This is a genomic window from Sphingomonas yabuuchiae, assembly GCF_014199595.1.
Taxonomy (GTDB): domain Bacteria; phylum Pseudomonadota; class Alphaproteobacteria; order Sphingomonadales; family Sphingomonadaceae; genus Sphingomonas; species Sphingomonas yabuuchiae.
Window position 1 is genome coordinate 111199 of sequence record NZ_JACHNX010000003.1, and the last position, 115343, is coordinate 226541.

Sequence of the window (115343 nt, forward strand, 5' to 3'; positions counted from 1 at the left end):
TCGATGCCCAATGTCGGAAGCTGGTAAGAGGCTTTCGATGGAAATCGTTCGAGTCCCCGTCCTCTCCGACAATTATGCCTGGCTGATCCATGACGCCGGGCAGACCGTCGCGCTCGACCCCGGCGAGGCCGCGCCCGTCGCGGCGGCGGCGGCCGCGCGCGGCTGGACGATCGATCAGGTCTGGCTGACCCATTGGCATCCCGATCATGTCGGCGGCGCTGCCGCGTTGAAGGCGCAAGGGGCCCGCGTCGCGGGTCCGGCGGCGGAGGCGGCGAAGATCGACGGGCTCGACACGCTGCTGGACGAAGGCGACACCATCGCGGTCGGTGATGCGGTGGCGACCATCTGGTCGGTGCCGGGCCATACGGCGGGCCATATCGCCTTTCATATCGCCGACCGGGCGACGATCTTCACCGGCGACACGCTGTTCGCCATGGGATGCGGGCGGCTGTTCGAGGGAACGGCGGCGCAGATGCACGCCAATATGCGCCGGTTCGCAGGGCTGCCGGGCGACACGCGGGTCTATTGCGGCCACGAATACACCCTGTCCAATGCCCGCTTCGCCGCCGCCGTGGAGCCCGACAATGAGGCCATCGCCGAGCGGCTGGCCGATGTCGTCGCGATGCGCGAACAGGGCGAGCCGACCATTCCGACGACCATCGCGCTGGAGCGGGCGACCAACCCCTTCCTTCGCTCGGTCGACGCGGACGAACTGGCGCAGCGCCGTGCAGCCAAGGACGCGTTCAAGGGTTAAGCCTTTGCTACAGGGGCGTTTAGACGGAGACGGAATGATGCGTATCGTGACGTTGTTACCTGTTCTGATCCCCATGGCGGGCTTGAGCGCCTGTACGCTCACCCCGGCGCAAAAGGCACAGGTTGAGCAGCGCGTCCAGACCGAGCGTGCCGATCTCGACAAGGCGCTACGCGGCCTGACGCCGGGCGCGCCGACCCAGTGCATCAGCCAGTACCGGACGCAGCAGGTCCGGTCGTATGGCCCGACCATCGTCTATACCGTGTCGCCGCGCCTGAAATATGTCAGCCGGACGGCGGGCGGGTGCAGCGATGTCGGCGGGTCGGGCAACAACATCTTCGTGACCCGGACGACCACGGGCCAGCTCTGTTCGGGCGACATTGCGCAGACGGTCGACCGCACCTCCGGCTTCTTTACCGGCAGTTGCAGCTTCGACGAATTCGTCCCCTATCGGAAGCAGGGCTGATGCGCGGCAAGGCCACCATCGCCGCCGCGCTGGGCCTGACCCTGACCCTGTCGGCGGCCAAGTCCGACCCCTTTGCGGGACGTGTCGCGGGGCCGCCGGCGCAATGCGTCGACACCAGCACGACCATGTCGGGGCCGGTCATCGCCGACAAGGACGTGATCTTCATCAATGCAGGGCGTCGCGTCTGGCGGGCCAAGGTCCGCGGCCAGTGCTTTGGTATTCAGCCGTTCAACACGCTGCTGATCGATCGCTGGGGATCGCAGGTCTGTCGGAACGACCGATTCCGGGTGTTGCAGCAGGGGCTTTCCATCCCGTCGGCATGGTGTTTCTTCGACGGGTTCGTGCCGTATGATAGGGTGAAGAAATAAGCGTTTTTGCTTGCGGCCTGCCCTCCCCCATCCCCTCCCGCTTGCGGGAGGGGAGCGGCAAGACCAAATGTTGCGACTCAACGCATACGCCACGGCCTGGGCACGCCCCTCCCGCAGGCGGGAGGGGATGGGGGAGGGTTTCAGTGTCTCACCGAGCCCCCACCCGGATCACAGAACGAACCGGCTCAGATCCGTATTCCGCGCCACCGCCGACAGCTGCTTGTCGACATAGGCCGCATCCACGGTCAGCGTCGAACCCTGACGATCCTCCGCCTCGAAGCTGATCTCCTCCAACAGCTTCTCCATAACCGTCTGAAGCCGCCGCGCGCCGATATTCTCGACCTGGCCGTTCACTTCCGCCGCTATCCGCGCGATCGCGGCGATGCCGTCCTCGGTGAAGGAAATCTCGACGCCCTCGGTGCCGATCAGCGCCTTGTACTGGGCGGGCAGCGACGCCTTGGTATCCGACAGGATCGCGACGAAGTCGCTCTCCGTCAGCGCCTTCAGCTCGACCCGGATCGGCAAACGGCCCTGCAATTCGGGCAGCAGGTCGGATGGCTTGGCGACGTGGAAGGCGCCGGACGCGATGAAGAGGATATGGTCCGTCTTCATCGGGCCATATTTGGTCGCGACCGTCGTGCCCTCGATCAGCGGCAGCAGGTCGCGCTGCACGCCCTCACGGCTGACCGAACCGCCGCGCACGTCCGAAACCGCGATCTTGTCGATCTCGTCGAGGAAGACGATCCCGTTCGCCTCGGCATCGGCCAGCGCGGCGCGGCTGACCTCGTCCTGGTCGAGGCGCTTGTCGGCCTCTTCCTCGACCAGCTTGGTCCAGGCGGCCGAGACGGTCAGCTTGCGGCGCTTGAGCGGCTGGCCGCCGAACGCCTTGCCCATCATTTCCGACAGGTTGATCATCTGCGGCGCGGCACCGGGGATTTCGAACGGCGCGGCCTGCGCCTGCTCCAGTTCGATCTCGATTTCGGTCTGGTCGAGATGGCCGTCGCGGAAACGCTGACGAAAGGCCTCGCGCGTCGCCTGGCTGGAGTCCTTGCCGACCAGCGCATCGAGCAGGCGGTTCATCGCCGCCTCTTCCGCCTTGTCCTTCACCGCGACGCGGCGGCGTTCCTTTTCGAGCCGGATCGCTTCCTCGACCAGGTCGCGTGCGATCTGCTCGACATCCCGGCCGACATAGCCGACCTCGGTGAACTTGGTCGCCTCGACCTTCACGAAGGGCGCGTCGGCCAGCTTGGCGAGACGGCGGCTGATCTCGGTCTTGCCGCAGCCCGTCGGGCCGATCATCAGGATGTTCTTGGGCGTCACCTCGTCGCGCAGGTCGGCGCCGAGGCGCTGGCGACGCCAGCGGTTGCGCATGGCGACGGCGACGGCGCGCTTGGCGTCGGCCTGGCCGATGATATGCGCATCGAGCGCGGCGACGATCGCCTTAGGGGTCAGCTGGTCGTTCATGGGAGCTTTCGGATTAGTTCGCGCCGTCGATGGCTTCGAGCGTGACGCGGTCATTGGTGTAGACGCAGACATCGGCGGCGATCGCCATCGCCTTGCGCGCGATCGTCTCGGCATCCTGTTCATAGTCGACGAGCGCACGGGCCGCCGCGAGCGCGTAATTGCCGCCCGATCCGATCGCGCAGATGCCGTTCTCCGGCTCCAGCACGTCGCCATTGCCGGTCAGGATCAGCGTCACGTCCTTGTCGGCGACGATCATCATCGCCTCCAGGTTGCGGAGGAACTTGTCGGTCCGCCAGTCCTTGGCCAGCTCGACCGCCGCGCGCAGCAACTGGCCGTTATGCCGCTCCAGCTTGGCCTCCAGCCGCTCGAACAGGGTGAAGGCATCCGCCGTCGCGCCCGCAAAGCCGCCGATGACCGAGCCATCGCCCAGCCGCCGGACCTTGCGCGCATTGGGCTTCATGACCGTCTGGCCCATCGAAACCTGACCGTCCCCGGCCACCACCACCCGGCCGCCACGGCGCACCGAGCAAATCGTCGTGCCATGCCAGGTGGGCATGGCGTGTTCATTCCCGCTCATGCGCGGCGATATGGAGTCGGGTGGGCGCGGGTTCAATATTGCCCGGCGTGTCATGCTAAGCTAACCCGTGAACCGCGTCGCGCGTGACACGGTGAATCTGCCAACCGTAGGACGGGGAAACCCGGATCGCGTTGTGGGGGCCAGCAGTTCCCACCGCCCGACGCACTCATCCCCGTTTCGCCTGAATTAGGTCGAAGGCCATGCCCTTCTTCCCTCGCCCCTCACGGAGGGGAGAGGGTTGCGCAGACTTGGTCTTTGCGGGAGCAAAGGCCTAGTTGGAGCTGGGTGAGGGGTGAAGCGCTCGAAGAGCGCGCGAGCCTTTAGGCTCGCTCAACCCCTCACCCAAGCTGCGCTAGCCAGCACGCTGGCAAGCTCCGCTAACCCTCTCCCCCTGTCCAGGGGAGAGGGAAGAAGGGAGCCTGAACGGAGGCTCGGGGCTATTCCCCCAGCTTCTCGATCTTGTCCTTCAGCGCGGCGAGCTCCGCCTTTAGAGCGGCCATTTCGGCGTCCTTGCTGGCGGCGGGCGCTGCCGGGGTCGGCGCGGGCGCCGCCGCGCCCGGCTTGAACCCTTGCGTCGCGGCTTCGAACATCGCCAGGTTGCGCTTGGCCATGTCGGCGAAGGGCGTGTTCGCGAACGCACCCTCGACCGCCGACTTGAACTGTTCCTGGTTGCGGCGGAAGCTGTCCATCGACGCCTCCAGATAGCCGGGCACCATCGCCTGCATCGAATCGCCGTACATCGAGATCAGCTGGCGCAGGAAATTCACCGGCAGCATGGTTTCGCCCCGGCTTTCCTCTTCCATGATGATCTGGGTCAGGACATTATGGGTGATGTCCTCGTCGGTCTTGGCGTCGACGACCTTAAAATCGCGGCCCGCGCGGATCATGCCCGCCAGATGGTCGAGCGTGATGTAGGAGGAGGTTTCGGTGTTGTAGAGCCGCCGGTTCGCATATTTCTTGACGATCACGACGCCGTCCGATGCCTGCTTCTTCATGGACCCCCGCCTTTCATGGTTTTGTCGCAGCCTAACGCCTTGGATTTCGCATCGCAACATGGTCCGCGACCCTTGCCGCTGTTCCTGGCGATGTTGCGCAGCGAGGCTGCGGAAAATCCCGAGCTGGTACAGGCCGCGCTGACGGGACTACGCCGGTTTCAGGAGGCGAAGCGCGAGCGGCCGATGCGCGCCCTGCCCGTCCGGCGACGGCGCGGCCGGGTGAAATTGCGCGATGCGGGAGGCGAAGGACGGCCGGTGCTGTTCATCCCCTCGCTGATCAACCCGCCTTCCATCCTTGACATGTCCCGCGACCGCTCGCTGATCCGCTGGCTACGCGGGCGGGGTTTCCATCCCTGGCTGGTCGACTGGGGAACGCCGGGCTCGAAGGACCGCGACATCGACGTTGCGGGCCATGTCGAACGCTTCCTGCTCCCCCTGATTGCTTGCCTGCCACAGCCGCCGGTCCTGATCGGCTATTGCCTGGGCGGTACGCTCGCCATGGCCGCGGCGGCGCGCAGCAAGGTCGCCGGGCTGGCCGCGATCGCCGCACCATGGCATTTCACCGGCTATGGCGACGAGGCCCGTGCCGCGATGGCCGCGCAATGGGCCGCGATCAAGCCCACCTCCGAAGCGCTCGGCCTCGTCCCCATGGAGGCGTTGCAAGCGGGCTTCTGGCGGCTCGATCCGGCGCGCACCATCGCCAAATATGCGGCCTTCGCCGAACTCGATCCACGCACCGATGCCGCCCGCCGCTTCGTCCGGTTGGAGGACTGGGCCAACCAGGGTGCCCCCCTGCCCCATGCTTTCGGCCGAGAGTTGTTCGAGGAACTGATCGCCGAGGATCGTCCCGGCCAGGGGCAATGGCGCGTCGCCGGGGCGACCGTCACGCCATCGCAATGCGACGCCCCTAGCGTCGAATTCATCGCCACCGCCGACCGGATCGTTCCCGCCGCCACCGCCATCGGCCTGCCCGACCGGCGAGCGGGGGGCACGGGCCATGTCGGCATGGTCGTCGGCGGCCGTGCGGAGCAACAGCTCTGGCAGCCGCTCGCCGACTGGATCACCGCCCTCCCAACACCTAGATAGATCCGAACCTAAAGGAGCCTTCATGACCGAGATCGTCATTACCGCCGCCAAGCGTACCCCCGTGGGCAGCTTCCTGGGCGCCTTTGCCGCCACGCCCGCGCACGAACTCGGCCGGGTGGCGATCACCGCCGCGCTGGAACAGGCGGGTATCAAGGGCGAAGACGTGTCCGAGGTGATCCTAGGCCAGGTGCTGACCGCCGCGCAGGGCCAGAACCCGGCGCGTCAGGCGTCGATGGCTGCGGGTATTCCCAAGGAGGTCCCCGCCTACGGCGTCAACCAGGTCTGCGGCTCGGGCCTGCGCGCCGTGGCGCTGGGGATGCAGGCGATCGCCAATGGCGATGCGACGATCGTCGTCGCAGGCGGCCAGGAATCGATGTCGCTCTCGCCCCATGCCCAGACGATGCGTGGCGGCACCAAGATGGGTCCACTGACCATGGTCGACACCATGGTGCATGACGGCCTGACCGACGCCTTTGCCGGTTATCACATGGGCATTACCGCCGAGAACCTCGCCGAGCAGTATCAGGTAACCCGCGACCAGCAGGATCAGTTCGCGGTCCGCTCGCAGAACCTGGCCGAGAAGGCACGCGGCGAGGGCCGCTTCAAGGACGAGATCGCGCCCGTCACCATCAAGGGCCGCAAGGGCGATACGGTCGTCGCCGACGACGAATATATCCGCGCCGGTGCGACCATCGAGAGCGTGTCGGGCGTCCGCCCTGCCTTCAAGAAGGACGGCACGGTCACGGCCGCCAATGCCTCGGGCCTGAACGACGGCGCCGCCGCCATCGTCCTGATGAGCCGCGAGGAAGCCGAGAAGCGGGGTACGCCGATCCTCGCCACGATCAAGAGCTGGGCCTCGGCGGGCGTCGATCCGTCGGTCATGGGCATCGGCCCCGTCCCCGCCACCAAGCGCGCGCTGGAAAAGGCGGGCTGGACCATCGGCGACCTCGACCTGATCGAAGCCAATGAGGCCTTTGCCGCACAGGCTTTGTCGGTCGGCAAGGAACTGGGCCTCGATCCCGAGAAGGTCAACGTCAATGGCGGCGCGATCGCGCTGGGCCACCCGATCGGTGCCAGCGGCGCACGTGTGTTGACGACCCTGATCTACGAAATGCAGAAGCGTGACGCCAAGAAGGGTCTGGCCACGCTGTGCATCGGCGGCGGCATGGGCATCGCCATGTGCCTCGAACGCTAAACGTGTGTTGAGCGATAAACACGCCACTTTTCGAAAATTTCGCGTTTAACCGTTAGATTGCAGGGATGTGTCGAAGCTGTCACATCCCTGCAACTATGGTGACGCAATTTTCGGAAAGCGTCGCGTCAGCGCTTGTTTTCCCGTCGGAAATTTCTTTCCCTGCGATGAACGGACATGAACGATCCGTCATATTGGGGGTAAAGAATGAATATGCGTACCCTGCTGGGCGCCTCCGCGCTGGCCAGCACCCTGGTCCTGATGCCGGTCGCCGCGTTCGCGCAGACCGATTCTCAGACCGCCACTTCGACCACAGCGCCGGGTGCTCAGGAAGACGATACCGCAGCGCAGGATGCGACGCCGGACAACCGCGCGAATAACGGTGACGTCGTGGTTACCGGGTCGCGGATCCGCCTGACCAACAAGTTCGACGCCGCGATCCCGGTCGAGTCGGTCAACGCGGCAGAGCTGCTCGGCACGCGTGGCGATATTTCTCTGGGCGATGCGATCAGCCAACTGCCGCAGTTGCGTAGCACGTTCAGCCAGGCGAACTCGACCGGCTCGATCGGAACGGCCGGGCTCAACCTGCTCGACCTGCGCGGCATCGGCACGGCGCGGACCCTGACGCTGGTCAATGGCCGTCGCGTCGTTACTGCAGTCCCGGGTTCGTATACGCCCGACACCAATACTATCCCCTTCGACCTCGTCGAAGCGGTCGACATCGTCACGGGTGGCCAGTCGGCCGTCTACGGCTCGGACGCGATCTCTGGCGTCGTGAACTTCAAGCTGAAGCGGGATTTCGTCGGCACGCGCCTGCGCGCGCAGGGTGGCGTTACCAGCTATGGTGATCGCGGTACCTATCTGGTCAGCGGGATCACCGGTGCGAACTTTGCCGATGGGCGCTTCAACCTGACCGTCTCGGCTGAGTACTCCAAGAGCAATCCCGTCTTTTTTGCCCAGCGTCCCTATCTTGGGGCCTATGGCGGCACGCCGGCCTTCATCAACTCGCAGATCACGAACGCGCCGAACCGCAACTTCGACGGCATTCCCAATACGACCTTCGTGCCCCGCGGCAGCGTGTTCGGCAATCGCTCGATCGGCGGCACCGTCGTAACCCAGTGCCCCACCACCGCCACGGCGGCCAATGCGGCACAGCGGGCAGCGATCTGCACCGGTCAGACCTCACCGACCGGCAGCCCGATCGCCTATAACTATCTGTTCCAACCCGATGGCTCGCTGCTCCGCGATTCGCCGTCCACGACGGGTCTCACCGACAATCGCGCAATCGGCGGCGGCGTCCTGTTCGGCGGCACCGCATCGGGCCTCGAAGGCGCGATGCTGTTGCCGGGCCTGGACCGCTTCCTGGCCAACATCCTCCTCAACGGCGAGATTTCTCCCGCCTTCAAGCCCTTCGTCGAGTTCAGCTTCGCCAACATCAAGGCGACGCAGCAATCGACCCAGCCGAGCTTCACCGGCGGCACCTTGACGAGCTCGTTCAGCGTCAACAACCCGTTCCTGACGCCTGCGGCTCGTGCCACGCTGGGGACGATTCTGGCACCGGGCGCGACGTCGTTCACACTCAACCGTTTCAACAACGATCTGGGTACTCGTGCCGAATTCCACACCCGCCGCACCTATCGCGGCGTCATCGGCGTGCGCGGCGATCTGACGCCGTCGGGCGACCTGTATTACGAGGTTGCAGGCAATTACGGCCGCACGGAAAACTTCTATCGCACCGGCGGCAACGTTCTGCTCGCCAATTACCGTAACGCGGTCAACGCGGTGGTAGCACCCGCCAATTATACGGGTTCCAACTTCGTCCTGAACTCGCAGGGGCAGCGGATCATCTGCTCAGCCAATGCCGCCGGAACCAACGCCGCGCCGGGTTGCGTGCCGCTGAACCTGTTCGGCCAGAATGCGGCCGACCCGCGTGCGATCAACTATATCCTGCACACCTCCACCCGCAATCAGTGGGCGGAACAGATCAACGCCACCGCGTTCATCTCGGGCAATACCGGATCGTTCTTCAATCTGCCCGGCGGTCCGGTGTATTTCTCGTTCGGCGGTGAATATCGTCGCGAGGACGCCTTCTCGGGCCAGGACGCGATCACCGCATCGGGCGCGACCTTCCTGAATCCGGCGGCGACGTTTGATCCGCCGGCCGTCAACATCAAGGAGGCTTATGGCGAACTTCGCCTCCCGCTACTCGCCAATATCCCGTTCATCAAGGAGCTGACGGTCGAGGGTGCCGGGCGTGTCTCCGACTATGGCGGCAACACCGGTTCGGTCTGGGCGTGGAACGCCGGGTTGATCTGGGCCCCCGTTCGCGACCTGCGCCTGCGGGGCACCTTCTCTCGCTCGGTGCGCGCACCAAACCTGAGCAACCTCTACGCTTCGCAGTCGACGACCTTCGTCTCGGTCGCCGATCCGTGCGATCAGCCGGGTGGTACGAACGCCAGCAACAACATCACCTCGAATCCCAACCGCGTCCGCAACTGCGCGGCGGCCGGTATTCCGACGACGATCACCTTCACCGATCCGACGACGGGTGCACAGCTGATCCGTCCCTGGACCAACCAGTCTCCGTCCACCATTCCCGGCGTCAACCAAGGCAATATCGGCCTGACACCGGAAGTCGGCAACAGCTTCACGCTGGGCCTGGTCTATCAGCCGCAACAGGTCCCCGGGCTGACCTTCAAGGTCGACTATTACAACATCCGGGTGAAGAACGTCATTTCGGGTCTGACCGGCCAGCAGATCATCAACCGCTGCTATGACGATACCAACGGGATCAACAATCAGTTCTGCGCGGCGGTCTTCCGTCGCCAGTCTTCTGATCCGGTCCAGAATGGCACCTTCCTGGGGCAGACGGGGCGGACCATCGACCAGTCGCAGTTCACCTTCGCCCAGGCGGGCAACGGGATCAGCTTCATCAATCAGCCGTATAATTTTGCAGCTCTGAAGACCAACGGCATCGACTTCGACGTGCAATATGCCAAGCGTTTCTCAGAGAACGCTTCGCTGAATGCCAACTTCACGGTTGCCTATATTTTTAACCGGCTGAACTACACGTACATCGCCGAGCCCGGACGCTATGATCGTCAGGACAGCATGCTGGGCGATCCGAAGTGGCAGGCTCGTTTCAACCTGAACGGCAAGGTCGGCGTGATCGATTTCGGCTATACCGCCCGCTATGTCGGTCGGCAGATCGTGTCGGGCCTGGTGTACGAGACGTTCTTCGCCTCGCAAGGTCGACCGGCCCTTAACCCGGATGCGCGTCCGTTCGTCTATTACAGCCCGATCGTCTATCATGACGCGCGGATTGGGGTGAACGCGACGGAGAAGTTTCGCCTGTATCTGGGCGTGGACAACATTACCAACCAGCTGCCGCCTTATGAGCTGACGGGTATCGGCAATACGGCGACGGGCAACGACGCGATCTATCCGAACATCGGTCGCTTCCTGTACGCGGGCGTAGAGGCGCGCTTCTAAACGCCACCATATCGATGACCTGGGGCCGCCTCGTGAGAGGCGGCCCCTTTTTCTAACGAGAAAAACGCTGGCCCAGGCCGGTCAGCAGCTCATATTGCGACACGCCCGACGCGGCGGAAGCAGCGGCCAGGTCATAGTCCATGGCCAGCCAATCGCCTTCGCCCAGGTCGGGACGCGCGGTCACGTCGACCGCCAGCAGGTCCATCGAGACCCGACCCAGCACGGGCAGTCTCTCGCCGTCGACCACCGCCGCCCCAAGGTCGGACAGCGCGCGGCGATAGCCGTCGGCATAGCCCAGATTGAGGATCGCCACCTCGGTATCGGCGGGCGCGGTCCAGGTGGCGTTGTAGCCGACCGTCTCGCCCGCAGGCACATGGCGGCGCTGAAGGATCTGCGCTTCGGGCCAGGCGACCTGGCGGAGGTGCCCCGCCATGTCAGGACGCGGCAGGCCGCCGTACAGCGCCAGGCCCGGCCGGGTCAGATCGAAATGATAATCCGCGCCCAGCCCGATCCCGGCCGAATTGGCGAGGCTCATGCGTCGCGCGCCGGTGCGGCCCCTCAGGCCGGCAAAGGCCTCGCGCTGTTGCCCGTTCATCGCGACATCCTCATCGGCGCAGGCGAGATGGCTGATAAGCGTCTCGATCGTCAGTCCGTCGAGCAGGCCGTCCCGCACCGCCTGCACCGACACACCGAGCCGGTTCATGCCGGTATCGACCATCACGTCGCACACGCCACCGCCGCTGTCGCGCCAACGGGCGATCTGGTCCGGCGTGCTCAACACCGGGCGGGCGAACCCGGCTTTCGCGGCGGGCAGGTCTTCGGCGCGCAAGCCGTGCAGGACCGACAGCGTGACGCCCAGCGCAGCCAAGCCTTGCGCCTCGGCCCAGTTGGCGACGAAGAAATCGCGGCATCCGGCCTTGGCCAGCGTCTCGGCGACCAGCCCCGCGCCCAGGCCATAACCATTGGCCTTCACCGCCGCGCCGCACGCCGCCGCCCCGCTCAACCGGTCGAGCGCCTGCCAGTTGGAAACGAGCGCATCGCGGTCGACACGCAGGCGGAGGGGAGCGGGTATTTCCATCACCCTCCGGGCTTTAGGCCGCATTGGTCAGGGGGAAAAGGCGCGATGGGCTTTTCCTTGGCCCCAGCCCATCCAGCCTGAGCGAAGACGGGTTTAGCGGAGGGTGCGGATGATCCCCGAAAAGTCCACCGGCGGCTGCCCCTCGCCCACGAACGCTGCGTAAAGTTCTGCCGCCCGCTCGCCCATCGGCGTGGTCGCGCCCGCATCCTGGGCCGCCTGCATCGCCAATCTCAGGTCCTTCAGCATCAGCGCCGCCGCGAAGCCGCCCTGATAGTCATGATCGGCCGGCGTCTCCGGGCCGACGCCGGGAACGGGGCAATATCTGGTCATCGACCAACTCTGCCCCGACGAAACCGAGGCGATATCGTAAAAGGTCTGCGCCTCCAGCCCCAGCTTCTCGGCCAGCACGAACGCCTCGCAGGTCGCGATCATCGTCGCGCCGAGGAGCATGTTGTTGCAGATCTTGGCCGCCTGGCCCGCGCCATTGCCGCCCGCATGGATCACCGCCTGGCCCATGGCGGACAGGAACGGCTCGGCGCGGGCAAAGGCTTGTTCCGAACCACCGACCATGAAGGTCAGCGTCCCCGCCTTGGCGGCCGCAATTCCGCCGGAGACGGGCGCGTCGACCGCCATCATGCCCTTGCCTTGCGCCGCCTCCGCGACGCGGCGCGCGGTGGCGACGTCGATGGTCGAGCAATCGATCAGGATCGCGGACGGAGGTGCCGCCGCGAAGACGGCGTCGGCATAGACGCGCTCGACATGGGTCCCGGCGGGCAGCATGGTCACGACCGCCTCGACGCCCTCCATCGCCGCCACGGCGCTGTCGACCGGCAGGCACCCGGCCGCCTTGGCCGCCGCCAGCGCCTCCGCCGACAGGTCGAAGGCGCGGACGTCATGCCCCGCCTTTGCGAGGTTGGCGGCCATCCCGCCGCCCATATTGCCCAGGCCGATAAAGGCGATCCGCGCCATGTCTGCTCTCCTGACTTGTTCTTATGTTTCTTCTGCCCCCCTCCCGCAGGCGGGAGGGGCTGGGGGAGGGAAAGGGGTCTCACCGAGACTGTCGCTTGCGGCTTTGCCCTCCCCCATCCCCTCCCGTTTACGGGAGGGGCGTGAGACTCATCAGCGATTGGTCCAGTTGGGGCTGCGCTTCTCGACAAAGGCGGCCATGCCTTCCTTCTGGTCGGCCGAGCCGAACAGGCCGTGGAACAGGCGCCGTTCGAACTGCACACCCTGCGCCAGCCCCATATCGAAGGCGGCGTTGACCATCTCCTTGTTGGCCTTGACCGCGATCGGGGCCATGCCCGCGATCGTCGCGGCGGTCCTCAGCGCCTCCTCCACCAGGTCGGCGGCGGGGACGATGCGCGCGACGAGGCCCGAACGCTCGGCTTCCTCGGCGTCCATCATCCGCCCGGTCAGGCACATCTCCATCGCCTTGGCCTTGCCGACCGCATGGGCCAGCCGCTGAGAGCCGCCCATGCCCGGCGTCACGCCCAGCTTGATCTCGGGCTGGCCGAACCTGGCGGTGTCGGCGGCGAGGATGAAGTCGCACATCATCGCCAACTCGCAGCCGCCACCCAGCGCATAGCCCGCGACCGCTGCGATGATGGGTTTGCGCGTGCGGGTGAAGTCGTCCCAGCCGGTGAAATGATTGCCGCAATACATGGCGGCGAAGTCCATCTCCTGCATCTCCTTGATGTCGGCTCCGGCCGCAAAGGCCTTGGGCGACCCGGTGATGACCGCGCAGCGCTGTTCGAGATCGGCGTCATAGCCGCGCATCACGTCGAGCAGTTCGGACAGCAGCTCGGCATTGAGCGCGTTCAGCGCCTGCGGCCGGTTGAGCGTCACCAGGGTCACCGCCTCGCGGCGCTCGACGATCAGGGTGTTGTAGTCGGTCATGCGGGCGTCCTTCTCAGCGGTCGTCGGGAGTCCAGGCCTGCCCTTCGGGCATGGGTGCGAAGATATGGTCGATCATCGTGTCGGTCACGCCCTCGGGCGTGGCGGAATTCCAACGCGGCGCATTGTCCTTGTCGACGATCAGCGCGCGGACGCCCTCGACGAAATCGGGGCGCTGCACCACGCGGGAGGCGATGCCGTATTCCCGGCGCATCTCGTCGGCGAAGTCGGTGGTCAACCTTCCCTCGCGCAGCAAACGGAGCGACACCTTGCAGGATTGGGGCGATTTGGTGCGCAGCACGGCGAGCTGCTGCGCCGCCCATTCGCCGCCGTCTGCTTCCAGCGTGGCGATGATCTCTTCCAGCGTATCGGCGGCGAAAAGCCGGTCGATGTCGGCGGCATGCGCCATGATTTTTGCGTCGGGCGCGGGCGTAGAGAGCCGGTCGAGCGTCGCGGCGATGTCCTGCGGCGCGGCGATGATCGCAGCCTTGGCCTGGTCCAGCGTGGAGGACGATAGATAATGGGTGGCCAGCCCCAAGGCGTACGCCTCCGCCCCGTCGAGCCGGTGGCCGGTCAGTGCAAGGAACTCGCCCATCCGGCCCGGCAGGCGCGAGAGATACCAGCCGCCGCCGACATCGGGGAACAGGCCGATGCCCGTCTCGGGCATGGCGAACCGGGTGTTCTCGGTCGCGACGCGGAAGCGGGCCGGCGCGGAAATTCCGACGCCGCCGCCCATGGTGATGCCGTCCATGAAGGCGACGATCGGCTTGGCATAGGTGAACAGCCGGTGGTTCATCCGGTATTCGCTGTGGAAGAAGCCCCGCGCCGCCTCGCCGTCGCCCGCACCGCTTTCCGCCAGCAGGCGAATATCGCCGCCAGCGCAAAAGCCGCGCCCCTCGGCATGGTCGATGATCACCGCCTCCACCGACAGATCGCCGCGCCAGTCCTCCAGCGCGGCCAGCACGCCGTCGCACATGTCACGGGTTAGCGCGTGGATCGCCTTGGGCCGGTTGAGCCGCAGCCGCCCCACCGGGCCTTCGCGAGTGACGATCAGGTCTTGGGTCATGTCTTTCCTTAACCCCTTCCCGTTCCCCGGCGAAGGCCGGGGCCCAGTTGTGGCAACCTATGAAGCGCGCCATCGGCTGCTTAGAAACTGGACCCCGGCCTTCGCCGGGGAACAGCTTAGTCTTTGAGCAAATCCCGCCCGACGATCATCCGCATCACCTGGTTGGTGCCCTCCAGGATCGAATGCACGCGCAGGTCGCGCCAGAAGCGCTCGATCGGATAGTCCATCAGATAGCCATAGCCGCCATGCAGCTGAAGCGCCCGGTCGACCACCGACGATCCGGTATCGGTCGCCAGCCGCTTGGCCATCGCCGCAAAGCGCGTCTTGTCCGGCGCATTGTCCGTCACCTTGGCGGCGGCCAGATAGAGCAGCGCGCGCGCCGCCTCCAACTCGGTCGCCATGTCGGCGAGGGTGAACTGGGTGTTCTGGAACTCGGAGATCGCCTTGCCGAACTGGCGGCGGTCCTTCACGTAAGCGACCGCCTCGTCCAGGCAGCGCTGCGCGCCCCCCAGCGAGCAGGCGCCGATGTTCAGCCGCCCGCCGTCCAGCCCCATCATCGCGATGCGGAACCCCTCGCCCTCCGCGCCCAGCCGGTTGGCGACCGGCACGCGGACATTGTCGAACATCACCTGCCGCGTCGGCTGCGAATGCCAGCCCAGCTTGCGCTCGTTCGCGCCGAAGGAGACGCCGGGTGTATCCTTGTCGATCACCAGGCAGGAAATGCCCTTCGGCCCGTCCTCGCCGGTGCGGACCATGGTGACATAGACCTCGTTCTCGCCGCCGCCCGAGATGAACTGCTTCGAGCCGGCGACGACATAATGGTCGCCGTCGCGCACCGCCCGCGTCTTCAGCGCGGCGGCGTCCGAGCCCGAACCCGGCTCGGTCAGGCAATAGCTCGCCATGCGCTCCATGGTGACGAGGTCGGGCAGGTAGCGGCCCTTCACATCCGCATCGCCGAACCGGTCGATCATCCATGACGCCATATTGTGGATCGAGATGAAGGCGCTGGTCGAGGGACAGCCATAGGCCATCGCCTCCATGATCAGCGCCGCCTCCAGCCGCCCGAGCGCGATGCCGCCCGATTCCTCGGACACGTAGATCGCGGCGAAGCCGAGTTCGGCGGCTTGCTTGATCGTGTCGCGGGGGAAGATGTGCTTCTCGTCCCACTCGCCTGCATACGGCGTGATGCGATCGGCGGTGAAGCGGCGCGCCAGTTCCTGGATCTCGCGCTGCTCGTCGGTGAGGTCGAATTGGGTCATTATGCTTCCACTTCTGAAGCCCCTCCCGCAAGCGGGAGGGGTTTGGGGAGGGCAAGGAGTCTCACCGAGACCGCCGCCTGTGGCTTTCCCTCCCCCATCCCCTCCCGTAAACGGGAGGGGCGTGCTATTACGCCATCGTCGGGATTACGAAGGCATTGCCGCCATCGGGCGAACCGTCCGGCCAGCGCTGCGTCACCGTCTTCACCTTCGTCCAGAAGCGGACCCCCTCCATGCCGTGCTGGTTCACGTCGCCGAACGCCGAGCGCTTCCAACCGCCGAAGCTGTGATAGGCCACCGGCACCGGGATCGGCACGTTGATGCCGACCATGCCCACCTCGACGCGGGCCGCGAACTCGCGCGCGGCGTGGCCGTTTCGGGTGAAGATGGCGACGCCGTTGCCGTATTGATGCTCGCTGGGCAGGCGGACCGCCGTCTCGAAATCAGGCGCGCGGACGATCTGGAGCACGGGGCCGAAGATTTCCTCCTTGTAGCTCTGCATGGCAGGCGTCACCCGGTCGAACAGCGACGGGCCGATGAAGAAGCCTTCCTCATAACCCTGCAACTGGAAGCCGCGGCCATCGACGACCAGCTCCGCGCCCTCGTCGACGCCGGTCTGAATCCAGTCCTCGACACGGCGCTTATGCGCGGCGTTGACGACGGGACCGTAATGCGCCTGCTCATCGGTCGAAACGCCGACCCGCAAAGCGTCGATCGCCGGGATCAGCTTCTCGCGCAGCGCATCCGCCGTCTTGTCACCGACCGGCACCACGACCGGCAGCGCCATGCATCGCTCGCCCGCCGAACCGAAGGCCGCGCCCGACAGGTCGGCGACCACCTGGTCCAGATCGGCGTCGGGCATGACGATGCCGTGGTTCTTGGCGCCGCCCATCGCCTGAACGCGCTTGCCCGCCTCGACGCCGCGCCGGTACACGTAATGCGCGATGTCGGACGAGCCCACGAAGCTGACCGCAGAAATCGCCGGATGGTCGAGGATCGCATCGACCATCGCCTTGTCGCCATGCACGACCTGAAGGATGCCCTCGGGCGCGCCCGCTTCGCGCATCAGTTCGGCCAGGCGGACGGGGACCGAGGGATCGCGCTCGGACGGCTTCAGGATGAAGGCGTTGCCGCAGGCGATGGCGACGCCGAACATCCACATCGGGATCATCGCGGGGAAGTTGAACGGCGTGATCCCCGCCCCGATGCCCAGCGGCATCCGCATCGAATAGACGTCGATGCCCGGCCCTGCGCCTTGCGTATATTCGCCCTTCAGCGCGTGGGGGATACCGCAGGCGAACTCGATCACCTCCAGCCCGCGCTGGATGTCGCCCTTGGCGTCGGCGATCACCTTGCCATGTTCGGAGGAGAGCAGATGCGCCAGCGCATCCATATTCTGCTCGACCAGTTCCTTGAAGCGGAACATCACCCGCGCCCGGCGCTGCGGATTGGTTGCGGCCCAACCCGGCTGCGCGGCTTGTGCGGCGGCCACGGCGCGTTCGAGCAGCGCAGCGTCGCCCAGCATCACGCGGGCCTGAACCTGGCCGCTATTGGGGTCGAAGACATCACCCAAACGACCCTCGGGAGGGGTTCCGGCGGCGTCGGTTGCGGCTTGGCCACCGGCAACCAGATGGTCGATCACGCGCATAAGCTCTCCTGTTTCGGGTCTGATGCCCGACTCTTACGCTTGTAATTATATTGCTCTCGCGTGAAATCCAAGTCGGGTCGACCAAAAAGGCGGCGAGCCCGTTTGCGCGTGCGTCAGGCCGCCGGACAGAGCCGCCAGGCCGCTCCCGCCGCGATCAGCGCGCCCGCCACCGCTGCCGCCAGCGAGGCCAATCCCCAAAGCGGATAGGCCAGCGCCCCCAGCCCCGCCCCGACCAGAAACCCGCTCCAGAGCAGCAGATAGGGCAGCCAGCCCCAAAGCTCCCGCCCCGCGACGGTGTGCGCCAGATGCTGGCCGATCTTGACCAGCGTGCCGGTCATATAGGTGACGCCGATGCTGACCTCTCCGTCACGCTCGAAGGTAGCGTTGGCCGCGCCCATCGCCAGCACCATGGCGGGCGCGGTCCATCCGCCCAGTACCCCGACGCCCCCCAGCAGCAAGGCGACCAGCAGCAGCACCGCAACCTGCCCGATGCGCGGCAGCGCCAGCCGGATCAGCGTGCCGACCAGCACGCCCGCGACGAACAGCGCCAGCAGCATCGCCAATATCGCGACCGCTCCCGCCAAGGGTCCGTGCGGTGCGGCCAGTCGGACCGCGAGCATCGTGCCGTTGCCGCTCATGAAGGAAACGAAATAGCCGCCAAGCTGCTGAAATCCGATCGCATCGACATAACCGGACAGCAGGGCCAGCCAGATGGCCAGCGGCCAGGATCGGCGATCGGATCGGATCATGACGGGCAGCTATATCGCAGCGGTCGGGGCGGGACCAAAGGATATTGCGGCGCGTGAAGGGATCGGATCGGAAGCAGACGCGTTGGCGCGGTTCGGAGCATGGGGAGACGGCATGGCGGGTGCGCTGGTGGAAATCTGGTTGACCGTGTCGGCGCTGTCTTCGCTGGTCATCATCATGATGGCGCTGGGTCACAGTGACATGCGTCGTGAAAAGCGTCTGCGCCCGCGGGCCATTCCCCGTCGTCGCGCCCGTCATACCTTCCCCTGACGCACGCGACGCAAGTCGATCAGAACATGTGAAGCAGCCGGTCGAGCAGGCCGGGCTTGCGGGTACGCATCGCCATGTACCGGGCGCGATCCTCGGCCGCACGACGATAGAGCGCGTCGAGACGCTGCTCGCGCGGCATGTCGGAAATCCGTGGCGGCGGCATGTGACTGGCCATCTTATACCCTCCCTTATGTCGAGCCGTTCGTTTTCAACGACGAACCGTGACTTTTGTTCCTGACGGGTGACAGGGCGGTCATATCGACAAGCCTCCGGCCAACATCTTGGAATCAGGCGTTTCGGGCAATTTCCGTGGATTTTCGGACGATCCGGCCGCGCCCGATCATGAACGTCTCGTAAGGAACCCGTAAGGGCCGGGTCAGGGGGCGGCCCCTATCGGCCGGGCTAATATCCGCCTTCTTGCGCCGAAAGAGCCCGATGCACGTCAACCCCGCCGACGCAACGCTACCCGAAACCCGCCGCCTGTCCTCCGCGCAGCAATGGCGCTGGGTCGGCATCGCCGCCGCCGTCCTGATCGGGGCGCTGGTCCTGTTCACGGTCATCGGCAAGCTGACGCACAAGGAAGAGACGCCCCCCGCCCCGCCGCCGCCGGGCACGCTGCGCCTGTCGAAGGACCAGCTGGCGGCGATGCCGACGATGCGCGTCGGGCTGGGAGCGTCGGGCGACCAGACGATGGCGACCGGCGCGATCACCGTCGATGCGACCCGCTCGACCCCGGTGCTGATGCCCTATGCCGGTCAAGTGGTGCGCATGCTGGCCGATGCGGGCCAGACGGTGCGCCAAGGCCAGCCGCTGTTGCTGATCAAGACCAGCGATTTCGTCGATGCCGGCTCGGGCCTGTTCTCGGCGCGCGCGGCCTACCAGAATGCGCAGGCGCAGCTGGTCGCGGCGCAGCGCAACGCCGACCGCCAGCAGCAAATCTATGAGACCGCCGGTGGCGCGCTGAAGGATTATCAGCAGGCCAAGGCCGATCTCGCCGCCGCGCAGGCGACTGCGCGCACCGCCGCCGCCTCGCTGGGTGCCGCGCGTGACAAGCTGGCGATTCTCGGCAAGTCGCAGGGCGAGATCAACCGGCTGGAGAATGCGGGCCAGGGCTCGGGCATTCACGACATCACCACGCTGGTCGCCCCGATCAGCGGCGTCGTCGCCTCGCGCGATGTCGCGCCGGGCCAATATGTCTCGCAGGGCGGCGACAAGCCGGTGATGACCATCACCGACCCCTCGCGCGTCTGGCTGGTCGCGCAGGTGGCCGAGAGCGATGCCGAGAATGTCCGCGTCGGCGATCCGGTCGAAGTGACGACGCCTGCCGTGCCCGGCCGCGTCTTCCACGCCACCATCGATCTGGTCGGTGCTGCGCTTGACCCGCAGACCCACCGCCTGCCCGTCCGCGCCTCCATCCCCAACCCGGACAAGGCGCTGAAGCCGCAGATGTTCGCCAGCTTCGCGATCAAGCATCTGAACGCGGGCGAGGCGATCCGCGTGCCCGCCGCCGCCGTCATTCATGAAGGCGACAATGCCCGTGTCTGGATCATGCGTCCCGACGGCCTGCTGGTCGCGCGCGACGTGACGACCGGCGACTCGGCGAACGGCCTGGTCACCATCACCTCCGGCCTGAAGCCGGGCGAGAAGATCGTCACCTCGGGCGCGCTGTTCGTCAACGAAGCGGGGATCGGCGAATAATGAACCGCATCGTCGACTTTGCGCTGCGTCAGCGACTGCTGATCGTCGGCCTGTTCTTCGCGATGATCGTCGCTGGCGTCATCGGCTTCATCAACCTCAACATCGAGGCCTATCCCGACCCGGTTCCACCGATGGTCGAGGTCATCACCCAGACCCAAGGCCTGTCCGCCGAGGAGATGGAGCGTAACGTCACCATCCCGATCGAGGTCCAGATGGCGGGCATCCCGCACCTGACCGCGATCCGCGCGATCAGCCTGTTCGGCCTGTCGGACATCAAGATCCAGTTCACCTACGACTATACCAACGAACAGGCGCGCCAGCAGGTCATCAACCGCCTGTCGCAGCTGCCGCCGCTGGCCGGTGGTGCGCAGCCGACGCTGTCGCCGACCTCGCCGGTGGGCGAAATCTATCGCTACCGCATCGCCGCGCCCAAGGGCTATTCGGTGATGGACCTGAAGACGCTGCAGGACTGGGTGCTCCAGCGCCGGTTCAAGCGGATTCCGGGCGTGATCGACGTGACGGGCTGGGGCGGCAAGCTGCGCGCCTATGACGTGGTGATCGACCAGAACCGGCTGAACGCCCATGGCGTCACCGTGGCGCAGGTGCTGGCGGCGCTGTCCAAGAGCGACGGCAATGTCGGCGGCCAGACGATCAACTTCGGCGAACAGGCTGCGATCGTGCGCGGCATCGGCCTGATCCAGTCGCCCGACGCGATCCAGAACGTGCTGGTCGGTCAGGCGGGTGGCGCGCCCGTGCTGATCAAGGACGTGGCGACCGTCAAGGTCGGCAACGCGCCGCGTATGGGCATCGCCGGGTACAATAACGACGACGACATCGTGCAGGGCATCGTCCTGATGCAGCGCGGCGCCCAATCGATGCCGACGATCAAGGCCGTCCAGGCCGAGGTCGCCAACATCAACGACAGCGGCGTCCTGCCCCCCGGCGTCCATCTGGAGCGGATCTACGACCGTTCCGACCTGATCAACCTGACCATCCATACCGTCATGGAAAACATGGTGGTCGGCATCCTCCTGATCTTCGCGCTCCAGTGGCTGTTCCTCGGCAATCTGCGCTCGGCGATCATCGTGGCGGCGACTATCCCCTTCGCGCTCGCCTTCGCGATCCTGATCCTGGTGTTGCAGGGGGAGAGTGCGAACCTGCTGTCGGTCGGTGCGCTGGACTTCGGCCTTGTCGTCGATGCCTGCGTCATCATGGTGGAAAATATCTTCCGCCACATGGTCGAACGCTCTGCCGCCGTGGAGAACGGCCAGGGCCGCTACACCCTGGCCAGCCGCTTCGGCGCGGTGCTAGGCGCCTCGTCCGAGGTCAGCCGCGGCATCTTCTTTGCCGCCGCGATCATCATCGCCAGCTTCCTGCCGCTGTTCACCCTGACCGGCGTCGAGGGGCACATCTTCGGCCCGATGGCCAAGACCTATGCCTATGCGATCAGCGGCGGCCTGCTGGCGACCTTCACCGTCGCGCCGGTGCTTTCGACGCTGCTGCTGCCGGACAAGCTGGCCGAGACCGAGACGTTCATCGTCGGCAAGCTGCGTGCGGTCTATGAACCCGCCGCCTCCTTCGCGCTGCGCAACAAGGTGGTGACGCTCGGTGGTGCCGCGCTGATGATGGTCCTGGCGGTCGTCGGCGTGCGCTCGCTGGGCATCGAGTTCCTGCCGCACCTCGAAGAAGGCAATATGTATATCCGCGCCACCCTCCCCTCCTCGATCAGCCTGGAGGCGGGCGAGAAGGTGACGAACGAGGTGCGCAAGATCATCGCCAGCTATCCGGAGACCACGGCGGTCCTGTCCGCCCATGGCCGCCCGGACGACGGCACCGACGCGACCGGCTTCTTCAACGTCGAGTTCTTCGTGCCGCTGAAGCCGTTCGACACCTGGCCGAGCGGCATGACCAAGGAGAAGCTGATCGACGAACTGTCGAGCCGGCTCGCCAAGAAATATCCCGGCGTCGACTTCTCTTTCTCGCAGATCATCGAGGATAATGTCGAGGAAGCTGCCTCGGGCGTGAAGGGCGCCAATTCGATCAAGCTGTTCGGTCCCGATCTGGTCACGCTGGGAAAGCTGGCCAACCAGATCAAGGCGCAGATGGCCAAGGTGAAGGGCATCGAGGATCTCGGCGTGTTCGAGATCCTGGGCCAGCCGACCGTGCGGATCGACGTCGACCGTGCCAAGGCCGCCCGTTATGGCCTGACGCCCGACGACATCAACCAGACGGTGGCCGCCGCCATCGGTGGCCAGTCGTCCGCCGACCTGTACGAACCCGGCACCGACCGCCACTTCCCGATCATCGTGCGGTTGCAGCCGACTCAGCGCGACTCGCTGGAATCGGTGCGCAACATCACCATCGGCGCGCCGTCGCCCGACGGCAACGGGACCGTCCAAGTGCCTCTGTCGGAGGTGGCCAACGTCAAGCTGACCAGCGGCGCCTCGTTCATCTATCGCGAGCATCAGGAGCGCTACGTCCCGATCAAATTCTCGGTGCGTGGTCGCGATCTGGGCGGCGCGGTCGAGGAGGCGCGCGCGCGGATCAACCAGAATGTCCAGCTGCCGCCGGGCTATCATCTGGAATGGGCGGGCGAGCTCGACAATCTGAAGAACGCGATCGCCCGGTTGGAGATCGTGGTGCCGATCAGCCTCGTGCTCATCCTGCTGCTGCTCTATGCCAATTTCGGTTCGATGCGCGACAGCCTGCTCGCCTTCTCCGCGATCCCGATGGCGGTCGTGGGCGGTGTGCTGGCGCTGGCCCTGACCGGCACGGCGTTCAGCATCTCGGCGGCGATCGGCTTCGTGGCCTTGTTCGGCATCGCGGTAATGGACGGCATCCTGGTCGTCACCACCTTCAACAACGCCATCGACGAGGGTGCGCCGCGTGAGAATGCGCTGGCCACCACCGTCAAGAACAGCCTGCGCCCGGTCGTCATGACCTGTCTGGTCGCCGCCATCGGCCTGTTGCCCGCCGCCCTGTCGCACGGGATCGGCAGCCAGGTGCAGAAGCCCCTCGCGCTGGTCGTGGTGGGCGGCATGACGCTGGCCCCGGTGCTGATCCTGCTGGTCCTGCCGGTGCTGATCAGCCGCTATTCCACCCGCTTGCCCTTGTCGCAGCGCAAGAAGAAGCATGATCCGATGGTCGACGACCAGGACGATACCACCACTCCTGAATCCGGGGTTCCGGCATGAAGCGTTTCCTGACCCTGCCGCTGCTCGCCTGCGTCTCGGCCTGTGCAGTCGGCCCACATGATCTGGACGCCCATGCCAGCCTGCCGCCCATGGCTCCCGCGCCGGTGATTGCCCCGGCGACCGGCCCGGCGCAGACCGTGTCGGCGAGCGTCGCGTCCGAATGGTGGCATGCGTTCGGCAATGCCCAGCTCGACGCGCTGGTCGCCGAGGCGCTGGCGCATAACAATGATGTGGGGGTCGCCGAAGCGTCTTTGCGGCAGGCACGGGAACAGGCGCGGGCAACGCGTGGCTCGCTGCTGTTTCCGCAGGGTAGTCTGAGCTATCAGGCGCAGCGCAATCGCGTGTCGGACTCGCTGTCTTCGGCGGTCGCCGATGAGAACCAACTTCTCTACACGCTGCATACCGCGCAGGTCAGCGTCTCCTATGACGTCGATGCGTTCGGCGGGAACCGGGCGCAGGTCCGCTCGGCCGTGGCGCGGGCCGAGGTCGAGCGGCATCAGCTGGACGCTGCCCGGATGACGGTGGCCGCCAACTTGGTTACCGCCCTGATCGAGCGGGCGAGCCTGGCCGAACAGGTCGCCGCCGCGCAGACTGCGGTCAAGGTCAACCGCGACATCCTGACCGCGCTGCAACAGCGTCAGCGGCTGGGCGCGGTCGGTGCCTCAGACGTGGCGACGCAGCAGGCCGCGCTCGCCACCGCCGAGGGGGCCCTGCCCCCGCTGGTCCGCGCCGAAGCCGCGCAGCGCACCGTCATCGCGACGCTGATCGGCCGCCCGGCGGGTTCGGCGCTGCCGCCGCTGCCCGAGCTGTCGCAGCTGACCCTGCCGACCGAACTGCCCGCCATCGTACCGTCCGAGCTGGTCCATCGTCGCCCCGACGTGCTCGCCGCCGAAGCGCAGTTGCAGGGTGCGGGTGCCGATGTCGGCGCCGCCATCGCCGCCCGCCTGCCCAGCATTCAGCTGTCGGCCAATGCCGGTGGCTCGGCGCAGAATTTCGGCGACATGTTCAAGAGCGGCAATCCCTTCTGGGCGCTGCTCGGCGGCATCACCCAGCCGCTGTTCCACGCCAACGCGCTGCGCCACCAGCAAAAGGCGGCGGAGGCGGCGCTGGACGGGGCCAAGGCGCAATATCGCCAGGCGGTGCTCCAGGCGTTCGGCAATGTCGCGGACTCGCTGACCGGCCTGTCCACCGACGCGCAGGCGCTGGACGCGGCCCAGCGAGCGAGCAATGCGGCGGGCCAGGCGCTGACCTTCGCGCGGCGGCAGCTGGCGCTGGGCGATGTGGGGACGCTGCAACTGCTGAATGCGACCGCGACGGACGCCCAGGCCCGGTCGCAGCTGATCCAGGCCAAGGCGGCGCGAATGACCGACACGGTCGCCCTGTTCCAGGCCGCCGGAGGACCGGTTACGGGGTCGTGAGGATTTGAGGGGGTGGGCTGATCAAGGCTGGCCCCCTAGTTCTGTTCAGCCGGAGCGAAGGCCAAGGGATTTCGGTTCGCGCAGAGGCGCTGAGGACGCAGAGGTTGCGCTCCCCGCACCCCACTTAAATACTCATCTGTTCCCCGGCGAAGGCCGGGGCCCAGTTGCCATGCTGTTGAAAGTGTACGGCGCGGTTGCGTGGGAGGCCATGGCGGCCCGCTCTCGACGGCGCACCACAACTGGCCCCCGGCCTTCGCCGGAGTAGTCGTTCTGGCTTTGGAGCTGGGCCTTACCGCCCCCTTCGACTTCGCTCAGGCCGAACGGCGCTAGGGATAAGAAAAAAGGGGAGGACCTTCGCCCTCCCCTTGATCAGAACAACCGGGTCAGCAGGTAGAAGCCCGCCCCCATCACGGCGGAGGCCGGAATGGTGATGATCCAGGCGATCACCACATTTCCCGCCACGCCCCAGCGCACCGCCGAGGCGCGCCGGGCGACGCCCGCGCCGATGATCGAGCCGGTGATGGTGTGCGTCGTCGACACCGGAATACCCAGTGCCGAGGCGCAGAAGATCACGATCGAGCCCGCCGTCGAGGCGCTGAACCCCTGATGCTGCGACAGCTTGGTGATACGGCTGCCCATGGTCTCGATGATCTTCCAGCCGCCGGTCATCGTGCCCAGCGCCATGGCGACGTAGCAGGAGATGGCGACCCAGTGCGGCACCTCGAACGGGCCGGTCAGGCGGCCGGTCGAATAGAGGAGGACGGTGATGATCCCCATCGTCTTCTGCGCATCGTTCAGGCCGTGGCTGAGCGAATAGGCGGCCGACGAGACGAGGTGCAGGGCGCGGAAGCTGCGCTCCGCCCCGCCCGCCGTCGAGCGGCGTAAGCCCCAGCTGCTCAGCAGCATGACCAGCATCGCCAGCATCATGCCGAGCAGCGGCGACAGCACGATGGCGAGCAGCGTCTTGTTGAGACCCGCCCACTGGACCGCACCCATGCCCGCATGGGCGACGCCCGCACCGACCAGCCCACCGACCAGCGCATGGCTGCTCGACGACGGAATGCCGCGCAGCCAGGTGATGACGTTCCACGCCATCGCCCCGCCCAGCGCGCCGAAGATGACGGCGGGCGTCACCACGTCCTGGGCGATCAGGCCCTTGCCGACCGTCTCCGCCACCTTGTGCAGGCTCGGGAAGGCGACGGTCAGGAAATAGGCGGCGAAGTTGAAGAACGCCGCGAACACCACCGCCGCGACCGGCGACAACAGCCGCGTCGCCACCACGGTCGCGATCGAATTGGCCGCGTCATGCAGGCCGTTGAGATAATCGAACGCCAGCGCGACCAGGATCAGGCCGGCCAGCAGCGGAAAGGCGAGTTCGTGCATGATCCGCGCCTCAGGCGTGATCGATGACGATGCCGTCGATCTCGTCGGCGACATCCTCGAACGCGTCGAGGATGCGCTCCAGATGCTTGTACACTTCCTTTTCGATGACGAAGCGCAGCGTGTCGCGCTCGCCGCATTCGTCCAGCGTACGCTTCAGGCCTGCCGCATGGATCTCGTCGGCGCGACCTTCCAGCCGGACGAGTTCCTCGGTCAGCGCATGGAGGCGGTCGCCGTTGCGCGCGACGTCGCGCATCAGCGGCATCGCCTCGACGGTCAGCCGGGCCGCCTCGACCGCGACCGCCGCCATCTCGCGCATCTCGGGCGCGAAGTTGGTCAGCCGGTACAGGCCGATCGCGGTGGCCGCCGCGTTCATCTCGTCGATCGTATCGTCCAGCGAGCCGATCAGCGAGGTGATCGAGGCACGGTCGAACGGCGTCAGGAAGGTCGAGCGGACCGAGGTCAGCACCTGTCGCGTGATCTCGTCGGCGTCATGCTCGCGCGCGGCGACGACGGCGATCTCGTCGGCGGTGTGGCCCTGACTGTCGAACAGCCGAACGGTGGCTTCGGCCCCCGCAAGGATAGTGGCGGCTTGCGCCTCGAACAGCTCGAAGAAATTTCCCGTCTTCGGCAGGAGGCGTTGGAACCAGGCGAACATCAGTCGGTAAACCCCGATAGTGATCCGATAACGTGCACGTCTTCAGGCCATGACCGATCGGGCCACGACGCAACGCCGGACCGTGAAAGGGTCAAGAACCGAGGATGGCACGAACGCCGCCCCCCTGACCAGACGCACGCCCTCCGTCAAGCAAAACCGGGTTACAACTCTGTGACAACAGGGTCCAGAGCAGCCGCGCCATGGCGGTCGGGCCATGGCCGTGGCCGATCGTAAATTCATGAGCCATTGTGGTTTTTCCGCACCACCTCTGTCACGCGAGCGCCATAATGCGCCTCTAACCGCCCGCCCTACCGGGAGAATTTAATCAGTCGGGCGGCATGAACCGCCCGCCGGAGCGTGGGGACTATATGAAATCGGTTATCAAGACCGCGGCGCTGCTGGGCGCTGCGTGGGGAACGCTGGCGGCCGTGCCGGCCATGGCGCAAGCTGCCGCCGATCAGGGTACGGCCACGACCGCCGCAACGGACGAGCAGCAGGGCCTGGGCGACGTCGTCGTCACCGCCGAGCGTCGTTCGGAAAGCCTGAACCGCGTGCCGGTGTCGGTCTGCGTGGTCAGCGGGTCGAACCTGCGCACCTTCCAACAGGGCGGTGAGGACATCCTTGCGCTGTCGGGCCGCGTGCCCGGCCTGTATGCCGAGACGACCACCGGCCGTATCTTCCCGCGCTTCTACATTCGCGGTCTCGGCAATATCGACTTCTATCTGGGCGCGTCGCAGCCCGTGTCGATCATCCAGGACGATGTGGTCCTGGAGCATGTCGTGCTGAAGTCGAACCCGATCTTCGACGTCGATCAGGTCGAGGTGCTGCGCGGGCCGCAGGGTTCGCTGTTCGGTCGCAACACGACTGCGGGCATCATCAAGTTCGACACGATCAAGCCGACGCAGAGCTTCCAGAGCCGCGCGACCGCCTCGATCGGCAGCTACAACACGATCAGCATGGATGCCGGTGTCGGCGGCCCGCTGATCCGCGACGTGCTGGCCTTCCGCCTGTCCGCGCTCGTGCAGCACCGCGACAACTGGGTCGACAATAGCTATGCGGGCACCAGCCTGGACGGCACGCTGACCCCGAAGAACAACGCCATGGGCGGCTTCACCGAGCGCGACGTGCGCCTTCAGCTGCTCCTGACGCCGACCGACACGCTGTCGTTCAACCTGTCGGGCCATGCCCGCTGGTATGACGGTACCTCGACGCTGTTCCATCGCGGTGCGTTGAAGAAGGGTTCGCGCGACGTGTCGGCCGAACCGCGCGACCGCGTCGCCTATGACGAGGGTCAGGGCAATCCGCAGTCCTATGATACGCAAGGCGCCTCGCTGCGCGCCGCCTGGGATCTGGGGCCGGCCGAGCTGACCTCGATCACCGCCTATGAAACCACGGCCGGTTTCAGCAAGGGCGACACCGATGGCGGCGCGGCCGCGAACTTCCCGTTCAATGGCCAGCCCAACGGCTATGGCCTGAGCCTGGGTCAGGTCCGGGGTCTCGACCAATGGACGCAGGAAGTCCGCCTGGCCTCGACCGGGACCGGCGCGTTCAAGTGGCAGGTCGGCGGCATCTATTTCGACAGCCGCGACGTCACCGATTTCTACCAGCGCCGCTTCTTCCTGCTGCCCGCCTATAATCCGGCGGCACCGGGCAACCCGAACACCAACAACCCGGACAACTGGGTCCGCCTGCACAACGTCAACACCTCCTGGGGCGTGTTCGGGCAGGTCAGCTATCAGGCGACCGACCGCCTGACCCTGACCGCCGGTGGCCGGATCAGCGAGGATACCAAGCGCACCCAGCTGCTCAAGGCGCCGGGTCGGCCCGATGGCGGCGTGGTCTATCGCGGCCGCCGCGACGTGCGCCTGTCGGACACCCAGCCCAGCTGGGACCTGTCGGCCATGTATGAGGTCAATCCGAACCTGAACGTCTATGTCCGTGCGGCACAGGGCTTCCGTGGCCCGACCATCCAGGGTCGCTCGGCGGTGTTCAATTCGGACTTCACCACCGCGAACTCGGAAACCAACCTGTCGTTCGAGACCGGCTTTAAATCGAAGCTGTTCGACAACACGCTGCGCCTGAACGCCGCCGCCTTTGCCTACCGCGTGAAGGGCATCCAGCTGAACGGCAATGATTCGGACGGCAATGGCGTCCTGTTCAACGCCGACAAGGCCGTTGCCTACGGCATGGAAGCCGATGCGCAGTGGTTGCCGGTGCGCAACCTGGCGCTGTCGGCGGGTGTCAGCCTGCTGCACTCGGAAATCCGCGACAAGCGCGTGTTCGCCCAGACCTGCGGTCTGAACGGCGTGCAGGTCTGCACCGTGCTCGACCCATATGTCACCCGCACGGTGTTCGGCGCCCCCGCCTTCTTCGCGCAGATCGACGGCAACCCGCTGCCCAACGCGCCGGAGTACAACGTCAATCTGGCGGCCAAGTATGACATGCCGCTGGCGGATGGCGGCAAGGCGTTCATCGCGACCGACTGGAACCTGCAAGGGTACACGAACTTCGTCCTGTACCGGACCAAGGAGTTCACCTCGAACGGCAATTTCGAGGGCGGCCTGAGCATCGGCTATTCCGCGCCGAACGACGACTGGAGCCTGTCGGTCTTCGCCCGCAACATCACGAACGAGAAGAACCTCAAGGGCGTGATCGAGAACTATATGGCGGCCGTATTCAACGAACCGCGCATCATCGGCGTGTCGTTCACCGGCAAGTATCGCTGATCGCCTCGATCATGTGATGGGAAAGGCCCGCCCCTCAGGCTGAGGGGCGGGCTTTTTCATGTGTGGCATGAGCTCAGCCGCCGGGTCCGGGCATGCGCTTCGACTTCGCTCAGCGTGAACGGATGCTGGGCCTTGATCCCCCCTCCGTTCAACCTGAGCGAAGTCGAAGGCCACGCCCGTCACCCGCCACGTGCATTCCTACCCCTTGCCCGCGCATGGCGTTCGGCATGGGCGAGCAGCATGTCCAAATCCTCGCGCGCGATGTCGAAGCTCTCGTGCATATCCTCCAGCGCAGCGTCGATATCCTCCGCCCCGATGCGCGAGGCGTCGCCGACCGGCGGGACGAGCGCGGGTTCGTGCGGATAGCTGCGCCCCGTCGCGCGGTGGAAGAACATGCCGAGCGCCACCAGCGCGATCGAGTTGATCGCGACCGGCGCGAAGGCGAAGGAAAAGCCCGCCGCATGAATGCCCTGGCTCCCGATCACGGCGGTCAGCGCCGCCGCGCCGCCCGGCGGATGCAGGCAGCGCGCCAGCGACATGACCAGGATCGCACCCCCGACCGCACACCCGGCTGCCAAGGGCAGCGACGGGATCGCCTGAAACATCGCCACCCCGACCAGCGTCGACAGGACATTGCCCCCGACCACCGACCAAGGCTGGGCCAGCGGACTGGCGGGCACGGCGAAGACGAGCACCGCCGAGGCCCCCAGGGGCGCGACGATGATCGGCAGGTCGGGACCGAGCGGCGGCAGGCCGCCACAGACGATGATGGTCAGCGCGATCCCGATGACCGCTCCGACACAGGCGAGCAGACGGCCGGACAGGGTTGCTCCGGCGAGCAAGGGTTGGAAAAAGCGCATGAAATCTTCGGCTGTTTCGGATGGAAAGGTTCGGGATTAGCCGCGGACCGCACGCTTGGCCACCGTCAACAACATGACGCGATACCCGCGAAACCTGGCGCAAAGCCCCTCCTCCCGGCAGGGGCGTTTCAGGTCGGTCATGCCCCCGGCATGACCTAAACGATGCGGGGCATCGTTTACCTGAAACTGGATTTGGGGTGGGGGCTGAGCCGCAAGCGATGGTCTCGGTGAGACACATTACCCTCCCCCACCCCCTCCCGTTTACGGGAGGGGGAGCGGACGGTCGTGAGGTCCGGGCGTGTCAGACCTCGGCCAGGAACACCACGCCCGGAATGGCGATGCTCCGGCCGGTCGCGGTCAGGTGGCCGTCCCGACCGATGCGGAAGGCGTCGACCGTGCCCGAACGCTCGTTCGCCACCAGCATCTCCCCCCGCCCCTCGCGCAGCAGGAAGAAGCGTGGCCAGTTTCCGCCGGTCGGGACATGCTGCACCAGCCGGGGCTCACCCTTCGCATCCAGCGCGAAGACGGTGATAGTGTTCGCGCCGCGATTGGACACATAGAGCGTCCGCCCCGCCCGATCGATCGCGATATGCGCGGCATAGGACGGCCCCTTCATGCCCTCGGGGAGCAGCGCGTGCTCGCCTGCGTCACGAAAACGCCCATCGGGCAGCGCATCGAGGACGAACAGCTTCGGCGTCAGCTCACAGGCAAGATAGGCGCGCGGCAGGGTCGGATGGCGGACCATGTGGCGCGGGCCTGCCCCGGCGGGCGCGGACCACGCAACCACCGGCTCGGCCAGCGTGCGTGCGGCGGGGTCGAAGCGATAGGCGAAGATCGCATCCGCCCCCAGATCGACCGCATGCAGCCAACGCCGGTCAGGGCTGAACCCCACCCAATGCGCGTGCGGCCCGGCCTGACGCTCGGTGTTGGGGCCGTGACCATGATGCTGGAAGACCTGGGCCGGGCCGGTCGCGCCGGTTCGACGGTCGAGCCGATAGAAGGAGACCGAGCCGCTGGAATAATTGGCGACGGCCAGGCAAGCCGAAGCCCGGTCGATCGCGACATGACACGGGTCCGCCCCGCCGGTCGGCGCGCCACCATGCACGGCCCAGTTCGGTCCATAGCCGGTGCAGCCGCCTTCCCGCCGCTCCCGCAACAGATAGAAGGTCTGATCGGGCCCACCGCCGACACCATAGGAGGCGTCGACAATGGTCGTGTCCACCGGACCGAGCACCCGCCCGTCGCTGATATGGTACAACCCCCTGCCGCCCTCATTGGCATAGGTGCCCGCGATCAGCCGGTCGCCGCCCGGCAGCCGCGCCATCGCCGGGGCGACCGCCGTGCCCAGCCCGATTGCCGCCGCGCCCGCCATTACCTCGCGCCGTGTCGTCGTCATGCACCCCACCTTTCGCGTCCGCCTTGAACGCGAAAGGGGCGGGAAGGCAATCGCCTTCCCGCCCCCTCCGGCTCACGATGCGACCAAGTCGCGTCGGCAATCGATCAGATCGCGACCACGCCGCCGTCATTCTTGGTGATGACGATGGTGGCCGAGCGCGGGCGGATGGTCGCCGAGGCCGAACCACCCTGGCTGTCCGGCCAGTTGCTGGTCGGCGCGGACGGGGTGCTGGCGTCCTCGCCCGGGTGCTGGATGTTGACGAATACCGAGGTACCGTCCGGCGTCGAGTGGATGCCGGTGATCTCGCACTGCTTCGGGCCGACCAGGAAGCGCTTCAGCGTCACGCCGGGCGCCTTGCCGATCCGCGTGGTGACGGTCGCGCTCGATCCGCCCGCGCTGCTCGTCACGGAGCGGGTGCCGCCATCGCCGACCCGGCCGGGGATCGCGGCCAGCATCATGCAGTTGGTGACGTCGGTGAAGGCGCCGTCATCGGTCTGGATCCACATCACCGGCGTCTGCTGGCCTGCGACATTGCTCGGCAGGCTGAACCACAGGCCGTCGGGCGACGAGAAGTCGTTGGTCGCATCCAGCCCCGACAGGTTGATGTTGGTCGGATCCAGGTCCGCCCCCGCACCGAAGGCATAGACGTCCCAGGTGAAGCTCGTCGCCTCGGTCGTGTCGTTGGCCTCGCGGATACGGATGATATGGCCGTTGCGGTTGCCGACCGAGGTCGAAGGCGCATCGACATAGGATCGCGGGTTGGCCGCATCGACGCCGGTCTGATTGCCCGAGGCCACCGGCTTGCGCGAGGCGTTGTTGGTCAGCGTGCAATACATCTCGCCGGTCGCCGGATTGACGGCGGTCCATTCCGGCCGGTCCATCTTGGTGGCGCCCAGCACGTCGGCGGCCAGACGGGTGTTGATCAGGACATCGGCCTGATCCGCGAAGGGATAGACGCTGTTCGAGGCGTTCAGCCCGTTCTGACCGAAGACCAGCGGCATCCACTGGCCGGTGCCGTCCGCGTTGAATTTCGCGACATAGAGCGTGCCGTTGTCCAGATACTTGTCACCCACCGCCAGGCGATCGCTGGCGCTGGCATCCGAGGCATTCCACGGCGTCGTCGAGACGAACTTGTAGATATATTCGTTCTGCGCGTCGTCGCCCATGTAGAAGGCCGGACGGACGCCCGCGATCATCCGGCCGCTCTGGCAGCCTTCGTGATTCATGCGGCCCAGCGCGGTGCGCTTGCGCGGGGTCGAATTCGGGTTGAACGGATCGATCTCGACCACCCAGCCGAACTGGAACGGCTCGTGCCGGAAGTCGGCGGTGCCATCGGCGGCCAGCGCGGCATTGGCGGTCGCGTTCCAACGGCGGAAGACGGTGCTCGACGCATCCGACGGCGTGACCGTGGTCCAGCCATAATTGCCCGAGCGCCCCTCGCTGATGCCATAGCGGGCCAGCGAGACATTCTGCCTGGCCGTGGTCGCGGTGCGGACCGCTGCGTCACCGGCGGTGCGGCGGAAATAACCCGCCCAATTCTCTTCGTTGGTCAGGTACGTGTTCCACGCCATCGTGCCGTTGGCGCAGTTGTTGATCGTGCCGCGACCCATGGTGCCGTCGGCCGAATAGGCGGTCTTCAGCCAGGCATTGCCCTTGACCGGGCCACTGAACGCCATCGGCGTGTTGGGCGTGATGCGGCGGTTCAGCGACGAACTCTGGACATAGGTCCAGGCGCCGTTGGCGCGGGTGACCTCGATCACCGAGACGCCGTGGCACTCGATCTCCTTGATCGCCTCGGATTCGGGACGCGGGCTGGGGGTCGGGCCGTTGGCGTGGAGATAGAGCTGGGTGATGTTCTCGTGATTCAGGACCAGCAGGCCGCGCGTGCTGCTGTTCGGGTCCGGATTGGCGCCCGACGAGGACAGGCCGAAATAGCTCATGCCGTCATGATGGTCGCCCGCGCGCTGTGCGAAATTGGTGTCGTTGCCGTTATTGGCATAGGCCGGGACGGCGCTGCTGATCGGATCGCCCAGGCGATAGAGCACGGTCACGCTATAGCCCGAGGGGACGGTCACGATATCGGCCAGGCTGTGCGGCACGGCGGTGAAGTCGAGCGTGATCGGCGTGACCGTCAGCGTCACCGTGTTGTTGGTGACCAGGCCGTCACGGCTGGTGATCTCCAGCTTGAACGCCAGCTGCGTCGCGGTTGCCACGGCGGGTGCGCGGAACGAGGCGACCAGCTGGTTGGCGTTGGTCAGCGTGACCGACGGTCCTGCCGTCTGGCTCCAGTTCACATTGGCGACCTGGCCGCTGCCGACGGTGCCGGTCAGCGTGACGGGACGGCCCGCGGCGACGCTGGCGGTGCTGCCCGCCGCCGTGGCGGTGACCGCCTGCGGATTCTCGTCGTCGCAACCGGCCAGCAGCGCGCCGCCGAACAGCGCGGTGGTCATCGCCGACACACCATGGCGCAGCGTCTGGCGGCGCGACAGGCGGGTGGCGATCAGGTCGCTCATATGCGCGTTGGCGGAGCGGTTGGTATCGATGTCGCCATCGTCATAGGCGACCATGTTGTTGATATCCGACATGGAATTTCCCCCGGTACCGCGCGGGAAGCGCTGCGGTAAGCAGGGGCGCTTTGCCGCCGAACCAAGTCATGCACGCTTCATTTCGGCGTCATGTCGGTGACCAATACATGACTATGACATGACACGGACGTCATGCGATGGGATTGCTTGACTCGCGTCTTCGATCCTCGTATGGGCAGCCCCGCATCCGGATGGGCTTGCCCGTTCGGATTCCGTCCAAGACAGCAGGTGCCGGGGAATATGCCCTGGCTTAATCTCCTGCCGAGACGGGGAAAAGGATTTTGCCGGTCGTGCCACTTGCTGGTCCCGTCCGGTCTGCCCCGCGTTTCTCACGCGTCGGTTGCCCATTCCCCATCGCTGGACACCCCGAGGGGTGGTTTCACCCCCCGGTCAAGCAACCGGGATGACCGTTCGCGGTCGTTCCAACCATGGAGAATGGCATGGATCGCGATCAAAAGAGCCAGGCCGTCGCCGAACTGAACCGCAACTTCAACGAGGTTGGCGTGGTGGTCATCACCCGCAACCACGGCATGACCGTCGCCCAGTCGACGGCCCTGCGCACGAAGATGCGGGAAGCCGGCGCGACCTACAAGGTCTCGAAGAACCGGCTTGCCAAGATCGCAGCCCAGGGCACCGACTATGCCGGTGTCGCTGACATGCTGACGGGTCCCGTCGGCATTGCCAGCTCGATCGATCCCGTGGCCGCCGCCAAGGTGGCCGTGGACTTCGCCAAGACGACCGACAAGTTCGAGATCGTCGGCGGATCGATGGGTGCGAACGTCCTTGATGTCGCAGGCGTGCAGGCGCTGGCGACTCTGCCCTCGCTGGACGAGCTCCGGGCGAAGCTGGTTGGTCTTATCGTCGCTCCGGCGACCAAGCTGGCCACCATCACCCAGGCTCCCGCGGCGCAGATCGCCCGCGTCCTCGCGGCTTATGCCGACAAGGACAAGGAAGCCGCCTGATCTTCGGGCGAACACGATTGAACTGACACACTCGGGCCACTTCATCCGGCCCGTATTGGAGATAAGAACATGGCAGACCTGAACGCGCTGGTTGACCAGCTGAGCGAGCTGACCGTCCTCGAGGCCGCTGAGCTCTCGAAGATGCTCGAAGAGAAGTGGGGCGTCTCGGCCGCCGCTGCTGTTGCCGCGGCTCCTGCTGCTGGCGGCGCTGCTGCTCCGGCCGCTGAAGAGAAGACCGAATTCGACGTGATCCTCACCGGCGACGGCGGCAAGAAGATCAACGTCATCAAGGAAGTCCGCGCGATCACCGGCCTGGGCCTGACCGAAGCCAAGGCGCTGGTCGAAGGCGCTCCGAAGCCCGTCAAGGAAGGCATTGCCAAGGACGAGGCCGAGAAGATCAAGAAGCAGCTCGAAGAAGCCGGCGCGACCGTCGAGCTCAAGTAATCGGACTGCGAAAGGGCAACCTTTCGCACCCGTTCGCTTGGCGAGCTAAAGTTAAGGGCGGCCCCTTCGGGGGTCGCCCTTTTCTTTTGGTGCCGAACCGCAGCGCCCTTTCAACAGGATGGCGGATCGATCGTCAGCACGAGGCGACGTCCGGCATTGGCCGAAATCGGCGGCGCGCGGCGAACGATGAGCGGTGGGTCCAGCAGATCGCGGCCCTTCCATATGGCGACCGCGCCTGTCGGCACCTCCCAAATGGCATCCCGTCCATCCGCGCAGCACCATTGCTCTCCGGCACCGACATAGGTGCATGACAGACGCAGAGTGCCGCAATCCGCACCGAAGCACGTGTCCGAACCGGCACTGACCACCCCCAGTCCGACCTGCAATCGATCCTCCCCGGTCAGCGCCGCATGACGCCGGACGAGCAAATCGATATCCTCCGCCAGTGGGGCCAGCACCGTTTGCGGATATCCCGCCCCGCGCAAGGCCGCCTCCAGCGAGTGACCGGCTTCGACCGTGACGGAAAGATCCTCGACGGTGGTCAGGTCGAGCTTGGCGAGAAGCGATCGAAGCGGTTCGGGAACGCCGCGCCACCAGATCGCCAGCGCAGTCTGCGAGCGGGCGATCCGATCGAGCCAGAGACGGTCACCGCTGATCGTCAGAACATGGTCGATTCGCGTGGGTGCCATTCTTGCAAAGAACCTCGGCGACGGTCTGACGCGGGGATGCGACGCGCCGTATCGCACCCCCATGGGTCGCCTTCAGGATCAGGGCTGATAGGGAAGCGACGACTGATGCAGGATGATCCGCACCTTGCCGTCCGAGCATTGCTTGAACACGAAGCTCTTGTTCACGAAGATATGACTATCATCGCCGCCGATGAAATGGACATTGCATTGCACGATCGCCAGATCACCATGAAGGATATAGTCCAGCTTGTTATACCACACCTTCACCCATGGCTTGAGCTTGAAGCCCTTGTCGTCGGGAAACTCGTTATTCCCGCCGACGAAATAGGATAAAGCACCTTCCTTGGTGGGTCGGAAGGTCTGCGCGCCATAGGTCAGCGTCGGTTTGAAGAGGACTTGCCCCCTGTCGTAATCGTAATTGTCGGTCAGGACCTGGGTCGCAAAGGCCTGGACATCGCCGCCCTCGGCATGGACCTGGCCGACCGCCACCACATTGTCGCACCAGGTCTGAAGCGCCTTGTGCACCATGTCGTCCGTAAACATTCTGCCTTCCTTTCCTGTCCGCCAAAGACGCCTCGGGCTTTGCGGCGCGAGCGCACGGCCCGCGACACGCAGGACAGGATATAATAGACATGTTATTACATCACATATATGCTCTGTAATGAATCTTTGCTGCGTACGTCACGCGCCGGATGTACCCCCAAGCCGTGCCCAGGGCCGAGCCCGTCGCACATCCAGCCCACAGACGTCGCGTAGCCCGTGCCGTCGCGCATAGGCCGCCACCCGTGCATCATAATCCGCCGCCAGTGGATCACCGAAGCGCCAGTCGGGCGGATTGAAGGTCGAGAAGCCGTTGACCGTCGGCACCCGCCACAGCTCGGCCAGGAACATGCCGTCGACATTGTGCGGATAGAGCTTGTGCAGTTCCTCGCTGATGTAAAGCGGCTCGGTCACCCGCGACGCGGTGACGTAGAATACGCGGCAGTCGCGCGGCGGCCGCGGGATTGCGGACAGGGCGGCGCGATGCACGGCACGGCTGAGTTGGGCGGGCGTCTCGGCGCTGAGATTCTCGGCGACCAGCAAAGCGACGATCGCCGCCGTCCAGGCCGGGCGCTCCGCCCGCAACCGCGCCGCCTGCGCCCGCCAGCCCGCCACGATGACGAGCAGGAACGGCAGGGTCAGCCACAGCTGATAGCGGGAGACGGTGCGCAACCCCTTGGCCCCCGGCACCAACTCGAACACGAGCAGCCAGGGCGAGGCGTACCAGAATTGCAGGGTCAGGACCCAGGCGACCATCATGGCCAGGGTGAAGGCGCGCAACGTCACCGGCGCCTCGGTCTGGCCCACCCGTTTCCGCACGACGATCCGCCAGGCCGCGACCAGCAACAGCGCGACCATCAGCAGCGGAAACCCCGCCTCATGCTCGCCGCCTAGCACCCGGCGCGGCAGGTCGGGATCGTCGGGCAGCAGATGATGGACCAGCGCATGGAGCGGCGCGAACAGCCAGCCCCATATATAATTGCCCGGGCCCACATTCACCATGTCGATGACCGGCGTGACGAGATAGCCGAGCATGTCCTCCAGCCCCTCGCCCCCCGTCTCGCGCATCTTGGGCAGATAGACGATCAGGAAGGGCAGGATCAGGACGGCAAAGGCCGCGAAGCCGACCGCGATCGTCCCGACATGACGGCGAACCAGCGCAAAGGCAGCGGCGGGGCGTGCCTGCCCGGTCATCACGCCCCAGCACAGTAGGAACAGGCAGGCCGAAAAGATGGTGAACCAGGCCATATAGTAAGAGGTCATCAGCCACGCCGCCATCAGCGCGGCCAGGCCCACCGCCCGCACCCGCGCCGCACCATGCCGCCCCGCGCCTTCCGCCCGGACGCAAGCCATCGCCAGCATCATCGCAAGGGGTAGCAGCGCGACACTCTGCAACTGGGCATGGACTGCCTGCAGATGGATGTTGCTGGCGATCGTCCAGAGCAGCGCGACCAGGACCGCCGCCCCCCGCCCCCAGCGCAGGGTGCGCCCCACAAGGGCATAGGCGGCGAAAAAGCCGATCGTCTTGAAGGTCAGGATGTTCAGCGTGTCGGCGTGAAAGGGGTCAGCGACCAGCCGCCACAGGCTGTAGACGATGCCATAGAGGAAATAGCCGTCATTATAGCCTAGCGTGCCGCCATAAGGGTGAAAGTAGAAGCCGCTGTTCCATGACGACACCCCCGACCAGACATTGCGCCAATGTTCGAGGATGGTCATCTCGATCAACGCATCGCCGCGCTCGCCGAACCCCAGGTCGAAGCCGCTGGCGATCGGCACACGGAAAAAGATCAGCATCGCCAGCAGATAGGCCAGTGCAATGACGAAAACGTCATGCCGGGCAATCTTGCGACGACGGCGAATGGGGGCTGGACTCATGACGTCCGCCTATGTCGCCGATACGCTTCTGTCGAGCAGGGATAAGTTCACCGTGCTGGTGTATAATCTCATTTCGCCAGACAAACGAATATGTTGAAGCGGCCAAACATTTAACGAACCGCCGCCCTATCCCAATATTGGACAGTGATCCATCGCTGCTTCAATTCGAGACTCATGGGACTGTTCGGCACCGTCACCCTTCGGCAACTATGATTGCAAGCGTCGTGAACACACCATAGCCCTCGCCCCGTCATACGGCCCACAGGGGGGTCAGGGGAGAAACGATCATGACGGACTTTACGGTTTCCAGAAACTGGTATGCCCCGCTTTTCGTCTATGGTGGCGAAACGGACACCGTCAGCGCGCGGGGCAGGCTCACGCCGGTGACCTCCACGGCCGTGTATTTCAAGCTGATCGGTTCGTCGAACGACGCGATGCTGAACAACAGGGGCGAGATTGTGGCGCGCGACGTGGCGATCGATACCTTCTGGTCCCCTGCCCATAGCTTCCTGACCAGCGCCGACCAGAATATCGTGGTCTGCAATTCGGGTACGATCACGGCCGGGGATGACATCTTCCGGGTCCGCACCACGCTGAAGGGCGGCTCGGCGACGGTCGACAATTGCGGTACCATGAGCACCACCGGTGGTCGCGGTGTGAACATCCAGGAATATTGCGACCTGTCCCAATTCACGCTGACCAATGCGCAGGGCGGCATCATCAAGAGCCAGGGCGACACCATCCGCCTGACCTCCGCGAACAGTGGCACCGTCTTCACCGGCGTGATCGCGATCACCAACAATGGTCGGCTTGAAACAACCGGCACCGGCGGCCGGAACGGTCAGGCGATCGATCTGGGCGATGTGCGCGTCACCGAAGCGGGCCATGTCCAGATCACCAACGGCAAGACCGGCGTGATCCAGTCCGCCGACGCCGATGCCATCCGCACCAGCGCCTTTACGCAGATCGCCAATTCCGGTGTGATCGAAGCACGCAACGGCACCAGCGGCTCCTCGGGCAATGACGGCATCGATGCCCAGTCCAACATCGGCGTGACGGTGGAAAATTATGCGGGCGGCACGATCATCGGCGCGCGCCATGGCATCACCGGCACGCAGTCGATCGGCATCACCAATGACGGCACGATCCTGGGCAAGCAGGGCTCGGGCATCAATCTGGACACCGCGTCCTCGACCGTCACCAAGATCGTCAACACCGCCCATGGCGTGATTACGGGCACGGCAACCGCCACCAAGGACGGCGACGGGATCGATGTCGACGGCCTGATCGACCTGACCAATGCGGGCACGATCCAGGCGGTCGGCAAATATCTGGGCGGCGACGGCTTCAACGAAGCGCTGGCGATCGGCGGCGGCACCGTCGTCAACAGCGGCCAGATCGTCAGCGAGCAACGCGCGATCACCGTCGACAATGGCCATGGCGGCGCGGCCTTCGCGGCGCTGGCCCTGACCAACGAAGCCGGTGGATCGATCGTTGCGGGCAATGGCGCAGCGGCGATCACCATTATCGGCGACAAGGCCGACACGATCACCAACAAGAGCAGCATCGTCGGCAACGTCTCGACCGACGCGGGCAATGACGTGCTGAACAACGCCGGATCGATCAAGGGCGATGTCAGCCTGGGGGCCGGTGACGACATTGCGAACTGGACCGGCGACCTGACCAACGTCCAGCGCGTCGATGGCGGCGCGGGCACGGATGCGCTGAACTTCGATGTGGTGATGAGCGGCACGGTGAAGGCCAGCTTCGTCAATTTCGAAACCGCGTCGGGCCAGATCCTGGGCCAGGGAGGCAATGACGTCATCGACCTGTCGAGCCTGAAGGCCACCGGGTCGCTGAAGCTGGCGGGTGGCGACGGCAACGACATCATCCTGGGCGGCACCACCGACGACCTGCTGATCGGCGGGCGCGGCAACGACGTGCTCAACGGCGGCGCGGGCAAGAACGTGCTGATCGGTGGCGAAGGTGCCGACACCTTCATCCTATCGACCATCAAGCCGGACGGCGGGCACGATCAGATCAAGGATTTCGAAACCGGCATCGATACGCTGCAGATCGACACCAAGGTCTTCACCGCGCTGGCCCAATATGGCCTGGGCCGCCTGGACTTCAGCGAGCTGACCTTCGGGGCCGCCGCGACGACGGCGGACCAGCATCTGATCTACAACGCCAAGAAGGGCCATCTGCTGTACGATCCCGATGGCGTCGGCGGCCAGGAAGCCTTCGTGATCCTCGCGGCGCTGTCCAACCATGTCGATCTGGCGGCAAGCGACATCGTCCTGATCTGATCGGGACGGCCATCGTCCAAGGACGGAAAGGCGGGTCGGAAACGGCCCGCCTTTTTCCGTTTGGGGTGCCGGGTCGCATGGCTGCCCGGTGCGAAGAGTTCCTCGTCATTCCTCCCCTGCAAGGGGAGGTGGCAGCGCGAAGCGCTGACGGAGGGGTGTCCCGCTGTCGATAGGGTTACACCCCTCCACCAGCTTCGCTGGTCCCCCTCCCCTTGCAGGGGAGGAATGAGACGAGCTGCGTGTGCGCGTAAAAACACAGGTCACGCCATCCCAGCGAAGGCCGGGATCCAGTCCGGGAACTGTGGGTGAATTCTTCCAACTGCTTTGCAACTGGACCCCGGCCTTCGCCGGGGAGGAGTAAATGGGGTGGCAGAAAAGGCGGTCGCGAAAGTTCGTGATGGCCAGGGCACTACGGCAATCGAGCCAATTTCCACGTCGACCGGCACCCCGCAGCGCACAGCAAAACCGCCCCGACCGGTAACGGTCGAGGCGGCTCCAACGCATTCAAATCTCTGGCTTGATCGGCGACGAGCTTACTCCGCCGCCTCGACCGCTGCGTTGGCATCCGGCTGGCTGTACACCCGGTCGAGATAGTGGTTGGCGATAATGTAATGCGCTCGAACCGCAGCGGGGTGGGTCGCCTTCTGGGCCAGTTCGAGTTCGGTTTCGGCACGCTGATAGAAATAGTCTTCGTCAATCTCAGGCGACGTCATTTCAGGTCTCCAGGGTCCCGGCGATGCACCAATAACCCGCGCATCTCCGGGATCTTCTCCAATATTCGTATATGGTTGGGAGGGCCTTTCGGTTCCTGTATCCGGCCTCACGCGCCCTCCATTCGGCGCAAAACCGTCGTTTTTCCTGTTACAAATTATGGCCGGGAACCGGAGGCCTGCTTCAAATTACATATCCATGTCACTGGCGGTAAAAAGCCGCCGCCCGGTTGCCCGGACGGCGGCCCTTTGTTTCCAATCCGTTAGTCGGATCAGTCGTTCAGATACTCACCGGCATCGGCATCCGTGCCGTGGCCCGAGGGGGCAACCTCGGCCAGCGGATCGTTGCCCGTGCCGACGTCTTCCCGCGGCGAGCGGGCGTTTTCCGCCGCCCGCTGCTCGGCCGCGCTGACCGGCGCGACGATCGCCTCGGCCAGCTTGCGCTGCTGCGCCCGGAGCGCTGCGTCGCGGCTGGAAGCCGCCACGCGCAGGCGGTTCATGCCCGCACCGGTGCCCGCCGGGATCAGGCGGCCGACGATGACGTTTTCCTTCAGGCCCATCAGCGTGTCCTGCTTGCCCTGGACCGCCGCCTCGGTGAGGACGCGGGTAGTCTCCTGGAACGACGCCGCCGAGATGAAGCTGCGGGTTTGCAGCGACGCCTTGGTGATGCCGAGCAGGACGGGCTTGCCCTGTGCGCGGACCTGGTTCGCGTCGAGCTTGTCGTTGATCGCGTCCATTTCCTCGCGATCGACCTGCTCGCCCTTCAGCAGCGTGGTGTCGCCGCCGTCGGTGATCTCGACCTTCTGCAGCATCTGACGAACGATCGTCTCGATGTGCTTGTCGTTGATCTTCACGCCCTGGAGTCGATAGACTTCCTGGATTTCGCTGACCAGATATTCGGCCAGCGGCTCCACGCCCATCGTTTCCAGAATGTCGTGTGGATCGGGCGAGCCGCCGATCAGGTTGTCGCCACGCTTGACGTAGTCGCCTTCCTGAACGTCGATCACCTTCGACTTGGGCACCAGATACTCGACGACCTCGCCGCCATCCTCGGGCTGGATGCCGATCTTGCGCTTCGCCTTGTAATCCTTGCCGAACACCACACGGCCCGAGACCTTGGCGATGATCGCCGAGTCCTTGGGAACGCGTGCTTCGAACAGCTCGGCAACGCGCGGCAGACCGCCGGTGATGTCGCGGGTCTTGGCCGATTCGCGCGCGACACGGGCCAGAACGTCACCGCCCTGCACCTGCGCCCCGTCCTCGACCGAGAGCGTCGCACCCGGTGCCAGCATGTAACGACCGGCCTCGCCCGAATTGTCGTCGAGCAGGGTCATGCGCGGACGCAGATCCTCCTTCGACTTGGTCGAGGCGCGATATTCGGTGACGACGCGCTGGGCGATACCCGTGGCTTCGTCGACCTGCTCGGTCAGGGTCTTGCCCTCGATGAGGTCCTGGAACTTCACCGTACCGGGGTTTTCCGTGATCACCGGCATGGTGAACGGATCCCACTCGGCCATGCGGTCGCCCTTCGACACGATGTGACCATCGTCGAACAGGACGTACGCACCGTAAGGGATACGGTCGACTGAGAGCTCACGGCCGTCCATGTCGACGATCGCGATTTCACCCGAACGGCTCAGCACCACGCGGCGGCCACGCTGGTCGGTGATCAGGCGCAGGTCGCGGAACTGGACGACACCGTCCACCGCCGCTTCCAGGTTCGACTGCTCGTTCAGCTGCGCCGCGCCACCGATGTGGAAGGTACGCATGGTCAGCTGCGTGCCCGGCTCACCGATCGACTGCGCCGCGATGACGCCGACCGCTTCGCCGATGTTCACCGGCGTACCGCGGGCGAGGTCACGGCCATAGCATTTGCCGCAGACACCGACCTTCGATTCGCAGACCAGCGGGCTGCGGATCTTGACCGACTGGGTGTTCGCCGCCTCGATCCGCGCCACCATCGGCTCGTCGAGCAGGACGCCCGATGCGATGATGACTTCGCCGGTCTTGGCGTTGACGATGTCCTCGGCCGTGGTGCGGCCCAGGATACGCTCGCCCAGCGAGGCGATGGTCGAACCGCCCTGCACGATCGCCTTCATCTCGAGGGCGCGGGTCGTGCCGCAATCCTCTTCGATGATGACGCAGTCCTGCGACACGTCGACCAGACGGCGGGTCAGGTAACCCGAGTTCGCCGTCTTCAGTGCCGTGTCGGCCAGGCCCTTACGCGCGCCGTGGGTCGAGTTGAAGTATTCAAGAACGGTCAGACCTTCCTTGAAGTTCGAGATGATCGGCGTTTCGATGATCTCGCCCGACGGCTTGGCCATCAGGCCGCGCATGCCCGCCAGCTGCTTGATCTGGGCGGGGCTACCACGGGCACCCGAGTGGGCCATCATGTAGATCGAGTTGATCGGCTTCTCACGGCCTTCCATCGGGCCGTCCTCGTAATGCCGGACCGCCTTGATCTCGTTCATCATCGAGTTCGCGACCTGGTCGCCGCAACGGCTCCAGGCGTCGATCACCTTGTTGTACTTCTCCTGCTGCGTGATCAGGCCGTCCTGATACTGCTGCTCGAAGTCCTTCACCTGCTCGCGCGTCTCATCGACCAGACGATCCTTGTCCGGCGCGATGATCATGTCGTCCTTGCCGAACGAGATGCCCGCACGGAACGCGTGACGGAAGCCCAGCGCCATGATCGCGTCGGCGAACAGCACGGTCTCCTTCTGGCCGGTGTGACGATACACCTCGTCGATCACCTCGCCGACGTCCTTCTTGGTCAGGACGCGGTTGACGATGTCGAAGGGCACCTTGTGGCTCCTCGGCAGCGTCTCGCCCAGCAGCATGCGGCCCGGCGTCGTCTCGAAGCGCTTGAGATACTGCTCGCCATTCTCATCGGTCTGCGGAACGCGGCTGATGATCTTGGTGTGCAGCGTGACGGCACCGGCGAAGAGGGCCTGGTGGACCTCCTCCATGTCCGCCAGCATCATGCCCTCGCCCGGTTCCTTCTGCTTTTCGAGCGAGAGGTAATACAGGCCCAGCACCATGTCCTGCGACGGAACGATGATCGGCTTGCCGTTGGCGGGCGACAGGATGTTGTTGGTCGACATCATCAGGACGCGCGCTTCCAGCTGCGCTTCCAGCGACAGCGGAACGTGCACGGCCATCTGGTCGCCGTCGAAGTCGGCGTTGAACGCCGAGCAGACCAGCGGGTGAAGCTGGATCGCCTTGCCCTCGATCAGCACCGGCTCGAACGCCTGGATGCCCAGACGGTGAAGCGTCGGCGCACGGTTCAGCATGACCGGGTGCTCGCGGATCACCTCGTCCAGGATGTCCCAGACTTCCTTGCGCTCCTTCTCGACCCACTTCTTGGCCTGCTTCAGGGTCATCGACAGACCCTTGGCGTCCAGACGGGCGTAGATGAACGGCTTGAACAGCTCGAGCGCCATCTTCTTCGGCAGGCCGCACTGGTGCAGCTTCAACTCCGGGCCGGTCACGATGACCGAACGACCCGAATAGTCGACGCGCTTACCCAAAAGGTTCTGACGGAAGCGGCCCTGCTTGCCCTTCAGCATGTCGGACAGCGACTTCAGCGGACGCTTGTTGGCACCCGTGATCGTGCGACCGCGACGGCCATTGTCGAACAGTGCGTCGACCGCTTCCTGCAACATGCGCTTTTCGTTGCGGACGATGATGTCCGGCGCACGCAGCTCCATCAGGCGCTTCAAGCGGTTGTTGCGGTTGATGACGCGGCGATACAGGTCGTTCAGGTCCGAGGTCGCGAAACGACCGCCGTCCAGCGGCACCAGCGGGCGCAGCTCGGGCGGGATGACCGGAATGACTTCCAAGATCATCCATTCGGGACGGTTGCCCGATTCCAGGAAGCTCTCGACGACCTTCAGGCGCTTGATGATCTTCTTGGGCTTCAGCTCCGACTTGGTCGTCGCCAGCTCTTCGAGCAGTGCGACCTTCTCGCCTTCCAGGTCGAGATTCTCGAGCATGATGCGGACCGCCTCGGCGCCGATCCCGGCGGAGAAGGCGTCCTCGCCATATTCATCCTGCGCGTCGAGCAGTTCGTCCTCGGTGAGAAGCTGATACTTCTCCAGCGGGGTCAGGCCCGGCTCGATGACGATATAGGCTTCGAAGTACAGCACGCGCTCGAGCTGCTTGAGCTGCATGTCGAGCAGCAAGCCGATGCGCGACGGCAGCGACTTCAGGAACCAGATGTGCGCAACGGGGGCGGCCAGTTCGATATGGCCCATCCGCTCACGGCGGACCTTCGACACCGTGACTTCGACACCGCACTTCTCGCAGACGATGCCCTTATACTTCATGCGCTTGTACTTGCCGCACAAGCATTCGTAATCCTTGATCGGACCGAAGATGCGCGCGCAGAACAGGCCGTCACGTTCCGGCTTGAACGTGCGGTAGTTGATCGTCTCGGGCTTCTTGATCTCGCCGAACGACCAGGAACGGATCTTGTCGGGCGACGCGATACCGATCTGAATTTGGTCGAAGGTTTCCGGCTTGGCCACCGGATTGGCGAAGTTGGTCAGTTCGTTCATCTTGCTTTCCTCACAGGGAGGGAAAATTCATCGGGCGAAATTCTGAGCAGTTGCCGGTGGCTGGGGATCGAACCCGCACCCCTTTCGGGGACCACTGAGGTGGTACGTCTACCTATTCCGTCACACCGGCTTCTGTTCGTTACTCCGCCGCCTCGGCCAGACCGTCGTCCTGGGCGTCTTCCATCGACTTGAGGTCGACGTTGAGACCCAGCGAGCGCATTTCCTTGACCAGCACGTTGAAGCTCTCCGGGATGCCCGCCTCGAAGGTATCGTCGCCCTTGACGATCGCTTCGTAGACCTTGGTGCGGCCGACCACGTCGTCCGACTTCACCGTCAGCATTTCCTGGAGCGTGTACGCCGCGCCATAAGCCTGCAGCGCCCACACTTCCATCTCACCGAAGCGCTGGCCACCGAACTGCGCCTTACCGCCCAGCGGCTGCTGGGTAACGAGCGAGTACGGCCCGATCGAACGCGCGTGGATCTTGTCGTCGACCAGGTGGTGCAGCTTCAGCATGTAGATGATGCCGACGGTCACCTTGCGGTCGAACTGATCGCCGGTGCGCCCGTCGAACAGGTCCGACTGGCCCGAGGTGTGAAGGCCCGCCAGCTCCAGCATCTCCGACACGTCGCTTTCGCGCGCGCCGTCGAACACCGGGGTCCCCATCGGCACGCCGGTGCGGATGTTCTGGACCAGCTCGGCCACTTCCTCGTCGTCCCGGTTCTGGATGTCTTCGGCATAGTGATCGCCGTAGATTTCCACGAGCCGCGACTTCACCGCTTCCGGCACCGCGCCCGGCTTGGCGTCGGGGTTGGCTTCACGCCAATCCTCGAGCTGCGCCGCGACCTGCATACCCAGATTGCGCGCCGCCCAGCCCAGATGCGTCTCGAAGATCTGACCGACGTTCATGCGCGACGGCACGCCCAGCGGGTTCAGCACGAGATCGACCGGCGTACCGTCCGCGAGGAAGGGCATGTCCTCCTGCGGCAGGATGCGGCTGATGACGCCCTTGTTGCCGTGACGGCCGGCCATCTTGTCGCCCGGCTGCAGCTTGCGCTTCACCGCGACGAAGACCTTGACCATCTTCAGCACGCCCGGCGGCAGCTCGTCACCACGCTCCAGCTTGTCGCGACGGTCATGGAACTTGTCCGTGATCCGCTTGGCGGCTTCGTCATACTGCGCCTTGACCGCTTCCAGATCGCTCTGGCGCGCGTCGTCGGCGACGGCGAACTTCCACCATTCGTGACGATCGACCGATTCCAGCACCTCGGCATCGATGACGATGCCCTTCTTCACGCCCTTGGGCGCAGCGGTGGCGGTCTGGTCGAGCAGCATCTCGCGCAGGCGGCTCCAGGTCGCCCGGTTGAGGATCGTGCGCTCGTCGTCGGCGTCCTTCTTCAGACGCTCGATCTCCTCGCGCTCGATCGCCATCGCGCGCTCGTCCTTGTCGATGCCGTGACGATTGAAGACGCGAACGTCGACAATCGTACCGGCCACGCCCGGCGGCAGACGCAGCGAGGTGTCGCGCACGTCGCTGGCCTTTTCACCGAAGATCGCGCGGAGGAGCTTTTCCTCCGGCGTCATCGGCGATTCGCCCTTCGGCGTGATCTTGCCGACCAGGATGTCGCCCGGCTCCACCTCGGCCCCGACATAGACGATGCCCGCCTCGTCGAGGTTGCGCAGCGCCTCTTCACCCACGTTCGGGATGTCGCGGGTGATGTCTTCCGGCCCGAGCTTGGTGTCGCGCGCCATGACTTCGAACTCGTCGATATGGATCGACGTGAACACGTCGTCCTTCACGATCCGCTCGGAGATGAGGATCGAGTCCTCATAGTTGTAGCCGTTCCAGGGCATGAACGCGACGAGCGCGTTGCGGCCCAGCGCCAGCTCGCCGAACTCGGTCGAGGGGCCGTCGGCGATCACGTCGCCCGCCTTCACGACGTCGCCCACCTTCACCAGCGGACGCTGGTTGATGCAGGTCGACTGGTTCGAACGCTGGAACTTCATCAGCGTGTAGATGTCGACGCCCGACTTGCCCGCATCGACCTCTCCGGTCGCGCGAACCACGATACGCGACGCATCGACCTGGTCGACGATACCGGCGCGCTTCGCCGCGATCGCCGCACCCGAGTCGCGGGCCACGGTCTCTTCCATGCCGGTGCCGACGAAAGGCGCTTCCGCCTTCACCAGCGGCACGGCCTGGCGCTGCATGTTCGAGCCCATGAGCGCGCGGTTGGCGTCGTCGTTTTCCAGGAACGGAATGAGCGAGGCGGCGACCGAGACGAGCTGCTTTGGCGACACGTCCATCAGGGTGATCTGATCGGGCAGCGCCATCAGGAATTCACCCGCCTGACGTGCCGAGACCAGATCCTCGGTGAAGCGGTTGTCGGCATCCGTCGCGGCCGAAGCCTGGGCGACCGTGTGCTTCTGCTCTTCCATCGCCGACAGGTACACGACCTCGTCGGTAACGCGGCCGTCGATCACCTTGCGGTACGGCGTCTCGATGAAGCCGTACTTGTTGACGCGGGCGAAGGTCGACAGCGAGTTGATCAGACCGATGTTCGGGCCTTCCGGCGTTTCGATCGGGCAGATACGACCATAGTGGGTCGGGTGAACGTCGCGGACTTCGAAGCCCGCACGCTCACGCGTCAGACCGCCCGGCCCGAGCGCCGAGACGCGACGCTTGTGCGTCACTTCGGAGAGCGGGTTGGTCTGGTCCATGAACTGCGACAGCTGCGACGAACCGAAGAACTCACGCACTGCGGCGACCGCGGGCTTGGCGTTGATCAGGTCGTTCGGCATGACGGTCGACACGTCGACCGACGACATGCGCTCCTTGACCGCACGCTCCATGCGCAGCAGGCCGACGCGATACTGGTTCTCCAGCAGCTCGCCCACCGAACGCACACGACGGTTGCCAAGATTGTCAATATCGTCGATCTCGCCCTTGCCGTCCTTCAGGTCGACCAGCGTCTTGACGACCGCCAGAATGTCCTCGGTGCGCAGCGTCGTCACCGTGTCCGGGCAGTCGAGGTCGAGGCGCATGTTCAGCTTGACGCGACCCACGGCCGACAGGTCGTAGCGATCGGGATCGAAGAACAGGCCAGCGAACAGCGACTCTGCCGTCTCCAGCGTCGGCGGCTCGCCGGGGCGCATCACGCGGTAGATGTCGGACAGCGCCTGCTCGCGCTCTTCGGCCTTGTCGGCCTTCAGCGTGTTGCGGATCCACGGACCGGTCGCGACATGGTCGATGTCGAGCAGTTCGATCGTGTCGACGCCCGCCTTGTCCAGCGCTTCGAGGTTCTCGGCGCTGATCTCGTCACCGGCTTCGACGTAGATTTCGCCGGTCTGCTCGTTGATCAGGTCATAGGCCGAATAGCGACCGAAGATTTCCTCGGTCGGGATCAGCAGCTGCGACAGGCCGTCCTTGGCTGCCTTGTTGGCAGCGCGCGGCGAAATCTTCTGACCGGCCGGGAACACGACCTCGCCCGAGCTGGCGTCGACGATGTCGAACATCGGCTTGGCACCGCGCCAGTTCTCGGCCTGGAACGGGATCTTCCAGCCGCCATCGCCGCGAACGAAGGTCAGGCGGTTGTAGAAATAGTTGAGGATCTCTTCCGAGTTCATGCCCAGCGCATAGAGCAGCGCCGTCACCGGCAGCTTACGCTTGCGGTCGATACGGACGTTGACGATGTCCTTGGCGTCGAACTCGAAGTCCAGCCACGAGCCGCGATACGGGATCACGCGCGCGGCGAAGAGATACTTGCCCGAGGCATGGGTCTTGCCGCGGTCATGGTCGAACAGCACGCCCGGCGAACGATGCATCTGGCTGACGATGACGCGCTCGGTGCCGTTGATGAAGAAGGTGCCGTTCTCCGTCATCAGGGGCATGTCGCCCATGTAGACGTCCTGCTCCTTGATATCGATGACCGACTTGGCTTCGGTATCGGGATCGACCTCGAACGCGGTCAGGCGCAGCGTGACGCGCATCGGCGCGGCATAGGTGATGCCCCGCTGGCGGCACTCTTCCACGTCGAACTTCGGGTCCTCGAGGACGTAATCGTCGAAGTCCAGATAGGCGGTGCCCGCGAAATCCTGGATCGGGAAGACGCTGCGCAGCGTCTTTTCCAGCCCCGAGACATGGCCCGTGGACTTGTCCGAGCGCAGGAACTGCTCGTAGCTTTCGCGCTGAACCTCGATCAGGTTCGGCATCTGCACCACTTCGTGGATATCGCCGAACACCTTGCGGATACGCCGCTTGGCGGTGCCGCCATCGCCCTTGCGCGGGGCGGAGCCGCTGTCGATCGCCTTGGTTGCCATGGGTCTGTCTGCCTCGTCAGCCGTAAATCACTGCCCGGATGCCTCCGGGCGAGACGCAACGACAGACGCCGAAAGGCCGCTCGCAAATGACTGCGGCGGCATCCGGCGTCCGTTGAACCAGCGACCTTCCATTCGACCGACACGCTGCGCGAAGGCGCGTCATTTCCCGAAGATCGTGGTGAGTGATGGCGATATAGGCGCTGCACCCCCGGGTGTCAAACCGACGCACGCTCAGGCCAGGGCAAAGTTCCCGCTGGCGCGGGGCTTGCCACATATTGGCCGCATATGCGGTTACTATATGGGGTTGCATCCGCCGGGCCTCCGGGGCACGGCTGGTGCGGCCGGGTCTGGGACCCGGACGGCGGTTGAAGATTGTAGTTACCACGAGGAATGCATTTCATGACATCGTCCGGGCCGCGCCGCGCCGCGCGCCTTCTTGCCCTGACGCTGGTGCCGGTGCTTGCCCCGCTGCCCGCCGCTGCCGTCCCGTTCCAGACCACGTCGCAGGACAATGACGCCGCGCGCCCAGGCACCGGCGGACTGGAAAGCTTCAGCCTGAGCCCGCGCCTTTCGACGCCGCAGGCCAATCCGTCGGCCGTGCCGACCCCGCCGACGCCGCGCCTGGTCCTGCCCAGCCAGACCACGCCGCAGGCCGTCCCGGCCGCAACGCCGACGCCGCGCGCCACCCCGACGCCCCGGCCCACCCCGCGCGCGACACCGACGCCGACGCCCAGCCCGACCCCGGTCGAGGTGCCCGTACCGGCGCCCTCGCCCGAGCCGCCAGCCACGCGCCTGCCCGATCGCGAGGCCCAGCCGGTCGGCGGGACCGAGCCGAGTGTGGACGGCATGACCATCGCCAACGAACAGGCCCCCGCCATCGCCGCGCCGGGCACCGTCGCCCCCGAGCAACAGAATGACTCGGATCGCGGCCTGCCCTTCTGGCCGATGCTGATCGGCACGGGCCTCGCCGCGCTGGCCATCGGCATCTGGCTGGGTCGCCGCAGCCGTAAGGCTCCGGCGCTCCCGGCGCCCGCCCCGCGCGCCGCCGCCGATCCGGTCGAGCGGACACCTGCGCCGGTGCCCGACACGGCCCCGCGTGCCGAGCCGACGCCGCCCCCGCCCGCCGCTCCGGCGCTGCCGCCCGAGCCCAGCTTCCTGGCGGTCGAGGCCCGTCCGGTGCGTGTCGGCCTCAACATGCTGTCGGCAACTATCGAGGCCGAGGTGACGGTGCATAACAGCGGCGCGACGCCGATCGGCCGGGTCGCGGTCGACCTGCGTCTGCTCAGCGCCCATGCCGGGCTCGACGGACAGCTGATCGAGCTGGCGCATCAGCCGCAGGGCCGCCCGATCGTCCCGCCCTTCGCGCTGGCACCGGGTGAAAGCCGCACCGTGCGCGGCGTCACCGCCCTGCCGCGCGAGGCGATCCATGTGATCGACGCGGCGGGCCGCCCGATGTTCGTACCGATCCTCGCCGCCGCCGCGCATACCGACTGGGGCATGGCGCGCTGCGCCTATGCGGTCGGGCTGGAGCGGACGGATTCCAGCAAGCTGTCGCCGATCTGGCTCGACCAGCCGGGGCGGATGTACGATCAGGTCGCGGCGCGGCCGCATGTGATGCGGGGGTGATCCGGGGGTCTGAGTGTGGCCTTCGACTTCGCTCAGGCTGAACGGAGGTTGAAGATCAGTCTTACATAAACAACCGTTCAGGCTGAGCGCAGTCGAAACCCACGCCCTGCCCCCTCCCATCACCCCGCCCGCATATCCTCGGTAATCACATGCGGCGCGGTCTCGCCGAAACTGCGGACCAGCGTCTCGAACCCCAGCCCCTCCACCCGCAGTTCGTTGAACGCAGGCGGAGTCTTGCGCGTCCGCTTGGACAGGGTGCCCGCTCCGATCATGCGGATGATCCGGCCGTCGCGGTCGATCGGCACGTCGAACGGGTCGTGGACATGGCCCGACAGCACCGCACGCGCCCCCGCCGCCGCCAGCTGGGTCAGCGCTTCGTCGCCGTTGCGGGTCTTCGCCGTGCCCTTGGTCGGCCCCTCGATCAGCGGATGATGCGCGGCGACCAGGATCAGATGATCCTTGGGCGCCTGCTCGATCAGCGCCAGTGCGCGGCGGAGCGAGCTGCGGCTCACCCGCCCCTTGGACCAGTTCCACCGCCATTGCGCGCGCGCGGTGGTCTTCAGCGGCACGACGGTCACGCCGGGCAGGTCGAGCGGCTTTTCGATCATCCGCTCGATCGCGGCGTAACGCTGATAAGGGGCGAACAGCCGCCGGAACGGGTCCCAATAATAGGGGATATCGTGATTGCCGACCTCGACCGTCACCGGCACACCCAGCGATTGCAGCCATGCGCCGCCCGCCTGGAACTCGCGCTTGGTCGCGCGCATGGTCAGGTCGCCGGTCATGATGACCGCATGCGGCTTTTCCGCCGCGACCCGCTCGGCGAACCAGGCGAGCGCGGCGGGGTCCTCGGCACCGAAATGCACGTCGCTGACATGAAACAGACGGATCATGCCGCCCATCCTAGCCGCTGCCGCCGCGTCACGGCAACTCGGCCATGGCGCGCGGCTCGTGCATCGGGCAGCCATTCACCCGGCCGCGATAGTCGGCCGAGAAACGATAGGTGTCCTTGCGCGCCCGGTTGATATTGCCCAGCGGCCGGTGCGCGGCCAGCCCGTGCCAGATGCTGTAGGACAGCGCATCGTCGATCGCGTTGGTCTGGCCGTCCTGCCAGCTGATCTGCGGTTCCGCCGTGAAGGTCGCGACGGTGATGTACGGGCTGTCCTCCTCGCTCCACTCGGCGGTGGCGTCCTCGATCGGCATCGCGTCGAGGTCGCGGTTGAGCTGGACGCGAAGCTCCCACTCGCCGCCCTGCTCGATCATCACCTCGCGCACCACTTCGCGAAGGGCATCGGGGCGGTCGTGCGTATTGACCGTGTCGCCGGTCAACTGGGTCAGCGCGGGGCTGACCGGGAACAGGCCGAACTTGGCGATATGGTCGCCATAGCGGAACGGCGTCTGACTGTAATAGGTTTCGCCCAGCGGGTGCGCCTGCTTGGCCCCGCCCAGCGTCTGAAGCGTCGCGCTCTCCAGGCCGACCGTCTCCAGCGTCGCCTCGATCCCGCGCAATATGCCCGACAGCAGCTTCTTGCCGCCCTCGAACTTGTCGGTGGTGGACGCCAGCATCTTGAGGTTCTTGGCAAAGGCGTCCGCCGTCGGCGCGGTGAAAACCGGCGCATTGGCCATGACGAAGTCCTGCGTCGCATCGCCCTCCGAGCCCGGCAGCCGCTCGCCCTCAACCCCGATGATCTTCAGCGCGAGCCCACGCGGCAGGCCGATGGCGTCATCCAATATGTCGCCCGGATTGGTCGAGATGCGCGCGACCGCCTCATACTCGCCCGGCCCGGCGAAGAGCCCCTGTGCCAATTCGGGCGGGAGGTTGTCGTGAACCTTCAGCTTGCCCCGGATGATGCCATGCGCCTTGGCATGGACGGCGCGGACGCCGTGGCCATAGTCCTTCGACGTGGTGTCGAGGATGTGCTCGAACGACTGGTTCATCTGGTCGACGGTTTCGCCTTCCTTAGGGCTAACGTCTTCGACCTGGGGGGTGAATGCGACGGGGGTCTTCATCGGGGCTCTCCCTGTGGGTCCCCACCAACCCATGTTGGGTAATAGCGTTCCTTCTGGAGATAACGCCCAACCGCTGATCTGGGCACGCCCCTCCCGCAAGCGGGAGGGGATGGGGGAGGGAAAAGCCACAGGCGAAGGTCTCTGCGAGGCTCCCTGCCCTCCCCCGACCCCTCCCGTCTACGGGAGGGGAGAAGATAGGGGACAACCGCCTTCTTCCCCCTCCCCCCGCAATCCGCTAACTGGGCCGACATGGCCTTTTATCACCCGCTCCTCTTCGCCCTCGATGCCGAACGCGCCCATGGTCTGACGGTCGCGATGCTGTCGCGTTGGGGCGCACTCGGCGCACCGATGGGGACCGATCCGGCGCGCTATCCCCGCCTTGCGACCAAGGTGGCGGGGATCGACTTCGCCAACCCGCTGGGGCTGGCCGCCGGGGTCGACAAGAATGGCGAGGCGATCGACGGCTTTTTTGGCCTGGGCTTCGGCATGGTCGAGATCGGCACGCTGACCCCCAAGCCCCAGCCGGGCAATCCCAAGCCCCGCCTGTTCCGGCTGGTCGAGGACCAGGGGGTGGTCAACCGCTACGGCTTCAACAATGGCGGGCTGGACGCGGGACTGGCGCGCGCGAAGGCCGCGAAGCGCAAGGGCGTGCTGGGCATCAATGTCGGCGCGAACAAGGACGCCGCCGACCGGATCGCCGATTACCGGCATGGCGTGGCCTGCGCGGCGCCGATCGCCGATTACATCACGATTAACATCTCCAGCCCCAACACGCCGGGCCTGCGCGACCTCCAGCATGGCGCGGCACTTGCCGAATTGCTCGCCGCGTCGCGCGAGGCGGCAGGCACGGTGCCGCTGTTCCTGAAGGTCGCCCCCGATCTCGACCCCGCCCAGATCGACGAGATCGCGCGCGCCGCGATCGACAACCGGCTGGACGCGATCATCATCGGCAACACCACCATCACCCGGCCGGACGTGAAGAGCGCCAACGCCGCCGAGACCGGCGGGCTGTCGGGCCGCCCCCTCGCCCCGCTCGCCCGCGCGCGGCTCGTGGATTTCCGCAAGGCTACCGGGGCGGCGATGACCCTGATCGCGGCGGGCGGGATCGACTCCGGCGCAGAGGCCTATGCCCGCATCCGGGCCGGAGCCAGCCTGGTCCAGCTCTATTCGGCACTGGTCTATGAGGGGCCGGGGCTGGCCGCGCGCGTCCTGACCGATCTCGATGCGCTGCTCGCCCGCGACGGGTTCGCCAGCGTGAGCGAGGCCGTCGGCGCCTGACGTTACGGCTTGGCGTAGGGAGAGCCTTGCCGCTAGGGTTGGCCGCATGAAGCACTGGCTCCTCTCCATGGCGGCGCTGACGCTGCCGTTCGCCGCGCCCGCCGAAGCACGCCAGCCCGCCAAGGCCCCCACTAAGGCCCCCGCCGAAGGGATGGTCAGCGCCGCCGACCCCCGCGCCGCCGCCGCCGGGGTCGAGATATTGCGGGCAGGCGGCAGTGCGACCGACGCCGCCATCGCGACGATGCTGGCGCTGAACGTGGTCGAGCCGCAAAGCTCCGGCATCGGCGGCGGCAGCTATTGGGTACGCCATGACGCGCGCGGCACCAACACCATCGACGCGCGCGAAACCGCGCCGATGGCCGCGACGCCCGACTGGTTCTACGGCTCCGATGGCCGCCCGCTCAGCCATGCCGATGCCGTCCCCGGCGGACGCAGCGTCGGCGTGCCCGGCGCACTGCGCGGCATGGCGCTGGCCCATGCGCAAGGTGGCAAGCTGCCCTGGGCGCGGCTGTTCCAGCCCGCCATCCGGCTGGCGCGCGACGGGTTCCAGCTGACCCCGCGTCTCCAGACCGCGCTGACCCGCTATGGCGGCCATGTCGATGCCGCCACCCGCGCCCGGCTGACCGGCCCGGACGGACAGGTCCTCCCGCTTGGCAGCACGATCCGCAATGCCGAACAGGCCGCACTTTTGGAGCGGATCGCCAGGCTCGGTCCCGACAGCTTCTATATCGGGCCACAGGCGCAGAAGCTGGTGACGACGGTCAACACCGCCCAGCGCAATCCGTCGAAGATGACGACCGGCGACCTGGCCAGCTACGCCGCAAAGCCGCGCCCACCGCTCTGCGCCACCTATCGCGGGTACAGGGTGTGCAGCATGGGGCCGTCCTCGGGCGGCGGTTCGACGATGTTGTCGATCCTGAAGCTGCTCGAACGCTTCGACATGGCCAAGCTGGGCAAGGATTCTCCGCAGGCCTGGCATCTGTTCGCCGAAGCCTCGCGGCTCGCTTATGCGGATCGTGACATGTATCTGGGCGATCCCGATTATGTCCGCGTGCCGATCAAGGGCCTATTCGACCCGGCCTATATCGCCAGCCGCTCGGCGCTGATCTCGCCCGACCGCACCATGGCGTCGGTCTCGCCCGGCACGCCGCCCGATGCCCCGCCTCGTGTCCGCGCGCCGGTCAGCGAGGTGCCCGGCACCACCGATCTCGTCACCGTCGATGCCGCCGGTAACGTTGCCGAGGTGACGACCACCGTCGAGGGTTCGTTCGGCTCGGGCCTGTCGGTCGACGGGACGATGCTGAACAACGAGCTGACCGATTTCGACATCGTGCCGGTCAAGGACGGCGATCTGGTCGCCAACCGGGTTCAGGGCGGCAAGCGCCCGCGCAGTTCGATGTCGCCGACCATCGTCTATGGCCCCGACGGCAAGGTCCGTCTGGCGGTCGGCGCGGCGGGCGGATCGACCATTATCGCGCAGGTCGCCAAGGCGATCATCGGCGTCATCGACTGGAAGCTGAGCGCGCAGGATGCGATCGCGCAAGGGCTGCTCTTCGCGCCGTACAAGGTCGCGACCGTCGAACAGGGCACCGCGCTGGAGGCGCTCGTCCCCGGCCTGCAAGCGTTGGGCGAGACGGTGGTCGTCGCGCCGATGGGTCTGAAGGCCAATGCCATCGAGCGGGTCGGCGGCCGCTGGGTCGGTGCCGCCGATCCGCGCAGCGAGGGTGCGGCGATCGACGTGACCGGCCGGACGACCGCGATCCGACGCGTCGGCGACAAGCCGGGTCGTCCGGCGGAATAAGCAAACAAAGAGCCCGATCGCGCGTTACGCCGTGCGATACGGGCCGGTGGGAGAGGCACCATGCGTACGCTCGAATTTTTCCCCAATCTGATCACCATGTTCTTCACGCGCGCCGCCGAAAAGGGTGACGCGCCGTTCCTCTGGCGCAAGGAAGCCGGGGCCTGGCAGTCGATCAGCTGGGCCGAGGCGGCGCGCCAGGTCGCCAGCCTGTCGGCGGGGTTGAAGGCCACCGGGCTGCAACGTGGCGACCGGGTGATGCTGGTATCGGAGAACCGCCCCGAATGGTGCATCGCCGACCTCGCCATCATGGCGGCGGGCGGCGTGACCGTGCCGACCTACACCACCAATACCGAGCGCGACCACGCGCATATCATCGAGAATTCGGGCGCGCGCGCGATCATCGTGTCGACGCAGAAGCTGGCGACGACGCTGATGCCCGCCGCGCTCCGTTCCAACCACGTCCAGACGGTGATCGGGATCGAGCCGCTGAAGCTGGGGCCGAGCCAGATCGAGTGCCGTCAATATGACGCGATGCTCTCGGAGCATCCCGCCGACCCCGTGGTGGTGGCCGCACAAGCCGATTTCACCCGCGAGGATCTGGCCTGCATCATCTACACCTCCGGCACCGGCGGCGCGCCGCGCGGGGTGATGCAGCATCACGGCGCGATCCTGCACAATTGCGCCGGATGCAGCGCGGTGATCGCCGAGGATTTCGGCTGGGACGACGAGGTGTTCCTGTCCTTCCTCCCCCTCTCCCACGCCTATGAGCATACCGGGGGGCAGCATTTCCCCATCTCGCTGGGCGGACAGATCTATTATGCCGAGGGTCTCGACAAGCTGGCGGCCAATATCGAGGAGGTGCGCCCGACGATCATGTTCGTCGTGCCCCGCCTGTTCGAGGTGCTGCACACCCGCATCGCCAAGGCGATCGAGAAGAAGGGCGGGCTGGGCGCACGGCTGCTCGACCAGGCGCTGGTGCTGGGGGCCAAGAGCTATGACGGCCGCTTGCGGCTGATCGATCGCCCTGCGCAGCTGGCGGTCAACACGCTGTTCAAGCCCAAGATCGCCAGGAAGTTCGGCGGCCGGTTGAAGGCGATGGTGTCGGGCGGCGCGCCGCTCAACCCCGAGATCGGACTGTTCTTCCATTCGATCGGCCTCACCCTGCTGCAAGGCTATGGCCAGACTGAGGCCGCGCCGGTCATCGCCTGCAACCGGCCCAAGGCCGGTGTGCGCATGGACACGGTCGGTCCGCCGCTCGACAAGACCGAGGTGCGGATCGCCGAGGATGGCGAGATCCTGGTGCGCGGCGAACTGGTCATGCACGGATACTGGCGCAACCCGACCGAGACGGACCGCGTGCTCAAGGACGGCTGGCTCCACACGGGCGATATCGGCGAGATCGATGCGGCGGGCCGCCTGCGCATCACCGACCGCAAGAAGGACCTGATCATCAACGACAAGGGCGAGAATGTCGCCCCCCAGAAGGTCGAGGGGATGCTGACCCTGCAACCCGAGATCGGCCAGGCGATGATCGCGGGCGACCGGCGGCCCTATATGGTCGCGCTGATCGTGCCCGATGCCGAATGGACCGCCGAATGGTGCGCCAAGTCGGGCACCGGCTGCAATCGCGCCGCGCTGGACGACGATCTCGATTTCCGGGGCGCGATTTCGGCCGCGATCGACCGGGTGAACCGCGACCTGTCGGTGACCGAGCGTATCCGCCGCTTCATCATCGCCGACGAACCCTTCGCGATCGAAAACGAGCAACTGACCCCGTCGCTGAAGATCCGCCGCCACGTCCTGCGCGAGGTGTATGGCGACCGTCTGGACGCGCTGTACAGAAATTGATCCTCCCCGGTACGGGGAGGTGGCAGGCCGTAGGCCTGACGGAGGGGGGATTGCCATAAAGGACGTCCCCTGCGGCAATCCCCCTCCACCATGCTGCGCATGGTCCCCCTCCCCGTACCGGGGAGGAACATAGTCGCACGACCCTAGACCATCCAAAACGAATCGTTGTGTAAACACAACAACGCATATAGCTTGCCTGTATGCACAACCGCATCGCCCTGTTCCGGAACGACCGCAACGTATCGCGGCGCGAACTGGCGGAGGCGGTCGGCGTCAATCCGCAGACCATCGGCTATCTCGAGCGCGGCGACTATAAACCCAGCCTCGAACTGGGCCTGAAGATCGCCGCCTATTTCGACGCACCGGTCGAGCTGATCTTCTCCCTCACCCCCTTCCCCTCGCTGACCGATGCGCTGCGTCGGGATGGAGACGCCTGATGCGCTATGACAGCCGCCGCTGGACCGGCCCCCCGCGGCGGGCGAGAGGTCATCGGAATGCGCCAACCGCCCCTATCGGAACCGCACCCTGCGCTGGTGGCTGGTCGGCGTGGTCGTCCTGGCGATCGGGCTGGCCGTCGTGCAGGTCTGGCAGGACGTCGGGCTCAACTTCGGAGCGCTGGTCATCGCGGGACTGGGCGCCGCCTCGGGCCGCTCGCCCTTCGCCCGCGCGAAGTATCGCGACTATGACGAGTTCGAGAAACAGGCCCTGATGCAGGCGCATCACCGTGCCTATGGGACGATGATGGTACTGGCGCTCACCGCCATGGGATGGTGCGCGTTCGCCAGCCATTATGGCTGGCCGATGCCCCGGCAGTTTTCAGACTGGGCGACATGGGCGGCGGCTCTGCTGGTGATCGGCACGAACCTGCCCGTCCTGCTCGCCGAGTTCGCTATCCCCTTTCCCGATCAGGAAGACGCCACATGACCGGCTATCGCGACGGCTATGACGTGCGAAAATGGCAAGCGTCCGGACAGCGGCCCAGGCGCTCTTGGGTGCGATGGGCGCTGGCGGGATCGACCATAGCCGCGCTGGTCGCGCCCTGGATAAGCGGGGCCAGCAATCATCCGCCCATATTCCTGGCGGCATTGCCCGTATTCTTCGTTTCCTGGTCGCCTTTCGCGCGAGAAAGCTGGGCGACGGAACGTGGGCGAGCGATTTATGACGAGTTCGAATATGCAGCGTTGCTGCGCGCCACCGCGCGGGCCTTTGCCGCCTATATCGGACTGGTGACGCTGCTCATCGGCTGGATGGCCGTAGCCCCCGATCTCGGCTGGCCGGTTCCGACGCAGCGAATGCATTGGATCGGATGGCTCACCGCGCTGCTGGCCATCGGTACGACCCTGCCCGCGACTTTTGCCGAGTTCATGGTTCCCATGCCCGATATGGAAGACGAGATGCTGTGAGGAACGAGCTCGCTTGAGCAGGGAGGACCGCCGGGCAGCATCCTCATGGTGGAGGAGCCCGCCCCTCCACCATGTTTCGCATGGCCCCTCTCCCCACCTGACGATGGGGAGAATTTGATTTACGCCGGGGTCAGCAGGCCTTCCTTGGCGATCTTCTCGCGCCACACCAGCGGGGCCAGGGTATGGACGTTCTGGCCTTCGGAATCGACCGCGACGGTGACGGGGAAGTTCTCCACGTCGAATTCGTAGATCGCCTCCATGCCCAGGTCTTCGAAGCCGACGACCTTCGATCCCTTGATCGCGCGGGCGACGAGGTACGCCGCGCCGCCGACCGCCATCAGATAGGCGGACTGGTGTTCGCGGATCGCGTCGGTGGCGGCCGGGCCGCGCTCGGCCTTGCCGACCATCGCCAGCAGGCCCTGGTCGAGCATCATGCGGGTGAACTTGTCCATGCGGGTCGCGGTCGTGGGACCGGCGGGGCCGACCACTTCCTCGCCGACCGGATCTACGGGTCCGACATAATAGATCACCCGGCCCTTGAACTCGACCGGCAGCTCCTCGCCGCGGTCGAGCATGTCCTTGATCCGCTTGTGCGCGGCGTCGCGCCCCGTCAGCATCTTGCCGTTCAAGAGCAGCCGGTCGCCATGCTTCCAGCTCTTCACCTCTTCCGGCGTCAGCGTGTTCAGGTCGACGCGCTTGGCCGCCTGAAGGTCCGGCTTCCAGTCGACCTTGGGCCATTCCTCCAGCTTGGGGGCTTCGAGATAGACCGGGCCCGAGCCGTCCAGCGTGAAATGCGCGTGGCGGGTCGCGGCGCAGTTGGGGATCATCGCGACGGGCTTGGACGCGGCGTGGGTCGGCCAGTCCATGATCTTGACGTCGAGGATGGTGGACAGGCCACCCAGCCCCTGCGCACCGATGCCCAGCGCATTGACCTTGTCGAACAGCTCGATGCGCAGCGCCTCGATGTCGTTGCGCGGTCCACGCTCCTTGAGCTGGCCCATGTCGATCGCGCCCATCAGCGATTCCTTGGCGAGCAGCACCGCCTTTTCCGCCGTGCCGCCGATGCCGATGCCGAGCATGCCGGGCGGGCACCAGCCCGCGCCCATTTGCGGCACCATTTCCAGCACCCAGTCGACGATCGAGTCGGACGGGTTCATCATCTTGAACTTCGACTTGTTCTCCGAGCCGCCGCCCTTGGCCGCGACGTCGACGGTCACCTTGTTGCCCGGCACCATCTCGACATGGAGGACCGAGGGCGTGTTGTCCTTGGTATTGCGGCGGGTGAAGGCTGGGTCGGCGAGGATCGAGGCGCGCAGCTTGTTCTCGGGATGGAGATAGGCGCGGCGCACGCCCTCATCGACGACCTCCTGGAGCGAACGGTCGCCCGACAGGCGGCAGTCCTGGCCCCATTTCACGAAGACCGTGACAATGCCGGTGTCCTGGCAGATCGGGCGATGCCCCTCCGCGCACATCCGGCTGTTGGTCAGGATTTGTGCGATGGCATCCTTGGCCGCCGGGCTCTTCTCAGCCTCATAGGCCTTACCCAGCGCACGGATATAATCCATCGGGTGGTAATAGCTGATGAACTGGAGCGCGTCGGCCACGCTCTCGATCAGGTCGGTGTCGCGGATCAGGGTCGTCATGCATCCGTCCTTAGCGAAAGGGGCGCGGCCGGCGCAATGGAGGGCGCCGGTTTCAAGCTATCTTAACCAGCATTAGCGCAGGGTGGCGCGACATTATTGGAAACCCGCACCCCGCATGTCGCCAGCCTCCTCCAAGACCCTGTCCTTCCTCGCCCTGATGGGGCTGGCCGAGGATAATGACGAGTTGCTGGTGTCGCTCCACCTGGGGCGTCTGAAGACGCTGTGCCGTACCTGGCCGCTGGCCGTCCTGCAGAATCTGGTGGCCGTGGCAACCATCTTGGGGGTCGATTCGCTGGGCGAGCCGTTGTCCCAACGGATCGAAAGGGCAGTGGCGGGCGGCCTGATGGTGGCGGCCACGCTGGTCTTCGGTTTCGTGCTGTGGCGCGGCGTCGCTCGGCAATGGCCCTTCTACCGGCTGAAACAATGGCTGAGCGTCATGGGCCTGCTGGTCGCGCTGGCCACCGGGCCGATGCTGCTGATCGTGGCGAATGCGCATCACGGCACCAGCGGATGGGTGGCCGTGCTGACGCTCGCCTGCACCATGTGGGCGACCGCATCGATGCTGAACGCGGTGCGCGGCGCGCTGCTGGGCTATTCCTTCGGCTTCGCGTTTCTGGCGCCGGTCACGGCACTGGCCTGGGGCGTGTCGGTGCTGCCGGTCCTGGTAGCGGTCCTCCCGCCGCTGATCTTCCTGATCCTCAAGGCGCGCGTCGTCGGGCAGCTGGATTATGACGGCGCCCGCGACCGCGCCCAGGCCTTTGGCCAGGGGCAGCAGGCGGTGAAGATGATCGCCGAGTTCGAGGAGCATGGCACCGGCTGGTTCTGGGAAACCGATCGGCATGGGCGGCTCACCTATCTGTCGGACAAGGTCGCACGCGATCTGGCCGCCTCGGGTCTCGACAGCCGTGGGCAAGTGCTCACCGAGCTGTTCCAGATGGATCCCTCCGCACCCGGCACCGAACGGACCCTGTCCTTCCACCTGTCGTCGCGCACCGGCTTTTCCGATTACACCGTCTGCGCGGTGGCCGAGGGGGGAGCGGTGTCGGAACGCTGGTGGTCGATCTCCGGCCGACCGATCCTGGACAGTATCGGCCGGTTCCGCGGCTTTATCGGTTCGGGCTCCGACCTGACCGAGAAGCGCCGGTCGGAGGCGGAAATCACCCGCCTGGCGCTGTTCGACAGCCTGACCGGGCTGGCCAATCGCCAGCGCATGACCCTGTCGCTCGACAAGACGCTGAAACAGTCGATCCACCCCTGGCGCCCCAATGCGCTGTTCCTGATGGACCTCGACCGGTTCAAGGCGGTCAACGACACGCTGGGCCATCAGGCAGGGGACCTGTTGCTGCAACAGGTCGCGCGGCGGCTGGAAGAGGTGGTCGGCGATGTCGGGCTGGTCGGGCGGCTGGGCGGCGACGAGTTCCAGATCCTGCTGCCCGGCATCGATGCGCGCGACCGGCTGGCCATGCTGGCCGACCGGATAATTGCCGCGCTGTCGCGCCCCTATGACATTCTGGGCAACGAGGTCACGATCGGCTGTTCGATCGGCATCGCCATCGCGCCCTATGACGGCGAGGATTCGCAGACGCTGATCCGCAACGCCGATCTGGGCCTGTACGCGGCCAAGGGCGACGGGCGCGGCGTCCACCGTTTCTATGCCGAGGCGATGCTGGAAGGCGCGCGCAGCCGCAAGCGGATGGAGGAAGACCTGCGCATCGCCGTCGCGCAGGGGCAGTTCCGCCTGGTCTATCAGCCGGTCGTGTCCACCCGCGATGCGATGATCGTCGGTTATGAAGCCCTGCTGCGCTGGCACCACCCCGAACAGGGCAACATCCCGCCGTCGCAGTTCATTCCGGTCGCCGAGGATTGCGGCCTGATCGAACAGATCGGCGAATGGGTGATGCGCACCGCCTGTGCCGAGGCGGCGGGCTGGCCGCGGGAGGCGCGCGTGGCGGTCAACGTGTCGTCGATCCAGTTCGCCAAGCCGCATCTGCCCGCGCTGGTCGCGCAGGCACTGGCACAATCGGGCCTCGCGGCGGCGCGGCTGGAGTTGGAGATCACCGAGAGCGTCTTCCTGAACGACAATCAGGAATCGCATCGCCAGTTCGCCGCGTTGAAGGCGCTGGGCATCCGGCTGGCGCTCGACGATTTCGGCACGGGCTATTCCTCGCTCGGCTATCTGCGTCACGCACCGTTCGACAAGATCAAGATCGACCAGTCCTTCGTACGCGGCGCGAGCAGCCAGGGCAGCCGCAATGCCGCGATCATCCGCGCGATCGTGACCATGGCCGACACGCTGGGCATGGAGACGACCGCCGAAGGCGTCGAGATCCAGGACGAGATCGAGATGATCCGCAGCCTGGGGTGCAGCCATATCCAGGGCTTCGTCTATGGCAAGCCGATGGAGGCGCCCGACGTCCCCCAGTCGATGCGCGAGCATGGCGGCCATGCCGAACCGGTCGGCCTGAAATCGCTCCGTCGCCCTCGGGTGAAGATCCTGCGCATCGCCCAGATCCTGTCGGGGGATGCGACGATCGATGTCCGCATCCGCGACCTGTCGACCACCGGCACCATGATCGAAGGGCTTCCCCCCGCCTATATCGTGGGCGGGGCGGCGGTCGGCATCCGCCTCGGCGGCGACGCCCCCGTTCGCGGCTATATCCGATGGGAGCGCGAGGGACGGGTGGGCCTGGCCTTCGCCACGCCGCTGCCCGAGGATCATCCATGGCTGGACAAGGCACAGGAGGAGGGGGACGCACGGCTTCGATCCGCCTGATCGGTACCGCCCGCACGGGCGGCGGCGGCACGGGCGGCGGCATCGGGGCGGGATAGGAACGCCGCGCCGCACGTTCGCGCCGTCATGACCCCGACCACTCCCAATCCGGGCGCCAATCCGGCCCCCGCCCCCGCCCCCGCCCCCACGCCGGAGGGCGCATCGCGCCGGATCCCCCTGCTCAGTCTGGTCTTCGGCTATGGTCCGGTGCTGGTGCTGCCCCTCACCGCGCTGGCCGCCTGGGCGGGTATGCCGCTGGCCCTGCTCATCGGACAGATTTGGGGAGCGGCGATCCTGATCTTTCTGGCGGGCATCACGCGCGGCCTGAGTTTCTTCACGCCGGGCGGTACCCATGTCTCGCAGATGGCGACGATGATCCTGCGCTTCTCGCTGGGGCTGCTGGCCTTGATCGCAGGGCCGTCGACCGGCTTCGGATTGTTGATCCTGGGCTATGCGTCGATCGCGCTGACCGATCCCTGGCTGGCCAGTTGGGGCGGCGCGCCGGGGCATTTCGCGCGGCTGCGGCCACCCCAGATGGCGGTGGCGATTCTCGGCCTCATCGCGCTCTTCCTGCTCGTCCCTCGCTGATCCCGGCGGCCAAAAAATATTTTTAGGGACTTGCGCTTCCCGAACCCCGCAGACATCCGTGCGTCGCGGCTTTTGGGCGGCCCGAACGCGCCCGCCATTCGTCGCAACCAACCCCCGTCCTGCGCTTTAACCTCTTGCGGTGCTGCTCGGGATTTTCCACTAAGGATTGTGGAAGAGGTTGGGAAGGGCCCCAAGCACTGGTAGGATGAGGTCATGCCGAAATGCATGGCCGGATGCGGAGGAAGCCCCGGAATCGGGGATTATACCTCCCTTCCCATCCTGATCGCGACGCGCCTGGCGCGCGGTGCTAGGGGCTGGATGCCGGCTCGAACGGAACAAGAACAAAGGAGCGGCATCGATGATGGATTTCAGGGATAGCCGGGATAGCGACATGACCACTGATATGCTCGAAAAGATGGCGGCGGATACGGCCCAGAACGCGGCGCCCGCCCCGACCCCGGCGGACACCAAGTCGGTGCGCCCGCAACCCTATCCGGTCGAGGTCGACCATGCGCGCGACGCGCTGCTGACCGACTTCGGCAAGGAAACGCTGAACGACCGCTATCTCCTGCCCGGCGAAAGCTATCAAGACCTGTTCGTGCGCGTGGCCTCGGCCTATGCCGACAATGCCGAACATGCCCAGCGGCTGTACGACTATATCTCGAAGCTGTGGTTCATGCCCGCCACGCCGGTGCTGTCGAACGGCGGCACCGGTCGCGGCCTGCCGATCAGCTGCTACCTCAATTCGGTGCCCGACAGCCTGGACGGCATCGTCACCACCTGGAACGAGAATGTCTGGCTGGCGTCGCGCGGCGGCGGCATCGGTACCTATTGGGGCCAGGTGCGCGGCATCGGCGAGCCGGTCGGCCTGAACGGCAAGACCAGCGGCATCATCCCCTTCGTCCGCGTGATGGATTCGCTGACGCTGGCGATCAGCCAGGGTTCGCTGCGTCGCGGTTCGGCCGCCTGCTATCTCGACATCTCGCACCCCGAGATCGAGGAGTTCCTGGAGATCCGCAAGCCCAGCGGCGACTTCAACCGCAAGGCGCTGAACCTGCACCACGGCGTGCTGATCCCCGACGCCTTCATGGAAGCGGTGCGCGACGGCGCCGAATGGCAGCTGAAGAGCCCGAAGACCGGCGAGGTCCGCGCGACCGTCGACGCGCGGGCGCTGTTCCAGAAGCTGGTCGAAACCCGTCTGGCGACCGGCGAGCCGTATATCGTGTTCGCCGATCATGTGAACAAGAACATGCCCAAGCACCATCGCGAGCTGGGGCTGAAGGTGTCGACGTCGAACCTGTGTTCGGAAATCACCCTGCCGACCGGCATCGACCATAAGGGCAAGGACCGCACCGCCGTCTGCTGCCTGTCGTCGCTCAACCTGGAAACCTGGGACGAGTGGAAGGACGACAAGCAGTTTATCGAGGACGTGATGCGCTTCCTCGACAATGTGCTGCAGGACTATATCGAACGGCACGAGCCTGGCATGGAGCGCGCCGCCTATTCGGCCGGTCGCGAGCGCTCGGTCGGCCTGGGCGTGATGGGCTTCCACAGCTTCCTCCAGGCGCGCGGGCTTCCCTTCGAAGGCGCGATGGCCAAGTCGTGGAACCTGCGCATGTTCAAGCACATCAACGCGCAGGTGAACCAGGCGTCGATGACGCTGGCGGTCGAGCGCGGGCCGTGCCCCGACGCGGCGGATGTCGGGGTGATGGAGCGTTTCAGCTGCAAGATGGCGATCGCGCCGACCGCGTCGATCAGCATCATCTGCGGCGGCACCAGCGCCTGTATCGAGCCGATCCCCGCGAACATCTATACCCACAAGACGCTGTCCGGGTCGTTCGCGGTCAAAAACGCCTATCTCGAGAAGATCCTGATCGCGAAGTCGAAGAATTCGGACGCGGTCTGGAACTCGATCCTCGAGCATGGCGGCTCGGTCCAGCATCTCGACTTCCTGTCGCCGGAAGAGAAGGACACGTTCAAGACCTCGTTCGAGATCGACCAGCGCTGGCTGCTCGAACTGGCGGGTGATCGGACGCCTTATATCGACCAGGCGCAGTCGCTGAACCTGTTCATCCCGGCCGATGTGGAAAAGTGGGACCTGCTGATGCTCCACTTCCGCGCCTGGGAGTTGGGCATCAAGTCGCTCTATTATCTCCGTTCGAAGTCGGTACAGCGCGCCGGTTTCGCCGGAAGCGGCGGCGTCGAGGCGGACAACACGATCAGCGCGCCCAAGTTCGAGATCGGTGAGACGACCGATTATGACGAATGCCTGGCATGTCAGTAATCGGGCTTTGAGAGCATAGGCCGCCCTCACCCTCCCACCCGGCTTATGCCGGGCGGGCCCCTCCCTCTCCCGAGGGGAGAGGGGTGAGACGGTCTGATCCCTCTCCCTCCGGGAGAGGGAGGGAGCCGCGTAGCGGCGGAAGGGTGAGGGCAGATGCGCCTTTACGAGAATCAACCGACTGGTACGGTTCCTCGCGCCCGCCAACTCCGCCGCGAGGCGTCCGAACCCGAACGCCGACTGCTCCGCGCGTTGCGTCAAACCTATCCGCATCTGAAATGGCGTCACCAGACGCCGCTGGGACCATTCTTCGCCGACATGCTGTGCTTTTCCGAAAAGCTGGTCATCGAGGTCGACGGCGACACCCATGCCGTCGCGGAAGGCTATGACGCGTCGCGCGAAGACTTCATGACGCGCGAGGGGTATCGGACGGTCCGCGTGACGAACGCCGACGTGATGGAGAATCTCGAAGGCGTGATGGAACGTATCTCCTTCTCCCTGTGGGAGAAGGAAGGGGCCCGCGCGGCGCAGCCGTGTGGGAAGGATGAGGGTGTCGCGCTCACAAAGAAAAAGGGCGGCGTCGCATGAACGACACCACCCTCACCCTTCCGCGCCCTGACGGGCGCTCCCTCCCTCTCCCACTGGGAGAGGGAGAGTATTGCTCACTCAGCCTCTTCGAACTGGTCGACGGCGTTCTGGCCGGTGGCCGACAGGCGGACGGTGTCGCCCTCGACCTCGGCGACCAGGCCGAGCGGCAGGTAATGGTGCTTGGCGCCCTGCCCGTCCTGGGTCTGCGGGCTGTCGTTCTTCGTCAGCTTGATGCGGTCGCCATCGACATGATCGACCGTGCCGACATGGACGCCGTCCGCGCCGACGACTTCGGCATGTTCCTTGATCTGGCTGACATCGACCATCTTACGTCTCCTGTGTTGGGTTCGGGTTCGGAACGCGCAACGCTGGAAATGGTCGCATGACGGGGGCGGCGATCATGTACGGCGTTGCCGCCCTGTTAACCGGGATCGGCGCAACGCTGTTGCTGCAACTCCGCACCCCCCGGTCGGAGCAGGGCCGTTACGCCCGGCTGATCGCGGGCACCATGTTCGCCATGGGCGGAATCATTCTCGCCGGTTTCGCCACCGCTCTGCGCTCCTGGGCGAGTAGTGGCTGAACCGGCCTTCACCCTATCACCTCATTTGATTTGTATCCGGAGTAACCCTGATGCCTCTCCTCCAAGCCTCCAAGCAGTATAAGCCCTTCGAATACCCTTGGGCGTTCGAGTTCTGGAAGCGCCAGCAACAGCTCCACTGGCTGCCCGAAGAGGTGCCTCTGGGCGAGGATTGCCGCGACTGGGCGCAGAAGCTGACCGATCACGAACGCAACCTGCTGACCCAGATCTTCCGCTTCTTCACCCAGGCCGACGTCGAGGTGCAGGACTGCTATCACGAGAAATACGGCCGGGTGTTCAAGCCGACCGAGGTCAAGATGATGCTGACCGCCTTCTCCAACATGGAGACGGTGCATATCGCCGCCTACAGCCATCTGCTCGACACGATCGGCATGCCCGAGAGCGAATATGGCGCCTTCCTCGAATATGCCGAGATGAAGGACAAGCATGATTACATGCAGAATTTCGGCGTCGACAGCGACGAGGACATCGCGCGTACGCTGGCGATGTTCGGCGGCTTCACCGAGGGCGTGCAGCTGTTCGCGTCCTTCGCGATGCTGATGAACTTCCCGCGCTTCAACAAGATGAAGGGCATGGGCCAGATCGTCAGCTGGTCGGTGCGCGACGAGAGCCTGCACTGCGAAGGCATCATCCGCATGTTCCACGCCTTCTGCCAGGAGCGCCAGTGCCTGACCAAGGCGGTCAAGGACGACATCGCCGATGTGTGCCAGACGACGATCCGCCTGGAGGACAATTTCATCGACCTCGCCTTTGAAATGGGCCCGGTCGAGGGGATGAAGCCCAAGGAGATCAAGAAGTATATCCGCTACATCGCCGACTGGCGCCTCAGCCAGCTGGGCCTGAAGCCGATCTATATGATCGACGAGCATCCCCTGCCCTGGCTGACCCCGCTGCTGAACGGCGTGGAGCATGCCAACTTCTTCGAAACGCGCGCCACGGAATATTCCAAGGCGGCGACCCGCGGCCAGTGGAACGACGTCTGGGACGCGTTCGACACCCGCCAAAAGGCCAAGACCGCCAAGGCGGCGAACGAGGAGCCGGGCGAAACCGGCGACATGTTCTCGGCAGCGGGCGTCGCGGCGGAGTGATCTATGAGAGGGCGGGCTTCGGTCCGCCCTTTTTTTCGTTCACGCGAAGGCGCGATGGCGCGAAGAGGTGTGGTTCGCGCAGAGGCGCGGAGGGCGCGGAGGAAAAAAGGCAGGAGGAGGATCTCCTCACATCCGTTCAGCCTGAGCGTAGTCGAAGGCCACGGGATAACGCCTACCACACTATGAAATTTCAAGTTTGGCCTGCGGCCGTAAGGGCTGCGGGGAGAGGGTTTCCCTTGGCCTTCGACTGCGCTCAGGCTGAACGGAGATTGGGGAGCTGGCCGCGCGCCCAAATGATCTCTGCACCCTCCGCGCCTCAGCGCGAACCAACCTTCTTCGCGACCTCGCGTCTTCGAGCGAACCTAAACTACCGCGCCCCCTTCGTCGGCGCGTGAAAGTCCGCCGGTTTCCCTGCAATCCACCGTAGGAACCGCGCCATCTCGGGATGCGCCCGCAACACCGCGAAGTCCGCGAACTCCCGCGCCAGTTCCCCATTGGAAAAGGTCGCATGGATGGTCCGATGACAGATGGGATGGACCGGCACCGTCTCGCGCCCGCCTTCGCACTTGGGAACGGGGTGGTGCCATTCGACCTTCACCCCAAGCGGCCGATCGCACAGCGCGCAGGATCGCGCCGCGGGTTGCTGCTCGATCCGTTCGGCGGCGGCCACCAGCCCCGCCTTTCGCTTCACCCGTCCGACCATGCGCCCGATATGGGAAGCGTGGCCCCATAAGAAAACGGGGTCCGGCATCGCTGCCGAACCCCGTCCTTTACGCCAACTGGATCCGAGAGGGATCAGAAGTGTGCGACAACACCCGCCATCGGACGGAAGGAGTGCGCGTTGTCGAAGGTCGAAACTTCCATACGCAGACGCAGACCCGAGTTGCCGGTCAGGCCGCCCAGACCGATGTCCTTCGGGCCGACTTCGGCGCCGACGCCGTACACGGTCGCGTGATAGTCCCGCTTCAGGTCGCCAGCGACGCCCGGAGCGAAATTGTGGAAGTTGTTCCAGCGGTAGCCGACCTTGCCGTAGAACAGGCCGCTCTCACCGGCGCGGAAGCCCGCGCGGCCATAGGCGCCATACTGCCAGTCGATGTCACCCGACACGCCCTTGGCGACCGCGCCTTCGGCGCCGACGAACACCGGGCCCAGCGGCACGTTGAAGCCGACGATACCCTCGACCAGCGCGCCGTCCAAGTTGTAGCCCTTGGGCTGCGCGGGGATGCCGGCAACCGTCTGGCGATCGAACTGCTCCCAACCACCCATGATCGCGACGTACGGCTCGATACCGAAGGCACGGGTGCCGTCGGGAGCGGTCGCGGTGTCGGCCGGGGCCGGAGCCGCGGTCGTCGTGTCGGTGGTGTTCATGTCCTGAGCCATGGCAGGCACGGCAACGAACGCGGCCGCCGCAGCGGCGACGAGGGAAAGCTTACGCATGTGAGATACCCTTCTCTTATTCTATGTGGGGCGGCGGATCGAACCGCTCAGCCCAGGCCCGCTTAACCGGCTAGACGCCCATGGGTTGCACGGCATTTCAGATTTTTGATCGCCTTATCGGAACCTGTGGCACCAGAGACACAGTTCCTGTCACCTAGATGAACCAAATGCGGGCGGAATGGGGCAATGGCAGATTTCCGCCACTTTTCAGCCCGGTTTCCGCCCGCCATCATCAACGCTGAGCCATGCAGCGTACGGAATCACCCGTGGGGCGTGTCAAAACAACCTCACCCCCCTTGCCGCGCAGGTCGTGACCGAATCCGGCATAGTGGATGCCGGACGCGGCCCGCTGCCCTTCCAGCCGCATCTCCAGATCGTCGCCGAAACGCACCAGCGCGCTGTCGTCGCGATTGTCGAAGCGTACCCAGAAACTGCTGCCATTCTCGCACTGGAAGGTCGTCGAGACCATCGGCGGCAGCGTCGAGGCGGCACGCGGATCGGGCATGGTCGAACAGCCGACTAGCACGATGCCGCCCGCCGCCAGCGCGACGGGAAGCCGGTTCATGGCCGCAGGGCGGTATCGTCGGCGTCGTCGATATCGCCGTCGGCCACCGTGTCGTCCTCGAAATCCTCCTGAAGATCGTCTTCGTCGATATCCTCGGCATCCATGTCGACCGAAGCATCGCTGGTCCCGACCTCTTCGGAGTCCATGTCGAGTTCGTCGATCGGCTCGTCCTCGACGCTGTCGTCGCCCAGATCGGGTTCGATATCGGTCAGCAGCACGCCGTCGCTGGGACCGTCGCGCGTCACCTCCAGGATTTCGGCGCGTTGGCTCTCGTCATAGCCTTCTTCGTCCCAGCCATCGTCGCCGGGTCCTTGGCTCGGAACCTGATGTCCGCCCATCACTGCCTCCTCTTGAACTGTGGAGGGTGAACACGGGGGCGGGCCGGGCGGTTCCCCCGGCCTTGATTAGGGGGCGTCAGGGATCAGGGGGCGTCAGGCGGGGCGGAACATCCGCCCGCGTTCGGTCGCGAAGACGAAGGCAAAGGCCGCGCATCCGGCGATCAGGAAACCCAGGGTCAGCGGCTGCGTCGTCCCGTCATAGGCCTGGCCGATGCCTGCGCCGATCAGCGAGCCGATGGTGACGCTGGTAAAGCCCTGCACGCTCGATGCGGTCCCGGCGATCCGCCCCATATTCTCCATCGCCATGGACGAGAAGTTGGAGGTCGCCAGACCGAAACACGCCATGGTGATCGCCTGGAGCACGGCGAAGACGATCAGCGACTCACCCCCGAAATGCGCGATGGCCAGATGGATGGCCGACACGATGATCAGGATCGTGACCGAGCTGTGGCTGATTAGCCGCGTGCCCAGCCGCATGACGATCCGCGAGTTGAGCAGGTTCGCCGCCGCCATCGTGACCGAGGTCGTCGCGAAGATCAGCGCCAGCAGCTTTTCGCGACCAAAGGTCTGCGCCATGATCGGCTGCACCGAGTTCAGATAGCCATAGAGCGCCGCCATCAGCGCGGTCGCCGCCAGCGTATAGCCCAGCGACAGCCGGTCCCCGATCGTCTCGCGCCAGCCCCCAACGATGCGTGTCAGCGAGATGGGCAGCTGCGCCTCGACCGCCAGCGTCTCAGGCATCCGAAGCGAAAACCAGGCCAGGACCAGCGTGGCGAGGCCCGCGATCGTCCAGAAGATCAGCCGCCAATTGCCGAACAGCAGCACCAGTTCGCCAAAGGCCGGCGCCAGGATCGGCACGATCATGAACACCATGAAGGCGATCGACATGACCTGCGCCATCGCGCGCCCGTGATAGCAGTCGCGGACCAGCGCCACCGTCGCCACCCGCGTCGCCGCGATCGCCGCCCCGGCACAGACCCGCGCGACCAGCAACAGGGTGAAGCTGCCCGCCACCGCCGACGCGCCATTGGCGATGATGTAGATGATGAGCGCGACGATCAGCACCCGCCGCCGCCCGTAACGATCGGCCAGCGGCCCATGCACCAGCTGCGCCACGCCGAAGCCGATCAGAAACGCCGTGACGACGAACGCCCGCGCCGCGGGCGACGCGCCCAGCGACTCCCCGATGGCAGGCAGCGCGGGCAGCATCGAATCGATGCCCAGCGCCGTCAGCGCCATCAGCGCCGCGATCAGCAGGACGAACTCGACAAACCCGATGGGCGCGCCGGGAGGCTCGGCGGTGACAGGCGTCACCGGATCAGCGGAACGGGATTCGGACATGATGCTTGTCCCATAGGACGAATGGTCACCCAGGAAAACCACGAAACGCCCTGGTCTTCCCGCCCCCTAGTGGAGTCGGCGCGATCAGACGACCGCTGGATATTTGTATCCGCCGCCCTGACAGTGCAGATCGTGGCGACACGTCTGCTCCGCCTCGCCCGGTCCGCGCAGGGCCTGAGTTGACGCTTCGATATGCGTATCCATGCTACATATCCATCGATCTTGGGGAGGGATAGATATGCGCAGGCGGGTCATTGTCGGTCTGGCCGTTACGACCACGGTCGGCGGTCTGTATCTTTGGAACGCCTCCTGGTTGGCTCCCGCGCCGCAGGGTCGACCACTGGTCGAGGCGCATCGTGGCATTCATCAGACCTTCGATCGGACTGATCTGACCCGACAGGAGTGCACCGCCACCCGGATGCGCCCGCCCACCAACCCGTATCTCGAGAACACCATCGGCTCGATGCAGGCCAGCTTCAGGGCGGGGGCGGATGAAGTGGAGATAGACGTCCACCCGACAACCGATGGCGAGTTCGCGGTCTTCCACGACTGGACGCTCGAATGCCGTACCAATGGCAAAGGCGTCACGCGACAGCAGCGCATGGCCTATTTGCGTACGCTGGATTTGGGCTACGGCTACACCGCAGATGGCGGCAAGACCCATCAGTTTCGCGGCAAATTCGTGGGTCAGATGAAGACGCTCCACGAAATCCTGACGGCCTTTCCCGACAAAAGCTTTCTGATCAACGTCAAGAGTGACGACCCGTCCGAAGTGGATGCGCTTGTCGCGTATCTTCGCGCCCGGAACCACCCGACCGACCGGCGGCTGCGGGTCGTGGCCAGCGACACGGTTCTGGATCGGCTGGCCGTGGTCGCACCGCAGGCGCGGCGCTGGTCGGTCCGACGCACCAAGTCGTGCTCGATACGCTACATTGTATTCGGCTGGACCGGTTATATTCCCGAGAGTTGCCGCCATGGTTTCATCGGCGTGCCGATCAACGGGCGATGGGCGTTCTGGGGCTGGCCCAACCGCTTCCTGCAACGGATGCGCGACGCCGATGTCGAGGTCGTCATAGCGGGTCCGATGGGAAACAAGAGCGGCGATCCGGGCCTGACCGATCCTGTTCAACTCGATGCAGTGCCACAGCAGTATAACGGCCGGTTGCTGACCGACGATGTTGAGAGGATTGGCCCGGCCGTCCTGAAACGCTGGCCGTTGCAAGCGACCCGATAGACAGCCATTCAGCCCCTCGACAGCTTGCGGGGGTCAGACCTGCACCCCAACTGTATTGATGCAACAGGACGCGTAAGGAGTTTATCGCCATGTCCATCCTGTCCCGCTCCCCCCTCGCCCTCCCGCTGCTGGCGGCATTGGTGCTGTCGGCCTGCGATCGGCCGAACCAAGGTACGTCGATCACGGTGAACGGCTCGGATGGCGAAACGCTGGCGTCGGTCGATGGCAAGTCGGGGGAGGTGAAGCTGGCGCTGCCCGGCTTTTCCGGCGCGTTCAAGCTGCCCAAGGTGTCGATGGAGGCCGATAATTTCGAGCTGAACGGCGTGCATCTCTATCCCGGCTCGACGATCCGCAACGTCGATGTCGGCAATGGCCGCGACAAGGCGTTCACCATGACCTTCGACAGTCCGGCCGATCCGGCGACCGTGCGCGACTGATTCCGCGACAAGATGGGCGAGGCCGACTTTACCCTCACCGATCAGGGCGGCGCGCTGGTCGGCAAGACGGCGGAGGAGAAATCCTTCCGCCTCGACCTGCGCCCCTCGGGCGGCGACCGATCGACAGGGACGATCACGCTCGGAGGATAATGGGTGGGGCGGATGACGCACCCTGTTCGGAGATGACGGGCGCGTTATATAGGGGCCAGCCTATTCGATTTTCTGGACATATCGCCATGACCGACACCCGCTCCGCCGAGGTTCCGACGCTCAGCCTCGCCGACCAGGACCGTGACCCCGAGGGCTTTGCCGCCGCCTTGGGCACATCGTTCGAGCGGTTCGGTTTCGCCATCGTCGCGGATCATGGCGTGCCCGCCGAACTGATCGACCGCGCCTGGGCGCAGACCAAGGCGCTGTTCGACCTGCCCGAGGAGGAGAAGCGCGGCTATCACGTCCCCGGCGGCGGCGGCGCGCGCGGCTATACCCCGTTCAAGACCGAGATCGCGAAGGATGCCAAGGTCGTCGACCTGAAGGAATTCTGGCATGTCGGCCGCGAACTGCCCGAGGGGCACCCCTATGCGGACCGGATGCCCGCCAATATCTGGCCCGACCGCCCGGAAGGGTTCCGCGCGGATTTCGTCGAACTGTTCTCGGCCTTCGATCGCGCGGGCGACCGGCTGCTGTCGGCCATTGCGCGGCATCTGAAGCTGGACCCCCACTGGTTCGATTCCGCCGTGAAGGACGGCAATTCCGTCCTGCGCCTGCTCCACTATCCGCCGATCCCCGCCGATGCCGAGGGCGTCCGCGCAGGTGCGCATGAGGACATCAATCTCATCACCCTGCTGCTCGGGGCCGAGGAAGCGGGCCTCGAACTGCTCGACCGCGATTCGGGCGAGTGGCTGGCGATCCGCCCGCCTGAAGGTGCGATGGTGGTCAATGTCGGCGATATGTTGCAGCGGCTGACCAACCATGTCCTGCCTTCGACCACGCACCGGGTGGTCAACCCGCCGGTCGAGCGGCGCGGCTTCTCTCGCTATTCGATGCCCTTCTTCCTGCACCCGGCGCCGGACTTCCTGATCAAGACGCTGCCCGGCACGATCAGCGAGGGGCATCCGGATCGCTATCCGGAGCCGATCACGGCGCATGACTATCTGTTCGAGCGACTGGTCGAGATCGGGTTGATCAAGAAGTAATTCAGGCGGATCGCCTGGGGCTTGCCCTCCCCCAGCCCCTCCCGCTTGCGGGAGGGGAGCGGCAAGATCAGCGGTTTGAATTTAAATTGCCCCCCTCCCGCAGTCGGGAGGGGCTACCTTAAAGCCCCCCTCCCGCAAGCGGGAGGGGCTGGGGGAGGGAACGGGGTCTCACCGAGACCAGCGTCCAACAATCACCCCAGAATATGCATCAGCAACGGCTGCCCGACCAAACTCTGGCTCCCGCGCAACCGCTCCAGCGCCTGTGCCACCGCGCGCTCCGGCCCCTCATGCGTCACGATCGCGATCATCACCCCGCCATCGGCCGCCTCGCCGCGCTGGATCAGGCTTTCGATCGACACCCCCGCATCGCGCATCGCGGCGGCGATCTCGGCCAGCACGCCGACCTTGTCCTGCACCGTGAAGCGCAAATAGGCACGCCCGCGCCGCTCGCCGCTGTCGGCCTTGGGCGCCGGGGTCAGCTCATGTGCGGGCATGGCGAAGGACGCGCCATATTCGCCGCGCGCGATGTCGATCAGGTCGGCGACGACCGCGCTGGCGGTCGGGCCGTCGCCCGCGCCCGCGCCCTGGAACAGCAACCGGCCGACGAAATTGCCCTCGGCGACGACCGCATTGGTCGAGCCGGTGACATGCGCCAGCGGATGGTCGAGCGGCACCAGATGCGGATGCACGCGCTGGAACAGGCCGCTCGCTCCTTCCTCCGCCACGCCGACCAGGCGGACACGGTAGCCGAGCGACGCCGCCTGCGCGATATCGGCGGCCAGCACATGGCGCACGCCGCCGATCGCGACGTCGCCGAACGCAGGCTGCGTACCGAAAGCGATGGCGGCCAGGATCGACAGCTTGTGCGCGGCGTCCACGCCGTCGATGTCGAAGCTGGGGTCCGCCTCGGCATAACCCAGCGCCTGCGCTTCCGCCAAAACCTCGGCGAAGTCACGGCCTTCGGCTTCCATCTTCGACAGGATGAAATTGCAGGTGCCGTTGAGGATGCCATAGACGCGCGCGATGGCGTTGGCCGCCGCGCCCTCGCGAAGCCCCTTGATGACCGGGATGCCGCCCGCCACCGCCGCCTCGAATTTCAGCGCGGCGTTGGATTCCTCCGCCTTCTGCGCCAGTTCCAGCCCGTGATGCGCCAGCATCGCCTTGTTGGCGGTGACGAAGCCGCGCCCCGCCCCCAGCGCGGTGCGTGCCAGCGTCAGCGCGGGGCCGTCCGAACCGCCGATCAACTCCACCACCACATCGGCATCCGGGTGCGAGGCCAGCGCGGCGGTATCGTCCACCCATTCGAAGCGCGACAGGTCGACACCGCGATCCTTGGTCCGGTCACGCGCGGAGACGGCGACGATCTCGATCGGGCGACCGGCGCGCCGGGTAATCAGGTCACGGTTCGCATCGAGCAGGCGAATGACGCCGCCCCCCACCGTGCCCAGTCCCGCCAAAGCCACTCGCAAAGCATCGCCCATCGTCCAAATCCTGTATCCGGAGCGTTTGTTGAGTGCAGGCGGGTAGCGGATAGAAATGGTCGCTGTCGAGCCGGTCAGCGACCTTTTATTGCTCGAATGGGGCAATGCCGCTAAAGGCCGTCCATGATTTCCCCCGATTTCGTGGTCATCGACGTCGAAACCGCCTGTTCGCGGACCAGCAGCATCTGCCAGATCGGCATCGTCGGCTATGCCGCGGGCGTCGAAGTGCTGGCCTATGAGACGCTGGTCGATCCGTGCGACGAATTCAGCGCGTTCAACATCAATATCCACGGCATCACCGCCGATCATGTGCTGGGCAAGCCGACCTTCGCCGCGCTGCATCCCGAACTGGCCGGCCATCTGGCGGGACGGGTGACGGTGGCGCATTCGGGCTTCGACAAGGGCGCGCTGGGCCGCGCCTGCGAGCGCGACGCCCTGCCCCCGATCGCCGCACGCTGGCTGGATAGCGTGACCATCGCCCGGCGGGCCTGGCCGGAATTGCCCAATCACAAGCTCAATACGCTGGCGGCCTTCCTGGAACTGGAGCACCGGCATCACGATGCGCTCAGCGATGCGCGCGCGGCGGGGCAGGTGGTGCTGCGCGCGATGGCCGCGACGGGCATGACTCTGGCCGACTGGTTCCTCCCGCCGCCGTCCGCGCGCTCGCGACGGCAAGTCCGTCGCTGAACGGGAATTGGTCAAGTCCTGAAGCGGACAGCGCCCCTCACCTTCAGGGGAGGGGTTTCGAGAGGTCGTCAGGGCTCCAGATGCCCCTGAGGCCCCGGCCCATCCAGCGCTATGGGGATGCGCTGACTCTTGTCGCGCTGCTTGTCGACCAGCTTGCTGATTCCGATCCGCACCTCGTTGGCGAGCATCAGCACGGGCGTGACCAGATCGAACCCCACCTGACACCCGCCTTGCCGCGCCGGACACGGGGTGGACGAGGCGGCCAGAGCCCCCGCCCCCGTCAGTTCGGGGTTGGACGGCACTGGCCCGGTCGGCGGCTCATCGCCGAGTTGCGGAGCCCGGTCATCCGCCTGACGCCGCCCGCAGACGATGATGTCGGCCGCCGTCCCGCTCGAAGCCGGACAGGGATCGCGCGCCAGGATCGAGAAACGGCCGCCCTCGGGTGGCGGCGGGGGCACGGCGGGCGTCGCCTGCAAAGCGATCAGCAGCAGCGGGATCATAGCCTGTCTCCGGCCCTCATGGCGCGGGCTTGCGCAGAGTCGTCGTGCCGCCGCTGCCCCGGGCATTGGTGTCCATCGTCACCCCGGCAAAGCCGCCGCCGACCTGGAAGGGCGACAGATCCTTGACCGGCGTGCTCCGCGCGAGCAGCCGCGTCCGCTCCTCCATCACCCCTTCATGACGGGGATCGCCGGGCTCGGGCGGTATTTCGAAGGGAATGCGGAAGCGGTCGGCATTGCGGCGGCCGCAGACGGTGATGTCGGTGGCGTTGGGGTCATAGACGCAGCGCGTCTCGACACTGGTCAACCGGCGGGTCCTGGCAACGATGGTGTCGACCGAGGGTGGCGGCGCATCTTCGCCCTGTGCCGACAGTCCCGCCATCACCATGACCAACATCGTCGCAAGCATGACGCTCTCCCGGCATCGCCAGCCCCTCTGCCTAAAGGCGGGGCCGGGTGCGATCATGCCGGATTTTCCGACCGACCGCCAGCGTCAGGTCCGATCGATATTCATGACCTGATCTTCTTCCCCTCGCCCCTCTTTGAGGGGAGAGGGTTGCGCAGACTTGGCCTTTGCGAAAGCAAAGGCTTAGTCGGAGCTGGGTGAGGGGTGAAGCGCTCGCTGGCCGAGCGCGCGAGCCGTTCGGCTCGCTCGACCCCTCACCCAAGCTGCGCTAGCCAGCACGCTGGCAAGCTCCGCTAACCCTCTCCCCTATCCAGGGGAGAGGGGAACAATAGAGGATTGTGAAGGCCGATTCGCGCTGACTGTCCCCCGCTCCGGTCAGGGTTCGAGATGCCCCTGCGGCCCAGGCCCGTCGAGTGCGATCGGCACGCGCCGGCTCTTGTCGCGCCTCTTGTCGAACAGTGTGCTGATACCGATCCCCGCCTCGTTGGCGAGCATCAGCGCGGGCGTAACGACGTCGACCGGGGCGGCGCACCCCCTTTGGCTGGCCGCACAGGGCGTACCCTCGGCGCGTAACGCCTCGATGGCGGTCATTTCGGGATTGGAGGGGATCGCATGGTCGGACGGCCCGCCCCGCAGTTCGGGTGCCCGGTCGCTTCCCGGTCGACGGCCACAGACCAGGATGTCCTGCCTTGCGTCCGCAGAAGTCGGGCAATCGGGCGGGAGGATCGAGACGCGCTCCTTTCCCTCCGACGGGGCGGCGGGGACGGCCTGAAGGGCGATCAGCAACAGGGGCAGCATCGGCGATCCTCCTCGATCAGCCGATCCTAGCGCCTGCCGCTCCGGCTAATCAATTGCGGTGCGGAACAGCGTGCGCGGCTTGCTGGTGCAATATTTGTCGCCGACCACCGCGCAATAGGTGCCGTCATTGGCGAAGGCGCGCGCCTTGGAATCGATCGGCACCACATGGCTCGGCGCCAGGCGATAGGGCGAGGGACGCTTGCCGCCATGGCAGGTGGACAGGGTACAGGTCGGGGTCAGGCGCGGCAGGGTCATCCGCTGCTCCCCTTCGGCAACCGGAGCGGCCCATAGCAACAATAGCGGCACCATCGTCTTTCTCCCCTTTTATACGCTGTCGATATTTGCCCTTCTTCTCAGTCCTGCCCGACCGGCGCGACGCCCAGGCGCGGAATCTCGATGGCGGGGCAACGGTTCATCACGACCTTCAGCCCGGCGGCCTCGGCGCGCGCGGCGGCGGCTTCGTTGACGACGCCCAATTGCAGCCAGACCGCCTTGGCCCCGATCGCGATGGCCTCGTCCACCACGTCGCCCGCTGCCTCGGACCGGCGGAAGATGTCGACGATATCGATGGGGTCGCCCAGTTGACCCAGTTCGCGAAAGACGAATTCGCCGTGGACATGCTCGCCGGTGATCTGCGGATTGACCGGGATCACGCGATAGCCATGATCCTGCAGCCGCTTCATCACGCCGTAGGAGGGGCGGTCGGGACGGTCCGATGCGCCGACCAGCGCGATGGTCCGCGCATTCGCCAGCAGGTCGCGAATATCGTCATCGGCGGTCAACGGCATCGGCTATCCCCTATTCGCCGCCGACCTTTCGACTAACGTTCGAAAAAGCGGCGGGTTATCGCACCCCAACGCCCCGCCGTGCCGCCGGTTTCATCACTGGCCGTCCAGCCAGCGCGCCACCCGCTCGGCCAGCGGCGCAAAGACCGTATCATCCTCGCCCGCCGCCGGAGGCTGCCCTGCATCGGAAGCGGTGCGGATCGCGATGGTCAGGGGCACCCGGCCCAGGAACGGAATGCCCAGCTCGACCGCCGCCGCCTCTGCCCCGCCCGATCCGAACGGGTCGGAGATACCCCCGCAATGGGGGCAGCAATAACCCGCCATATTCTCGACCAGACCGATGATCGGCACCCCCGCCTTGGTGAAAAGGTCGATGGCGCGCCGCGCATCGATCAGCGCCAGGTCCTGCGGCGTCGAGACGATCACCGCGCCTGCCGGGCGATGCTTCTGCACCATGGTCAGCTGCACGTCGCCGGTGCCCGGTGGCAGGTCGAGGACCAGCAGTTCCGTCGCGCCCCAGTCGCCATCGACCAGCTGGCTGAGCGCACCCGCCGCCATCGGCCCACGCCATGCGATCGCCTTGTCCGGTTCGACCAGCTGGCCCATCGACAGCAGCGAGACGCCATACGGGGTCGGCACGGGTTGCAGCTTGCCGTCCTGCGCCACCGGCTTCACGCCCTCGGCCGCCATCAGGCGCGGTTGCGAGGGGCCATAGATATCGGCGTCGACCAGCCCGGTCTTGCGGCCAGCCCGCGCCAGCGCGATGGCGAGATTGGCCGACAGGGTGGACTTGCCCACCCCGCCCTTGCCGCTGGCGACCGCGATGATGCGACGCTCGAGCTTCTCGGCGGTCAGGACGACGCGGACATCCTCCGCCCCCGACTGGATCGCGGCGGCCTTCACCTCTTCCTCCAGCGCCTGGCGACCCGCCCCGTCCAGGCCGGTAGCGTCGAGCACGACCCCGGCCCGCGCGCCCTCCATCCGCACATTCGCGCGCTTGCCCGCCACTGCGGCGACCGCCGCCTTTACCGTCTCGATGATGCTCATGCGCGGCAGATAGGATGCGAAGCGCGGCTTGGCACTGTTTTTGTCGGCGAACCGTTCCTATAACGATGAACATGAGAAAGCTGACGGGCCGGTTTCAACGCCCCCCCATCCTAGCCGCCAACACGCCGAAGGGCCCCTGGGGCGGGTCCGGCGACGATCCCAATGGTGGTCCCCGCAATCCCTGGGCCGTTCCGCCGGGTGGCCGCAAGGCACCGGGCAAGCCCACCGCGCTGGATGAATTCATCCGCAAGGCGCGCGGATCGGGCGGCGGCGGCCCCGGCGAGGGGCCGGGCGGCTCCGGCGGCGGTTTCGGCGGCCTTCCCGGTGCGCCGGGTGGCCGCACGCTCTGGGCGATCGGCGCGGCGATCCTGATCGTCATCTGGCTGCTCTACACTTCGATCCACCCGATCGGCCCGCAGCAGCGCGGCGTCGTCACCTATTTCGGTCGCTATACCGGCATCCTCGAGCCGGGCATCCAGATCACCGCTCCGGCCCCGATCGCCAGCGTCCGGGTGCTGGACGTGCAGAAGATCCGTACCGAGAACTTTCCCGAAGGCTCGGGTGAGAATCTGGTGCTGACCAGCGACCAGAACATCATCGACCTGACCTATTCGGTGCGCTGGGACATCGCCAATCCGCGCGACTACGCCTTTCGTCTGGCCCAGCCGCAGGAAACCGTGCGCGCGGCGGCCGAAAGCGCGATGCGGGCGGTGATCGCCGACACCTCGCTCGACCAAGCGCTGGGTTCGGGGCGTACCGGCATCGAACAGCGGGTGCAGGAACTGACCCAGTCGATCCTGAACGAATATCGCGCGGGCGTGCGGATCCAGGGCGTCGCCATCAAGCAGGCCGCCCCGCCGCAGCAGATCGTCGACGACTTCAACAAGGTGACGGTGGCGCAACAGCGCGCGGTCGCCGACGTCAACCAGGCGCGTTCCTATGCGCAGCAGGTGGTGGCCCGTGCGCAGGGCGAGGCGGCGCAGTTCGACAAGGTGTACGAACAATATCGCCTGGCCCCCGACGTGACCCGCCGCCGCATGTATTACGAGACCATGGAGGCCGTGCTGGCCAAGTCGGACAAGACCATCGTCGAGACGCCGGGCGTCGTGCCCTATCTGCCCCTGTCCAAGGGCCAGGCCAGGCCGCTGCCGCCCGAGATCACCGCGACGGCTCCGGCCACGCCGCCTGCCGCTTCTGCGCAGGCCGGTTCGGAACAGGGAGGCGGCCAGTGAACGGCCTGACCGCACGCAACCCGATCGTGCTGGGCGTCGCCCTGCTGATCGCGGTCATCATAGCCGCCTCGACCTTCTCGATCGTGCCGGAAACCCGGCAGGCGGTCGTCTATCGGTTCGAGCAGCCGCGCCGGGTGGTCAATGGCTATCGGCCCAGCGAGGAACTGGGCGACAGCGGCGCAGGCCTGATCGCGCGTATTCCCTTCGTCGACCGCATCGTCTGGGTCGACAAGCGGGTGCTCGACCTCGACCTGGAAAAGACCCAGGTGCTGTCGACCGATCAGCTGCGCATGAATGTCGATGCCTTTGCCCGTTTCCGCGTGATCGACCCGCGCCGCATGCTGGCGACGGCGGGCAGCGTCGACGGCGTCATCAACCAGCTCCGCCCGATCTTCGGCTCGGCGCTGCGCAACGAACTGGGCAAGCGGCGTTCGTCCGAACTGCTCAGCCCCGAGCGCGGCCAGGTGATGGACGCGATCCAGGTCCGCCTCGACCGCATCGCGCGCCAATATGGCGTCCAGATCGTCGATGTGCGCATCAAGGAGGCCGAGCTGCCGCCGGGCACGCCGCTGCAAAGCGCGCTCGCCCGGATGCAGACCGCGCGCCAGCAGGAGGCGATCACCATCGCTGCGCAAGGGCAGAAGCAGGCGCAGATCGTCCGCGCCGATGCCGACGCCCAGGCCGCGCAAATCTATGCCCAGGCGTTCGGCAAGGATGCCAATTTCTACGATTTCTACCGGGCCATGCAGTCCTATCGCCATACCTTCGGTGCGGACGGCTCGAACCAGGAACGTGGGGCCACGCAGATCATTCTGTCGCCCGAGAACAGCTATTTGAAGGAATTCACCGCGCCGGGCCGATAGGTGGACAATCCACCTTTCCGCTCGTTCATATTCAAGCGTCGTTCAGCCAAACCGTGGCAAATAGGTCACGGTCAAACTGAATTTTCTTTGAGAGGACCCTAGCCCAGTGCGCTACGCCTACGCCATTACCAGTGCGCTCCTCCTCGGTGGTGCGACCGCGACCCTGGCCCTTCAGCCCGGCACCGCCCAGGTCGCGCAGAACGAACCGGGCGCGATCCAGGCGGTCGCCCCGCGCGCCGGCGCGCCGATGAGCTTTGCCGACATGGTCGCCAAGCTCCAGCCCGCCGTCGTCAACATCTCGACCAAGCAGTCGATCACCGTAAAGCAGCAGGCGAACCCGTTTGCCGGTACCCCGTTCGAGGGCTTTTTCGGCCAGTTCGGCGGCCAGGCCGGGCCGCAGCCGCAGAAGCGTGAAGGCGCCTCGCTGGGTTCGGGCTTCCTGATCTCGCCCGATGGCTATATCGTCACCAACAACCACGTCATCGCGCCGGGCGCACAGGGTGCGTCGGTCGATTCGATCACCGTCACGCTGAGCGACCGCAAGGAATATACCGCCAAGGTCGTCGGCCGCGACGAGACCTCCGACCTCGCGGTTCTGAAGATCGACGGCAAGAGCCTGCCCTTCGTGCGCTTCGGCGACTCGGCGCGGGCACGGCCGGGCGACTGGGTGCTGGCCATCGGCCAGCCCTTCGGCCTGTCGAGCACCGTGACCGCGGGCATCATCTCGGCGATCCACCGCGTCACCGGACAGGGCGGCGCGAACGACCGCTTCATCCAGACCGACGCCGCGATCAACCAGGGCAATTCGGGCGGCCCGATGTTCGACATGAACGGCAATGTGATCGGCATCAACAGCCAGATCTATTCGCAGTCGGGCGGCAATATCGGCATCGGCTTCGCCATCCCGGCGGAGGACGCCAAGCCGATCGTCGAGCGCCTGATGAAGGGCCAGAAGATCGAGCGCGGCTATCTGGGCGTGCAGATCGGCGGGCCGGTCAATGACGATGTCGCCGCCTCGCTGGGCGTGCCCAAGGGCCAGGGCGAGATCATCGCCAAGGTCGAGCCGAACGGCCCCGCCGCCAAGGCCGGTCTGAAGGCGTTCGACGTCGTGACCAAGGTCAACGGCCAGTCGGTGACGCCCGAGCAGACCCTGTCCTATCTGATCGCGAACGTGCCGCCGGGCGGCCGCGTCCAGCTGGAAGTGCTGCGCGGCGGCAAGCCGGTGTCGTTGACCGCGACCGCCGCGACCCGTCCGTCGAACGAGGAACTGCGCTCGACCATGGGTGACGGCTCCGACGCCTTCCCCGACGATGACGACGATGCGCAGACCACGCCGGCGGCCGGTGGCGGCCTGGGCCTGTCGGTCCAGGTGCTGACCCCCGCGATCGCGCGGGCGATCAATGTCGACCCGACGACCCAGGGCGTGGTGATCGCAGCGGTCGATCCGTCGAGCGATGCCGCCGCCAAGCTGAAGCGCGGCGATGTCATCACGGCAGTCAACGGTGCGCCGGTGCGCAGCGCGGCCGATCTCCAGCAGATCGTCGCCGCCGCCAAAGCCGCAGGCCGCCCGCAGGTGCTGGCACAGATCACCCGCGGCAAGATCGCGGGCGCGCTGATCCCGCTCCGAATCAAGTAATCCGCCAGCCTTGACGGGCCGGTAAAGAAAGGCCGTCGCATCCCGGGGATGCGGCGGCCTTTTGCTATTCCCGTCCCCGTTCACGGCGATACAATGCGCGCCATGGACGGCATCTTCATCGGCATGGGTGGCGGCAAGCCACAGGCGATCGACCTCAAGCGCGCGAACCGGCACGGCCTGATCGCGGGCGCGACCGGCACCGGCAAGACGGTGACGCTCCAGACGATGGTCGAGGGGTTCTCGCGTGCCGGGGTGCCCAGCTTCGTCGCCGATGTGAAGGGCGACCTGTCGGGCCTGGGCCTCGCCGGATCGGCGATGGGAAAGACGCACGCCGCCTTCTCCGCGCGCGCCGCCGAACTGGGCATGACCGACTGGGCCTATGATGCCGCCCCCGTACAATTCTGGGACCTGTTCGGCACGCAGGGGCACCCGGTCCGCGCCACCGTGTCGGAGATGGGGCCTCTGCTGCTCGCCCGCATGATGGGCCTGAACGAGACTCAGGAGGGCGTGCTGACCATCGCCTTTCATGTCGCGGACAAGGAAGGGCTGCTCCTCCTCGACCTGGATGATCTCCAGGCGATGCTGGCCGAATGCGCCGCGCGGGCGGACGAGCTGACCACCACCTATGGCAATGTCTCGAAACAGTCGGTCGGCGCGATCCAGCGCGCGCTGCTCCAGTTGCGCACCCAAGGGGGCGAGCATTTCTTCGGCGAACCCGCCCTCGAACTGGCCGACCTGATTGCCACGGACGATTCGGGGCGCGGCATCGTCAACATCCTCGCCGCCGACCAGCTTATGGCCAGCCCCAAGCTTTACGCCACCTTCCTGCTCTGGCTGTTGTCCGAACTGTTCGAACAGCTTCCCGAGATCGGCGACCCCGACAAGCCCAAGCTCGTCTTCTTCTTCGACGAGGCGCATCTGTTGTTCGACGAGGCCGCGCCCGCGCTGATCGACACGATCGAGCGCGTCGTGCGGCTGATCCGGTCCAAGGGCGTCGGTGTCTATTTCATCACCCAGAACCCGATCGATGTGCCCGACAAGATCGCCGGACAGCTGGGCAACCGCGTGCAGCATGCGTTGCGCGCCTTCACGCCCCGCGATCAGGCGGCGGTGCGCTCGGCGGCGGAGACGTTCCGCGCCAATCCCGGCGTCGATGTCGCCACCGCCATCACCGAGTTGAAGGTCGGCGAGGCGCTGGTCTCGCTGCTCCAGCCCGATGGCTCCCCCTCGCCCGTCGAGCGCACGCTGATCGCCCCGCCGCGCAGCCGGGTCGGCCCCGCGACGCCGGAGGAACGCAAGGTCCTGATCGAGACCGACGCGGTCGGTGCGAAATACGATCAGGCGATCGACCGCGAATCGGCCGAGGAACTGCTCGCCGCCAAGACCCAGGAAGCCGCCGCAGCCGCCGCCGAGGCGAAGGCGGCGACCGAGGCCGACAAGCAGGCGGCGCAACAGGCGAAGGCGGACGCGAAGGCCGCCAAGGAGGCCGAACGCGCCCGCATCGCCGAACAGCGTGCGGCGGCCAACTCCCCCTGGGCCAAGATGGCGAGCAGCGCGGCCCGCTCGGCCAGTTCCTCGATCGGGCGACAGGTGGCCAACGAGATCGGCAAGCAGGTGTTCGGCGGCGGATCGCGGCGGCGTTCGAGTAGCGCTGGCGGCGGGATCGTCGGGGCGGTGGTGCGCGGGGTGCTGGGAAATCTGTTTCGAGGGTAACGGTTTCCAACCCCCACCCTCACCCTTCCCACCCGCTATCGCGGGCGGGCCCCTTCCCTCTCCCGGTGGGAGAGGGAGAATAAGGGGACCTATAAAGCGCTTCTCTCGCCCTCTACTTCCAACCTCCGTTCAGCTTGAGCGCAGTCGAAGGCCACGGGAATCCACTCACTCCAAGCGCGCACCCCGGCGAAGGCCGGGGTCCAGTTGCCATGGGCCATCGAAGGCGCGGCATCTTCGCCTCCCCCGCAACGGTCTGCGCGCCGCGAGCTTCGCGGGATCTGGACCCCGGCCTTCGTCGGGGTTGGGGCCTTTGGCGAATTGAATCGCGTGGCCTTCGACTTCGCTCAGGCTGAACGGGGGTTGGCAGGGATCTTCCCTGCCGCGCCCGCTGGACGAAGTCGAGGCAAATCCCCCATATGAAACGCTAGGCGCACGCCTCCTACTCTGCCACATCTGCGCGCATGAGCCGTACTCCCACTGCTGCCCGCCCCGTTGCCGAACTGACCCTTCGCGGCATTGCGCTGGGCGGGATCATCACGCTGCTGTTCACGGCGGCCAATGTCTATCTGGGCCTGAAGGTCGGGCTGACCTTCGCCACTTCGATCCCGGCGGCGGTCATCTCGATGGCGATCCTGCGCTATCTGCCGAACAGCTCGGTGCTGGAGAACAACATCGTCCAGACGATCGCCTCGGCGGCGGGGACGCTGGCGGCGATCATCTTCGTGCTGCCCGGCCTCGTCATGATCGGCTGGTGGCAGGGCTTTCCCTACCTCCTGACCGCCGGAATTACGGCCACGGGCGGCATTCTCGGCGTCATGTTCTCGGTCCCCTTGCGCCGTGCCCTCGTCGTCGACACCGACCTCCCCTACCCGGAGGGCCGCGCCGCGGCCGAAGTGCTGAAGGTCGGCGCGGGCAGCCGCGAGGGCGAAGCGGAGAGCGCGACCGGCCTGCGGCTGATCGTCGTCAACGCCGTCGCCTCGGCCGCCTTCGCCGTGCTGACCCAGACCAAGCTGGCGGTGGCCGAAGCCGCCATCTGGTTCCGCACCGGCGCGGGCGCCACGGGCATTTCGGGCGGGCTGTCCTTCGCGCTGATCGGGGTCGGGCATCTGGTCGGCCTGTCGGTCGGCGTCGCGATGCTGGCGGGGATCGCGATCGGATGGTGGGTGGCACTGCCCATCCTGACCGCCATGGCCCCCTCGACCGGCCCGGTCGCCGAGTGGGCGGGCGGTATCTTCAGCCGCGACGTGCGTTTCCTGGGCGCGGGCGTGATCGGGGTCGCGGCGATCTGGACGCTGCTGAAGATCATCGGGCCGGTCATCGGCGGCATCCGCTCGTCGCTCGCCGCCGCCTCCGCCAAGCGCGACGGCACCGTGCTGCCCATCGGCGAGCGCGACCTGCCGATCGGGATCGTCGCGGTCGTCGCGCTGGCGACGTTGGTGCCGATCGCGGGACTTTTGTGGTCGGTGATCGCGGGCGGGCCGCTCGCCGCATCGGGCTTCGCGCTGATCGGCGGCGCGCTGCTGTTCATCTTGCTGATCGGCCTCGTGATCGCGGCCGTCTGCGGGTATATGGCGGGTCTGATCGGGGCCTCGAACAGTCCCGTGTCGGGCATCGGCATCCTGTCGGTGCTGGCCGCAGCGCTGCTCCTCGTCGGCCTGTTCGGGCGCGGCACATCCCCGGAGACCACGCAGGCGCTGGTCGCCTATGCGCTGATCGTTACCGGCGTCGTGTTCGGTGTGGCGACCATCTCCAACGACAATCTCCAGGACCTGAAGACCGGCGAGCTGGTCGGTGCGACGCCGTGGAAGCAGCAGGTGGCGCTGGTCATCGGCGTCGTCTTCGGCAGCCTGGTGATCCCGCCCGTCCTCGACCTGCTCAACGCAACGCTGGGCTTTGCGGGCACGCCGGGGGCTGGCCCCAACGCGCTGTCCGCACCGCAGGCCGCGCTGATCTCGGCACTGGCCAAGGGCGTACTGGGCGGCGACCTGAACTGGGGCATGATCGGGATCGGCGCGCTGGTCGGCGTCGGGGTGATCGTGGTGGACGAGGTGCTGGGCAAGCTCGGCTGGTTGCGCCTGCCGCCGCTGGGCGTGGGGCTGGGCATCTACCTGCCCATGTCGGCCACGCTGCCGGTCGTGGTCGGCGCCACCATCGGCCATGCCTATGACCGCTGGGCCAAGCGCAGCGCCAACCCGGACACCGCCGAGCGGCTGGGTGTGCTGGCCGCGACCGGGCTGATCGTCGGTGAGAGCCTGTGGGGCGTCGGTTTTGCGGGGATCGTCTATCTGACCAACTCGGACGCGCCGCTGGCGCTGGTCGGAGAGGGTTTCGCGACCCCCGCGCTGGTCGGGGGGACGATCCTGTTCCTCGGGATCGTGGCGGCGCTGTACCGCTATACGCGCCGCCAAGTTGCGTTCCTGCCGCCAGCCGCCCACTGATCGCTAATTCCTCCCCTGTAAGGGGAGGTGGCAGGCCGTAGGCCTGACGGAGGGGTGTCCCGCTATCGAGAGGGGGGACACCCCTCCACCATGCTGCGCATGGTCCCCCTCCCCTTACAGGGGAGGAATAAAGAGAACTTGGCGCAGCATGGAACCGCGCCATCTGGACATTACATCGCGGCCAACAGCTCGCTGATCTTCACGAACGCAAAGCCGATCGAGCTGTCCGCGATGCCATAGGGAAGGAACAGCGAATCGCCGTGCCGAATCGCGCCGCAGGAATAGACGACGTTGGGCACATAACCCTCGCGGTCCTGGTCCTTCGCCGCCAGAATCGGCTGCTTCGTCCGGCCAAGCACCTTGGACGGGTCGTTCTTGTCGAGCAGCGCGGCACCGATCGAATATTTGCGCATCGCACCGACGCCGTGGGTCAGCAGTAGCCAGCCCTCGTCCGTTTCGATGGGCGGACCGCAATTGCCGATCTGCACCAGTTCCCATGGATAGACGGGGGTGAGGATCTTCTCGCCCTCATCCCAATGCGTCAGCGAGTCGGACTTGAGAAGGAACAGGTTTTCGCCGTCCTGCCGCCCGATCATCATATACTGGCCCGCGACCTTGCGCGGGAACAGCGCCATGCCCTTGTTACGCGCCGCCGCGCCGGTCATCGGCACGAGGTCGAACGCGCGGAAGTCGCGGGTGCGCATCAGTTCGGACTGGATGCCCGAGCCGTCATAGGCGGTATAGGTGCCGATCCACTCGACCGCGCCGTCGTCATGCGTGAACTGGACGATCCGCATGTCCTCCAGCCCCTTGGACTGGGCCTGGGTGATCGGGAAGATGACCGTGCCCGACAGCGTCGAGTCGCGGTGGCGGTGGACCGTGATCGGGCCGCTTGGCACTTCATACTCGCCCCAGCCATGCACGTCCGTCGCGGTCGCGAAGGGCGGCTCGGGCGCGAGGCGCAGCTGGTTCTGATCGTTGATGATGCCTTCGCGGAACGCGACCGACGAGATGTGCCCCTCGCCCACCGAGCGCATCGACATCAGGATACGCTGCGACCCCGGCTGGATGCCGGTCTGGTCAAAATGCGGCACCGCCGACGGGTTCATCAGCGCGGCGGCGGCATAGCTGTATTCGTGGCAGAAATAGGCCCCGATCAGCTGGCGCTTCTCGTCGCTGATCTTCGACCCGTCGAGCTTCAGCAGATCCTCGATCTGGTCGTAACGGGTCATGAAGACGCGCCGCGTCTGCCAGTGCCGTGCCTCGAAATCCTTCAGCACGGCTTCCAGCTGGTCGCGGGCTTCCTGCGGCGACATGGCCAGCACTTCGCCCACCAGCCGTTCGGTCCGGCTGGGGGGTGCGCCGTTGCCACCGCCCCAGGCGATGTGAAACGGCCGCACCACGACGCGCGAAGGGTCGGCATGAAGCCGCAGCCGGTGGTTGAAAAGATCCATCGCGCTACCGTCTCGCCACTTTACCAAAAACGCTCATCACATCCCCCGAACATGACAGCATGTCAGGCAATGTGACGATCGGCTCCTGCCATGGATGAGGCGGAATGGCAAAGGCTGGCTATCGCGCAATTGGCGAGTTGCAGCGCCAGGATCGACTCGGCACCCTGGTTCCGGTTGAGGCCGGTCGGCATCAGCCCGTCGAAACAGCCGCCGTCCTGCGCCGTCGCCAGCGGCAGGTCGAGATCGTTGGCGCCCAGGAACCAGCCATAGGCCCGCTCGCCCTCGGCGATCCAGCGCGGGTCGCGGGTGGCGGCATAGGCCGACTGGCACGCCTCGACGGTGGCCTGCGCCTCCAGCGGCTGCTGGTCGAACTGCAACGGCTCGGCATAGGGGCGACCGAAGCTCTCGCTGCCCACTGCCCGGAAACGACCCTCGGGCGAGGTCTGCTTGCCGACGATCCACTCCAACGTCGACAGGCCGCAGTCGATCAGGTCCTGCCGACCCAGTGCGCGCCCGGCCTCGATCAGTGCCTGCGGCACGCGGGCATTGTCATAGGCCAGCACGATCTCGAACCACTGCCATTCCGGCCGCCGTGCCTCTTCGAGCAGGGCGAGGTGCAGGGGGGGCAGCTTCTCCAGGATGGCACGCGCCAGCTGATGCCCCGGCCGCGCCTCCAGCATTGCCGCCGCGCCCAGCATCGCAAAGGCCTGCGCACGAAGCGATCCCAGGTCGAGCGCCAGCGAGGCGGTGGCGTCGAACCACATCTGTGCCCAATCGCGATGCTTGGCCATCTGCGCGTCGCGCGCAGTCACGCCCAGCGCCCAAAGGGTACGGCCGTTGGAATCCTCCGATCCCACTTCCTCGCACCAGCTGCGGTCGAAGCGCATGAAGTTGCGATAGCGGCGCTCTTCCGGATTCCAGGCATATTGCAGGAACGAGGCGTAGATGGTCGTCCACTTGTCGCGCGTGACCGGATCGATATCCGGCGCCTGGGTCATGAAGATCAACGCGCGCGCATTGTCGTCGATGCAATAGCCATGCCGGCGATCGGGCACCGAATAGATGGCATGCTGCAACATGCCGGTCGAGTCGCTCATCCGCTCGACGGCGGCGATGTCGGCCTTTAGCGGCTTGATGCTGGTCTGGTATGATCCGGCGATCCGGCGCGGGCGGGCGGTGATCGCCGATGCCATCTGCTCCAGCGCCGCCTCGGCGAGGCGCGGCCAGATCATGGTGCGGCCACGGGCATAGGCGCGCTGCGACAGGCGGTTGCGTGCCGATTCGTCGGTCAGCAGCCGGTCGATCTCGCGGGCAAAGGCATCCGCATCGCAGAAATCCACCAGGACGCCGTGATCATCGGCCAGAATCTCGACCGCATGGACATAGGGCGTGGATACCACCGCCTTGCCGACACCGACCGCATAGGACAGCGTGCCGCTCGTGATCTGGGCGGGGTTGGTATAGGGCGTCGCATAGATGTCGGCGGCCTGGAGATATTCGATCAGTTCGTCATGCTCGACGAACGCATCGACGAAGGCGACATTGCCGGCCACGCCACGCGCCTCGGCCAGTGCCTTCAACCGGTCGCGATACGCCTCGCCCTCATGCGCGATCAAATTGGGATGCGTCGCGCCCAGCACGACATAGAGCAGTTCGGGATGATGCGCGGCGACGGCGGGCAGCGCCTCGATGATCGTCTCGATCCCCTTGTTCGGTGCGAGCAGGCCGAAGGTGAAGACGACCTTGCGCCCTTCCCAGCCGAACTTGGCCTTCAGCGAGTCGGGCGAGATGAGTTCGCGGTCGGGCACGCCATGCGGGATCATCGCGATCTGGCGCGGGTCGGCGCCATAGACGCGTTGGAGAATGTCGCGGCCCTTGTCGGCCATGACGATGATCCGGGCGCAGCGGCGCAGCAAGCCCTCCATCACCCGGCGCTCATCGGCGGAGGGCTTTTCGAGAACGGTGTGAAGCGTCGCGATCACGGGCAGCGTGGTACGATCGAGCAGCGCCAGCAGATGCTCGCCGGCGGCACCGCCATAGATGCCATATTCATGCTGAACCCAGATCGCCTGCGCGCCGCTCGCCTCGATCCGGCGGGCCATATCGATATAGGCACCGCGCTCATGCTGCGGGATGGCGGCAGTCACGGCCGGGGGATAGGCATAGCGGCCGGGATGATCGTCCATTGCATAGACATCAACGGCCAGGTCGGGAAAGCGATTGCGCAGGGCGGAATAAACGTCGGTGGTGAACGTCGCGAGCCCGCATTGACGGGGCAGGAAATTGCCGATCAGCGCCAGTCGTTCGATCACGGTTCCGTTCGCATCCACCATATCGCTTGTCCTTGCAGGCGAGAGGGAAGCGGAAAGTCCGCAATTCCCCTCGCACTAAGGTTAACCCGCGATGAGCGACGAAGGTTGCAAAGCGTATTACATATTTGCTGCACCGCACCCTTAGGCTGCGTCGAGATGACGTTACGGAACGCTGAAATGTGTGTCCGTGACGGGGATAGGGCTCCGCCTATTGGATCGCGTTGCCGAAACAGATCGGTGGCAAAGGATCCCATCCCTCCCTCGCCCCTCTTGAGGGGAGAGGGTTGCGCAGACTTGGCCTTTGCGAGAGCAAAGGGTTAGTCGGAGCTGGGTGAGGGGTGAGCGCGCGAAGCGCGCGCGAGCCATTCGGCTCGCTCAACCCCTCACCCAAGCTGCGCTAGCCAGCAGGCTGGCAAGCTTCGCTAACCCTCTCCCCTATCCAGGGGAGAGGGAGGGGAATTTCTCAACGCGCGGGTACGCGGTCGGCGGCGTCGCTGACGGTCTTGCCGTCGGCCGCCGCCTTGGCGTCGGGTTTGAAGCCGGTCTCATAAGAGATGCTGGCCTTCTGGCGCTGCGCCTTGAGGGTCTGGCCCAGTGCATCGGCGATCGCCTTGCGCCGCAGGATTTCCCCCGCCAGCGCGCGCGCGGGTTCGCCGGTGACGGGGGCCGCCATGCGCTGGATGATCGCATTGGCGGTGTAGCTGCCTTGATAGGGCAGCAGGATGGGATCGCCCGATGGCTGCCTGGCCACCTGGGCCGCGATCGCGGCCGGCAGGAACGCCGAGTCGACGAGGACATGATCACGGGTGAAGGGGGTGGCGTTGCGGGTCAGTTCGTCGGCCAGTGCGTCCAGCGTCTTGAACTGGCCAAGCGCCAGCAGCGCCTCGGTGCTGGCGGGCTGGGCGAAGCGGATCTGGTCGACATAGAATTTCTGCCGCTGCGCGAACTCATAGGGATGCGCGGCGATATAGGCGTCGACCGCCTGGACGTTGGGCACCGGCACGGTGTTGGCCAGCTTCCGCGCCAGCATCTCGACCCGCAGCCTTTGCTCCTGCCGTTCGCGCTGGGCAGTGAATTCGGGGGTCTTGTCGATCCCCATCGCCTGCGCCGCCTGAACCAGCAGGGTACGGTCGACCAGCTGGGGCAGGATCGCCTTACGATAGGCGAGACGATCGACGCCCGGCGGCGCATCGGCCAGTTCGGCATCCAGCGCCTGGGTCGTGATCGCCTGTCCGTCGACCTGGGCCACCCCCTTCCCCTCGGGCTTGGACTGGCATCCCGACAGGGCCAGCAGGGCAAGGGGGACGGCGCTCCAGGACCAATGTTTCACGCGAAGAACTCCATGACCACATACCGCCCGCCCGCAGGCGGATTTCGGCTAGACTGTCGGCATTCCTGCGTCGGAAGCGGTTGCGATATTCTTATCCCGCTTGAAGGCGGCGGGAGATTTCCGGTGGACGCTACGAAAAAACCGGCCGCCCATCGGACGACCGGTTTTCGATATCCAACGCAGCGCATTTGGCGCACCGCGATGGATGGATCAGGCGATGGCGGCGTTCGGACCGGTGCCGCGACGGCGCAAGGCATAGCCCACCAGCACCAGACCCAGCAGCAGCATCGCCCAGGTCGCGGGCTCCGGTACGGCGGTCGGGGCCGAGGCCGCGCCATAGGCCTGGCCATAGGTGTAGGACGACACCTTCGTCCCCAGGCCGGTGGTCGGATCGATGGTGTAGATCGCATTGTCCTTCACGCCGAACAGTGCGTCGACCGTCGAGGCCAGCCCGAACATGTCGGTCGTGCCGCCGATCAGCTGGCTGGCGCCGGTCAGCGGATTGACGACCGCCAGGCCCAGATTGCTGGCGAGGTACAGCTGCCCCTTGAAGAAGGCCAGATCGCCCGCCGACTCCGGGCTGCCCATCGATCCGATCAGGCTGGCCTGCCCATTGCTGGTGTTGAGCTTGTACAGATTATTGTCGCCCGACCCGTACAGCGTACCGTCCGCGCCGAAGACCAGGCCGTTGACGAACGAGCCCATCGAACCAAGTACGGTCGTCGCGCCGCCGGTCGTCGAGAGCTTGAAGAGCGTGCCCCCGTCGACGCCGAACAGATCGCCGCCATTGTTGAAGGCGATGTCGTACATCACCGTGCCGGTATTGCCCAGGACGGTGCTCACCTTGGTGGTCGTGTCATAGGACACGAGGCCACCATTGGAATCGTTGATGATGATCGTCGGATTGGCGCTTGCCGCTCCTGCCGTGCCAAGCCCGATCAGCGTGGCAACGGCCATGGCGAAATGTTTGACGATCTTCTGCACGGCCCTGGTCCCTTTCGCATCCCGATGACGCGTTCCTTATCGCACCACATAAATTGCGAGTCGGACGGCTTCAAGGATGGACGATGTTTCACATCGGGATGAAGCAGGGGTTAAGCCGCGGGCCGATCAGCCGCGGCCGCGATAGCCCGCCACGCCCTGATCGGGCAGCCACAGATCGGCGGGCGGGGCCGAGGATTGCCAGAACACGTCGATGGGGATGCCGCCGCGCGGATACCAATATCCGCCGATGCGAAGCCATACCGGCTTCATTTCCTCGAACAATCGCTCGCCGATGCCGACGGTGCAATCCTCGTGGAAACCGGCATGGTTGCGGAAGCTGCCCAGGAACAGCTTCAGCGACTTGGATTCGACGATCGTCTCGCCGGGCACATAGTCGATAACCAGATGTGCGAAGTCGGGCTGTCCGGTCACCGGGCAGAGCGAGGTGAATTCGGGCGCGGCGAACCGGATCAGATAGGTACGCCCCGGACGGGGGTTGGGAACATAATCGAGCACCGCCTCTTCCGGGGAAGCGGGCAGCGCGCTGGTCTGGCCGAGATGCTTCATGAAAGGCCATGTAGGACAGCCATGCCCAAAGCGCCAACGCTGATCCCCATTCTCGGCGACCAATTGTCGATGAACCTGTCATCACTGGAGGGCGCCGACCCCAAACGCACCGTCCTGCTGATGATGGAGGTGGAGGACGAGACGGGTTACGTCCGCCATCACAAGGCCAAGATCGCCTATATCCTGTCCGCCATGCGCCACCATGCCGAGGCCTTGAGGAAGGCGGGCTGGCGGGTCGATTACGTCAAGCTGGACGACCCCGATAGTACGGGCAGCTTCACCGGCGAAGTCGCCCGCGCGGTCGGGCGGCACGATCCGACACGGATCGTCGTGACCCAGGCGGGCGAATGGCGGGTCGCCGCGATGCTGGAGGCGTGGGAGACGATGTTCGGCATCCCCGTCGACATCCGCCCCGACACCCGCTTCATCGCCAGCCAGGCCGAGTTCGAGGATTGGGCGAAGGATCGCAAGGAACTCCGCATGGAGTTCTTCTACCGGCTGATGCGCCGCAAGACCGGCCTGCTGATGAAGGACGACAAGCCCGAGGGCGGCAAATGGAATTACGACGCCGACAACCGCAAGCCCGCGCCCAAGAAGGACGTACCGCCCGAACCGCTGAAGTTCGCGCCCGACACGATCACTCGCGAGGTGCTGACGCTGGTTGCCGGACGGTTCGACAACCATCCCGGCTCGCTCGACGGCTTCGCCTATGCCGTTACCGCCGAGGAGGCGCAGAAACAGGCCGAGGCGTTCATGGCGCACGGCCTGCCCAAGTTCGGTGATTATCAGGACGCGATGCTGACCGGCCAGCACCAGCTGTGGCACTCGGTTTTGTCGCCCTATATCAACTCGGGGCTGCTCGACCCGCTGGAGCTCTGCCGCATGGCGGAGGGGGAATATGAGGACGGCAACGCCAGCCTCAACTCGGTCGAGGGCTATATCCGCCAGATCATCGGCTGGCGCGAATATGTGCGCGGGCTCTACTGGCATGTCGGGCCGGATTATGTGGAGCGCAATTTCCTGCGCGCGCATCGGAAATTGCCCGGCTTCTACTGGACCGGCGAGACCGACATGCACTGCATGGCGCAAGCGCTGGGCCAGACGCTCGACACCGCCCATGCCCATCATATCCAGCGGCTGATGGTGACAGGCAATTACGCCATCCTGATCGGCGCCGACCCGGTGGAGGTGCATCGCTGGTATCTGGAAATCTATATCGACGCCTATGAATGGGTCGAACTGCCCAATGTCGTCGGCATGAGCCAGTTCGCCGATGGCGGCATCATCGCGTCCAAGCCCTATGTGTCGTCCGGGGCCTATATCAATCGCATGTCGGATTATTGCGGGTCCTGCCGCTACGACGTGAAGCAGCGGGTCGGCGAGGACGCCTGCCCGTTCAACGCGCTCTATTGGGACTTCCTCGCCCGGCACGAAGAGCGCTTCGAGGGGAATGTGCGGATGGCGATGGCGTATCGGAACTGGAACCGGATGGCGGAGGCGGACCGCAAGGCGGTGCGGGCGCAGGCGGCGAGGTATTTGGAGGGGCTGGAGTGATTCCCATGGCCTTCGACGTCGCTCAGGCGGAACGGAGTTTGGGATAGGCCCCCCTCACCTCTAGCCGCTCCCCTCCCGCAAGCGGGAGGGGATGGGGGAGGGTTTGGGGTCTCACAGATACCGTAGCTTGCGGCCCTGCCCTCCCCAAACCCCTCCCGCCTACGGGAGGGGCTTACCCCGCCCCCGCTTGCGACCCCGCCCCCAACGCGCCTAGGTACGGACCCACCGACCGAGGAGCCCCAAGATGCCGCCACTCATCACCCCGCAAGACCTCGCCGCCATCGCCGGCGAGGCGGACGTGCGCATCCTCGACGTCACCTATTTCCTCGACGACCCGGACGGCGCCAAGGCCCGACGCGGATTCGAGGACGGACATATCCCCGGCGCCCGCTTCCTGCCGATGGGGGCGCTCGCCGACCCCGACAGCGACCTGCCGATGACGCTGCCCCCGGCCGAGCATTTCGCCCATGCGCTGAGCGAGGCGGGGGTCGGCCATGCCGACCGGATCGTGCTTTACGACCGTTCACCGCTGCACAGCGCCGCGCGGGTCTGGTGGTTGCTCAGCCTGTTCGGTGCCGAGTCGGTGGCGCTGCTCGATGGCGGGCTGGAGGCTTGGGCAGCGGCGGGGCATCCCGTCACGATCGGCCCGGCGGGCGCGCCCGAAGCCCCCGGCCTGTTCCTTGCGCAAGCCGACCTTGCCCGCGTACGCAGCCTTCGCGAGGTCCGCACCCGTGTCGAGGCGGGCGATGCCCAGATCGTCGATGCCCGCTCTCCCGGCCGCTTCGCCGGGGCCGAGCCCGAACCGCGCCCCGGTGTCGAGCCCGGCCACATCCCCGGCGCATTGAACCTGCCCTATTCCCGGCTGTTCGAGGCCGATGGCCGCTGGAAATTCCCGGACGCCATAGCCGCCGAATTCGCCGCCGCCGGGGTGGATCCCGCCAAGCCGATGGTCGCCACCTGTGGATCGGGCATCACCGCCTGCGTCCTCGCCTTCGGGGCGGAGCGGATCGGCGGCTTGATGCCGGTCTATGACGGCAGCTGGACTGAATGGGGTTCCGACCCCAGCACCCCCAAAGCGAAAGACGCTTGAAACGATGACCGACGACGACCTGCCCATCAAGCCCGCCACCCGTCTGGTCCAGGCGGGCCGCCGCGCCGAATGGACCAGGGGCGTGGTCAACGTCCCCGTCTGGCGCGGCTCGACGGTGCTGTACGACAATGTCGCGCATATGCGCGCCACCGGTGCGGGCGATCTGCACGAGAAGCTGTTCTACGGCCGCAAGGGCCTGCCGACCCAGTGGTCGCTGGCCGATGCGCTGACCAGCCTGGAGCCGGGGGGGGCGGCGACCTTCCTCTACCCATCGGGCGTGGCGGCGATCGCGGCGGCGCTGCTTTCGGTGCTGTCGCCGGGCGACGAATTGCTGCTGGTCGACAGCGCCTATGACCCGACGCGTGGGCTGACCACCGGCTTGCTCGCGCGGATGGGGATCACGACGCGCTTCTATGATCCGCTGGTCGGCGCGGGCATCGCCGAGCTGATCGGCCCGGCCACCCGCGCGATCTTCCTCGAAAGCCCCGGCTCGCTGACGTTCGAGGTGCAGGATATTCCCGCCATCGTCGACGTCGCCAAGGCCAGAGGCATCACCACGATCCTCGACAACACCTGGGCGACGCCGCTCTTCTTCCCGGCGATCGCAAAGGGCGTCGACCTGACGGTGCTGGCCTGCACCAAGTACATTGTCGGCCATTCGGACGCGATGCTGGGGTCGGTGACGGCCGCGCCATCGCACTGGGCGGCGCTTCGCGACACGAGTTTCCAGCTGGGTCAGGTCGCCAGCCCCGACGACGCCTATCTGGGCAGCCGGGGGCTTCGCACCATGGGTGTCCGCCTCGCCCAGCATCAGGCCAGCGCGCTGACCATCGCCAAGTGGCTCGCCGAACAGCCGGGCGTGGCGCAGGTGCTGCACCCCGCCCTGCCCTCCTGCCCCGGCCATGAGGTCTTCGCGCGTGATTTCCTGGGGTCGAGCGGACTGTTCGCCTTCGTGCTCGACGGCGGCAACGACGCCGCGCGCACCGCGATGCTCGATGGGCTCGTCCATTTCGGGCTGGGGTTTAGTTGGGGCGGGTATGAGAGCCTGGCCATCCCCGCCGATCCGCATCGTTATCGCAGCGTAACTAGCCGCGAGTTCGCCGGGCCGCTGATCCGGCTGCAGATCGGATTGGAGGATACCGACGACCTGATCGCCGATCTCGACCGGGGGCTCGCCCGCTTCCGGGCCGCGCGCGGATGACCCTGTTCGAATGGCTTCAGGCGAGCGGCATCGAACTGCCGACCCGCGCCGAAGCCATTGAGGCGGCGGTCGCCTCGGTCCTGACGCTCGCCATGCTGGCGGGCGGGGTGGTTGCGGGGCGCAAGCTCGGCCCGCCCATCGCCGCCATGGTACAGCGTTTCGCCATCGCCCAGGGCGAGACGCTGCACGCCCGCATCTGCGCGATCACCCGACACGGCGCCGCCGCCTTCCTGCTGATGACCTTGGGCGCGATCTGGCCCTGGGAGTCGCTGGCGGGTGTGCCGATCGGGCTGGCGCTGGGCGCGTCGGTGGCGCGGGCGGGGTTCCAGCTGTTGCGCGGACTGAACCTGCCGCGCTGGCTGGCCTGGGTCTTTGCCATCGTCTGTTTCGTGGCGCTGTTCAGCCGCGAGATCGGCGGGCTCGAGCCGGTCACCCGCCTGGCCGAGCAGATCGGCTTTACCGTGGGGTCGCGGCGATTCTCGGTCATGCTGCTGGTGACGATGATTGTCACGGTGGTCGCGATCCTCGCCGTCACCCGCGCCGTCACCCGGATCACCGAGCAGTGGATCGGCCATGCCCGCGGGCTGGACCCGACGCAGAAGCTGCTGGCGCAGAAACTCGCCAGCATCGCCATCGTCGTCATCGCCTTCTTCTTTGCGATGGACCTGCTGGAGATCGACCTGACCAGCCTGGCGCTGTTCTCGGGCGGTTTCGGCCTCGCGATCGGTTTCGGACTTCAGAAGACGATCGGCAATCTGATCGCCGGGATCATCCTGCTGATGGACCGCTCGATCAAGCCGGGCGACGTCATCGCGCTCCAGAACGAAATCGGCTGGGTGAACAAGATCGGCGTGCGCGCCGTCTCGATCATCACCCGCGACGGCAAGGAGCATCTGATTCCCAATGAGAATCTGATGACGCAGGAGGTGGAGAACTGGTCCTATTCCGACCGCAACGTCCGTGTCCGCATCCCCGTCTCCATCGCCTATGACAACGACCTGAAGCTGGCCCAGGAATTGATGCTGCGCGCCGCGCGCGAATCACCACGCGTCCTGAAAAGCCCCAAGCCGACCGTCTGGCTGATGAGCTTCGGCGATTATGCGCTTCAGCACGAAATCCTGGCATGGATCAGCGACCCGGAAAGCGGCGTCGGCAATGTCCGTTCCGATGTGCTCAACCGCCTGTGGTTCCTCTTCAAGGAGCATGGAATCGGCCTGCCCTATCCCCAGCGCGACATCCATATCCGATCGCTGCCGACGGGGATGCGGCACGAGAATCTCGATGCTTGATCTGTGTTATTTGCGCAACATCGCGTCATCCGAGCATCAGTCTATGTTCGATTATACTTGTGCAGCGCACCACGGCCTGCCAATCTTTCACAACTCGCAAGGCAGACGGTCCGCCGGGTTTGACCCGACACATAGAGGCCGCACCGATGCGAGGTTGCAGGTGAGAACATCGAATTTCCGTTTGAAAGGGAAACGATGCGCTTCTCCACGATCCTCCTTGGCGGCCTCTCGCTGGTCGCCGCGACGCCCGCCTTTGCGCAGGACAGCGCCGGTGCGGATACCGCGCCGCCCTCGCCGATCACGGTCAGCGGCAGCGCCGCGATCCTGACCGACTATCGCCTTCGCGGCGTGTCGCAGACCAACAAGAATGCCGCGGTCCAGGCGGCACTGACCGTCGCGCATGAAAGCGGCTTCTATATCGGCACCTTCGCGTCGAACCTGGCGGGCTGGGGCACGTTCGGCGGCGCCAATATGGAACTGGACGGCATTGCCGGGTACAAGCACACATACGGCTCCGCGACCGTCGATGCGGGCGTGACCTGGTACACCTATCCGGGTGGCGCCTCGGAAACCGATGTGGTCGAGTTCTTCGGCCGCCTGTCGGGCACCGCCGGCCCCGCGACGCTGACCGCCGGTGCCTATTATGCGCCCAAGCAGACCTCGCTCGGCAACTTCTCCAACACCTCGTACAGCCGGGGCCAGCGTTGGGATAACGTCTACCTGACCGGCGACGGCGCGGCGGGCATTCCGGGTACGCCGATCACCGCCAAGGCGCATATCGGCTATTCCAAGGGCAATCCGGGCCTGGGGCCCAACGGCACCAGCCTGTCGCCGACCGGCAGCTATTGGGACTGGTCGCTGGGCGCCGATGTCGCGGCGTACAAGAACCTGACCTTCAACGTCTCGTACATCGACACCGACATCACCAAATCGAAGGCAGCCTATCTGCAGCCGAACTTCTCGCAATATCAGACGGCGGGGGGCGCCTCGATCTCGGATGCGACGGTGGTGTTCTCGCTGACGGCCGCTTTCTAAAAGATATAATGGCTTTTCGGGGGTGAAGGGGCGGTGCCGGTGACGGCGCCGCCCTTTTCCATGGAAGCGACGGACAAGCCCCCTCGCCTCACGTCGAACCCGCGCCTAAGCTGACGCCCTGTCGCCGTGGAGTGCGTTCGATGATCCGGTTCCGCCACGCTGCCCTGTCCTTCGGCCTGTTGTCCGCGCTTGTCGTTCCGTCGGCGGCGGCCTGGTCGCTCCAGAACGCGCTCCCCATTGTGCCGGTCAAGCCCGGTGGCTCCGGTCGGGTGCTGATCCAGTGGATGCCGGGCGAGATACGCTGCAACGGCGTGGCCGTGACGGGACAGCCGATCCGGCGGCCTTGGAACCAGCTGGGTTGGAGCGGCAATGAGACGCAGCGCGCCGTGACCATCCGCTTCACAATCGACCCGAGCGGTCGTCCGGTCTCGCTGACCCGAGAGACGACGGCCTATGTGCCGCAGTCCGAGGATGTCGCACCCGCGCTCGCCGCCAGCCGCTTTGCCGCCCGGTCGCCGCACCAGGATTGCTCCGTCACCTATGTGAGGCGCGGCAGCGCCCTGACGGCGGCGGATGCGCAGGAACTGATGGCCTATACGGTCCACCCGATATCGGGGCCGCTGCCGGACGAAGGATGGCAGCGGATCCGCGAGGCGGCTGGCGACTGCTTGACCAACCCCCAGCCCCAACCGCTCGAACGGCATTTCCCCGACTTCGCGACCATCACCGCCACGCCTGGCGTGCAGGACTGGTCGATGATCCGCTATGACCTTGATGCGGGCGGGCGGACGCGTGGCGCGGCGCTGCTGGCGGGCACCGGCAACCGGGCACTGGATACCGCCGCGCTGAAGGCGATCCGCGAATCGCGCTTTACCAAGGGGGCGAAGACCGGCTGCCTCTATCCCTATTGGCGGGCCGCGGCCAAGCTGCCCGCCCCCGACATGCCCGAGGCGATCCGCGCCACCAAGCTCGCGGGCAACTGCCCCGATGAGCATGGCTGGGCCGTGCCGCCACAGCTTCGCTTTCCCGAACCCTATCGTCGCCGCTCGATCGAGGGCTGGGCGGTCATCGGCTATGACGTCGCGCCCTGGGGCCAGACAGGCAATCTGAGGGTCATCGCGGCCCAACCCTCCGACGAGTTCGGGACGCAGGCGCTGGGCATGATCCGCGACGCCAAGCTGCCGAGCAGCCCGCAGGGCTATACCGGCTGTGTCGACCGGGTGCGCTTCAAGATGGGGCCGGAGCCCGCGCCAAACGCGGGCGGCGAAGGCGGCGCGCCGGTGCCCGGGGCGTAAATCACCAGGCGAGATGCGTTTGATACAAGGTTAGCCCCTCCCTTTCAGGGGAGGGGTTGGGGTGGGGCACCGCCACAAACGCTACGCCTGCGGAAGCGCCCCACCCCCGGCCCCTCCCCTGAAGGGGGAGGGGGCGCCTGCCCGATCGGCATGCAAAAAAGGGCCGGACAGGCGATCCGCCCCCGGCCCTTTTCCTAACCCTTGTACGGCGTCACTTGGTGGCGGCGCGTGCGTCCTGGCCGTCGCCTTCGGGGGCGGCGACGATGTCGCGGGTCGTCGCGCCCTTGTCGACGACGTTGGTGCCGGGATCGCCGACCGACGAGCGGATGCCCGTATCGGCGCTATCGGCCCCGGCATTCTGCACCAGGCCATATTCCGACTGGCTGCGCGCCGCCTGACCGCCGAACAGCGCGTCCAGCGTCTGCTGCTGGCCGCTGCGGGTCTGGACGGGGGCGGCGCCCGGCTGCGGCGGGACCAGCGCGAAGTCGGGCGGGATCACCAGCGAGGGCTGGCGCGCGACGGCGAATTCGTCGGGGCGCGCCCGGTCCAGGCCACGCCCGGCCCCACATCCCGTCAGCAACGCGGCGCAGGACAGACCTGCGATGACGGGCACCAACTTACGCATTGCTCTTCTCCACGGGAGCGGGCCGGTCGCGCACGAGAAGCGCGCGGGCCAGCAAAACCAGAACGCCTATCGTAATCGCTGCATCGGCGACATTGAAGACCAAAAAGGGACGCCACTCGCCGAAGTGCAGATCGGCGAAGTCGACGACATAACCGAAGCGCACCCGGTCGAGGATATTGCCCAGCGCACCGCCCAGCACACAGCCGAGTGCGACCTGGTCCACCGGATTGCGCTCACGCGTCATCCAGAAGGCCACCGCCAGCGCGATCGCCCCGGTCATCGCCACCAACGCCCAGCGCGACGCGTTGCTGTCGGCGGTCAGCAGACCCAGCGAGATGCCGTAATTGGGCACGAAACGCAGGTTGAAGATCGGTACGATCTCACGAACGTCACCGAGCGAACGCAGGCCCATCGGCCCAGTCACCGCCCATTTGATGATCTGATCGACCAGGAACAGCGCCAGCGCCGTCACCAGTCCACGCTTGGGCAGATTAGCCATGCGCGACCACCTCGGCACAACGGCCGCACAGCTCGCCGTCCGCCGAAACGTCGGGCAAGTGACGCCAGCAGCGACCGCATTTGTGCTTCTCGGTACGGGTCACGCCGACCGTCTCGGCCAGGCTGACATCGGCGACGATGAACGCCTCGGCCAGCGCGTGCGGCTCCAGCGGCAGCGACGGGACCGTCACCTCCGCCTCGTTGGACGAACGCACGGTCTTTTCGCGGCGCAGCGGCTCGATCGCCTCGGTCACCTGTGCGCGAAGCCCACGGATCTCGGTCCAGCGCGCCATCAGCGCCTCATCCTCGCCCAGCTGCGGCAGTTCCGGCCATTCGAGCAGATGGACCGAGCCATCCTCCGACGGGAAGCGCGACTGCCACACTTCCTCGGCGGTGAAGCACAAGATCGGCGCGGCATAGCGGACCAGCGCATGGAACAGGATATCGAGCACGGTGCGATAGCTGCGACGCTTGGGATCGGTCGCCGCATCGCAATAGAGCGAGTCCTTGCGGATATCGAAGAAGAAGGCCGACAGGTCCTCATTCGCGAAATCGGTCAGCGCACGGAGATAGCGGTTGAACTCGAAAGCCTCGGCCGCGCGGCGCAGCTCGGTGTCGAGCGCGGTCAGACGTGCCAGGACATAACGCTCCAGTTCGGGCATCGCATCGAACGAGATGCGCTCTTCCTCGCTGAACCCGTCGAGCGCGCCCAGCATATAGCGGAAGGTGTTGCGCAGCTTGCGATAGCTGTCCGAGGCGGTGGCCAGCACCTCCTTGCCGATGCGGACATCCTCGAAATAATCGGTCGAGGCGGTCCAGATGCGCAGGATGTCGGCACCCGACTCGCCGATGATCTTCAGCGGGTCGACGACATTGCCCAGCGACTTGGACATCTTGCGCCCCTGCCCGTCGAGCGCGAATCCATGAGTCAGCACCGCGTCGTAAGGCGCACGACCGCGCGTGCCGCACGACTCGAGCAGCGACGACTGGAACCAGCCGCGATGCTGGTCCGAGCCTTCGAGATACAGGTTCGCGCGCGTGCCCTCGCCATAGCGCGCCTCGATCACGAAGGCATGGGTCGAGCCGGAGTCGAACCACACGTCCAGGATGTCGTTGACCGGCTCGAAATCGGCGAGGTTGTAGTCCGCACCCAGCAGCGCCTGGTGATCGGCGGTGAACCACGCATCGGCCCCTCCCGCGCGGAAAGCGTCGAGGATGCGGGCATTGACCGCCTTGTCGGCGAGATATTCGCCGGTCTGGCGGTTCACATAGAGCGCGATCGGCACGCCCCAGGCGCGCTGGCGGCTGATGACCCAGTCGGGACGCCCTTCCACCATCGAACGGATGCGGTTGCGGCTGCGCTCGGGCACCCAGCGGGTGCGCTCGATCGCGTCCAGCGCGGTCTGGCGCAGCGTCGCGCCATTGCCCAGCGGCACGGTGAGCAGCGGCGTCACACCCGAGATGGGATCGACATTGGCCATCGCCAGATCGGGGATCAGCGTGGTGTCGGCGCGGTCCATCGGGATGAACCATTGCGGCGTCGCGCGGAAGATGACCTTGGCCTTGGAGCGCCAGCTATGCGGATAGCTGTGCTGGAAATCGTCCGAGGCGGACAGCAGCGCACCGGCCTCGCGCAGGTCCGCACAGATCGGGCCATCGGCGGAGACGAACTTCTTGTTGATGACGCTGCCCTGGCCGCCCAGCCATGCCCAGTCGGGGCGATAGGTGCCGTCGGCCTGCACCGCGAAGACCGGGTCGATGCCGTGCGCCTTGCACAGCAGGAAGTCGTCCTCGCCGTGATCGGGAGCCATATGGACGAGGCCGGTACCGGCGTCGGTCGTGACGAACTCGCCCGCCAGGAACGGCCGGGGCTTGGCGAAGAATCCGCCCAGCTTGTGCATCGGGTGAAGCGCGGTCGCGCCCTCCAGCACCGGCCCCTTGGCCAGCGCGATGAAGCCCTCCATCGCGATGCCGGTCCGCTTGGTGAAGGCGGGCAACAGCGGCTCGGCGACCAGATAGCGACGGCCGCCGCACTCGAAGTGCAGATAGTCGATCGCCTCGCCATAGCTCAGCGCCTGGTTGACCGGGATCGTCCAGGGGGTGGTGGTCCAGATGACCGCCAGCGCGCCGACCAGATCGGGATATTCGGGGCACGATGCGACCTCGAACCCGACATCGATCTGGGTCGAGACGATGTCTTCATATTCGACCTCGGCTTCGGCCAGCGCGGTCTTTTCGACCGGCGACCACATGACCGGCTTGGCGCCGCGATAGAGCTGGCCCGATTCGGCGAACTTCAGCAGCTCGCCCGCGATCACCGCCTCGGCGTCATAGGTCATGGTCAGGTACGGATTGGCCCAGTCGCCCATCACGCCCAGCCGCTCGAACTGCGCCTTTTGCGTGCCGACCCAGGTGTCGGCATAGGCGCGGCACTCGGCGCGGAACTGCGCGACGGGCACCTCGTCCTTGTTCAGCTTCTTGGCGCGATACGCCTCCTCGACCTTCCACTCGATCGGCAGGCCGTGACAGTCCCAGCCGGGGACATAGGGCGCGTCCTTGCCCATCAGGGTCTGCGAACGGACGATGATGTCCTTCAGCACCTTGTTGAGCGCATGGCCCATGTGAATGTCGCCATTCGCATAAGGCGGGCCGTCGTGCAGGATGAACCGCTCACGCCCGCCACGCTCACGGCGCAGGCGGTCGTACAGCCCCATCTTGGCCCAGCGATCCAGGATCGCCGGTTCCTTGGCGGCAAGTCCCGCCTTCATGGGGAAATCGGTCTTCGGCAGGAAGACGGTGTCGCGGTAATCGGGCGCGTCGCTCATAGGGGACACGCCCTTAACGACTTTAGGTTAACACGTCATGCCGGATTATGCGACGACAGTATTTCGCGCGCACGCGCGCAGTCGGCGTCCATCTGCGTGACCAGCGCATCGAGCGAATCGAACTTCGCCTCGGGCCGCAGATAGTCGATCAGCTCGACCGACAGGCGCTGCCCGTACAGGTCGCCGCCGAAATCAAAGAAATGCGGCTCCAGCAATTCCTTGGGCGGATCGAACTGGGGGCGGATGCCCAGATTGGCGGCCCCGTCTAGCACCTGGCCGTCGTCCAGCCGCCCGCGCACCGCATAGATGCCGTAAGCCGGGCGCAGATATTCGCCCATGTCGAGATTGGCGGTCGGATAGCCGATGGTGCGGCCCAGCTTGTCGCCATGCTGCACCACGCCCTGGATCGTATAGGGCCGGGTCAGCAACCGCGCCGCCGTCTCGGGATCGCCCGCCGTCAGCGCGGCGCGAATCCGGCTGGACGAGATCGTCTCGCCGTCCAGCATCACCGGCGCCACCGCATCGGTCGAAAAGCCCTGCGTCCGGCCCCAGGCGCGCAGGGACGTCACATCGCCGCTGCGCGCGCGGCCGAAGGTGAAGTCCTCGCCCGTCACCACACCGCCGACCCGCAAGGCGCCCAGCAGGCGCGCTTGCACGAAATCCTCCGCCGACAGTGCCGCAAGGTCGGTGTCGAAACCGAACACCACCATCGCATCCACGCCCGCCGCCGCGAACAGCCGCTCGCGCTGGTCGAGCGTGGTCAGGCGGAAGGGCGCGGCGTCGGGCTTGAAGTAACGGATCGGATGCGGGTCGAAGGTGGCGACCAGCGCTGGCCGCCCTTCGGCACGCGCACGGGCGACGGCGGCACCGACCACCGCCTGATGCCCCAGATGGAACCCGTCGAAATTGCCCAGCGCGACGATTCCGCCCGCCAGATGCGCCGGGATGGGCCCCGCGCCGTCAACTCGCTGCATGACCGCGCGCTATAACAGGCCTCACCGAATTGGCTAGGCGCGCGACAGGATGCGATTGCCGAGGCCCCCGCTCGCCAGATCGCGCAGCATGTCGGCGCGCGTCAGCACCTCCTCCAACGGCACGCCGACACCGACCGCGACGCCGCCCGACATGGTGACGGCCCCGATCGGCTCCCCCGATCCGCGCAGGCGCAGCGTCCGTTCGCGCATGGCGACGCGCGCATCCTCCATCATGCCCGCCAGCGTGGACAAGGGTCGCCCGCGCAGCACGATCAGGAACAGATTGCCCTGCCAGCGGATGATCTCCGTCCCCTCGCAGGATTGGCGCAGCGTGGCGACGAACGCGCGCAGGACGTTGTCGGCGACCGAACGCCCATAACGCTCGTTGATCCCCTCCAGATCGTCCAGGCTGCACGCTGCCAGCACATATCCATGCGGCTCGTTGGCCAGCCGCTCGACCATCGCCTGCGCACCGGTCCGGCTGGTGACGCCGGTCAACTGGTCGATCCGATCGTCGGTCTCGCCGGGCTCCATCCGGGAGCGCAGGCCCGCAATATTGCCCGCCAGTTCCTCCAGATCGCGTTCGGTCTTGGAAATGCGGGCGATCAACTGTTCGAGCAGCGTGGCGATGGCGCGAGTGTCGGGGCCGACATCATTGCTGCGGTGTGCATGGGAGAGCGCCGCGACCTGATGCGAGAAATCGCCGGTGATCGCCCTGGCGTCAGAGGTCAGCGCCTCCAGCGTCTCGGCCTGTTCGCCCAGGTCCCGCTCCATCTGGATTCGGCCGAGCCCGAGATCGGCGACCTCATGCTCGCGGACCAACGGCATCAGTTCGCGGACATCGTCTTCGGTCAGGCGGATACCGCCATCGGTCCGCCGCGCCACCTCACCGCCCAGTGGGCCATAGGGGTGAAGGACCGCCTGCAACGCCAGCGCGTAGCTGGTGGTCGTCCGGTCCAGTCGATGCCGATCGAGGAACGCGACCGCCTCGTGACTGGCGTCCAGGATGCCGACCGGATCACTGCCCGCCCGACGCCCCCGCGCATTCCCCCCGTCGATGATCATCCGACACTGCCCGCTGCCAAGACGAATGCGGTGAATGCCGCAATTCTTTATCCGAGAATGAGTTTAGGTATGTCGGATCAACAAATGAAGACGGGCCGAAATATTTTTCGCAAAATGGTCAGCTTCAGTGAAGAATGCACCCTTCTGTCATCGCTCCAGTGTCACAAAAGAATAGGATGGACGGTCATCCGAAGCGGGATGATCCTGCCGCTCGACTTCGCGCCAATCGGAAAACGGGGCGACGACGACATCTCCGTCGGCATCGATATTGACCTCGGTCAATTCCACCCGGTCGGCGATGTCGCGGAACAGGTCGAAGATTTCCGCCCCCCCGATCACCGCCACCGGCCCCTCGCCCGCCAGTGCAAGCGCGCCCGCGACGTCGTGCGCCACCTCGGCACCCGGTGCGCTCCAAGCGCGGTCGCGGGTCAGGACGATATGCCGCCGACCCGGCAGCGGGGCGGGAAAACTGTCGAAGGTCTTGCGGCCCATGATCATCGGCTTGCCCATGGTCAGCGCCTTGAACCGCTTGAGATCGGCGGGCAGGTGCCAGGGCAAGCCGCCATCGCGCCCGATCACCCCGTTGCGCGCGCGGGCGAGGACCAGCGTGATCATATCGCGACCGGCGCCTTGATATGGGGTTGCGCGACATAGTCGTGCAGCACGAAATCCTCGGGCTCATAACCGTCGATGGCATCCGGGCGGCGCAGGATTTCCAGGCGCGGCAGCACGCCCGGCTCGCGACCCAGCTGGGTCTTGGCCTGCTCCAGATGGTTCAGGTAAAGATGGCAGTCGCCGCCGGTCCAGATGAACTCGCCGACTTCCAGATCGCATTGCTGCGCCAGCATATGGGTCAGCAGCGCATAGGAGGCGATGTTGAACGGCACGCCCAGGAAGATGTCGGCCGACCGCTGATAGAGTTGCAGCGACAGGCGGCCGTTCGCGACATGGGTCTGGAACAGGCAGTGGCACGGGGCCAGCGCCATGGCGTGCAGATCGCCGGGGTTCCAGGCGGACACGATCTGGCGGCGCGAGGCGGGCTGGGTGCGGATCTGCTCCACCAGCTCGGCGATCTGGTCGATATGGCGGCCATCGGCCGTCGCCCAGTCGCGCCACTGCTTGCCATAGACGGGGCCGAGATCGCCCTGCTCGTCGGCCCATTCGTCCCAGATGCTCACCCGGCGATCCTGAAGCCAGCGGACATTGGTGTCGCCGCGCAGGAACCACAAAAGCTCGACGATGATCGAGCGCAGGTGAAGCTTCTTGGTGGTCAGGGCCGGAAAGCCCCGGGCCAGGTCGAACCGCATCTGGTGGCCGAAGACCGACAGCGTGCCGGTGCCGGTCCGGTCCATCTGCTGCACGCCCTGGGTCAGGACCCGGTCCATGAGATCGAGATATTGCCGCATGCCCCGGGCCTAGCGCCGTGCGCCGTTCCCGCCAAGCCGAACCGGATCGGCGCGGGATAAAGCTGTGTCGGCGCTCAGCATGATGCAGGGCTGGTCGTGTACCGCTTGCCCCGCCCTCCCCTCCGCATCGCCACGCGTCGTGACGCGCTGGCCTTGTTCGGCGGGCTGGATCGTGGGGACAAGGAGGCGATGGGGATCGCCTATCTGGGTTCGGAACGGATGCTGTTGGGCTTGCGCCATGTCGCGGGCCGCCATGATTCGGTGACGGTCCCGGTCGCCCGGATCGCCCGCGATGCGATCCTGATGGAGGCAAGCGCGGTGCTGATCGCGCACAACCACCCCGATGGGGATACCCGCCCCAGCGCCGCCGACCTGTCATTGACCCGGCGGCTGGCGCAAGGGCTGGCGGCGCTGGACGTGATGCTGCTTGACCACCTGATTCTGGGCGGGGGCGCGGTCGTCAGCCTGCGGGAGCATGGACTGCTCTGAAAGCCCCTCCCCTTCAGGGGAGGGGTTGGGGTGGGGCCTTTCCACGAACGCCGCGCTTGCGGAAGCGCCCCACCCCCGGCCCCTCCCCTGAAGGGGAGGGGTAGGTCCATTTCAGGCCATCAGAGTCCAGGCCATGGGCGACATCGCGTGGGGAGAAGCCCTCCCCATCCCCTCCCGCCTGCGGGAGGGGAGAGCCTATGGCGCAGCTATGAGCGCGCCTCAGAACCCGAAGCGCACCCGCCCGACAATCCGGTCGCCCGAATGCCGCGCATCGGCCAGCGGAAAGGCGGAGGCCGCCCGCTCCGACACGTCGGTGCCGACATAGTCCAGACCCAGAGTCACCGGCCCGGTGACATGCTTCACCCCGACCCGCCAGTCGCTATAATCGCCACCGGGACGAAGCCGCGCGGCACGGAAGGGATCGTCGGTCTTGCCGGAAGAGTGGCCGAGCCCGGCCAGCAGCGTCCAGGGCGTGCCCGGTATGCCCGCCTGGGCTCCGGCATGAAGATAGAGATTGTCGCCGCCGATCGCGCTTTGCGACGGTGCATAGTCCGCGCCCGCATCGACCTGTACCGGACCCAGCGTATAGGCCGCCGACCCGCCCAGTTCGACATAATCGGCATTGAAGCCCGCCCCGCCGAACAGATGGCCGGTCACGCGTCCGCGCACCGTCACCGGGCCCAGCAGGGTGGAGGCGCCGAGACTCAGGTCGCCGACCACCCCCGCGCCGCCATGCCGCGCCGATTCACGAAGCGCCACGATCCGGCCGCTCGCCTCGAACGGTCCGCTCGTCGCAAAGATATCGGCGGAGGGCGATACCCGCCCCCCGCTCCAGCTCAGGCCCCGGCGATTCTCGTCGCTGTTCACCTCGACGCCAATCGAAGGCCGCTCCTGCGCGAGGAGCGGCGAGGCGATGCTGGTGCCCAATACGACACCCAAGGCAATGATACGCAAGCTCATCCGGCGCGCGTCTCGGCATGCAGGCGATCCATCTCGGCGCGTAGCAGGCCATGGTCTTCCTGCGCCACGGCCTGAAGGTGGTCGCGCACCGCGTCGTGACGCCGGGCCACTTCCTGCGCGATGGCGTTGCGGTTGGTGCTGCACCAGCCGGGGCGGCTACCCTCGATCACGCGATCCTGCGCCGCGCTGCGCATCAGCGCCGTGCCGCTGGGCCCACGCGCTTCGCGGTGGACCGTGACATTGGCGCTCCACAGGCACCGCAGCGTCGAGGGACGGCCGCCGGTCGTCACCGCGCCGATCTGCTTATGGGTCACGCCGACATCGGCGCTGTAGCGGACCGCGACCGGTCCCGAATGATGGTCGAGCTGGACACGGTGTTCGAGCGCCCCGTCGGAGGCCACAACACCGCCGAGCGCGAGCCCGGCGATCAAAAGCATGTTCATCATCATCTCCTTCTGCGGGACCCCGGCTTATGCTGGCCGGTGGTCTATCGGCACCAGGCGGGGCCGATACGGGATCAATACATGACAAAGCTGTCATGTTCCAATTTTGTCGTGGCGACGGTGACTGATCAATAGGTCTATTCCTCCCCTGCAAGGGGAGGTGGCAGGCCGTCAGGCCTGACGGAGGGGTGTCCCGCTCTCGATAGGGTGACACCCCTCCACCATGCTGCGCATGGTCCCCCTCCCCTTGCAGGGGAGGAATGAGGAGCAGGACTACCCGCCCTGGTTATCCTTCATCCGGCAGGGACGGATCGCCTTGGGATCGGGACGCGGGCCGGTCGCGCGGAAGGTCGCCAGATAGCCGCCCGCCGAGGGCATGTTCTCAATCGACACCTGGGTGAAGCCGACCGCTTCGAACTCGCATTTCAGCAGCGCGGGCGGCGTGCCATGCGCCTTGGTCCGGCGATCGGCATCGACCACCACGACCAGCCCGTCGGACTTCAGCGCGGGGAACAGCCGCCACAGGAACTCATAGGGCTGCTCGATCTCATGATACATATGGACCATGAGAACGCGGTCAAAGCTGGTGGGTGGCAGCTTGGGGTCGGCGGGCTCGCCCAGCCGGACGCTGACATTGTCCAGCCGCTCGCGCGAGACACGCTCGGCCAGCCGGTCGCGCCACGCGGCGACGATATCCTCGGCCAGTACGCGGCCGGTCTTGCCGACCCGCTGCGCCAGGCGGACGGTGTAATAACCCTCACCCGCGCCGATATCGGCCACCGTCATGCCGGGGCGGATTTTCGCCCGGTCCATGACCTGATCCGCCTCGCGCAGGCGGTCGCGCGCATCCTCGCTCGACCAGCGCGACGAGACGACGTCGGCGACCGGCCGGTCCGCCGCCGGGAACGGGCCGACCTTGTCGTCGTCCCCGTCGTCGCGCTGCTGGATCAGCGGCTTCGAGCCGTCGCACGCCGCCACCACGCCCCCCAGCGCGATGACGAGGGCCGCCGCCGCCATCAAGGGCCCCGCCCCCCGGACACGCATCTTAGTCGACATCCTCCACCGCGACCGCCTCGCCGGTCACGCGCTGCGACAGGGCCGCCGCCATGAAGGCATCGAGATCGCCGTCAAGCACGTCGCCCGGCGCGGTCGAGGTCGTGCCGGTGCGCAGGTCCTTCACCAGCTGATAGGGCTGGAGCACGTAGGACCGGATCTGGTGGCCCCAGCCGATATCGGTCTTGGTCGCATTCTCGGCATTGGCCACGGCTTCGCGCTCGGCCAGCTCACGCTCGTACAGGCGGGCGCGAAGCTGGTTATAGGCCTCGGCCTTGTTCTTGTGCTGCGAACGCTGGTTCTGGCACTGCACCACGATGCCGGTCGGCAGGTGGGTGATACGCACCGCCGAGTCGGTGGTGTTGATGTGCTGACCGCCCGCGCCCGATGCGCGGTAGGTGTCGATGCGCAACTCGCTCTCGTTGATCTCGACCTCGATATTGTCGTCGATCACCGGATAGACCCAGACGCTCGAAAAGCTGGTGTGGCGACGCGCGGCCGAATCATACGGGCTGATCCGCACCAGCCGGTGCACGCCCGATTCGACCTTGGCATAGCCATAGGCGTTCTCGCC

General features: G+C 66.1%; 99 protein-coding genes and 1 tRNA gene (2 of these 100 only partly in view). 45 read left to right on the forward strand and 55 right to left on the reverse strand.

Annotated features, from left to right (window positions below; genetic code table 11):
• The 4 genes in view from GGQ89_RS05985 to GGQ89_RS06000 are tightly spaced (at most 34 nt apart) and all read left to right on the forward strand, a layout consistent with a single transcriptional unit that may run on beyond the window.
• A protein-coding gene (locus tag GGQ89_RS05985; RefSeq protein WP_056436857.1) for a VOC family protein crosses the window boundary here: on the forward strand, positions 1 to 27 show its final stretch. Its footprint begins 390 nt before the window's first position; 27 of the gene's 417 nt are visible here — the last part of the coding sequence; the start codon falls outside the window, past its left edge; the stop codon is at positions 25 to 27.
• A 10-nt stretch (positions 28 to 37) separates the two neighbouring features.
• Positions 38 to 754, forward strand: coding sequence for a hydroxyacylglutathione hydrolase (gene gloB, locus GGQ89_RS05990; RefSeq protein WP_184104878.1), 717 nt, complete (start codon positions 38 to 40; stop codon positions 752 to 754).
• Between the two features lie 34 nt (positions 755 to 788).
• Positions 789 to 1217 carry a hypothetical protein gene (locus tag GGQ89_RS05995; protein ID WP_184104880.1) on the forward strand — a complete coding sequence of 143 codons (429 nt, stop codon included), beginning with the start codon at positions 789 to 791 and terminating at the stop codon, positions 1215 to 1217.
• Positions 1217 to 1585 carry a hypothetical protein gene (locus GGQ89_RS06000; RefSeq protein WP_184104882.1) on the forward strand — a complete coding sequence of 123 codons (369 nt, stop codon included), beginning with the start codon at positions 1217 to 1219 and terminating at the stop codon, positions 1583 to 1585. The genes GGQ89_RS05995 and GGQ89_RS06000 overlap by 1 nt, the downstream gene beginning before the upstream one ends.
• Before the next feature lie 168 nt (positions 1586 to 1753).
• Here GGQ89_RS06000 and hslU read toward each other — a convergent pair whose 3' ends face one another.
• The 3 genes from hslU to phaR all read right to left on the reverse strand — a co-directional run bounded on the left by hslU (position 1754) and on the right by phaR (position 4621).
• A complete protein-coding gene (hslU, locus tag GGQ89_RS06005) occupies positions 1754 to 3049 on the reverse strand; it encodes an ATP-dependent protease ATPase subunit HslU (RefSeq protein WP_184104883.1) in 1296 nt (431 codons plus the stop codon).
• A 13-nt stretch (positions 3050 to 3062) separates the two neighbouring features.
• Positions 3063 to 3605, reverse strand: a complete 543-nt coding sequence (hslV, locus tag GGQ89_RS06010) for an ATP-dependent protease subunit HslV (RefSeq protein ID WP_056437183.1) — start codon at positions 3603 to 3605, stop codon at positions 3063 to 3065.
• A 458-nt stretch (positions 3606 to 4063) separates the two neighbouring features.
• A complete protein-coding gene (gene phaR / locus GGQ89_RS06015) occupies positions 4064 to 4621 on the reverse strand; it encodes a polyhydroxyalkanoate synthesis repressor PhaR (protein ID WP_056436843.1) in 558 nt (185 codons plus the stop codon).
• 72 nt (positions 4622 to 4693) lie between these two features.
• Here phaR and GGQ89_RS06020 point away from each other — a divergent pair, with 72 nt between their 5' ends.
• The 3 genes from GGQ89_RS06020 (at position 4694) to GGQ89_RS06030 (ending at position 10391) form a co-directional block, all read left to right on the forward strand.
• Positions 4694 to 5707 carry an alpha/beta fold hydrolase gene (locus GGQ89_RS06020; RefSeq protein WP_240456536.1) on the forward strand — a complete coding sequence of 338 codons (1014 nt, stop codon included), beginning with the start codon at positions 4694 to 4696 and terminating at the stop codon, positions 5705 to 5707.
• 22 nt (positions 5708 to 5729) lie between these two features.
• Complete coding sequence (locus tag GGQ89_RS06025) at positions 5730 to 6902, forward strand: acetyl-CoA C-acetyltransferase (RefSeq protein WP_076717449.1); 1173 nt, start codon at positions 5730 to 5732, stop codon at positions 6900 to 6902.
• 204 nt (positions 6903 to 7106) lie between these two features.
• A complete protein-coding gene (locus GGQ89_RS06030; RefSeq protein ID WP_206362776.1) occupies positions 7107 to 10391 on the forward strand; it encodes a TonB-dependent receptor domain-containing protein in 3285 nt (1094 codons plus the stop codon).
• A 52-nt stretch (positions 10392 to 10443) separates the two neighbouring features.
• Here GGQ89_RS06030 and alr read toward each other — a convergent pair whose 3' ends face one another.
• The 7 genes from alr to GGQ89_RS06065 form a co-directional block, all read right to left on the reverse strand.
• Complete coding sequence (alr, locus tag GGQ89_RS06035; RefSeq protein WP_184105105.1) at positions 10444 to 11469, reverse strand: alanine racemase; 1026 nt, start codon at positions 11467 to 11469, stop codon at positions 10444 to 10446.
• A 93-nt stretch (positions 11470 to 11562) separates the two neighbouring features.
• Complete coding sequence (mmsB, locus tag GGQ89_RS06040) at positions 11563 to 12438, reverse strand: 3-hydroxyisobutyrate dehydrogenase (protein WP_184104888.1); 876 nt, start codon at positions 12436 to 12438, stop codon at positions 11563 to 11565.
• A 150-nt stretch (positions 12439 to 12588) separates the two neighbouring features.
• Positions 12589 to 13365 (reverse strand): enoyl-CoA hydratase, encoded by a 777-nt coding sequence (locus GGQ89_RS06045; RefSeq protein ID WP_184104890.1) that lies wholly within the window; start codon positions 13363 to 13365, stop codon positions 12589 to 12591.
• A 13-nt stretch (positions 13366 to 13378) separates the two neighbouring features.
• Positions 13379 to 14428 (reverse strand): enoyl-CoA hydratase/isomerase family protein, encoded by a 1050-nt coding sequence (locus GGQ89_RS06050; RefSeq protein WP_184104892.1) that lies wholly within the window; start codon positions 14426 to 14428, stop codon positions 13379 to 13381.
• Positions 14429 to 14544: 116 nt separating this feature from the next.
• Entirely contained in the window at positions 14545 to 15690 is a 1146-nt protein-coding gene (locus GGQ89_RS06055; protein ID WP_380772852.1) for an acyl-CoA dehydrogenase family protein, read from the reverse strand.
• Positions 15691 to 15814: 124 nt separating this feature from the next.
• Entirely contained in the window at positions 15815 to 17332 is a 1518-nt protein-coding gene (locus tag GGQ89_RS06060) for a CoA-acylating methylmalonate-semialdehyde dehydrogenase (RefSeq protein WP_184104896.1), read from the reverse strand.
• A gap of 113 nt (positions 17333 to 17445) precedes the next feature.
• Positions 17446 to 18081, reverse strand: coding sequence for a YoaK family protein (locus GGQ89_RS06065; RefSeq protein ID WP_184104898.1), 636 nt, complete (start codon positions 18079 to 18081; stop codon positions 17446 to 17448).
• Here GGQ89_RS06065 and GGQ89_RS06070 point away from each other — a divergent pair.
• On the forward strand, positions 18080 to 18349 hold the full coding sequence (locus GGQ89_RS06070) for a hypothetical protein (RefSeq protein ID WP_184104899.1): 270 nt from the start codon (positions 18080 to 18082) through the stop codon (positions 18347 to 18349). The two genes, GGQ89_RS06065 and GGQ89_RS06070, sit on opposite strands and share 2 nt — an antisense overlap.
• Before the next feature lie 19 nt (positions 18350 to 18368).
• Here the strand turns inward: GGQ89_RS06070 and GGQ89_RS06075 are convergent, their stop codons facing one another.
• Positions 18369 to 18524: a hypothetical protein gene (locus GGQ89_RS06075; RefSeq protein WP_156361224.1), complete on the reverse strand. Its 156-nt coding sequence runs from the start codon at positions 18522 to 18524 to the stop codon at positions 18369 to 18371.
• Positions 18525 to 18784: 260 nt separating this feature from the next.
• Between GGQ89_RS06075 and GGQ89_RS06080 the strand changes: the two genes are divergently transcribed.
• The 3 genes from GGQ89_RS06080 to GGQ89_RS06090 are packed head-to-tail and all read left to right on the forward strand — an operon-like array spanning position 18785 to position 24659.
• Positions 18785 to 20047, forward strand: a complete 1263-nt coding sequence (locus tag GGQ89_RS06080) for an efflux RND transporter periplasmic adaptor subunit (RefSeq protein ID WP_184104901.1) — start codon at positions 18785 to 18787, stop codon at positions 20045 to 20047.
• Positions 20047 to 23241 (forward strand): efflux RND transporter permease subunit, encoded by a 3195-nt coding sequence (locus GGQ89_RS06085; protein ID WP_184104903.1) that lies wholly within the window; start codon positions 20047 to 20049, stop codon positions 23239 to 23241. Before GGQ89_RS06080 ends, GGQ89_RS06085 begins: the two co-directional genes overlap by 1 nt.
• Positions 23238 to 24659, forward strand: coding sequence for an efflux transporter outer membrane subunit (locus GGQ89_RS06090; RefSeq protein WP_184104905.1), 1422 nt, complete (start codon positions 23238 to 23240; stop codon positions 24657 to 24659). The genes GGQ89_RS06085 and GGQ89_RS06090 overlap by 4 nt, the downstream gene beginning before the upstream one ends.
• A gap of 369 nt (positions 24660 to 25028) precedes the next feature.
• Here the strand turns inward: GGQ89_RS06090 and GGQ89_RS06095 are convergent, their stop codons facing one another.
• Positions 25029 to 26042, reverse strand: a complete 1014-nt coding sequence (locus tag GGQ89_RS06095) for an inorganic phosphate transporter (RefSeq protein ID WP_056436801.1) — start codon at positions 26040 to 26042, stop codon at positions 25029 to 25031.
• A gap of 10 nt (positions 26043 to 26052) precedes the next feature.
• A complete protein-coding gene (locus tag GGQ89_RS06100; RefSeq protein WP_042483828.1) occupies positions 26053 to 26697 on the reverse strand; it encodes a DUF47 domain-containing protein in 645 nt (214 codons plus the stop codon).
• Between the two features lie 368 nt (positions 26698 to 27065).
• On the opposite strand from GGQ89_RS06100, the gene GGQ89_RS06105 reads away from it, so the two are divergent.
• Entirely contained in the window at positions 27066 to 29423 is a 2358-nt protein-coding gene (locus GGQ89_RS06105; RefSeq protein WP_184104907.1) for a TonB-dependent receptor, read from the forward strand.
• Positions 29424 to 29602: 179 nt separating this feature from the next.
• Here the strand turns inward: GGQ89_RS06105 and GGQ89_RS06110 are convergent, their stop codons facing one another.
• From GGQ89_RS06110 to GGQ89_RS06120, 3 genes are all read right to left on the reverse strand, one after another.
• A complete protein-coding gene (locus GGQ89_RS06110) occupies positions 29603 to 30283 on the reverse strand; it encodes an HPP family protein (protein ID WP_184104909.1) in 681 nt (226 codons plus the stop codon).
• 301 nt (positions 30284 to 30584) lie between these two features.
• Positions 30585 to 31679, reverse strand: coding sequence for a lactonase family protein (locus GGQ89_RS06115; RefSeq protein ID WP_184104911.1), 1095 nt, complete (start codon positions 31677 to 31679; stop codon positions 30585 to 30587).
• 104 nt (positions 31680 to 31783) lie between these two features.
• On the reverse strand, positions 31784 to 34264 hold the full coding sequence (locus GGQ89_RS06120; RefSeq protein WP_184104913.1) for a PhoX family protein: 2481 nt from the start codon (positions 34262 to 34264) through the stop codon (positions 31784 to 31786).
• A gap of 440 nt (positions 34265 to 34704) precedes the next feature.
• Here GGQ89_RS06120 and rplJ point away from each other — a divergent pair, with 440 nt between their 5' ends.
• Both rplJ and rplL read left to right on the forward strand, forming a co-directional pair.
• Positions 34705 to 35226, forward strand: coding sequence for a 50S ribosomal protein L10 (gene rplJ / locus GGQ89_RS06125; RefSeq protein WP_056437177.1), 522 nt, complete (start codon positions 34705 to 34707; stop codon positions 35224 to 35226).
• 69 nt (positions 35227 to 35295) lie between these two features.
• Positions 35296 to 35670 carry a 50S ribosomal protein L7/L12 gene (gene rplL, locus GGQ89_RS06130; protein WP_007403895.1) on the forward strand — a complete coding sequence of 125 codons (375 nt, stop codon included), beginning with the start codon at positions 35296 to 35298 and terminating at the stop codon, positions 35668 to 35670.
• Between the two features lie 110 nt (positions 35671 to 35780).
• Here rplL and GGQ89_RS06135 read toward each other — a convergent pair whose 3' ends face one another.
• From GGQ89_RS06135 to GGQ89_RS06145, 3 genes are all read right to left on the reverse strand, one after another.
• On the reverse strand, positions 35781 to 36359 hold the full coding sequence (locus tag GGQ89_RS06135; protein ID WP_184104915.1) for a DUF1826 domain-containing protein: 579 nt from the start codon (positions 36357 to 36359) through the stop codon (positions 35781 to 35783).
• A 78-nt stretch (positions 36360 to 36437) separates the two neighbouring features.
• Positions 36438 to 36902 carry a hypothetical protein gene (locus GGQ89_RS06140; protein WP_184104917.1) on the reverse strand — a complete coding sequence of 155 codons (465 nt, stop codon included), beginning with the start codon at positions 36900 to 36902 and terminating at the stop codon, positions 36438 to 36440.
• 138 nt (positions 36903 to 37040) lie between these two features.
• The gene (locus GGQ89_RS06145; protein ID WP_240456535.1) at positions 37041 to 38774 is read right to left on the reverse strand and encodes a hypothetical protein; all 1734 of its coding nucleotides are present in this window, start codon (positions 38772 to 38774) and stop codon (positions 37041 to 37043) included.
• Positions 38775 to 39061: 287 nt separating this feature from the next.
• Here GGQ89_RS06145 and GGQ89_RS06150 point away from each other — a divergent pair, with 287 nt between their 5' ends.
• A complete protein-coding gene (locus GGQ89_RS06150) occupies positions 39062 to 41083 on the forward strand; it encodes a calcium-binding protein (protein ID WP_184104919.1) in 2022 nt (673 codons plus the stop codon).
• Positions 41084 to 41616: 533 nt separating this feature from the next.
• Here the strand turns inward: GGQ89_RS06150 and GGQ89_RS06155 are convergent.
• The 4 genes from GGQ89_RS06155 to rpoB form a co-directional block, all read right to left on the reverse strand.
• On the reverse strand, positions 41617 to 41796 hold the full coding sequence (locus tag GGQ89_RS06155; RefSeq protein WP_076717482.1) for a hypothetical protein: 180 nt from the start codon (positions 41794 to 41796) through the stop codon (positions 41617 to 41619).
• Positions 41797 to 42065: 269 nt separating this feature from the next.
• Positions 42066 to 46352, reverse strand: coding sequence for a DNA-directed RNA polymerase subunit beta' (rpoC, locus tag GGQ89_RS06160; RefSeq protein ID WP_184104921.1), 4287 nt, complete (start codon positions 46350 to 46352; stop codon positions 42066 to 42068).
• 51 nt (positions 46353 to 46403) lie between these two features.
• Positions 46404 to 46482 (reverse strand) — tRNA-OTHER (locus GGQ89_RS06165).
• Between the two features lie 9 nt (positions 46483 to 46491).
• Positions 46492 to 50670, reverse strand: a complete 4179-nt coding sequence (gene rpoB, locus GGQ89_RS06170; RefSeq protein ID WP_184104923.1) for a DNA-directed RNA polymerase subunit beta — start codon at positions 50668 to 50670, stop codon at positions 46492 to 46494.
• 399 nt (positions 50671 to 51069) lie between these two features.
• On the opposite strand from rpoB, the gene GGQ89_RS06175 reads away from it, so the two are divergent.
• On the forward strand, positions 51070 to 52296 hold the full coding sequence (locus tag GGQ89_RS06175) for a hypothetical protein (RefSeq protein WP_184104925.1): 1227 nt from the start codon (positions 51070 to 51072) through the stop codon (positions 52294 to 52296).
• Positions 52297 to 52415: 119 nt separating this feature from the next.
• Here the strand turns inward: GGQ89_RS06175 and GGQ89_RS06180 are convergent, their stop codons facing one another.
• On the reverse strand, positions 52416 to 53189 hold the full coding sequence (locus GGQ89_RS06180; protein WP_184104927.1) for a metallophosphoesterase family protein: 774 nt from the start codon (positions 53187 to 53189) through the stop codon (positions 52416 to 52418).
• 28 nt (positions 53190 to 53217) lie between these two features.
• Positions 53218 to 54306, reverse strand: a complete 1089-nt coding sequence (locus tag GGQ89_RS06185; protein WP_184104929.1) for a catalase family protein — start codon at positions 54304 to 54306, stop codon at positions 53218 to 53220.
• Between the two features lie 249 nt (positions 54307 to 54555).
• Between GGQ89_RS06185 and GGQ89_RS06190 the strand changes: the two genes are divergently transcribed.
• The 6 genes from GGQ89_RS06190 (at position 54556) to GGQ89_RS06215 (ending at position 60636) form a co-directional block, all read left to right on the forward strand.
• A complete protein-coding gene (locus GGQ89_RS06190; protein WP_184104931.1) occupies positions 54556 to 55584 on the forward strand; it encodes a quinone-dependent dihydroorotate dehydrogenase in 1029 nt (342 codons plus the stop codon).
• Between the two features lie 46 nt (positions 55585 to 55630).
• Entirely contained in the window at positions 55631 to 57385 is a 1755-nt protein-coding gene (ggt, locus tag GGQ89_RS06195) for a gamma-glutamyltransferase (RefSeq protein WP_240456534.1), read from the forward strand.
• Positions 57386 to 57445: 60 nt separating this feature from the next.
• Positions 57446 to 59233 carry an AMP-dependent synthetase/ligase gene (locus GGQ89_RS06200; protein ID WP_184104933.1) on the forward strand — a complete coding sequence of 596 codons (1788 nt, stop codon included), beginning with the start codon at positions 57446 to 57448 and terminating at the stop codon, positions 59231 to 59233.
• A 200-nt stretch (positions 59234 to 59433) separates the two neighbouring features.
• The gene (locus tag GGQ89_RS06205) at positions 59434 to 59670 is read left to right on the forward strand and encodes a helix-turn-helix transcriptional regulator (RefSeq protein WP_056436755.1); all 237 of its coding nucleotides are present in this window, start codon (positions 59434 to 59436) and stop codon (positions 59668 to 59670) included.
• A gap of 109 nt (positions 59671 to 59779) precedes the next feature.
• The gene (locus GGQ89_RS06210) at positions 59780 to 60157 is read left to right on the forward strand and encodes a hypothetical protein (RefSeq protein ID WP_240456533.1); all 378 of its coding nucleotides are present in this window, start codon (positions 59780 to 59782) and stop codon (positions 60155 to 60157) included.
• Positions 60154 to 60636 carry a hypothetical protein gene (locus tag GGQ89_RS06215; RefSeq protein WP_184104935.1) on the forward strand — a complete coding sequence of 161 codons (483 nt, stop codon included), beginning with the start codon at positions 60154 to 60156 and terminating at the stop codon, positions 60634 to 60636. The genes GGQ89_RS06210 and GGQ89_RS06215 overlap by 4 nt, the downstream gene beginning before the upstream one ends.
• Before the next feature lie 119 nt (positions 60637 to 60755).
• Here the strand turns inward: GGQ89_RS06215 and GGQ89_RS06220 are convergent, their stop codons facing one another.
• Entirely contained in the window at positions 60756 to 62279 is a 1524-nt protein-coding gene (locus GGQ89_RS06220) for a fumarate hydratase (protein ID WP_184104937.1), read from the reverse strand.
• Between the two features lie 115 nt (positions 62280 to 62394).
• Between GGQ89_RS06220 and GGQ89_RS06225 the strand changes: the two genes are divergently transcribed.
• From GGQ89_RS06225 to GGQ89_RS06240, 4 genes are all read left to right on the forward strand, one after another.
• Positions 62395 to 65052 carry a putative bifunctional diguanylate cyclase/phosphodiesterase gene (locus GGQ89_RS06225; RefSeq protein WP_240456532.1) on the forward strand — a complete coding sequence of 886 codons (2658 nt, stop codon included), beginning with the start codon at positions 62395 to 62397 and terminating at the stop codon, positions 65050 to 65052.
• Between the two features lie 84 nt (positions 65053 to 65136).
• A complete protein-coding gene (locus GGQ89_RS06230) occupies positions 65137 to 65637 on the forward strand; it encodes a DUF3429 domain-containing protein (protein WP_184104939.1) in 501 nt (166 codons plus the stop codon).
• A 361-nt stretch (positions 65638 to 65998) separates the two neighbouring features.
• Positions 65999 to 67921: a ribonucleoside-diphosphate reductase subunit alpha gene (locus GGQ89_RS06235; protein WP_056436738.1), complete on the forward strand. Its 1923-nt coding sequence runs from the start codon at positions 65999 to 66001 to the stop codon at positions 67919 to 67921.
• Positions 67922 to 68074: 153 nt separating this feature from the next.
• Positions 68075 to 68506, forward strand: coding sequence for an endonuclease domain-containing protein (locus GGQ89_RS06240; protein WP_184104941.1), 432 nt, complete (start codon positions 68075 to 68077; stop codon positions 68504 to 68506).
• A 74-nt stretch (positions 68507 to 68580) separates the two neighbouring features.
• On the opposite strand, the gene GGQ89_RS06245 is transcribed toward GGQ89_RS06240, so the two are convergent.
• A complete protein-coding gene (locus GGQ89_RS06245) occupies positions 68581 to 68832 on the reverse strand; it encodes a DUF2171 domain-containing protein (RefSeq protein WP_042489736.1) in 252 nt (83 codons plus the stop codon).
• Positions 68833 to 68888: 56 nt separating this feature from the next.
• Here GGQ89_RS06245 and GGQ89_RS06250 point away from each other — a divergent pair, with 56 nt between their 5' ends.
• On the forward strand, positions 68889 to 69086 hold the full coding sequence (locus GGQ89_RS06250) for a hypothetical protein (RefSeq protein ID WP_076717506.1): 198 nt from the start codon (positions 68889 to 68891) through the stop codon (positions 69084 to 69086).
• Between the two features lie 50 nt (positions 69087 to 69136).
• Positions 69137 to 70192: a ribonucleotide-diphosphate reductase subunit beta gene (locus GGQ89_RS06255; RefSeq protein WP_056436728.1), complete on the forward strand. Its 1056-nt coding sequence runs from the start codon at positions 69137 to 69139 to the stop codon at positions 70190 to 70192.
• Between the two features lie 367 nt (positions 70193 to 70559).
• On the opposite strand, the gene GGQ89_RS06260 is transcribed toward GGQ89_RS06255, so the two are convergent.
• From GGQ89_RS06260 to GGQ89_RS06280, 5 genes are all read right to left on the reverse strand, one after another.
• Positions 70560 to 70895, reverse strand: coding sequence for an HNH endonuclease (locus GGQ89_RS06260; protein WP_240456531.1), 336 nt, complete (start codon positions 70893 to 70895; stop codon positions 70560 to 70562).
• Between the two features lie 92 nt (positions 70896 to 70987).
• Positions 70988 to 71629, reverse strand: coding sequence for a hypothetical protein (locus GGQ89_RS06265; protein WP_056436725.1), 642 nt, complete (start codon positions 71627 to 71629; stop codon positions 70988 to 70990).
• A gap of 232 nt (positions 71630 to 71861) precedes the next feature.
• Positions 71862 to 72194 carry an MliC family protein gene (locus GGQ89_RS06270; protein WP_184104943.1) on the reverse strand — a complete coding sequence of 111 codons (333 nt, stop codon included), beginning with the start codon at positions 72192 to 72194 and terminating at the stop codon, positions 71862 to 71864.
• Complete coding sequence (locus GGQ89_RS06275) at positions 72191 to 72532, reverse strand: hypothetical protein (protein WP_056436720.1); 342 nt, start codon at positions 72530 to 72532, stop codon at positions 72191 to 72193. Before GGQ89_RS06275 ends, GGQ89_RS06270 begins: the two co-directional genes overlap by 4 nt.
• A 93-nt stretch (positions 72533 to 72625) precedes the next feature.
• On the reverse strand, positions 72626 to 73873 hold the full coding sequence (locus GGQ89_RS06280) for a multidrug effflux MFS transporter (protein WP_076717514.1): 1248 nt from the start codon (positions 73871 to 73873) through the stop codon (positions 72626 to 72628).
• A gap of 238 nt (positions 73874 to 74111) precedes the next feature.
• On the opposite strand from GGQ89_RS06280, the gene GGQ89_RS06285 reads away from it, so the two are divergent.
• From GGQ89_RS06285 to GGQ89_RS06300, 4 genes are all read left to right on the forward strand, one after another.
• Positions 74112 to 75107 (forward strand): glycerophosphodiester phosphodiesterase family protein, encoded by a 996-nt coding sequence (locus tag GGQ89_RS06285; RefSeq protein ID WP_184104945.1) that lies wholly within the window; start codon positions 74112 to 74114, stop codon positions 75105 to 75107.
• Between the two features lie 89 nt (positions 75108 to 75196).
• Complete coding sequence (locus tag GGQ89_RS06290; protein ID WP_184104947.1) at positions 75197 to 75544, forward strand: hypothetical protein; 348 nt, start codon at positions 75197 to 75199, stop codon at positions 75542 to 75544.
• Positions 75545 to 75556: 12 nt separating this feature from the next.
• Entirely contained in the window at positions 75557 to 75694 is a 138-nt protein-coding gene (locus GGQ89_RS06295) for a hypothetical protein (protein WP_184104949.1), read from the forward strand.
• Positions 75695 to 75780: 86 nt separating this feature from the next.
• Entirely contained in the window at positions 75781 to 76737 is a 957-nt protein-coding gene (locus tag GGQ89_RS06300) for an isopenicillin N synthase family dioxygenase (protein ID WP_184104951.1), read from the forward strand.
• A 191-nt stretch (positions 76738 to 76928) separates the two neighbouring features.
• Here GGQ89_RS06300 and GGQ89_RS06305 read toward each other — a convergent pair whose 3' ends face one another.
• Positions 76929 to 78218 (reverse strand): homoserine dehydrogenase, encoded by a 1290-nt coding sequence (locus GGQ89_RS06305; protein WP_184104953.1) that lies wholly within the window; start codon positions 78216 to 78218, stop codon positions 76929 to 76931.
• A gap of 141 nt (positions 78219 to 78359) precedes the next feature.
• On the opposite strand from GGQ89_RS06305, the gene GGQ89_RS06310 reads away from it, so the two are divergent.
• Positions 78360 to 78905: an exonuclease domain-containing protein gene (locus GGQ89_RS06310; protein WP_184104955.1), complete on the forward strand. Its 546-nt coding sequence runs from the start codon at positions 78360 to 78362 to the stop codon at positions 78903 to 78905.
• A 68-nt stretch (positions 78906 to 78973) separates the two neighbouring features.
• Here the strand turns inward: GGQ89_RS06310 and GGQ89_RS06315 are convergent, their stop codons facing one another.
• From GGQ89_RS06315 to GGQ89_RS06340, 6 genes are all read right to left on the reverse strand, one after another.
• The gene (locus tag GGQ89_RS06315; protein ID WP_076717524.1) at positions 78974 to 79405 is read right to left on the reverse strand and encodes a hypothetical protein; all 432 of its coding nucleotides are present in this window, start codon (positions 79403 to 79405) and stop codon (positions 78974 to 78976) included.
• 16 nt (positions 79406 to 79421) lie between these two features.
• Entirely contained in the window at positions 79422 to 79811 is a 390-nt protein-coding gene (locus GGQ89_RS06320; protein WP_184104957.1) for a hypothetical protein, read from the reverse strand.
• 372 nt (positions 79812 to 80183) lie between these two features.
• Positions 80184 to 80606, reverse strand: a complete 423-nt coding sequence (locus tag GGQ89_RS06325; RefSeq protein ID WP_184104959.1) for a hypothetical protein — start codon at positions 80604 to 80606, stop codon at positions 80184 to 80186.
• 45 nt (positions 80607 to 80651) lie between these two features.
• Entirely contained in the window at positions 80652 to 80915 is a 264-nt protein-coding gene (locus GGQ89_RS06330) for a hypothetical protein (protein WP_156361221.1), read from the reverse strand.
• A 44-nt stretch (positions 80916 to 80959) separates the two neighbouring features.
• Entirely contained in the window at positions 80960 to 81394 is a 435-nt protein-coding gene (locus GGQ89_RS06335) for a CoA-binding protein (protein WP_056436691.1), read from the reverse strand.
• 93 nt (positions 81395 to 81487) lie between these two features.
• Positions 81488 to 82438 carry an Mrp/NBP35 family ATP-binding protein gene (locus GGQ89_RS06340; protein WP_184104961.1) on the reverse strand — a complete coding sequence of 317 codons (951 nt, stop codon included), beginning with the start codon at positions 82436 to 82438 and terminating at the stop codon, positions 81488 to 81490.
• 71 nt (positions 82439 to 82509) lie between these two features.
• Here GGQ89_RS06340 and hflK point away from each other — a divergent pair, with 71 nt between their 5' ends.
• From hflK to GGQ89_RS06365, 5 genes are all read left to right on the forward strand, one after another.
• Positions 82510 to 83670 (forward strand): protease modulator HflK, encoded by a 1161-nt coding sequence (gene hflK, locus GGQ89_RS06345; RefSeq protein ID WP_184104963.1) that lies wholly within the window; start codon positions 82510 to 82512, stop codon positions 83668 to 83670.
• Complete coding sequence (gene hflC, locus GGQ89_RS06350; RefSeq protein WP_184104965.1) at positions 83667 to 84533, forward strand: SPFH domain-containing protein; 867 nt, start codon at positions 83667 to 83669, stop codon at positions 84531 to 84533. The genes hflK and hflC overlap by 4 nt, the downstream gene beginning before the upstream one ends.
• A 106-nt stretch (positions 84534 to 84639) precedes the next feature.
• Positions 84640 to 86169 (forward strand): Do family serine endopeptidase, encoded by a 1530-nt coding sequence (locus GGQ89_RS06355; protein ID WP_184104967.1) that lies wholly within the window; start codon positions 84640 to 84642, stop codon positions 86167 to 86169.
• Between the two features lie 102 nt (positions 86170 to 86271).
• Positions 86272 to 87882 (forward strand): helicase HerA-like domain-containing protein, encoded by a 1611-nt coding sequence (locus GGQ89_RS06360; RefSeq protein ID WP_184105115.1) that lies wholly within the window; start codon positions 86272 to 86274, stop codon positions 87880 to 87882.
• Between the two features lie 461 nt (positions 87883 to 88343).
• Complete coding sequence (locus GGQ89_RS06365) at positions 88344 to 90320, forward strand: OPT family oligopeptide transporter (RefSeq protein WP_184104969.1); 1977 nt, start codon at positions 88344 to 88346, stop codon at positions 90318 to 90320.
• A gap of 170 nt (positions 90321 to 90490) precedes the next feature.
• Here GGQ89_RS06365 and GGQ89_RS06370 read toward each other — a convergent pair whose 3' ends face one another.
• From GGQ89_RS06370 to queF, 5 genes are all read right to left on the reverse strand, one after another.
• Entirely contained in the window at positions 90491 to 91774 is a 1284-nt protein-coding gene (locus GGQ89_RS06370) for a glycoside hydrolase family 130 protein (protein WP_056436675.1), read from the reverse strand.
• A gap of 62 nt (positions 91775 to 91836) precedes the next feature.
• The gene (locus GGQ89_RS06375) at positions 91837 to 94107 is read right to left on the reverse strand and encodes a glycosyltransferase family 4 protein (RefSeq protein WP_184104971.1); all 2271 of its coding nucleotides are present in this window, start codon (positions 94105 to 94107) and stop codon (positions 91837 to 91839) included.
• A gap of 442 nt (positions 94108 to 94549) precedes the next feature.
• Entirely contained in the window at positions 94550 to 95416 is an 867-nt protein-coding gene (locus GGQ89_RS06380) for a SurA N-terminal domain-containing protein (RefSeq protein WP_184104974.1), read from the reverse strand.
• 210 nt (positions 95417 to 95626) lie between these two features.
• Positions 95627 to 96400, reverse strand: coding sequence for a PEPxxWA-CTERM sorting domain-containing protein (locus tag GGQ89_RS20325; protein ID WP_184104976.1), 774 nt, complete (start codon positions 96398 to 96400; stop codon positions 95627 to 95629).
• 126 nt (positions 96401 to 96526) lie between these two features.
• Positions 96527 to 96967, reverse strand: coding sequence for a preQ(1) synthase (gene queF, locus GGQ89_RS06390; protein WP_007403692.1), 441 nt, complete (start codon positions 96965 to 96967; stop codon positions 96527 to 96529).
• Between the two features lie 21 nt (positions 96968 to 96988).
• Between queF and GGQ89_RS06395 the strand changes: the two genes are divergently transcribed.
• The 6 genes from GGQ89_RS06395 (at position 96989) to GGQ89_RS06420 (ending at position 104431) form a co-directional block, all read left to right on the forward strand.
• A complete protein-coding gene (locus tag GGQ89_RS06395; protein WP_184104978.1) occupies positions 96989 to 98521 on the forward strand; it encodes a cryptochrome/photolyase family protein in 1533 nt (510 codons plus the stop codon).
• 244 nt (positions 98522 to 98765) lie between these two features.
• Complete coding sequence (locus GGQ89_RS06400) at positions 98766 to 99611, forward strand: sulfurtransferase (RefSeq protein WP_184104980.1); 846 nt, start codon at positions 98766 to 98768, stop codon at positions 99609 to 99611.
• Between the two features lie 4 nt (positions 99612 to 99615).
• Complete coding sequence (gene metC / locus GGQ89_RS06405) at positions 99616 to 100812, forward strand: cystathionine beta-lyase (RefSeq protein WP_184104982.1); 1197 nt, start codon at positions 99616 to 99618, stop codon at positions 100810 to 100812.
• Complete coding sequence (locus GGQ89_RS06410) at positions 100809 to 102101, forward strand: mechanosensitive ion channel family protein (protein ID WP_184104984.1); 1293 nt, start codon at positions 100809 to 100811, stop codon at positions 102099 to 102101. Before metC ends, GGQ89_RS06410 begins: the two co-directional genes overlap by 4 nt.
• A gap of 195 nt (positions 102102 to 102296) precedes the next feature.
• Positions 102297 to 103136, forward strand: coding sequence for a TorF family putative porin (locus GGQ89_RS06415; RefSeq protein WP_082442279.1), 840 nt, complete (start codon positions 102297 to 102299; stop codon positions 103134 to 103136).
• Between the two features lie 140 nt (positions 103137 to 103276).
• Entirely contained in the window at positions 103277 to 104431 is a 1155-nt protein-coding gene (locus tag GGQ89_RS06420) for an energy transducer TonB (protein WP_240456529.1), read from the forward strand.
• Between the two features lie 211 nt (positions 104432 to 104642).
• Here the strand turns inward: GGQ89_RS06420 and GGQ89_RS06425 are convergent, their stop codons facing one another.
• The 7 genes from GGQ89_RS06425 to GGQ89_RS06455 form a co-directional block, all read right to left on the reverse strand.
• Complete coding sequence (locus GGQ89_RS06425; RefSeq protein ID WP_056436649.1) at positions 104643 to 105056, reverse strand: DUF3035 domain-containing protein; 414 nt, start codon at positions 105054 to 105056, stop codon at positions 104643 to 104645.
• The gene (gene lspA, locus GGQ89_RS06430) at positions 105049 to 105555 is read right to left on the reverse strand and encodes a signal peptidase II (protein WP_184104986.1); all 507 of its coding nucleotides are present in this window, start codon (positions 105553 to 105555) and stop codon (positions 105049 to 105051) included. Before lspA ends, GGQ89_RS06425 begins: the two co-directional genes overlap by 8 nt.
• On the reverse strand, positions 105548 to 108379 hold the full coding sequence (ileS, locus tag GGQ89_RS06435) for an isoleucine--tRNA ligase (protein WP_184104988.1): 2832 nt from the start codon (positions 108377 to 108379) through the stop codon (positions 105548 to 105550). Before ileS ends, lspA begins: the two co-directional genes overlap by 8 nt.
• Positions 108380 to 108414: 35 nt before the next feature.
• Positions 108415 to 109353, reverse strand: coding sequence for a bifunctional riboflavin kinase/FAD synthetase (locus GGQ89_RS06440; protein ID WP_184104990.1), 939 nt, complete (start codon positions 109351 to 109353; stop codon positions 108415 to 108417).
• Between the two features lie 33 nt (positions 109354 to 109386).
• Positions 109387 to 110418 (reverse strand): GGDEF domain-containing protein, encoded by a 1032-nt coding sequence (locus GGQ89_RS06445; protein WP_056436636.1) that lies wholly within the window; start codon positions 110416 to 110418, stop codon positions 109387 to 109389.
• 147 nt (positions 110419 to 110565) lie between these two features.
• On the reverse strand, positions 110566 to 111033 hold the full coding sequence (locus GGQ89_RS06450; RefSeq protein ID WP_184104992.1) for a dihydrofolate reductase: 468 nt from the start codon (positions 111031 to 111033) through the stop codon (positions 110566 to 110568).
• Positions 111030 to 111824: a thymidylate synthase gene (locus GGQ89_RS06455; RefSeq protein ID WP_184104994.1), complete on the reverse strand. Its 795-nt coding sequence runs from the start codon at positions 111822 to 111824 to the stop codon at positions 111030 to 111032. Before GGQ89_RS06455 ends, GGQ89_RS06450 begins: the two co-directional genes overlap by 4 nt.
• Positions 111825 to 111929: 105 nt before the next feature.
• On the opposite strand from GGQ89_RS06455, the gene GGQ89_RS06460 reads away from it, so the two are divergent.
• Positions 111930 to 112313 carry a JAB domain-containing protein gene (locus GGQ89_RS06460; RefSeq protein ID WP_184104996.1) on the forward strand — a complete coding sequence of 128 codons (384 nt, stop codon included), beginning with the start codon at positions 111930 to 111932 and terminating at the stop codon, positions 112311 to 112313.
• A 219-nt stretch (positions 112314 to 112532) separates the two neighbouring features.
• Here GGQ89_RS06460 and GGQ89_RS06465 read toward each other — a convergent pair whose 3' ends face one another.
• The 4 genes from GGQ89_RS06465 to prfB all read right to left on the reverse strand — a co-directional run.
• Positions 112533 to 113273: a TorF family putative porin gene (locus tag GGQ89_RS06465; RefSeq protein WP_184104998.1), complete on the reverse strand. Its 741-nt coding sequence runs from the start codon at positions 113271 to 113273 to the stop codon at positions 112533 to 112535.
• Positions 113270 to 113716 carry a hypothetical protein gene (locus GGQ89_RS06470; protein ID WP_184105000.1) on the reverse strand — a complete coding sequence of 149 codons (447 nt, stop codon included), beginning with the start codon at positions 113714 to 113716 and terminating at the stop codon, positions 113270 to 113272. Before GGQ89_RS06470 ends, GGQ89_RS06465 begins: the two co-directional genes overlap by 4 nt.
• Positions 113717 to 113989: 273 nt before the next feature.
• Positions 113990 to 114733: a class I SAM-dependent methyltransferase gene (locus tag GGQ89_RS06475; protein WP_168371542.1), complete on the reverse strand. Its 744-nt coding sequence runs from the start codon at positions 114731 to 114733 to the stop codon at positions 113990 to 113992.
• 28 nt (positions 114734 to 114761) lie between these two features.
• A protein-coding gene (gene prfB, locus GGQ89_RS06480; RefSeq protein WP_056436615.1) for a peptide chain release factor 2 crosses the window boundary here: on the reverse strand, positions 114762 to 115343 show its 3' portion. 546 nt of this gene lie beyond the right edge of the window; the window shows 582 of its 1128 coding nt (coding positions 547-1128); the start codon falls outside the window, past its right edge; its stop codon occupies positions 114762 to 114764.

Coding starts and splice junctions, on each gene's coding strand:
- gloB (WP_184104878.1), top strand. CDS start 38: ATGGAAATCGTTCGAGTCCCCGTCCTCTCCGACAATTATGCCTGGCTG.
- GGQ89_RS05995 (WP_184104880.1), top strand. CDS start 789: ATGATGCGTATCGTGACGTTGTTACCTGTTCTGATCCCCATGGCGGGC.
- GGQ89_RS06000 (WP_184104882.1), top strand. CDS start 1,217: ATGCGCGGCAAGGCCACCATCGCCGCCGCGCTGGGCCTGACCCTGACC.
- hslU (WP_184104883.1), bottom strand. CDS start 3,049: ATGAACGACCAGCTGACCCCTAAGGCGATCGTCGCCGCGCTCGATGCG.
- hslV (WP_056437183.1), bottom strand. CDS start 3,605: ATGCCCACCTGGCATGGCACGACGATTTGCTCGGTGCGCCGTGGCGGC.
- phaR (WP_056436843.1), bottom strand. CDS start 4,621: ATGAAGAAGCAGGCATCGGACGGCGTCGTGATCGTCAAGAAATATGCG.
- GGQ89_RS06025 (WP_076717449.1), top strand. CDS start 5,730: ATGACCGAGATCGTCATTACCGCCGCCAAGCGTACCCCCGTGGGCAGC.
- GGQ89_RS06030 (WP_206362776.1), top strand. CDS start 7,107: ATGAATATGCGTACCCTGCTGGGCGCCTCCGCGCTGGCCAGCACCCTG.
- alr (WP_184105105.1), bottom strand. CDS start 11,469: ATGGAAATACCCGCTCCCCTCCGCCTGCGTGTCGACCGCGATGCGCTC.
- mmsB (WP_184104888.1), bottom strand. CDS start 12,438: ATGGCGCGGATCGCCTTTATCGGCCTGGGCAATATGGGCGGCGGGATG.
- GGQ89_RS06045 (WP_184104890.1), bottom strand. CDS start 13,365: ATGACCGACTACAACACCCTGATCGTCGAGCGCCGCGAGGCGGTGACC.
- GGQ89_RS06050 (WP_184104892.1), bottom strand. CDS start 14,428: ATGACCCAAGACCTGATCGTCACTCGCGAAGGCCCGGTGGGGCGGCTG.
- GGQ89_RS06060 (WP_184104896.1), bottom strand. CDS start 17,332: ATGCGCGTGATCGACCATCTGGTTGCCGGTGGCCAAGCCGCAACCGAC.
- GGQ89_RS06070 (WP_184104899.1), top strand. CDS start 18,080: ATGACGGGCAGCTATATCGCAGCGGTCGGGGCGGGACCAAAGGATATT.
- GGQ89_RS06065 (WP_184104898.1), bottom strand. CDS start 18,081: ATGATCCGATCCGATCGCCGATCCTGGCCGCTGGCCATCTGGCTGGCC.
- GGQ89_RS06075 (WP_156361224.1), bottom strand. CDS start 18,524: ATGGCCAGTCACATGCCGCCGCCACGGATTTCCGACATGCCGCGCGAG.
- GGQ89_RS06080 (WP_184104901.1), top strand. CDS start 18,785: ATGCACGTCAACCCCGCCGACGCAACGCTACCCGAAACCCGCCGCCTG.
- GGQ89_RS06085 (WP_184104903.1), top strand. CDS start 20,047: ATGAACCGCATCGTCGACTTTGCGCTGCGTCAGCGACTGCTGATCGTC.
- GGQ89_RS06090 (WP_184104905.1), top strand. CDS start 23,238: ATGAAGCGTTTCCTGACCCTGCCGCTGCTCGCCTGCGTCTCGGCCTGT.
- GGQ89_RS06095 (WP_056436801.1), bottom strand. CDS start 26,042: ATGCACGAACTCGCCTTTCCGCTGCTGGCCGGCCTGATCCTGGTCGCG.
- GGQ89_RS06100 (WP_042483828.1), bottom strand. CDS start 26,697: ATGTTCGCCTGGTTCCAACGCCTCCTGCCGAAGACGGGAAATTTCTTC.
- GGQ89_RS06105 (WP_184104907.1), top strand. CDS start 27,066: ATGAAATCGGTTATCAAGACCGCGGCGCTGCTGGGCGCTGCGTGGGGA.
- GGQ89_RS06110 (WP_184104909.1), bottom strand. CDS start 30,283: ATGCGCTTTTTCCAACCCTTGCTCGCCGGAGCAACCCTGTCCGGCCGT.
- GGQ89_RS06115 (WP_184104911.1), bottom strand. CDS start 31,679: ATGACGACGACACGGCGCGAGGTAATGGCGGGCGCGGCGGCAATCGGG.
- GGQ89_RS06120 (WP_184104913.1), bottom strand. CDS start 34,264: ATGTCGGATATCAACAACATGGTCGCCTATGACGATGGCGACATCGAT.
- rplJ (WP_056437177.1), top strand. CDS start 34,705: ATGGATCGCGATCAAAAGAGCCAGGCCGTCGCCGAACTGAACCGCAAC.
- rplL (WP_007403895.1), top strand. CDS start 35,296: ATGGCAGACCTGAACGCGCTGGTTGACCAGCTGAGCGAGCTGACCGTC.
- GGQ89_RS06135 (WP_184104915.1), bottom strand. CDS start 36,359: ATGGCACCCACGCGAATCGACCATGTTCTGACGATCAGCGGTGACCGT.
- GGQ89_RS06140 (WP_184104917.1), bottom strand. CDS start 36,902: ATGTTTACGGACGACATGGTGCACAAGGCGCTTCAGACCTGGTGCGAC.
- GGQ89_RS06145 (WP_240456535.1), bottom strand. CDS start 38,774: ATGAGTCCAGCCCCCATTCGCCGTCGTCGCAAGATTGCCCGGCATGAC.
- GGQ89_RS06150 (WP_184104919.1), top strand. CDS start 39,062: ATGACGGACTTTACGGTTTCCAGAAACTGGTATGCCCCGCTTTTCGTC.
- GGQ89_RS06155 (WP_076717482.1), bottom strand. CDS start 41,796: ATGACGTCGCCTGAGATTGACGAAGACTATTTCTATCAGCGTGCCGAA.
- rpoC (WP_184104921.1), bottom strand. CDS start 46,352: ATGAACGAACTGACCAACTTCGCCAATCCGGTGGCCAAGCCGGAAACC.
- rpoB (WP_184104923.1), bottom strand. CDS start 50,670: ATGGCAACCAAGGCGATCGACAGCGGCTCCGCCCCGCGCAAGGGCGAT.
- GGQ89_RS06175 (WP_184104925.1), top strand. CDS start 51,070: ATGACATCGTCCGGGCCGCGCCGCGCCGCGCGCCTTCTTGCCCTGACG.
- GGQ89_RS06180 (WP_184104927.1), bottom strand. CDS start 53,189: ATGATCCGTCTGTTTCATGTCAGCGACGTGCATTTCGGTGCCGAGGAC.
- GGQ89_RS06185 (WP_184104929.1), bottom strand. CDS start 54,306: ATGAAGACCCCCGTCGCATTCACCCCCCAGGTCGAAGACGTTAGCCCT.
- GGQ89_RS06190 (WP_184104931.1), top strand. CDS start 54,556: ATGGCCTTTTATCACCCGCTCCTCTTCGCCCTCGATGCCGAACGCGCC.
- ggt (WP_240456534.1), top strand. CDS start 55,631: ATGAAGCACTGGCTCCTCTCCATGGCGGCGCTGACGCTGCCGTTCGCC.
- GGQ89_RS06200 (WP_184104933.1), top strand. CDS start 57,446: ATGCGTACGCTCGAATTTTTCCCCAATCTGATCACCATGTTCTTCACG.
- GGQ89_RS06205 (WP_056436755.1), top strand. CDS start 59,434: ATGCACAACCGCATCGCCCTGTTCCGGAACGACCGCAACGTATCGCGG.
- GGQ89_RS06215 (WP_184104935.1), top strand. CDS start 60,154: ATGACCGGCTATCGCGACGGCTATGACGTGCGAAAATGGCAAGCGTCC.
- GGQ89_RS06220 (WP_184104937.1), bottom strand. CDS start 62,279: ATGACGACCCTGATCCGCGACACCGACCTGATCGAGAGCGTGGCCGAC.
- GGQ89_RS06225 (WP_240456532.1), top strand. CDS start 62,395: ATGTCGCCAGCCTCCTCCAAGACCCTGTCCTTCCTCGCCCTGATGGGG.
- GGQ89_RS06230 (WP_184104939.1), top strand. CDS start 65,137: ATGACCCCGACCACTCCCAATCCGGGCGCCAATCCGGCCCCCGCCCCC.
- GGQ89_RS06235 (WP_056436738.1), top strand. CDS start 65,999: ATGGATTTCAGGGATAGCCGGGATAGCGACATGACCACTGATATGCTC.
- GGQ89_RS06240 (WP_184104941.1), top strand. CDS start 68,075: ATGCGCCTTTACGAGAATCAACCGACTGGTACGGTTCCTCGCGCCCGC.
- GGQ89_RS06245 (WP_042489736.1), bottom strand. CDS start 68,832: ATGGTCGATGTCAGCCAGATCAAGGAACATGCCGAAGTCGTCGGCGCG.
- GGQ89_RS06250 (WP_076717506.1), top strand. CDS start 68,889: ATGACGGGGGCGGCGATCATGTACGGCGTTGCCGCCCTGTTAACCGGG.
- GGQ89_RS06255 (WP_056436728.1), top strand. CDS start 69,137: ATGCCTCTCCTCCAAGCCTCCAAGCAGTATAAGCCCTTCGAATACCCT.
- GGQ89_RS06260 (WP_240456531.1), bottom strand. CDS start 70,895: ATGGTCGGACGGGTGAAGCGAAAGGCGGGGCTGGTGGCCGCCGCCGAA.
- GGQ89_RS06265 (WP_056436725.1), bottom strand. CDS start 71,629: ATGCGTAAGCTTTCCCTCGTCGCCGCTGCGGCGGCCGCGTTCGTTGCC.
- GGQ89_RS06270 (WP_184104943.1), bottom strand. CDS start 72,194: ATGAACCGGCTTCCCGTCGCGCTGGCGGCGGGCGGCATCGTGCTAGTC.
- GGQ89_RS06275 (WP_056436720.1), bottom strand. CDS start 72,532: ATGGGCGGACATCAGGTTCCGAGCCAAGGACCCGGCGACGATGGCTGG.
- GGQ89_RS06280 (WP_076717514.1), bottom strand. CDS start 73,873: ATGTCCGAATCCCGTTCCGCTGATCCGGTGACGCCTGTCACCGCCGAG.
- GGQ89_RS06285 (WP_184104945.1), top strand. CDS start 74,112: ATGCGCAGGCGGGTCATTGTCGGTCTGGCCGTTACGACCACGGTCGGC.
- GGQ89_RS06290 (WP_184104947.1), top strand. CDS start 75,197: ATGTCCATCCTGTCCCGCTCCCCCCTCGCCCTCCCGCTGCTGGCGGCA.
- GGQ89_RS06295 (WP_184104949.1), top strand. CDS start 75,557: ATGGGCGAGGCCGACTTTACCCTCACCGATCAGGGCGGCGCGCTGGTC.
- GGQ89_RS06300 (WP_184104951.1), top strand. CDS start 75,781: ATGACCGACACCCGCTCCGCCGAGGTTCCGACGCTCAGCCTCGCCGAC.
- GGQ89_RS06305 (WP_184104953.1), bottom strand. CDS start 78,218: ATGGGCGATGCTTTGCGAGTGGCTTTGGCGGGACTGGGCACGGTGGGG.
- GGQ89_RS06315 (WP_076717524.1), bottom strand. CDS start 79,405: ATGATCCCGCTGCTGCTGATCGCTTTGCAGGCGACGCCCGCCGTGCCC.
- GGQ89_RS06320 (WP_184104957.1), bottom strand. CDS start 79,811: ATGCTTGCGACGATGTTGGTCATGGTGATGGCGGGACTGTCGGCACAG.
- GGQ89_RS06325 (WP_184104959.1), bottom strand. CDS start 80,606: ATGCTGCCCCTGTTGCTGATCGCCCTTCAGGCCGTCCCCGCCGCCCCG.
- GGQ89_RS06330 (WP_156361221.1), bottom strand. CDS start 80,915: ATGGTGCCGCTATTGTTGCTATGGGCCGCTCCGGTTGCCGAAGGGGAG.
- GGQ89_RS06335 (WP_056436691.1), bottom strand. CDS start 81,394: ATGCCGTTGACCGCCGATGACGATATTCGCGACCTGCTGGCGAATGCG.
- GGQ89_RS06340 (WP_184104961.1), bottom strand. CDS start 82,438: ATGAGCATCATCGAGACGGTAAAGGCGGCGGTCGCCGCAGTGGCGGGC.
- hflK (WP_184104963.1), top strand. CDS start 82,510: ATGAGAAAGCTGACGGGCCGGTTTCAACGCCCCCCCATCCTAGCCGCC.
- GGQ89_RS06360 (WP_184105115.1), top strand. CDS start 86,272: ATGGACGGCATCTTCATCGGCATGGGTGGCGGCAAGCCACAGGCGATC.
- GGQ89_RS06365 (WP_184104969.1), top strand. CDS start 88,344: ATGAGCCGTACTCCCACTGCTGCCCGCCCCGTTGCCGAACTGACCCTT.
- GGQ89_RS06370 (WP_056436675.1), bottom strand. CDS start 91,774: ATGGATCTTTTCAACCACCGGCTGCGGCTTCATGCCGACCCTTCGCGC.
- GGQ89_RS06375 (WP_184104971.1), bottom strand. CDS start 94,107: ATGGTGGATGCGAACGGAACCGTGATCGAACGACTGGCGCTGATCGGC.
- queF (WP_007403692.1), bottom strand. CDS start 96,967: ATGAAGCATCTCGGCCAGACCAGCGCGCTGCCCGCTTCCCCGGAAGAG.
- GGQ89_RS06395 (WP_184104978.1), top strand. CDS start 96,989: ATGCCCAAAGCGCCAACGCTGATCCCCATTCTCGGCGACCAATTGTCG.
- GGQ89_RS06400 (WP_184104980.1), top strand. CDS start 98,766: ATGCCGCCACTCATCACCCCGCAAGACCTCGCCGCCATCGCCGGCGAG.
- metC (WP_184104982.1), top strand. CDS start 99,616: ATGACCGACGACGACCTGCCCATCAAGCCCGCCACCCGTCTGGTCCAG.
- GGQ89_RS06410 (WP_184104984.1), top strand. CDS start 100,809: ATGACCCTGTTCGAATGGCTTCAGGCGAGCGGCATCGAACTGCCGACC.
- GGQ89_RS06415 (WP_082442279.1), top strand. CDS start 102,297: ATGCGCTTCTCCACGATCCTCCTTGGCGGCCTCTCGCTGGTCGCCGCG.
- GGQ89_RS06420 (WP_240456529.1), top strand. CDS start 103,277: ATGATCCGGTTCCGCCACGCTGCCCTGTCCTTCGGCCTGTTGTCCGCG.
- GGQ89_RS06425 (WP_056436649.1), bottom strand. CDS start 105,056: ATGCGTAAGTTGGTGCCCGTCATCGCAGGTCTGTCCTGCGCCGCGTTG.
- lspA (WP_184104986.1), bottom strand. CDS start 105,555: ATGGCTAATCTGCCCAAGCGTGGACTGGTGACGGCGCTGGCGCTGTTC.
- ileS (WP_184104988.1), bottom strand. CDS start 108,379: ATGAGCGACGCGCCCGATTACCGCGACACCGTCTTCCTGCCGAAGACC.
- GGQ89_RS06440 (WP_184104990.1), bottom strand. CDS start 109,353: ATGCAGCGAGTTGACGGCGCGGGGCCCATCCCGGCGCATCTGGCGGGC.
- GGQ89_RS06445 (WP_056436636.1), bottom strand. CDS start 110,418: ATGATCATCGACGGGGGGAATGCGCGGGGGCGTCGGGCGGGCAGTGAT.
- GGQ89_RS06450 (WP_184104992.1), bottom strand. CDS start 111,033: ATGATCACGCTGGTCCTCGCCCGCGCGCGCAACGGGGTGATCGGGCGC.
- GGQ89_RS06455 (WP_184104994.1), bottom strand. CDS start 111,824: ATGCGGCAATATCTCGATCTCATGGACCGGGTCCTGACCCAGGGCGTG.
- GGQ89_RS06465 (WP_184104998.1), bottom strand. CDS start 113,273: ATGAGCTTGCGTATCATTGCCTTGGGTGTCGTATTGGGCACCAGCATC.
- GGQ89_RS06470 (WP_184105000.1), bottom strand. CDS start 113,716: ATGAACATGCTTTTGATCGCCGGGCTCGCGCTCGGCGGTGTTGTGGCC.
- GGQ89_RS06475 (WP_168371542.1), bottom strand. CDS start 114,733: ATGGCGGCGGCGGCCCTCGTCATCGCGCTGGGGGGCGTGGTGGCGGCG.